Source organism: Pseudomonas putida, assembly GCF_028682635.1.
GTDB lineage: Bacteria > Pseudomonadota > Gammaproteobacteria > Pseudomonadales > Pseudomonadaceae > Aquipseudomonas > Aquipseudomonas putida_AE.
Genome location: NZ_JANHLK010000003.1, coordinates 112256 through 223211, shown reverse-complemented (window position 1 = coordinate 223211; position 110956 = coordinate 112256). Strand labels below are relative to the sequence as shown.

At 60.6% G+C, this 110956-nt stretch carries 107 protein-coding genes and 1 pseudogene (2 of these 108 cut by a window edge); 51 read left to right on the top strand and 57 right to left on the bottom strand.

The features are described from left to right. Window positions 1-573, bottom strand: partial view of a GTP cyclohydrolase FolE2 gene (gene folE2, locus NPS56_RS05305; protein WP_274073872.1) — the 5' portion only. 324 nt of this gene lie to the left of the window's left edge; the window shows 573 of its 897 coding nt (coding positions 1-573); it begins with the start codon at window positions 571-573; the stop codon falls past the left edge of the window. A gap of 95 nt (window positions 574-668) precedes the next feature. On the opposite strand from folE2, the gene zigA reads away from it, so the two are divergent. Next, complete coding sequence (zigA, locus tag NPS56_RS05300; RefSeq protein WP_274073757.1) at window positions 669-1874, top strand: zinc metallochaperone GTPase ZigA; 1206 nt, start codon at window positions 669-671, stop codon at window positions 1872-1874. A gap of 3 nt (window positions 1875-1877) precedes the next feature. Here the strand turns inward: zigA and NPS56_RS05295 are convergent, their stop codons facing one another. Further along, window positions 1878-2234: an NADH:ubiquinone oxidoreductase gene (locus NPS56_RS05295; RefSeq protein ID WP_274073756.1), complete on the bottom strand. Its 357-nt coding sequence runs from the start codon at window positions 2232-2234 to the stop codon at window positions 1878-1880. 26 nt (window positions 2235-2260) lie between these two features. Here NPS56_RS05295 and NPS56_RS05290 point away from each other — a divergent pair, with 26 nt between their 5' ends. Continuing rightward, window positions 2261-3226: a CobW family GTP-binding protein gene (locus NPS56_RS05290; RefSeq protein WP_274073755.1), complete on the top strand. Its 966-nt coding sequence runs from the start codon at window positions 2261-2263 to the stop codon at window positions 3224-3226. A 56-nt stretch (window positions 3227-3282) separates the two neighbouring features. On the opposite strand, the gene NPS56_RS05285 is transcribed toward NPS56_RS05290, so the two are convergent. Then, complete coding sequence (locus NPS56_RS05285) at window positions 3283-3696, bottom strand: DUF3301 domain-containing protein (RefSeq protein WP_274073754.1); 414 nt, start codon at window positions 3694-3696, stop codon at window positions 3283-3285. A 120-nt stretch (window positions 3697-3816) separates the two neighbouring features. Between NPS56_RS05285 and pdxY the strand changes: the two genes are divergently transcribed. Then, window positions 3817-4689, top strand: a complete 873-nt coding sequence (gene pdxY, locus NPS56_RS05280) for a pyridoxal kinase PdxY (protein ID WP_274073753.1) — start codon at window positions 3817-3819, stop codon at window positions 4687-4689. A 43-nt stretch (window positions 4690-4732) separates the two neighbouring features. Here the strand turns inward: pdxY and NPS56_RS05275 are convergent, their stop codons facing one another. Next, window positions 4733-5215, bottom strand: coding sequence for an acyl-CoA thioesterase (locus tag NPS56_RS05275; protein WP_020797950.1), 483 nt, complete (start codon window positions 5213-5215; stop codon window positions 4733-4735). Window positions 5216-5454: 239 nt separating this feature from the next. Between NPS56_RS05275 and NPS56_RS05270 the strand changes: the two genes are divergently transcribed. Next, complete coding sequence (locus NPS56_RS05270; protein ID WP_274073752.1) at window positions 5455-7218, top strand: cation:proton antiporter; 1764 nt, start codon at window positions 5455-5457, stop codon at window positions 7216-7218. 18 nt (window positions 7219-7236) lie between these two features. Here the strand turns inward: NPS56_RS05270 and NPS56_RS05265 are convergent, their stop codons facing one another. From NPS56_RS05265 to uvrD, 3 genes are all read right to left on the bottom strand, one after another. Continuing rightward, window positions 7237-7644, bottom strand: coding sequence for an SMI1/KNR4 family protein (locus NPS56_RS05265; RefSeq protein ID WP_003187120.1), 408 nt, complete (start codon window positions 7642-7644; stop codon window positions 7237-7239). A 138-nt stretch (window positions 7645-7782) separates the two neighbouring features. After that, window positions 7783-8664, bottom strand: a complete 882-nt coding sequence (locus tag NPS56_RS05260) for a Tim44 domain-containing protein (RefSeq protein ID WP_274073751.1) — start codon at window positions 8662-8664, stop codon at window positions 7783-7785. A gap of 352 nt (window positions 8665-9016) precedes the next feature. Beyond that, window positions 9017-11200 (bottom strand): DNA helicase II, encoded by a 2184-nt coding sequence (uvrD, locus tag NPS56_RS05255; RefSeq protein WP_274073750.1) that lies wholly within the window; start codon window positions 11198-11200, stop codon window positions 9017-9019. A 257-nt stretch (window positions 11201-11457) separates the two neighbouring features. On the opposite strand from uvrD, the gene NPS56_RS05250 reads away from it, so the two are divergent. Further along, window positions 11458-14328 (top strand): EAL domain-containing protein, encoded by a 2871-nt coding sequence (locus tag NPS56_RS05250; protein WP_274073749.1) that lies wholly within the window; start codon window positions 11458-11460, stop codon window positions 14326-14328. A 70-nt stretch (window positions 14329-14398) separates the two neighbouring features. Here the strand turns inward: NPS56_RS05250 and NPS56_RS05245 are convergent, their stop codons facing one another. From NPS56_RS05245 to aspA, 4 genes are all read right to left on the bottom strand, one after another. Then, complete coding sequence (locus tag NPS56_RS05245; RefSeq protein ID WP_274073748.1) at window positions 14399-14713, bottom strand: hypothetical protein; 315 nt, start codon at window positions 14711-14713, stop codon at window positions 14399-14401. Between the two features lie 172 nt (window positions 14714-14885). Then, window positions 14886-15890, bottom strand: a complete 1005-nt coding sequence (locus tag NPS56_RS05240; RefSeq protein ID WP_274073747.1) for an asparaginase — start codon at window positions 15888-15890, stop codon at window positions 14886-14888. 141 nt (window positions 15891-16031) lie between these two features. Next, window positions 16032-17483: an alanine/glycine:cation symporter family protein gene (locus NPS56_RS05235; protein ID WP_274073746.1), complete on the bottom strand. Its 1452-nt coding sequence runs from the start codon at window positions 17481-17483 to the stop codon at window positions 16032-16034. 470 nt (window positions 17484-17953) lie between these two features. Next, entirely contained in the window at window positions 17954-19378 is a 1425-nt protein-coding gene (gene aspA, locus NPS56_RS05230; protein WP_274073745.1) for an aspartate ammonia-lyase, read from the bottom strand. A 179-nt stretch (window positions 19379-19557) separates the two neighbouring features. On the opposite strand from aspA, the gene NPS56_RS05225 reads away from it, so the two are divergent. From NPS56_RS05225 to NPS56_RS05205, 5 genes are all read left to right on the top strand, one after another. Next, window positions 19558-20466: a LysR substrate-binding domain-containing protein gene (locus NPS56_RS05225; RefSeq protein ID WP_046818579.1), complete on the top strand. Its 909-nt coding sequence runs from the start codon at window positions 19558-19560 to the stop codon at window positions 20464-20466. Between the two features lie 326 nt (window positions 20467-20792). Continuing rightward, window positions 20793-21284: a 5-(carboxyamino)imidazole ribonucleotide mutase gene (gene purE, locus NPS56_RS05220; RefSeq protein ID WP_034149342.1), complete on the top strand. Its 492-nt coding sequence runs from the start codon at window positions 20793-20795 to the stop codon at window positions 21282-21284. A gap of 11 nt (window positions 21285-21295) precedes the next feature. Beyond that, window positions 21296-22378: a 5-(carboxyamino)imidazole ribonucleotide synthase gene (locus NPS56_RS05215; RefSeq protein WP_180202118.1), complete on the top strand. Its 1083-nt coding sequence runs from the start codon at window positions 21296-21298 to the stop codon at window positions 22376-22378. A gap of 112 nt (window positions 22379-22490) precedes the next feature. Beyond that, the gene (locus tag NPS56_RS05210) at window positions 22491-22736 is read left to right on the top strand and encodes a GlsB/YeaQ/YmgE family stress response membrane protein (RefSeq protein WP_045057799.1); all 246 of its coding nucleotides are present in this window, start codon (window positions 22491-22493) and stop codon (window positions 22734-22736) included. An 83-nt stretch (window positions 22737-22819) separates the two neighbouring features. Continuing rightward, window positions 22820-23356 (top strand): DUF3299 domain-containing protein, encoded by a 537-nt coding sequence (locus NPS56_RS05205; RefSeq protein ID WP_274073744.1) that lies wholly within the window; start codon window positions 22820-22822, stop codon window positions 23354-23356. 131 nt (window positions 23357-23487) lie between these two features. On the opposite strand, the gene NPS56_RS05200 is transcribed toward NPS56_RS05205, so the two are convergent. Further along, a complete protein-coding gene (locus NPS56_RS05200; protein WP_274073743.1) occupies window positions 23488-24387 on the bottom strand; it encodes a D-hexose-6-phosphate mutarotase in 900 nt (299 codons plus the stop codon). Window positions 24388-24460: 73 nt separating this feature from the next. Then, entirely contained in the window at window positions 24461-24865 is a 405-nt protein-coding gene (locus NPS56_RS05195) for an acyl-CoA thioesterase (protein ID WP_007896491.1), read from the bottom strand. 360 nt (window positions 24866-25225) lie between these two features. On the opposite strand from NPS56_RS05195, the gene NPS56_RS05190 reads away from it, so the two are divergent. The 8 genes from NPS56_RS05190 (at window position 25226) to NPS56_RS05155 (ending at window position 35993) form a co-directional block, all read left to right on the top strand. Further along, complete coding sequence (locus tag NPS56_RS05190; protein ID WP_274073742.1) at window positions 25226-26524, top strand: MFS transporter; 1299 nt, start codon at window positions 25226-25228, stop codon at window positions 26522-26524. A 232-nt stretch (window positions 26525-26756) separates the two neighbouring features. After that, window positions 26757-27758 carry a phosphate ABC transporter substrate-binding protein PstS gene (locus NPS56_RS05185; protein ID WP_274073741.1) on the top strand — a complete coding sequence of 334 codons (1002 nt, stop codon included), beginning with the start codon at window positions 26757-26759 and terminating at the stop codon, window positions 27756-27758. Between the two features lie 220 nt (window positions 27759-27978). Further along, complete coding sequence (locus NPS56_RS05180) at window positions 27979-30261, top strand: ABC transporter permease subunit (protein ID WP_274073740.1); 2283 nt, start codon at window positions 27979-27981, stop codon at window positions 30259-30261. A 15-nt stretch (window positions 30262-30276) separates the two neighbouring features. Beyond that, the gene (gene pstA, locus NPS56_RS05175) at window positions 30277-31947 is read left to right on the top strand and encodes a phosphate ABC transporter permease PstA (protein ID WP_274073739.1); all 1671 of its coding nucleotides are present in this window, start codon (window positions 30277-30279) and stop codon (window positions 31945-31947) included. 172 nt (window positions 31948-32119) lie between these two features. Next, window positions 32120-32953: a phosphate ABC transporter ATP-binding protein PstB gene (gene pstB, locus NPS56_RS05170; protein WP_008064516.1), complete on the top strand. Its 834-nt coding sequence runs from the start codon at window positions 32120-32122 to the stop codon at window positions 32951-32953. Window positions 32954-33067: 114 nt separating this feature from the next. Then, window positions 33068-33829, top strand: coding sequence for a phosphate signaling complex protein PhoU (phoU, locus tag NPS56_RS05165; RefSeq protein ID WP_008064514.1), 762 nt, complete (start codon window positions 33068-33070; stop codon window positions 33827-33829). Window positions 33830-33909: 80 nt separating this feature from the next. Beyond that, window positions 33910-34809 (top strand): response regulator, encoded by a 900-nt coding sequence (locus NPS56_RS05160; protein WP_274073738.1) that lies wholly within the window; start codon window positions 33910-33912, stop codon window positions 34807-34809. A 287-nt stretch (window positions 34810-35096) separates the two neighbouring features. Further along, a complete protein-coding gene (locus NPS56_RS05155) occupies window positions 35097-35993 on the top strand; it encodes a peptidoglycan DD-metalloendopeptidase family protein (protein ID WP_274073737.1) in 897 nt (298 codons plus the stop codon). Between the two features lie 113 nt (window positions 35994-36106). Here the strand turns inward: NPS56_RS05155 and NPS56_RS05150 are convergent, their stop codons facing one another. The 3 genes from NPS56_RS05150 to phoB all read right to left on the bottom strand — a co-directional run bounded on the left by NPS56_RS05150 (window position 36107) and on the right by phoB (window position 39683). Continuing rightward, window positions 36107-37447, bottom strand: coding sequence for a hemolysin family protein (locus NPS56_RS05150; protein ID WP_274073736.1), 1341 nt, complete (start codon window positions 37445-37447; stop codon window positions 36107-36109). Between the two features lie 123 nt (window positions 37448-37570). Then, a complete protein-coding gene (gene phoR, locus NPS56_RS05145) occupies window positions 37571-38857 on the bottom strand; it encodes a phosphate regulon sensor histidine kinase PhoR (protein ID WP_274073871.1) in 1287 nt (428 codons plus the stop codon). Window positions 38858-38993: 136 nt separating this feature from the next. Then, window positions 38994-39683, bottom strand: coding sequence for a phosphate regulon transcriptional regulator PhoB (gene phoB / locus NPS56_RS05140; RefSeq protein WP_020797927.1), 690 nt, complete (start codon window positions 39681-39683; stop codon window positions 38994-38996). A gap of 152 nt (window positions 39684-39835) precedes the next feature. Between phoB and NPS56_RS05135 the strand changes: the two genes are divergently transcribed. Beyond that, entirely contained in the window at window positions 39836-40222 is a 387-nt protein-coding gene (locus tag NPS56_RS05135; protein WP_274073735.1) for a COG4315 family predicted lipoprotein, read from the top strand. A gap of 71 nt (window positions 40223-40293) precedes the next feature. Here the strand turns inward: NPS56_RS05135 and ubiA are convergent, their stop codons facing one another. Continuing rightward, window positions 40294-41184, bottom strand: a complete 891-nt coding sequence (gene ubiA, locus NPS56_RS05130; RefSeq protein WP_274073734.1) for a 4-hydroxybenzoate octaprenyltransferase — start codon at window positions 41182-41184, stop codon at window positions 40294-40296. Continuing rightward, the gene (locus NPS56_RS05125) at window positions 41184-41735 is read right to left on the bottom strand and encodes a chorismate--pyruvate lyase family protein (RefSeq protein ID WP_274073733.1); all 552 of its coding nucleotides are present in this window, start codon (window positions 41733-41735) and stop codon (window positions 41184-41186) included. Before NPS56_RS05125 ends, ubiA begins: the two co-directional genes overlap by 1 nt. A gap of 199 nt (window positions 41736-41934) precedes the next feature. On the opposite strand from NPS56_RS05125, the gene NPS56_RS05120 reads away from it, so the two are divergent. The 5 genes from NPS56_RS05120 to NPS56_RS05100 all read left to right on the top strand — a co-directional run bounded on the left by NPS56_RS05120 (window position 41935) and on the right by NPS56_RS05100 (window position 45070). Continuing rightward, window positions 41935-42102 carry a rubredoxin gene (locus tag NPS56_RS05120; protein ID WP_003437744.1) on the top strand — a complete coding sequence of 56 codons (168 nt, stop codon included), beginning with the start codon at window positions 41935-41937 and terminating at the stop codon, window positions 42100-42102. Window positions 42103-42122: 20 nt separating this feature from the next. After that, on the top strand, window positions 42123-43271 hold the full coding sequence (locus NPS56_RS05115) for an NAD(P)/FAD-dependent oxidoreductase (RefSeq protein WP_274073732.1): 1149 nt from the start codon (window positions 42123-42125) through the stop codon (window positions 43269-43271). A gap of 194 nt (window positions 43272-43465) precedes the next feature. Next, a complete protein-coding gene (locus NPS56_RS05110; protein ID WP_003213368.1) occupies window positions 43466-43741 on the top strand; it encodes an HU family DNA-binding protein in 276 nt (91 codons plus the stop codon). Between the two features lie 425 nt (window positions 43742-44166). Next, window positions 44167-44541, top strand: a complete 375-nt coding sequence (locus NPS56_RS05105; protein WP_274073731.1) for a DUF6124 family protein — start codon at window positions 44167-44169, stop codon at window positions 44539-44541. Between the two features lie 148 nt (window positions 44542-44689). Next, window positions 44690-45070 carry a helicase gene (locus NPS56_RS05100; RefSeq protein WP_274073730.1) on the top strand — a complete coding sequence of 127 codons (381 nt, stop codon included), beginning with the start codon at window positions 44690-44692 and terminating at the stop codon, window positions 45068-45070. Between the two features lie 43 nt (window positions 45071-45113). Here the strand turns inward: NPS56_RS05100 and NPS56_RS05095 are convergent, their stop codons facing one another. The 6 genes from NPS56_RS05095 to exbB form a co-directional block, all read right to left on the bottom strand. Next, the gene (locus NPS56_RS05095) at window positions 45114-46514 is read right to left on the bottom strand and encodes an aminoacyl-tRNA deacylase and HDOD domain-containing protein (protein WP_274073729.1); all 1401 of its coding nucleotides are present in this window, start codon (window positions 46512-46514) and stop codon (window positions 45114-45116) included. 78 nt (window positions 46515-46592) lie between these two features. Next, complete coding sequence (gene recG / locus NPS56_RS05090) at window positions 46593-48668, bottom strand: ATP-dependent DNA helicase RecG (protein ID WP_274073728.1); 2076 nt, start codon at window positions 48666-48668, stop codon at window positions 46593-46595. Between the two features lie 8 nt (window positions 48669-48676). After that, a complete protein-coding gene (locus tag NPS56_RS05085) occupies window positions 48677-49606 on the bottom strand; it encodes a hydrogen peroxide-inducible genes activator (RefSeq protein ID WP_274073727.1) in 930 nt (309 codons plus the stop codon). A 192-nt stretch (window positions 49607-49798) separates the two neighbouring features. Further along, entirely contained in the window at window positions 49799-50548 is a 750-nt protein-coding gene (locus tag NPS56_RS05080) for a TonB family protein (protein ID WP_274073726.1), read from the bottom strand. Continuing rightward, window positions 50545-50973: a TonB system transport protein ExbD gene (gene exbD, locus NPS56_RS05075; protein ID WP_008064483.1), complete on the bottom strand. Its 429-nt coding sequence runs from the start codon at window positions 50971-50973 to the stop codon at window positions 50545-50547. The genes NPS56_RS05080 and exbD overlap by 4 nt, the downstream gene beginning before the upstream one ends. 6 nt (window positions 50974-50979) lie before the next feature. Beyond that, window positions 50980-51954 (bottom strand): tonB-system energizer ExbB, encoded by a 975-nt coding sequence (exbB, locus tag NPS56_RS05070; RefSeq protein ID WP_274073725.1) that lies wholly within the window; start codon window positions 51952-51954, stop codon window positions 50980-50982. A 189-nt stretch (window positions 51955-52143) separates the two neighbouring features. On the opposite strand from exbB, the gene NPS56_RS05065 reads away from it, so the two are divergent. Further along, a complete protein-coding gene (locus tag NPS56_RS05065; protein ID WP_274073724.1) occupies window positions 52144-53001 on the top strand; it encodes an SDR family oxidoreductase in 858 nt (285 codons plus the stop codon). Window positions 53002-53127: 126 nt separating this feature from the next. On the opposite strand, the gene NPS56_RS05060 is transcribed toward NPS56_RS05065, so the two are convergent. The 6 genes from NPS56_RS05060 to NPS56_RS05035 all read right to left on the bottom strand — a co-directional run bounded on the left by NPS56_RS05060 (window position 53128) and on the right by NPS56_RS05035 (window position 58437). Beyond that, on the bottom strand, window positions 53128-53868 hold the full coding sequence (locus NPS56_RS05060; protein ID WP_274073723.1) for a hypothetical protein: 741 nt from the start codon (window positions 53866-53868) through the stop codon (window positions 53128-53130). Window positions 53869-53940: 72 nt separating this feature from the next. After that, window positions 53941-54321: a RidA family protein gene (locus NPS56_RS05055; protein ID WP_003229509.1), complete on the bottom strand. Its 381-nt coding sequence runs from the start codon at window positions 54319-54321 to the stop codon at window positions 53941-53943. 25 nt (window positions 54322-54346) lie between these two features. Continuing rightward, window positions 54347-56452: a bifunctional GTP diphosphokinase/guanosine-3',5'-bis pyrophosphate 3'-pyrophosphohydrolase gene (spoT, locus tag NPS56_RS05050; RefSeq protein ID WP_008062824.1), complete on the bottom strand. Its 2106-nt coding sequence runs from the start codon at window positions 56450-56452 to the stop codon at window positions 54347-54349. A 57-nt stretch (window positions 56453-56509) separates the two neighbouring features. Then, complete coding sequence (gene rpoZ / locus NPS56_RS05045) at window positions 56510-56773, bottom strand: DNA-directed RNA polymerase subunit omega (RefSeq protein ID WP_007921129.1); 264 nt, start codon at window positions 56771-56773, stop codon at window positions 56510-56512. Between the two features lie 167 nt (window positions 56774-56940). Further along, window positions 56941-57561, bottom strand: a complete 621-nt coding sequence (gene gmk / locus NPS56_RS05040) for a guanylate kinase (protein WP_274073722.1) — start codon at window positions 57559-57561, stop codon at window positions 56941-56943. Window positions 57562-57573: 12 nt separating this feature from the next. Beyond that, on the bottom strand, window positions 57574-58437 hold the full coding sequence (locus NPS56_RS05035; RefSeq protein ID WP_274073721.1) for a YicC/YloC family endoribonuclease: 864 nt from the start codon (window positions 58435-58437) through the stop codon (window positions 57574-57576). 267 nt (window positions 58438-58704) lie between these two features. Between NPS56_RS05035 and rph the strand changes: the two genes are divergently transcribed. The 3 genes from rph (at window position 58705) to gltS (ending at window position 61320) form a co-directional block, all read left to right on the top strand. After that, window positions 58705-59427 (top strand): ribonuclease PH, encoded by a 723-nt coding sequence (gene rph, locus NPS56_RS05030; protein WP_047535109.1) that lies wholly within the window; start codon window positions 58705-58707, stop codon window positions 59425-59427. A 27-nt stretch (window positions 59428-59454) separates the two neighbouring features. After that, complete coding sequence (locus NPS56_RS05025) at window positions 59455-59823, top strand: DUF4870 domain-containing protein (protein WP_274073720.1); 369 nt, start codon at window positions 59455-59457, stop codon at window positions 59821-59823. 291 nt (window positions 59824-60114) lie between these two features. Continuing rightward, the gene (gene gltS, locus NPS56_RS05020) at window positions 60115-61320 is read left to right on the top strand and encodes a sodium/glutamate symporter (protein ID WP_274073719.1); all 1206 of its coding nucleotides are present in this window, start codon (window positions 60115-60117) and stop codon (window positions 61318-61320) included. Between the two features lie 72 nt (window positions 61321-61392). Here gltS and NPS56_RS05015 read toward each other — a convergent pair whose 3' ends face one another. After that, window positions 61393-62172 (bottom strand): exodeoxyribonuclease III, encoded by a 780-nt coding sequence (locus tag NPS56_RS05015; protein ID WP_008062840.1) that lies wholly within the window; start codon window positions 62170-62172, stop codon window positions 61393-61395. Between the two features lie 82 nt (window positions 62173-62254). Here NPS56_RS05015 and pyrE point away from each other — a divergent pair, with 82 nt between their 5' ends. After that, window positions 62255-62899 (top strand): orotate phosphoribosyltransferase, encoded by a 645-nt coding sequence (pyrE, locus tag NPS56_RS05010; RefSeq protein ID WP_007975175.1) that lies wholly within the window; start codon window positions 62255-62257, stop codon window positions 62897-62899. Between the two features lie 70 nt (window positions 62900-62969). On the opposite strand, the gene argB is transcribed toward pyrE, so the two are convergent. From argB to coaBC, 4 genes and pseudogenes are all read right to left on the bottom strand, one after another. Continuing rightward, window positions 62970-63875 (bottom strand): acetylglutamate kinase, encoded by a 906-nt coding sequence (gene argB / locus NPS56_RS05005; RefSeq protein ID WP_008047078.1) that lies wholly within the window; start codon window positions 63873-63875, stop codon window positions 62970-62972. Window positions 63876-63892: 17 nt separating this feature from the next. Then, window positions 63893-65296, bottom strand: a pseudogene (locus NPS56_RS05000) (phosphomannomutase/phosphoglucomutase); the annotation flags it as partial. 176 nt (window positions 65297-65472) lie between these two features. Beyond that, a complete protein-coding gene (gene dut, locus NPS56_RS04995; RefSeq protein ID WP_047535088.1) occupies window positions 65473-65928 on the bottom strand; it encodes a dUTP diphosphatase in 456 nt (151 codons plus the stop codon). Window positions 65929-65933: 5 nt separating this feature from the next. After that, entirely contained in the window at window positions 65934-67142 is a 1209-nt protein-coding gene (coaBC, locus tag NPS56_RS04990) for a bifunctional phosphopantothenoylcysteine decarboxylase/phosphopantothenate--cysteine ligase CoaBC (RefSeq protein WP_008054605.1), read from the bottom strand. Between the two features lie 135 nt (window positions 67143-67277). On the opposite strand from coaBC, the gene radC reads away from it, so the two are divergent. Next, the gene (radC, locus tag NPS56_RS04985) at window positions 67278-67952 is read left to right on the top strand and encodes a RadC family protein (RefSeq protein ID WP_274073718.1); all 675 of its coding nucleotides are present in this window, start codon (window positions 67278-67280) and stop codon (window positions 67950-67952) included. Between the two features lie 137 nt (window positions 67953-68089). On the opposite strand, the gene NPS56_RS04975 is transcribed toward radC, so the two are convergent. Next, entirely contained in the window at window positions 68090-69676 is a 1587-nt protein-coding gene (locus tag NPS56_RS04975; RefSeq protein ID WP_274073717.1) for an ABC transporter substrate-binding protein, read from the bottom strand. A 448-nt stretch (window positions 69677-70124) separates the two neighbouring features. Here NPS56_RS04975 and rpmB point away from each other — a divergent pair, with 448 nt between their 5' ends. Then, entirely contained in the window at window positions 70125-70358 is a 234-nt protein-coding gene (gene rpmB, locus NPS56_RS04970) for a 50S ribosomal protein L28 (protein ID WP_003176907.1), read from the top strand. Window positions 70359-70369: 11 nt separating this feature from the next. Further along, the gene (gene rpmG / locus NPS56_RS04965; RefSeq protein ID WP_007894709.1) at window positions 70370-70525 is read left to right on the top strand and encodes a 50S ribosomal protein L33; all 156 of its coding nucleotides are present in this window, start codon (window positions 70370-70372) and stop codon (window positions 70523-70525) included. Between the two features lie 162 nt (window positions 70526-70687). Here the strand turns inward: rpmG and NPS56_RS04960 are convergent, their stop codons facing one another. Then, window positions 70688-71050 carry a cupin domain-containing protein gene (locus NPS56_RS04960; protein WP_008054608.1) on the bottom strand — a complete coding sequence of 121 codons (363 nt, stop codon included), beginning with the start codon at window positions 71048-71050 and terminating at the stop codon, window positions 70688-70690. Between the two features lie 234 nt (window positions 71051-71284). Here NPS56_RS04960 and NPS56_RS04955 point away from each other — a divergent pair, with 234 nt between their 5' ends. Together NPS56_RS04955 and NPS56_RS04950 are read left to right on the top strand one after the other, a co-directional pair. Then, window positions 71285-72778 (top strand): aldehyde dehydrogenase, encoded by a 1494-nt coding sequence (locus NPS56_RS04955; protein ID WP_274073716.1) that lies wholly within the window; start codon window positions 71285-71287, stop codon window positions 72776-72778. Window positions 72779-72939: 161 nt separating this feature from the next. Next, on the top strand, window positions 72940-74082 hold the full coding sequence (locus NPS56_RS04950; protein ID WP_274073715.1) for an MFS transporter: 1143 nt from the start codon (window positions 72940-72942) through the stop codon (window positions 74080-74082). 79 nt (window positions 74083-74161) lie between these two features. Here the strand turns inward: NPS56_RS04950 and NPS56_RS04945 are convergent, their stop codons facing one another. Then, complete coding sequence (locus NPS56_RS04945; protein ID WP_274073714.1) at window positions 74162-75730, bottom strand: phospholipase D family protein; 1569 nt, start codon at window positions 75728-75730, stop codon at window positions 74162-74164. A gap of 60 nt (window positions 75731-75790) precedes the next feature. Further along, window positions 75791-77212, bottom strand: coding sequence for a PLP-dependent aminotransferase family protein (locus NPS56_RS04940; protein ID WP_274073713.1), 1422 nt, complete (start codon window positions 77210-77212; stop codon window positions 75791-75793). A 179-nt stretch (window positions 77213-77391) separates the two neighbouring features. Here NPS56_RS04940 and NPS56_RS04935 point away from each other — a divergent pair, with 179 nt between their 5' ends. Beyond that, window positions 77392-77637 carry a DUF1127 domain-containing protein gene (locus tag NPS56_RS04935; RefSeq protein WP_274073712.1) on the top strand — a complete coding sequence of 82 codons (246 nt, stop codon included), beginning with the start codon at window positions 77392-77394 and terminating at the stop codon, window positions 77635-77637. Between the two features lie 104 nt (window positions 77638-77741). On the opposite strand, the gene NPS56_RS04930 is transcribed toward NPS56_RS04935, so the two are convergent. Continuing rightward, a complete protein-coding gene (locus NPS56_RS04930; protein WP_274073711.1) occupies window positions 77742-78704 on the bottom strand; it encodes an IS110 family transposase in 963 nt (320 codons plus the stop codon). A gap of 243 nt (window positions 78705-78947) precedes the next feature. Beyond that, window positions 78948-80261, bottom strand: coding sequence for an NAD(P)/FAD-dependent oxidoreductase (locus NPS56_RS04925; protein ID WP_274073710.1), 1314 nt, complete (start codon window positions 80259-80261; stop codon window positions 78948-78950). Window positions 80262-80407: 146 nt separating this feature from the next. On the opposite strand from NPS56_RS04925, the gene NPS56_RS04920 reads away from it, so the two are divergent. Then, the gene (locus NPS56_RS04920; RefSeq protein ID WP_274073709.1) at window positions 80408-80761 is read left to right on the top strand and encodes a YkgJ family cysteine cluster protein; all 354 of its coding nucleotides are present in this window, start codon (window positions 80408-80410) and stop codon (window positions 80759-80761) included. 7 nt (window positions 80762-80768) lie between these two features. Here NPS56_RS04920 and NPS56_RS04915 read toward each other — a convergent pair whose 3' ends face one another. Further along, window positions 80769-81257 (bottom strand): Lrp/AsnC ligand binding domain-containing protein, encoded by a 489-nt coding sequence (locus NPS56_RS04915; RefSeq protein ID WP_003177284.1) that lies wholly within the window; start codon window positions 81255-81257, stop codon window positions 80769-80771. A 157-nt stretch (window positions 81258-81414) separates the two neighbouring features. Between NPS56_RS04915 and dadA the strand changes: the two genes are divergently transcribed. From dadA to NPS56_RS04890, 5 genes are all read left to right on the top strand, one after another. Next, window positions 81415-82719: a D-amino acid dehydrogenase gene (gene dadA / locus NPS56_RS04910; protein WP_274073708.1), complete on the top strand. Its 1305-nt coding sequence runs from the start codon at window positions 81415-81417 to the stop codon at window positions 82717-82719. Window positions 82720-82861: 142 nt separating this feature from the next. After that, a complete protein-coding gene (gene alr, locus NPS56_RS04905) occupies window positions 82862-83935 on the top strand; it encodes an alanine racemase (RefSeq protein WP_274073707.1) in 1074 nt (357 codons plus the stop codon). A 128-nt stretch (window positions 83936-84063) separates the two neighbouring features. Then, window positions 84064-84612 (top strand): cupin domain-containing protein, encoded by a 549-nt coding sequence (locus NPS56_RS04900; protein ID WP_007947433.1) that lies wholly within the window; start codon window positions 84064-84066, stop codon window positions 84610-84612. A 182-nt stretch (window positions 84613-84794) separates the two neighbouring features. After that, window positions 84795-85208, top strand: coding sequence for a c-type cytochrome (locus NPS56_RS04895; RefSeq protein WP_323607408.1), 414 nt, complete (start codon window positions 84795-84797; stop codon window positions 85206-85208). Between the two features lie 212 nt (window positions 85209-85420). Further along, on the top strand, window positions 85421-87343 hold the full coding sequence (locus tag NPS56_RS04890; protein WP_274073706.1) for an acetyl-CoA hydrolase/transferase C-terminal domain-containing protein: 1923 nt from the start codon (window positions 85421-85423) through the stop codon (window positions 87341-87343). A gap of 129 nt (window positions 87344-87472) precedes the next feature. Here the strand turns inward: NPS56_RS04890 and NPS56_RS04885 are convergent, their stop codons facing one another. Together NPS56_RS04885 and rep are read right to left on the bottom strand one after the other, a co-directional pair. Then, window positions 87473-88045: a xanthine phosphoribosyltransferase gene (locus tag NPS56_RS04885; RefSeq protein ID WP_007934646.1), complete on the bottom strand. Its 573-nt coding sequence runs from the start codon at window positions 88043-88045 to the stop codon at window positions 87473-87475. A 57-nt stretch (window positions 88046-88102) separates the two neighbouring features. Continuing rightward, window positions 88103-90112: a DNA helicase Rep gene (gene rep, locus NPS56_RS04880; RefSeq protein WP_274073705.1), complete on the bottom strand. Its 2010-nt coding sequence runs from the start codon at window positions 90110-90112 to the stop codon at window positions 88103-88105. 264 nt (window positions 90113-90376) lie between these two features. Here rep and NPS56_RS04875 point away from each other — a divergent pair, with 264 nt between their 5' ends. Further along, entirely contained in the window at window positions 90377-92050 is a 1674-nt protein-coding gene (locus NPS56_RS04875) for a putative bifunctional diguanylate cyclase/phosphodiesterase (protein ID WP_274073704.1), read from the top strand. 111 nt (window positions 92051-92161) lie between these two features. On the opposite strand, the gene NPS56_RS04870 is transcribed toward NPS56_RS04875, so the two are convergent. After that, the gene (locus NPS56_RS04870) at window positions 92162-93556 is read right to left on the bottom strand and encodes a NorM family multidrug efflux MATE transporter (protein ID WP_274073703.1); all 1395 of its coding nucleotides are present in this window, start codon (window positions 93554-93556) and stop codon (window positions 92162-92164) included. 157 nt (window positions 93557-93713) lie between these two features. Between NPS56_RS04870 and NPS56_RS04865 the strand changes: the two genes are divergently transcribed. After that, window positions 93714-94634, top strand: a complete 921-nt coding sequence (locus tag NPS56_RS04865) for a LysR substrate-binding domain-containing protein (RefSeq protein WP_274073702.1) — start codon at window positions 93714-93716, stop codon at window positions 94632-94634. 4 nt (window positions 94635-94638) lie between these two features. Here NPS56_RS04865 and NPS56_RS04860 read toward each other — a convergent pair whose 3' ends face one another. Then, window positions 94639-96132 carry a YifB family Mg chelatase-like AAA ATPase gene (locus NPS56_RS04860; RefSeq protein WP_274073701.1) on the bottom strand — a complete coding sequence of 498 codons (1494 nt, stop codon included), beginning with the start codon at window positions 96130-96132 and terminating at the stop codon, window positions 94639-94641. Between the two features lie 444 nt (window positions 96133-96576). After that, a complete protein-coding gene (locus NPS56_RS04855; RefSeq protein ID WP_274073700.1) occupies window positions 96577-96837 on the bottom strand; it encodes an accessory factor UbiK family protein in 261 nt (86 codons plus the stop codon). Between the two features lie 421 nt (window positions 96838-97258). Between NPS56_RS04855 and glnK the strand changes: the two genes are divergently transcribed. From glnK to sutA, 4 genes are all read left to right on the top strand, one after another. Then, window positions 97259-97597 carry a P-II family nitrogen regulator gene (gene glnK / locus NPS56_RS04850; protein ID WP_002555808.1) on the top strand — a complete coding sequence of 113 codons (339 nt, stop codon included), beginning with the start codon at window positions 97259-97261 and terminating at the stop codon, window positions 97595-97597. A gap of 35 nt (window positions 97598-97632) precedes the next feature. Next, the gene (locus tag NPS56_RS04845) at window positions 97633-98970 is read left to right on the top strand and encodes an ammonium transporter (protein ID WP_046818496.1); all 1338 of its coding nucleotides are present in this window, start codon (window positions 97633-97635) and stop codon (window positions 98968-98970) included. A gap of 215 nt (window positions 98971-99185) precedes the next feature. Beyond that, window positions 99186-99611 carry a secondary thiamine-phosphate synthase enzyme YjbQ gene (locus tag NPS56_RS04840; RefSeq protein WP_007989493.1) on the top strand — a complete coding sequence of 142 codons (426 nt, stop codon included), beginning with the start codon at window positions 99186-99188 and terminating at the stop codon, window positions 99609-99611. 101 nt (window positions 99612-99712) lie between these two features. Continuing rightward, on the top strand, window positions 99713-100036 hold the full coding sequence (gene sutA, locus NPS56_RS04835) for a transcriptional regulator SutA (RefSeq protein WP_007980816.1): 324 nt from the start codon (window positions 99713-99715) through the stop codon (window positions 100034-100036). Window positions 100037-100207: 171 nt separating this feature from the next. Here sutA and NPS56_RS04830 read toward each other — a convergent pair whose 3' ends face one another. The 6 genes from NPS56_RS04830 to lptM are packed head-to-tail and all read right to left on the bottom strand — an operon-like array spanning window position 100208 to window position 104820. Beyond that, complete coding sequence (locus NPS56_RS04830; RefSeq protein WP_274073699.1) at window positions 100208-100915, bottom strand: HAD family hydrolase; 708 nt, start codon at window positions 100913-100915, stop codon at window positions 100208-100210. Next, on the bottom strand, window positions 100915-101811 hold the full coding sequence (gene xerC, locus NPS56_RS04825) for a tyrosine recombinase XerC (protein WP_274073698.1): 897 nt from the start codon (window positions 101809-101811) through the stop codon (window positions 100915-100917). The genes NPS56_RS04830 and xerC overlap by 1 nt, the downstream gene beginning before the upstream one ends. A gap of 1 nt (window position 101812) precedes the next feature. Next, the gene (locus NPS56_RS04820; RefSeq protein WP_274073697.1) at window positions 101813-102538 is read right to left on the bottom strand and encodes a DUF484 family protein; all 726 of its coding nucleotides are present in this window, start codon (window positions 102536-102538) and stop codon (window positions 101813-101815) included. Window positions 102539-102551: 13 nt separating this feature from the next. After that, a complete protein-coding gene (gene dapF / locus NPS56_RS04815) occupies window positions 102552-103382 on the bottom strand; it encodes a diaminopimelate epimerase (RefSeq protein WP_274073696.1) in 831 nt (276 codons plus the stop codon). Window positions 103383-103386: 4 nt separating this feature from the next. Then, window positions 103387-104634, bottom strand: coding sequence for a diaminopimelate decarboxylase (lysA, locus tag NPS56_RS04810; RefSeq protein ID WP_274073695.1), 1248 nt, complete (start codon window positions 104632-104634; stop codon window positions 103387-103389). 12 nt (window positions 104635-104646) lie between these two features. Then, window positions 104647-104820, bottom strand: coding sequence for an LPS translocon maturation chaperone LptM (gene lptM / locus NPS56_RS04805; protein WP_137807209.1), 174 nt, complete (start codon window positions 104818-104820; stop codon window positions 104647-104649). 318 nt (window positions 104821-105138) lie between these two features. On the opposite strand from lptM, the gene cyaY reads away from it, so the two are divergent. The 3 genes from cyaY to rnk all read left to right on the top strand — a co-directional run bounded on the left by cyaY (window position 105139) and on the right by rnk (window position 106267). Next, window positions 105139-105471 (top strand): iron donor protein CyaY, encoded by a 333-nt coding sequence (gene cyaY / locus NPS56_RS04800; RefSeq protein ID WP_274073694.1) that lies wholly within the window; start codon window positions 105139-105141, stop codon window positions 105469-105471. Between the two features lie 4 nt (window positions 105472-105475). Then, the gene (locus NPS56_RS04795) at window positions 105476-105703 is read left to right on the top strand and encodes a DUF1289 domain-containing protein (RefSeq protein ID WP_274073693.1); all 228 of its coding nucleotides are present in this window, start codon (window positions 105476-105478) and stop codon (window positions 105701-105703) included. A 153-nt stretch (window positions 105704-105856) separates the two neighbouring features. Further along, window positions 105857-106267 (top strand): nucleoside diphosphate kinase regulator, encoded by a 411-nt coding sequence (rnk, locus tag NPS56_RS04790; protein WP_274073692.1) that lies wholly within the window; start codon window positions 105857-105859, stop codon window positions 106265-106267. Between the two features lie 7 nt (window positions 106268-106274). On the opposite strand, the gene NPS56_RS04785 is transcribed toward rnk, so the two are convergent. The 3 genes from NPS56_RS04785 to NPS56_RS04775 all read right to left on the bottom strand — a co-directional run bounded on the left by NPS56_RS04785 (window position 106275) and on the right by NPS56_RS04775 (window position 109930). Then, window positions 106275-109121, bottom strand: a complete 2847-nt coding sequence (locus NPS56_RS04785) for a class I adenylate cyclase (protein ID WP_274073691.1) — start codon at window positions 109119-109121, stop codon at window positions 106275-106277. A gap of 194 nt (window positions 109122-109315) precedes the next feature. Beyond that, window positions 109316-109561: a TIGR02647 family protein gene (locus NPS56_RS04780; protein WP_274073690.1), complete on the bottom strand. Its 246-nt coding sequence runs from the start codon at window positions 109559-109561 to the stop codon at window positions 109316-109318. An 84-nt stretch (window positions 109562-109645) separates the two neighbouring features. Further along, entirely contained in the window at window positions 109646-109930 is a 285-nt protein-coding gene (locus tag NPS56_RS04775; protein WP_274073689.1) for a hypothetical protein, read from the bottom strand. Window positions 109931-110054: 124 nt separating this feature from the next. Between NPS56_RS04775 and NPS56_RS04770 the strand changes: the two genes are divergently transcribed. Beyond that, complete coding sequence (locus NPS56_RS04770) at window positions 110055-110714, top strand: glutathione S-transferase family protein (RefSeq protein WP_274073688.1); 660 nt, start codon at window positions 110055-110057, stop codon at window positions 110712-110714. A gap of 118 nt (window positions 110715-110832) precedes the next feature. Here NPS56_RS04770 and argH read toward each other — a convergent pair whose 3' ends face one another. Then, a protein-coding gene (argH, locus tag NPS56_RS04765) for an argininosuccinate lyase (protein ID WP_274073687.1) crosses the window boundary here: on the bottom strand, window positions 110833-110956 show its 3' end. Its footprint extends 1271 nt past the window's final position; the window shows 124 of its 1395 coding nt (coding positions 1272-1395); its start codon lies off the right edge, out of view; it ends in the stop codon at window positions 110833-110835.

Sequence of the window (110956 nt, the reverse complement as noted above, 5' to 3'; positions counted from 1 at the left end):
TGTCGCGACGATGCCTTCGGCGGAGCCGAGCCAAGCCAGTACCTCGGTGCGATGCAAAGCCCGACCAGCAAAGTCATCGACGAATTGCTGTTGAATCAGTTGTCGGGATAGCGCGGCTGAACAAGGGCATGTTGAGGAATAAGGCAGGGCTATTTTTAGTTCCACGTGGAACATCGCGTTTTTCAAACGTGCTTCTATGCTCACGGGATAGCTTTTCCAGCCAGCCAATGGACTGATGAGTGCCGGTCTTTTCAACAGCAGATCGGTGTGAATGTTCAGGTAAGCGCTGTTGGACAGACCTTCGTGACTGTTCAGGAAGCTGCGCAAAACTCGCCGCAGCAGATCCGGCGAGAGCGTTTCGTGCTCAAGCATTTCCAGCGCCAGGTACAGCCGCGACATGTGAATACCCCGAGCCTCGCCATTATCGAGGCTCACTCCAGCATCAGCCGTTGCAGACAATAGTTTGCCATCGAGTAAAACAGGAAGTGCAATGCCACACATGCCCACCCACTCCAGTGGCAGGGCTTGGCGTGAGGCCTGCGCGGCAATGTCCGGCAGAGTCAGCGCGTTCATGGGGTCGATCCATCGTTGAAGTGTTAATGTAATGTTATATGATAACATTCGAGCAGCGATAGATTTTTTATGAATGGCCCTGTGAGGAACACCTGATGCCCAATCGCCTTCCCGTGACAGTCCTGTCGGGCTTTTTAGGTGCTGGAAAAAGTACACTTCTTAATTACATATTACGTAATAGAGATGACCTGAGAGTCGCCGTTATCGTCAACGACATGAGTGAAATCAACATAGACGGTAGCGAGGTCCAGCGCGATGTCAGTCTCAATCGTGCAGAAGAGAAGCTCGTGGAAATGAGCAACGGCTGCATCTGTTGCACGTTGCGCGAAGACTTGCTGGAGGAGGTTGGCGCACTCGCCCGAGACGGTCGTTTCGATTACCTGTTGATCGAATCCACCGGCATTTCAGAACCGCTGCCCGTGGCGGAGACCTTCACTTTCCGTGACGAAAACGGCCAGAGCCTCTCCGACATCGCCCGGCTCGACACCATGGTCACCGTGGTCGATGGCATGAATTTCCTGCTCGACTTCCAGGCCGCCGAAAGCCTGGCTTCCCGTGGCGAGACACTGGGCGAGGGGGATGAGCGCGCGATCACCGATCTGTTGATCGAGCAGGTCGAGTTCGCCGACGTCATCCTGATCAGCAAGATCGACTTGATCAGCCGCCGTGAACGCGAGGAGTTGATGGCGATCCTCGAACGGCTCAACGCGCAGGCACAGATCATCCCCATGGTCATGGGCGAAGTGCCCCTGGAGAAGATCCTCGATACCGGTTGCTTCAACTTCGAGAGGGCGGCGCAAGCGCCGGGCTGGTTGCAGGAGTTGCGCGGCGAACATGTGCCTGAAACCGACGAATACGGCATCGCGTCCTTTGCCTATCGCTCGCGTCGTCCCTTCCATCCGCAGCGGTTCTTCAATTTCATCAACGGTCCATGGCTCAATGGCCGGCTACTGCGCTCCAAGGGCTTCTTCTGGCTGGCAAGCAAACACAAGGAGGCCGGCAGCTGGTCCCAGGCGGGTGGGATGATGCGTTATGGTTTTGCCGGGCGTTGGTGGCGTTTCGTGCCGAAGGAGCAGTGGCCACAGGACCCGGAAAGCAGCGCCGCCATCCTGAAGAACTGGGAAGCTGCCAGCGGCGATTGCCGGCAGGAACTGGTGTTCATCGGCCAGAACATCGATTTCGTACTACTCAACGCAGAGCTCGACGACTGCCTGCTGAACGATGAGGAAATGCTGCTGGACGCAGAGGGTTGGGGCTTGTTGCCTGATCCGTTCGGCCCTTGGCATGAAGACGCCGCCTGATCCTCAAGGCTTGAGCCAGGTTCCCTGGCTCCGGGTTTCGCAAAACGGCTTCAAGTACGCCGCATCCGTGGCAACACCGTAATAGTGAATATCCTGCCGGTAGGGCATATTGGCGACTTGGGCGTTGCTGCACACACCGAACGCCCCACCAGGGCAATGGTCGACGTACTGCACCTCGACTTTCTGCCCTGCAAGGTTTGGCTGGCAGAATCCGTCGGCGAAGAGTTTTTCTGGAATATTGCGGTTCTGCTGGCAGACTTTCACGTCGAGCCGTTCCGCCTGACTGTGGACCACGCACGCCTGGGCCAGCGCCTCGCTGCCATTGAGCGCCAGCAGCAACGACCATCCTATCCACCGCATCCTGACCTCCTCAGACACCTTCGACCATGTTGCAGAACATACCCACCCATGTCATCGCCGGGCCATTGGGCGCCGGCAAGACCAGCCTGATCAGGCACTTGCTGGCACAACGTCCCGCTGGCGAGCGCTGGGCGGTGTTGATCAACGAGTTCGGTCAGATCGGTATCGATGCCGCGTTGTTGACCCGTGATGCCGATGGTATCGCACTGGGTGAAGTGGCCGGGGGCTGTTTATGTTGCGTCAACGGTGCGCCGTTTCAGGTCGGTCTCGGCCGTTTGCTGCGCAAGGCGCGACCGGATCGACTGTTCATCGAGCCGTCCGGGCTGGGGCACCCGGCGCAGTTGCTCAGGCAGTTGCGCGAAGCGCCGTGGCAAGGTGTCCTGAGCGTTCAACCCTGTGTTCTGGTACTGGACGCCCAGGCGCTTGCCGCGGGCAAGCCGCTACCGGCGGCGCAACAGGAAGCGCTGGAGAGCGCCGGCCTGTTGCTGATGAACAAGTCGGAACACCTCGATGAAATCGTTCGTCAGCAACTCGCCGCGCAATTGCCGAGGCGCCCGTTGTACTGGACGCACCAGGCGGCCATGCCTTTGAGCCAATTGCCGGGACTGGACGCTCGGGCGGTGGCGGGTGTGGATAACTTCGTGACGCCCAAGGGGCTTGCACAGTTGCCAGCGATCTGGCCTGATCCGGCGCTGCCGATTTGCCTGAGCCAGGAGCAGGAGGGCGGGTGGAGCATTGGCTGGCGCTGGCATCCGAGCCAGGTCTTTGATGCTGACAGGATCGCTCGGTGGCTTGCAGGGCTTGAATGGGTGCGGGCCAAGTTGGTTATCCACAGCGCCGGGGGGTGGGTGTCGGCGAATGCGTTGGATAATGCGGTGCTGGAATGGAGAATGAGTGAATGGCGGCAGGATTCGCGGATTGAGCTTATTTTCAGTGAGTCGCAGGATGTTGAGGTGCTGCAAAAAGGTCTGGACGGGTGTCGGTTGGGGTGAAGATCAAAAGATCGCAGCCTGCGGCAGCTCCTACAGGGATCGTGGGATCTGTTGATTCAAGGCCGCCACTTGGTGTGTTCCTGACGCCACTGGCTCAGCTCGATCACCTCGGCACGTGGCTTGACCACGTCCACCACCGTGGGGGTATCGTCGAACGGCACGGGATAAGGCGCCAGCTCGATCTGTGCGCTGTGTGGGCCGAACTGGGTGATGGTACCGTTGTGGCGGGTTTCGCCGGTCACGGTAAATTCGAAGTTGTACACTCGGGCCAAACGTCGCCGACCATTGGCGTCCTTGATGAACGCGATTTTTTTCAAGGCCACGTTGCCATCCAGCAGCTCGATCCCGAGCTTGGCGCAATGCTGCTTGACCCGCTCCAGTGCGTGTTCGCGCAAGCCATGGTTGTGCCACAGCCAGGCCCCCGCGGTGGCGAACAGCATCAGCACTAAAATATTTCCAAGGGTCAGCATCAACAGGGTGCTCCAACAAGATAGTGTCAGCTTAACTGTGTCGCCGGTCTGTCGTACAGGCTGCGTTTAGTCGCATACTGCGCGGCTTGAATTTCAATCGTTTTACGGATAACTCACCGCATGAAACGTACGCCCCATCTGCTCGCTATCCAGTCCCACGTGGTGTTCGGTCACGCCGGCAACAGTGCCGCGGTTTTCCCGATGCAGCGGGTCGGGGTGAATGTCTGGCCGCTCAATACCGTGCAGTTCTCCAATCACACCCAATATGGCCAGTGGGCCGGTGACGTGCTGGCGCCGCACCAGATTCCCGATCTGGTAGAAGGTATCGCGGCCATTGGCGAGCTGGGTAATTGCGATGCGGTGCTGTCCGGTTATCTCGGCAGTGCGGCCCAGGGCAGGGCGATACTGACGGGGCTGGAGCGAATCAAATCGATCAACCCCAAGGCGCTATACCTGTGTGACCCGGTGATGGGTCATCCGGAGAAGGGCTGCAGCGTACCGGCGGAAGTCAGCGATTTCCTGTTGGAGGAGGCCGCCAGCGTGGCCGACTTCATGTGCCCCAATCAACTGGAGCTCGACAGTTTCTCGGGGCGCAAGCCGCAGTCACTGTTCGACTGCCTGGCGATGGCGCGTGCGCTGCTGGCACGTGGGCCGAAGGCGGTACTGGTCAAGCACCTGGACTACCCGGGCAAAAAGGCCGATGTCTTCGAGATGTTGCTGGTGACGGCCGAAGGCAGCTGGCATCTGCAGCGTCCGCTGCTGGCGTTTCCGCGTCAGCCGGTGGGTGTTGGCGACCTGACGTCCGGATTGTTCCTGGCTCGCGTCCTGTTGGGCGACAGCCTGGTGGCGGCGTTTGAATTCGCCGCGTCGGCGGTGCATGAGGTGTTGCTGGAAACCCAGGCCAGCGCCAGTTATGAACTGGAGCTGGTTCGGGCGCAGGACCGGATCGCCCATCCGCGGGTGCGGTTCGAGGCGACTCCGATCAGTTTGTAACCGCGTTGCGGCAAAAAGATCGCTGCCTGCGATCTTTGTTGCTTCAGGCGTCGCCCTTGATTTCCTGATAACGCTTTTCCAGCTCCTGACGAATCTGCCGACGTTGCTGGGCCTGCATGTAACGGCGCTTGTCTTCACTGTTTACAGGTTGCAGCGGTGGCACCGGGGCGGGTTTGCGCTGGTCATCCACCGCGACCATGGTGAAGAAGCAGCTGTTGGTATGGCGTACCGAGCGCTCACGGATATTCTCGGTCACCACCTTGATGCCCACCTCCATGGAGGTGTTGCCGGTGTAGTTGACCGATGCAAGGAAGGTCACCAGTTCACCGACATGGATCGGCTCTCGGAAAATCACCTGGTCCACCGACAGGGTCACCACGTAGCGGCCGGCATAACGGCTGGCGCAGGCGTAGGCCACTTCGTCGAGGTACTTGAGCAGGGTGCCGCCGTGCACGTTGCCAGAGAAATTGGCCATGTCGGGGGTCATCAATACTGTCATCGACAGTTGGGCGTTTCCGGGTTCCATAGCGTTCTCACGGGTCAAGGCAAGGTTTGAGGGACGCACCTCTGCGGGCGCTTCAGCGGTTTTTTCAAACCAACAGATATCGGGACGCCGCGCGGGCGACCGCCGTCACGCCCAATCGATCTGTTTCCATATATTGCACCGCCTTTGCACCCGTAGTCGCGGTGTTACCCTGCAAAAGCCCAGACCAAAGGGAAAAGTCCTACACGAAAAGCGCCATGTCACCCAAGGAGCCCCACGCCATGCATGCCATCAGTTTTATTCAGGATCTGGCAGTGATCATGTTGGTTGCGGGCGTGGTGACCGTGCTTTTCCATCGTTTCAAGCAACCGGTGGTGCTGGGTTACATCGTGGCGGGCTTCATCATTGGCCCGCACACGCCGCCGTTCGGCCTGATCCACGACGAAGAAACCATCAAGACCCTGGCTGAGCTGGGGGTGATTTTCCTGATGTTCTGCCTGGGCCTGGAGTTCAGCCTGCGCAAGCTGTTCAAGGTCGGTGCCACGGCGTTTATCGCGGCGTTCCTGGAAATCGTCCTGATGATCTGGATCGGCTACGAAATCGGCCGCTGGTTCGATTGGAACACAATGGACTCGCTGTTCCTCGGGGCGATCCTGGCCATTTCCTCGACCACCATCATCGTCAAGGCGCTCAATGACCTGAAGATGAAAAACCAGCGTTTTGCGCAGTTGATATTCGGCGTACTGATCGTCGAAGACATCCTGGGCATCGGCATCATCGCCTTGCTGTCGAGCATCGCGGTCAGCGGCACGGTCAGTTCGGGCGAGGTATTCTCCACCGTCGGCAAGCTGTCGCTGTTCATGATCGTCGCGCTGGTCATCGGCATCCTGCTGGTGCCGCGCCTGCTGGCCTATGTGGCCAAGTTCGAAAGCAACGAAATGCTGCTGATCACCGTGCTGGGCCTGTGTTTTGGCTTCTGCCTGCTGGTGGTCAAGCTTGAGTACAGCATGGTGCTCGGTGCGTTCCTGATTGGCGCGATCATGGCTGAGTCGCGGCAGTTGCTGAAAATCGAGCGCCTGATCGAACCGGTTCGCGACCTGTTCAGTGCGATTTTTTTCGTCGCCATCGGCCTGATGCTCGACCCGAAGATCCTGCTGCAATACGCCTGGCCCATTGCCGTGATCACCCTGGCGGTGGTGCTCGGCAAGATGCTGTCCTGCGGCATTGGCGCCTTTATCGCCGGCAACGACGGACGGACCTCACTGCGCGTCGGCATGGGTCTGTCACAGATTGGCGAATTTTCTTTCATCATCGCTTCGCTGGGCATGACCCTGCAGGTCACCAGTAACTTCCTCTATCCGGTGGCCGTGGCGGTTTCAGTGCTCACGACGTTAATGACGCCGTACCTGATCCGGGCAGCAGACCCTCTGTCGATCAAGCTGGCGGCCGTGATGCCGCAGCGCCTGGGCCGCGTATTGGGCATGTATGGCGAATGGCTGCGCAGCATCCAGCCGCAAGGCCAGGGGGCATTGCTGGCCTCGATGATTCGGCGGATCTTGCTGCAGGTGGGGGTCAACCTCGCGCTGGTCATCGCGATCTTCTTTTCCGGCGCGTACTTCGCCGAAGGCATATCCACTTACCTGCAAGGCTGGATCGGCGACCCGAGCTGGCAGAAAGCGTTGATCTGGGGCGGGGCACTGCTGCTGTCGCTGCCATTCCTGATTGCCGCGTATCGCAAGCTCAAGGCATTGTCGATGTTGCTGGCGGAAATGGGCGTCAAACCGGAGATGGCGGGCCGTCACACGCAGCGAGTGCGCCGGGTGATCTCCGAAGTGATCCCGATCCTCTCGCTGCTGGTGATTTTCCTGCTGTTGGCAGCCTTGTCGGCCAGTATTCTGCCGACCAACAAGTTGCTGGTCCTGATCGCCGTGGTCGCGGCCGCCGTAGCGGCGCTGCTGTGGCGCTGGTTCATCCGCGTGCACACACGGATGCAGGTGGCCTTGCTCGATACCCTGGAAAACCACAAGGATTCGCCGGGGCATTGACCAGGTGGGGCGAAGGACTCAGCTTTCCAGCCAGACGTCCCGCGCCCAGTGCCATACCGATTCCCAGGTTTCTTCGGCGATCAGCTCTTCTTCGGCCTGCCAAAGCACCACGGTGCCGTCTTCTTCGACGCAGTAGTAGTCGTCGCCATCCTGGCAGATCGGGATCAGGCTGCGATCGACGCCTGCATCCCAGGCGTTGGCGGCAACGTCCGGCAGGTAGGTGTGGGATTGCGGGTCAGTCACGGTGACCGGCTCCAGGCTGCCATAGACCACGTCGCTGACGGTCAGCAGGAATTCTCTGAAGACGAATGGAATGTCGATGAACAATTGTTCTTCGATCTCGACCAGCAGATCTTCGTCGGGCAACTCCAAGGGGACCGGTACCGGTTCGTTGGCTTCACGCAGTTGTTCGATGATTTCTTCCACGTCCGGGATCCTCTTGCATGTATGGCGCGGTTTATATGGGGCGGTTTATACAGTAGCTCGCTATAGATGCAACCGCGAAATAGAAAACCCCAGCCGAGGCTGGGGTTTTTATTACAGCAAGTGAAGCGCGGAGGGGAATCAGCCGTTCTGGCGGATACCGGCCACCAGCCAAGGCTGGTTTTCGCCCTGTGCACGTTCCATGTTCCAGCTTTCGCTGAACACTTCGCCCTGGTCGAAACGCGAGGTTTTCGACACGCCGCTGAAGGTCAGGGTGGCGATGGTCTTGTCGGCGCGATCATCCACGCCGTCCAGTTGCACAACGAGGTTATCGATGTAGGTGGACTGGAAGCCGTCACCCAGGTCGGCGCGTTCGCGCTTGAGGAACTCCAGCATCTGCGGGGTCACGAACTCGGAGATCTTGTCCATTTCGTTGGCGTCCCAGTGCTGCTGCAGGGACTGGAAGTGGTTACGGGCCGCTTCAATGAAGTTCTTCTCATTGAACCAGGCTGGCGCATTGATTACCGGACGAGCGGCAACCGGTGCAGCCGAACCGCCGAAGATCGAACCACCAGCAGGTTTCTGTTCGAAGGCTTCACGCTGCATCGGCGGGGCGTAGCCAGCTGGAGCCATGTGCGCCTGCTGCTTGCGACGACGAGCGGCGATGAAGCGGAAGACCAGGAACGCGATGACCGCCATGATCAGGATGTCGAAGATCTGCATGCCCTGGAAACCGTCGCCCATGAACATGGAAGCCAGCAGGCCACCGGCGGCGATACCGGCCAGAGGGCCGAGCCAGCGCGAAGCGCCACCGGCCTTGGCGGCGGCGCCAGCGGCACCGGCTGCACCAGCGGTCGCTGCTGCGCCGCCCATGCCTGGAGAAGAAGGAGCCATCTGGCTGGTTTGATGTGTCGGCGCAGCGCCTGCGCTTTTGCCACCACCAAAGCGCTTGGCGGCATTGGCGTCGAGGCTCATCGTCAGGCCGATGCACAACGCCATGGCGATGCTAAGAAAACGTTTCATATAGGGAATTCCCATTTGTGGAAGGCACGCGCGCCATGTTGCACAGCTGAAGTGTTACTGGCTAGCGGCAGAGTGTTTCGGGCTTTTGCCTGACAGGTTGCATTCAGCTTCAATCAGCGCAATAGGGCCTGTTAACTTTGGTCTGTAGGATAAGTAAATAAGTTCTGTAGGAAATGATACCTGGCGTCGCAGCGCGAGCAGGATGACGCCCGCCGTGATCAGGCCTATGCCAGCGCCGCGTAACCTTGTGGGAGCGGGCTTGCTCGCGAAGAACGATAACGCGGTGCTCCTGACGAACCGCGGTGCGACCTTCGCGAGCAAGGCCGCTCCCACATGGGTTCTCAGGCTTTCCTTAGATCGCTTCCAGCTTCGCGTAACCCAGCATCAACCACTTGCTGCCTTCGCTGAAGTTAACCTGCACCCGAGCCGCCGCGCCGGCGCCTTCGAAGTTGAGGATCACGCCGTCACCGAAGATCGAGTGGCGCACAGTCTGGCCCAGGCTGAAGCCGGTCTGCGGAATCTCGCTGCCGCTGAACAGGTTGCTGCCGCTCATCGACTGGTTGCCCCCGAACGGACGGCTGACGCTGTTGGACAGCCGCACCTCCTGAATCAGGCCCTTGGGCACTTCGCGTACGAAGCGCGACACCTTGTTGTAGGTCTCGCTGCCGTACAGGCGTCGGGTTTCAGCATAAGTCATCACAAGGTTCTGCATGGCCCGAGTGATGCCGACATAGGCCAGGCGACGCTCTTCCTCAAGACGGCCGGGCTCTTCCAGGCTCATCTTGTGCGGGAACAGGCCTTCTTCCATGCCCACCAGGAACACATAGGGGAATTCCAGGCCCTTGGCACTGTGCAGGGTCATCAGCTGAATGCTGTCTTCGTGTTCGTCGGCCTGGGTATCGCCGGCTTCCAGCGAGGCGTGACCGAGGAAAGCCGCCAGTGGCGTCAGGTCCTCGTCCTCTTCGCTGTTTTCGAAGTTGCGCGCGGCGCTGACCAGTTCCTCAAGGTTTTCTACCCGTGCCTGGCCTTTCTCGCCTTTTTCCGCTTCGTGGTAGGCGATCAGCCCCGACTGCTCGATGACGGTCTGGGTCATCAGGTGCAACGGCATGTCCATGCACTTGGCGGCGAGGTTCTCGATCAACTCGACAAACGCCCCCAGCGCGCTGGCTGCGCGGCCGGTAACGCCTTTGTTGGCCACCAGCTGACGCATCGCTTCCCACATCGACACATCGCTGTGGCGCGCATGGTCGCGGATCGCCTCGACAGTTTTCTCGCCGATGCCCCGGGCCGGCACGTTGATCACCCGCTCCAGCGCGGCATCGTTGCCACGGCCTTCGAGCAGGCGAAGGTAGGCCATGGCGTTCTTGATTTCAGCGCGTTCGAAGAAACGCTGGCCGCCATAGATGCGGTACGGAATGCGCTCGCGCAGCAAGGCTTCTTCCAACACGCGCGATTGGGCGTTGGAACGGTACAGGATCGCGATATCGCTGCGAGCCAAGCCGGTTTTCAGCGCACTTTCGATGGTTTCGACAACGTAGCGAGCTTCATCGTGTTCGTTGAACGCGGCGTACAGATTGATGGCTTCGCCGTCGCCGCCATCGGTCCACAGCTCTTTGCCCAGGCGCCCGGTGTTGTTGGCGATCAAGGCGTTGGCGGCCTTGAGAATGCCGGCGGTGGAGCGGTAGTTCTGTTCCAGGCGAATGGTTTCAGCGTCCGGGAAATCTTCGGAGTACTGGTAGATGTTCTCGATTTTCGCGCCACGCCAGCCATAGATCGACTGGTCGTCGTCGCCGACCACCATCAGGCTGTCGCCACCCTTGGCCAACAGGCGCAACCAGGCGTACTGCACGGCGTTGGTGTCCTGGAACTCGTCCACCAAAATGTGCCGGAAGCGCTTCTGATAATGCGCCAGCAGGCCAGGGTGATCACGCCACAGGTCGAGGGCGCGCAGCAGCAATTCGGAGAAGTCGATCACACCGGCGCGCAGGCAAGCGGCCTCGTAGGCCTCATAGATGCCGCGCATGGTCGCCAGGAACAGATCGCCGCTGGCTTGAATGTGTTGTGGGCGCAGGCCTTCGTCTTTCTGTCCGTTGATGAACCACTGGGCCTGACGGGCGGGCCAGCGTTGTTCGTCCAGGCCGAGCTCGCGGATCACCCGCTTGACCAGGCGTTGCTGGTCGTCGCTGTCGAGAATCTGAAAGGTCTGGCTCAAGCCCGCTTCCTGCCAGTGCGCCCGCAGCAAGCGGTGCGCCAGGCCGTGGAAGGTGCCGACCCACATACCGGCCGGGTTGATACCCATCAGCTGCTCGATGCGATGGCGCATCTCGGCAGCAGCCTTGTTGGTAAAGGTCACCGACAGGATGGAGTGGGGCGAGGCGTTTTCGACCTGGATCAACCAGGCGATACGGTGCACCAGCACTCGGGTTTTACCGGAACCAGCACCGGCCAGGACCAACTGACGACCCACGGGGGCAGCTACGGCCTGGCGTTGGGCATCGTTGAGGGAGTTCAGCAGAAGGGAGAGATCATCGCGCATCGGGGCATTCTAGGGGGCCGCGTCAGCTCGGGCAAACCCCGCTTTGCTTTAGCCGATGAAAGTTACCCAAGGACGACCGGTCAGTCATCGGCTGCAAGCGTTGGCCAGCCCCGCTTGAAGGCATTCTGCCACGTCTGGCAGTCGACAATTTTTGTCTGTTTTTTGATCGGTAGCGGTTTGGTCCGGGCATTGCGTTGTGTATGCTCCGTCGACGTTTCGGGCTCATGCTCATCATTATAAGAACAAGAACACTGCCTATGACCCTCAGCTTCGACCTGTCGGGCCCTACTGTGGAGCCCCGGGTTATTCGTAAACGATACGCCATGGAAATGGCGGTCGAACGCACGCGTCTGCTGTACCAGGGTTCCTTGCTGCCCACACTGTTCATGTTGATCAATGGCCTGGTGTGCGCCGGTTTGCTCTGGAGTCCGCAGCGTTACTTCCTGGTCAGTGTCTGGCTGGTGTGGTTGCTGTCGCTGGTGGCATTGCGGGTGATCCAGGTGGCGGCCTTCGATTCGGCGATTCCCAACCGCCAGGCGCATCCGATCTGGCGACGCATGTTTCTGCTGGGCTCGGGTCTCACTGGCCTGACCCTGGCCGGTGCCGGTATTGCCCTGGTTCCCGCCGATAACTTCATTCAACAAGCGTGGGTCTTCGGCCTGATCGGTGCCGCGGCGCTGTCGGCCAGCGTGGCCTACGCGGTGAGTTTGCCGGCGTTCCTGTCCTTCACCTTGCCCTGCCTGTTGCCGGCCATCGCCTATATGTTCTGGGGCGGGGACGACCAGCAACACGGTTGGGGCTGGTTCGGCCTGATTTTGCTCGGCGCTTTGAGTGTGGTCGCCTGGCAAGTGAATCGGTTGATCGATCGTGGGATGTTGCGCCGCTTTCAGAATCAGGCGCTGATCGAGCATCTGCAGCAAGTGCAGAACTGCAGCGACCAGCTCAATCAGAAGCTGACCCGGGAAATCGACCAGCGTCGGCGTGCCGAAGACGAATTGCGCGAGATCCAGGTCGATCTGGAAAGCCGTGTCGCCCAGCGCAGTCTGGAGCTGGACGCGGCCAACCAGGCGCTGAGCAAGAGTGAGGCGCGCCTTGCGCTGGCATTGAAGGCCAGCGAACTGGGGCTGTGGGACTGGAACCTGCAAACCGACGAGGTCCATCACACGCAGATCCAGGAATTGTTCGGTCTGGAGCCGGAACAGGTGACGGCTATCCTGCGCCACCTCAAGCCCCGCCTGCACCCCGACGATCTGCCTGCATTGAAAAGGGCGTTGGTCGAGCATTTGAAGGGCCGCACCGAGGACTACCAGATCGAGTATCGCGTGCGGCATGGCGCTGGGCACTGGGTGTGGATCGAAGACCGTGGGCGGGCGGTCGAACGTGCCGACAACGGGCGGGTGATTCGCATGGTGGGCACGCGGCGCGATATCAGTGCCAGCAAGGCCCAGGAGGAGCAACGGCAGTTGGCGGCGACGGTGTTCGAGGCCGCCAGCGAAGGTATCGTGATTTTCGATCCGGGTTATGCCCTGCTTGCGGTCAATCAAGCCTTCAGCCGGGTCACTGGCTATAAAATCGAGGAGATGCTTGGGCGCAACGTGGTCGAGTTGCCCTGCAGTCGTGATGCGCGACGGCATTACGGTGCGATCCATCAAGCGCTGGAGCAGCACGGCAGTTGGCAGGGTGAACTGGTGGAAACCCGCAAGAACGGCGAGATGTATCCACAATTTCTGCAATTGAATGCAGTACGCGATGTGCGGGGCAATGTCAGTCATATCGTGGGCTTCTTCGCCGATCTCTCGGCACGGCGAGAATCCGAAGAGCGCATGCGCTACCTGACCCATTACGACGAACTCACGGGGCTGGCCAATCGCTCGATGTTCCGCGAACGGCTGGGCGAGGCGCATCAGCGGGTGCGTCAGGGCGGTTATCGCAGCCTGGCGTTGTTGCACATCAATCTGGATCGTTTCAAGCAGCTCAACGACAGCCTGGGGCACGAAGTGGCCGATCAACTGTTGCAGAAAATGGCCCGGCGCCTGGTCAATGCATTACCTGAGGCAGACACCATCGCGCGCTTGTCCGGCGATGAATTCGCCGTGCTGTTCAATGCCTACGGTAACCTTTCCAGCCTGGCGCGGGTGGCCACGCGCCTGTCGGCCAAATTGCGCTTGCCGGTGACCGTCGAGGGTCATGAGCTGGTGGTCAGTGCTTCCATGGGCATCAGCCTGTTGCCGGATAACGCCCGGGAAATATCCGCATTGGTCAGTCAGTCGAACATGGCCATGCAGCACGCCAAGCATTTGGGCGGTAACAATTTCCAGTTCTACACCGATAGCTTGCAAACCAGCACCCTTGAGCGCTTGCAGCTGGAAAACCATCTGCGTAAAGCGGTTGAAGAGAAACAGCTGAAGGTGTTCTACCAACCAAAACTGTGCCTCGCCACGGGCAGGCTCAATGCCGCCGAGGCCCTAGTGCGCTGGGACCACCCGACCATGGGGCGGGTGCCGCCGGGGGATTTCATCGGTCTGGCGGAGGAGACCGGGTTGATCGGCCCGATCGGCGAGTTCGTCTTGCGCCAGGCCTGCTGGCAAGCCTGTGAGTGGCAACGCCTGGGACTCGAGGCGATTCGGGTGTCGGTCAATCTGTCGGTGCATCAATTGCGCCAGGGCAAGCTGGTCAGCCTGGTACGTCAGGTCCTGGAAGAAACCGGACTGGCGCCGCATTACCTTGAGCTGGAACTGACCGAAAGCCAGTTGCTCGACAGCGTCGAGCACATTATCGCGACCTTCCAGCAACTGCGTGATCTGGGGGTGAAGCTGGCGATCGACGATTTTGGCACTGGCTATTCATCGCTGAGCTACCTCAAGCGCATCCCCGTGGATTACGTGAAGATCGATCAGGCGTTTATTCGCGGCCTGGGAGAGGGCACGGAAGATGCGGCGATTACCCGGGCGATTATTGCCATGGCCCACGGCTTGAAATTGAAAGTGGTGGCTGAAGGCGTGGAGCGACTGGAGCAGCTGGAGTTTTTGCAGGCTGAACGCTGTGATGAAGTGCAGGGCTATCTGATCAGCCGGCCGGTTGAGGCGCAGGCTCTGGCGGATTTGCTACGAGCGCAAGGCGTAAGTTAGCGACGAAGTTTCCCGCCATGCACTTGGCGTGTCTGGCGGGAAATTCTATAGCGTGGGAAATACACTGCTCTTAATGGGTAATCATTACTTCACTTATATGGTGCAGTAATTTTCCATCATGGAAGATGCTGACGCCGGTGACGTTTGAGTTGCCCATTTCTTTGTACTCGACAAACTTGTCTGTTAGAACCTGCAGCGACATGTCGCTTGATTCTTCGAGTAGCAGGTCCAGGCGTATATTAGTGGTCTTGTCTTGCCGTGCACTCAGGACCAGCGTTGGTGTAATGCCACTATTGGCGACCGTTACGGTGCCGTAGGTGCGGAAAGAAGCAGCGCCCGGCATCCGGTCTATTTGTGCGGTCCAGCCTTTGGATGAAATGCTCATTATATGTAACTCCTGTAATCAAGTTTAGGTGCGTCCTGCCTGAGCAAAGGTATCTAACTTGACTTTGTTGTGGGAGTTATAATTGCATCGTATTTGTAAAGTTGTATGTTCGAAGTGGCGGCTCAAGTTCTCGAAAAGAACTTGAGCGCACTCATTGTGAGGGATGTATATATCAAGCCAGCTCGCCACACAGGTCCCATTCGACCAGTCGCCGAACCTCGGAAGGTTCAAGTCCTGCACCTAGCAAGCCATGCAGTTTGCCGAACGCTGCTTCACGGGTCATGCCGCCACCTGAAAGCACACCGGCCACCCGCAAACGACTACCCGCCTCATAAACGTCCAGCTCTACGCCGCCTTCGTGGCACTGCGTGACTGCCACCACCACGACGCCCGCGTCCCGTGCCCGTTCCAGGCTGGCGAGAAAACCCGGGTTGTCGCTCGGACCGGTACCGCTGCCATAGCACTCCAGCACCAGGCCCTGAATGCCGCTGTCGATCAGGCCATCCAGAATTTCGGCGTCGATTCCAGGAAACAACGGCAGTACGCCGACTTTCGCCAGTTGTCTGCTCTGGTTGTAATTCAGCTTTGGCGGCAGGGAGTCGACCTTCACACCACCACCCTGACGTTCCAGGCGCTTGAACGGATGCCGGCCGAAACTGCGCACTTTGGCGCAACGGGTCGGGTCCAGCAGTTCGCCGTGGAAGTACAAGTGCACCCCCGGCGCCAGGCCTTGGTCTAACGCAACCAGTGCGCCACCCAGGTTTTCCCAGGCGTCGCTGTCGGTTACGCCGGCCGGCAGCATCGAGCCGGTAAAGCACACGCGGGCGTGCAGGCCGAGCAATTGAAAACTCATGGCGGCGGCGCTGTAGGCCAGGGTGTCGGTGCCGTGCAGGATCAGAACGCTGTCGCAACCCTGCACGTCTACGGCATCGACCACCGCTTCACGCAATTGCTGCCAATACGCCGGGGTCATGTTGGCGCTGTCGATCAGCGGCGACATCTCGCGAAAGCGCCATTGCGGTACCACCAGATCAGGCTGGCTGTGCAGGTATTCGCGCATCCGCGCTTCGAAACCGGATGCCGGCGCCAGGCCGTGTTCGCTGGCTTGCATGCCAATGGTGCCGCCGGTGTAGAGCACCATGACGTGCTGGGCGGCAGGGTAGGTCGAGGAATTCATGGGGGTGCTCCGATAACGATGAGTTCCTGTGTGGGAGCGGGCTTGCTCGCGAAGAGGGAGTGTCAGTCAACATTGATGTTGCCTGACACACCGCTTTCGCGAGCAAGCCCGCTACCACAAGGGATAACGCACTTTAACCGATCAGCGTTGCGCTGCGGGCACGCCCTGTGACTCGGCTTCAGCCTTGGTGATGACGGCTGGCGGATTGGCTGGCCAGGCCTGGCGATCCAGGTCCAGGTCGGGGAACTTGCTCGAGTCGAACACCGGGGTCTTGATCCCGGCCGCGCGCTGGTCATCGTAGTCACGCAGGATGCGCATGCCGACCTTGAACAGCAGGAACAGCGCGATCAGGTTGACGAACGCCAGCATCGTCATGGTGATGTCGGCAAAGGCGAACACGGTCCCGAGGTTTTCGATGGCGCCCCAGAAAATCAGGACCAGCACCAGCGCACGGTAGCCCATCAGTGCCTTGCGGTTTTCACCGATCAGGAAGCGCAGGTTGCTCTCGCCCAGGTAGTAGTTGTAGAGGATCGAGGTGAACACGAACAACGCCAGCGCCACGGAAATGAACATCCGGCCCCAGTCACCGACCACGGCGGCGAGGGAGTTCTGGGTCAGGGCTATGCCGTCGCCTTCGAAACCCGGGGTATAGAAGCCCGACAGCAGGATCAGCAAGGCCGTGCAGGTGCAGATCACGAAGGTGTCAAGGAACACACTGAACGCCTGGACCACCCCTTGTGCGACCGGATGCTCGACCGCAGCCACCGCGGCCACGTTCGGCGCGCTGCCAAGGCCGGCCTCGTTGGCGAACACGCCGCGCTTGACTCCCATGATGATGGCGCTGCCGATCAGGCCGCCAAACGCCTGGTCCAGGCCGAAGGCGCTCTTGACGATGGTCATCAGCATGCCCGGCACCTGATCGAACTGCAGCACGATCACGTAGATGGTCACGCCGATGTACACCAGGGTCTTCACCGGTACCAGCAGGTCAGCGACCTTGGCGATGCGCTTGATCCCGCCGATGAACACCAGGCCCAGCAGCACGGCCAGGCCAAGGCCGGTCCAGGTGGTGTCGAGGCCGAACGCGTTGTTCAGAGAGTGGGTCACGGCATGGGATTGCAGGCCGTTGAAGGCGAAGCCGAAGGTAACCAGCAGCAGGAACGCCATGATCATCCCCAGCCAGCGCTTTTGCAGGCCGTGCTGGATGTAGTAGGAAGGGCCGCCACGGAACTGGCCTTCGCTGTCGCAGCGCTTGTAGAGCTGGCCGAGGGAGCATTCGAAGAAGCTGCTCGACATGCCGACCAGTGCGGTCACCCACATCCAGAACACGGCACCGGGGCCACCCAGTGTCACGGCAATGCCGACACCGGCAATGTTGCCTGCACCGACACGCCCGGCCAGGCTGAGCATCAAGGCCTGGAACGAGCTAAGTTGACCGGCGCTGCTTTTGAGGCTGTCGCGGAAGACCGCGAACATATGGAAGAAGTGACGCAATTGAACGAAACGCGAGCGGATCGTGAAGTAGCTACCGAGCCCGACAATGAGCACGATCAGTACTTTGCCGGAGAGGAAGTCGTTGATGACTTCGAGCATGGATATTCCTCGCTGTTTTTTGTGGGGGCAGATGCTGGCCGGACAGAAACATCGCGTTACACCAGCGGGCGCACGGCACAACAGGTGGGTCGATGTTCGTCCCGGTTTCATATCGCGGGTTTGTTATTAGTTCGGGTTTCGCACGGGTTGTGGTCTCGCTACCGACGACCGCCTACGCGAAGAGGGGCGGCACTATACCGATGAGAGTGCCGTCCGTCTGCACGGTTGTGGTGCATGCGGTGAAACGAAGGGGATTTCGAAGGGTCTTGAGGGCCTCTTCGCTGGCAAGCCAGCTTCTACAGGTGGTTGGTGTTCACCCTGTCCTTGTAGGCGCTGGCTTGCCAGCGAAAAGGCCAGCAAAAGCACCACAAGTTCCGAGTAAAAAAAAGGGCCTGGAGAATGATCTCCAAGCCCTCAAAAGGTGAGAGGTGTCTAGTCCCTCGACCTGGTGAGCGGTATTACAACGATGGTCAGGCTTTAAGCGGGACCAGACGCGGGGCAATCATGTTTTCCGGGCGCAGGATGTCGGCGAGCATGGCGTCGTCGAGCAGGCCTTCTTCACGCACCAGTTCCAGCACGCCGCGGCCGCTTTCGAGGGCGATACGGGCGATGCGGGTGGCGTTTTCATAACCGATGTACGGGTTCAGCGCGGTGACCAGGCCGATCGAGTGCTCGACCAGTTCACGGCAGCGTTCTTCGTTGGCGGTGATGCCGGTGATGCAATGCTCGCGCAGCATGTCCATGGCGCGTTGCAGCAGGCGGATCGAGTCGAAGATCTTGAAGGCGATCAGCGGCTCCATCACGTTCAATTGCAGCTGGCCGCCTTCGGCCGCGATGGTCAGGGCCAGGTCGTTGCCGATGATCTGGAATGCCACCTGGTTCACGGCTTCCGGGATAACCGGGTTGACCTTGCCTGGCATGATCGAGCTGCCTGGCTGACGCGCCGGCAGGTTGATTTCGTTGATGCCGGTGCGTGGGCCGCTGGACAGCAGGCGCAGGTCGTTGCAGATCTTCGACAGCTTGACCGCGGTACGCTTGAGCATGCCGGAGAACAATACGAAGGCGCCCATGTCCGAGGTGGCTTCGATCAGGTCGGCCGCCGGTACCAGCGGGTGACCGCTGATGGTGGCCAGACGCTGAACGGCCAGGTGCTGGTAACGCGGGTCGGCGTTGATGCCGGTGCCGATCGCGGTGCCGCCCAGGTTCACTTCGGTCAGCAGTTCGGGTGCCAGCGTCTTCAGGCGTGCCAGGTCTTCGCCCAAGGTGGTGGCGAAGGCGCGGAATTCCTGGCCAAGGGTCATCGGCACGGCGTCTTGCAGCTGGGTACGACCCATCTTCAGGACGTGGCTGAATTCTTCACCTTTGGCGGCGAACGACTGGATCAGGCTGTCGAGACTGGCCAGCAGCGCGTCGTGACCCAAGAGCAGACCCAGGCGAATTGCCGTCGGGTAGGCGTCGTTGGTCGACTGCGCCATGTTCACGTCGTTGTTCGGGTGCAGGTACTGGTACTCGCCTTTCTCGTGACCCATTGCTTCGAGAGCAATGTTGGCAATCACTTCGTTGGCGTTCATGTTGGTGGAAGTACCGGCGCCGCCTTGAATCATGTCCACCACGAATTCTTCGTGGAAATCGCCGCGGATCAGACGGGCACAGGCTTCGCTGATGGCAGCGTGCTTGGCTTCGCTCAGGTGACCCAGCTCGCGGTTGGCGTCAGCGGCAGCTTGCTTGACCATGGCCAGGCCGACTACCAGCTTCGGGTAATGCGAAATCGGAACGCCCGAGAGACGGAAGTTGTTCACCGCTCGCAGGGTCTGGATGCCGTAATACGCTTGAGCCGGTACTTCGAGTACGCCAAGCAGGTCTTTTTCTGTGCGGAATGATGCAGCGGAGGACATGATAGAAATCATCTCAATATGGACCCGGGCTGTGCCGGAACACTGCAAATGCTAGGCTTGTGGAGAATTTTGGGCCAATGCTATTAAACACTGGCCTATGCATATTCGGCATAATGTCGATGTGACGCCGTGTTCGCGGTGAGCGTGTGACCTAAATTGGTGCGTTCCGGGAGGACGTGATGAATCTGGAAAGTAAATGGCTGGAGGACTTCAGTGCCCTGGCCGCCACCCGCAGTTTCTCCCAGGCAGCGGAACGCCGTTTCGTGACTCAACCGGCCTTCAGCCGCAGGATCCGTAGTCTTGAAGCCGCGCTGGGGCTCACCTTGGTCAACCGCTCGCGCACGCCGGTGGAGCTGACGGCGGCGGGCCAGCTGTTCCTGGTCACCGCGCGCACCGTGGTCGAGCAGCTCGGTGAAGTGCTGCGACACCTGCATCATCTGGAAGGCGGGCAGGGCGAAGTGATGCAGGTCGCGGCGGCGCACTCACTGGCACTGGGTTTTTTCCCGCGCTGGATCGCGCAACTGCGCAATGAAGGGTTGAACATCGCTACACGGCTGGTGGCGACCAACGTCGGCGACGCCGTGCACGCGCTGCGGGAAGGCGGATGCGACCTGATGCTGGCGTTCTACGATCCGGATGCCGCCATGCAGATGGACCCTGAGATCTTTCCTTCCCTGCACCTTGGGCATACCGAAATGCTCCCGGTGTGCGCGGCAGATGAGCAGGGCAAGCCCCTGTTCGATCTGGAGGGCGAGGCCAGCGTGCCGTTGCTGGCCTACAGCGCGGGAGCGTTTCTCGGGCGTTCGGTGAACGGTTTGCTGCGCCAACGCGCGCTGCGCTTTACCACGGTGTATGAAACCGCCATGGCCGATAGCCTCAAGAGCATGGCGCTGGAAGGGCTGGGGATTGCCTGGGTGCCGCAACTGAGTGTGCGCGCCGAGCTGGCGCGCGGTGAACTGGTGGTGTGCGGTGGCCCGCAATGGCATGTGCCGCTGGAGATCCGTTTGTACCGCTGCGCGTTGGTACGCAAGGCGAACGTGCGGTTGTTGTGGCGCAAGCTGGAAGGTGGCGCTGCCCAAAGTACCTGAGACCGCGGAAACTCAAATGTGGGCTTGCTCGCGAATGCGGTATGTCAGGCAGCATTGATGTTGACTGACCCACCGCTTTCGCGAGCAAGCCCGCTCCCACAGGAGATTTGTGCTGTATTCCATTGACCTGGGAGTCAATAAAACCGGGACTTTGCGCCGTATGACAGATGGTCGCAACAGGGGCTGTTTATCTGCTGTATTGAGGTATACTGCGCGGCCTTCGGCCGGTTACGACCGGCCATAATTCGTACAATCAAGCCACGCATTTTGCGTGGCTTGTTGTTTTTTGATGCGCCTGCGGGCGCCCAGAGAGAAGAGGCACGACGATGAGTGCATTGGTTGGCGTGATCATGGGCTCCAAGTCCGATTGGTCCACCCTTAGCCACACCGCCGATATGCTGGAAAAGCTCGGCATCCCCTACGAGGTGAAAGTGGTCTCTGCCCACCGCACCCCGGACCTGCTCTTCCAGTACGCTGAAGAAGCCGAGGCGCGTGGCATCGAGGTGATCATCGCCGGTGCCGGTGGCGCAGCCCACTTGCCTGGCATGTGTGCGGCCAAGACCCACCTTCCGGTGCTGGGCGTGCCGGTGCAGTCGGCGATGCTCTCGGGCGTCGATTCGCTGCTCTCGATCGTGCAGATGCCAGCAGGTATTCCGGTCGCCACCCTGGCCATCGGCAAGGCCGGTGCGATCAACGCAGCCCTGCTGTCGGCGAGTATCCTGGGCGCCAAGCACCCGCAGTTCCACGAAGTACTGAAAACCTTCCGTGCTGAGCAGACAGACAGCGTCCTGGAAAATCCAGACCCACGCATCGCCTGAGGTTGTTGACGATGAAGATCGGTGTAATCGGTGGCGGCCAGTTGGGTCGCATGTTGGCGCTGGCGGGCACTCCGCTGGGCATGAACTTCGCTTTCCTCGACCCGGCGCCGGACGCTTGCGCCGCCGCGTTGGGCGAACACCTGCGGGCCGATTACGGCGATCAGGATCACCTGCGTCAGCTGGCTGATGAGGTCGATCTGGTGACCTTCGAATTCGAGAGCGTCCCGGCGGAAACCGTGGCGTTCCTGTCGCAGTTCGTGCCGGTTTACCCGAGCGCCGAAGCCCTGCGCATCGCCCGTGATCGCTGGTTCGAAAAGAGCATGTTCAAGGACCTGGGGATTCCGACCCCGGCATTTGCCGACATCCAGTCTCAGGCTGACCTCGACGCCGCCGTGGCTTCCATCGGCCTGCCCGCCGTACTGAAAACCCGCACCCTGGGTTACGACGGCAAGGGCCAGAAAGTCCTGCGCACACCGGAAGATGTCGTGGGTACCTTCGCCGAACTGGGCAGTGTGGCTTGCCTGCTGGAAGGCTTCGTACCCTTCACCGGCGAAGTCTCGCTGATCGCCGTGCGTGCCCGCGATGGCGAAACCAGGTTCTACCCGCTGGTGCACAACACCCACGACAGCGGCATCCTCAAGCTGTCCGTGGCCAGCACCGACCACCCGTTGCAGGCCTTGGCCGAGGATTACTCCAGCCGAGTGCTCAAGCAGCTGAATTATGTGGGCGTGATGGCGTTCGAGTTCTTTGAAGTCGACGGCGGCCTGAAGGCCAACGAAATCGCCCCTCGTGTGCACAACTCCGGGCACTGGACCACCGAAGGCGCCGAGTGCAGCCAGTTCGAAAACCACCTGCGGGCGGTCGCCGGCCTGCCGCTGGGTTCGACCGCCAAGGTCGGCGAAAGCGCGATGCTCAACTTCATCGGTAAAGTGCCGGAGACTGAAAAAGTCCTGGCCATTGCTGATTGCCATCTGCACCACTACGGCAAGGCGTTCAAGGTCGGCCGCAAGGTCGGTCACGCCAACCTGCGTTGTGCAGATCGCGAAACCCTCGCCGCGCAGATCCTCAAGGTCGAAGCGCTCATCGCCGAGTAAAACAGTTTCATGTGGCAGCGGCGGAACCATTCAGGGGCCGCCGTTCTCTCATGGCAGGATGCCAAAGTCTGACTAGGCTTTCGCATAACCAACCAAATCAGAGGGAAATGCCATGGGAATCATCGGAACCATCTTTATCGGCTTGATCGTCGGCCTGCTGGCACGCTTCCTCAAACCGGGCGATGACAGCATGGGCTGGATCATGACCATCCTGCTCGGTATTGGCGGTTCGCTGGCGGCTACTTATGGCGGCCAGGCCCTGGGTTTCTACCAGGCGGGCGAAGGTGCAGGCTTCCTCGGGGCGCTGGTGGGCGCCGTCATCTTGCTGGTGATCTACGGCCTGATCAAAAAGAACTGATTCAAGCGACAAAGTCCTCTCGGCGGCGCAGCCCGGGAGGACTAGAATGCTCGGCGATTTCCATATCCCTACCGAGCATTTTCATGCGCCGTCTTCTGCTGACTCTTGTTTTACTGAGTACGGGCCTTGCCCATGCCGGCGAGCTGCCGGAAACCGACTGGCTCGAACTGATGCCCAAGTCGGACCAGAAAGCCCTCGAGGCCATGCCCGAAATCGACCACGACTCCCCGGAAGCCAATGGCACCTTCACTGAAAAAGGTGGCATGAAGCAGAGCAAGGGTTTGCCCGCGGTGATGTATTCGACCAGGACCGTAGCGTCGATGAACGACAAGGACATCCGTATCGGTGGTTACCCGGTACCGCTGGAGTCTGACGCCAAGGGCCGTAGCACCTTGTTTTTCCTGGTGCCTTACCCGGGCGCCTGCATCCACGTTCCACCTCCGCCACCCAATCAACTGGTGCTGGTGCGTTATCCCAAGGGCTTGAAGCTGGAGGATATCTACACGCCGCTGTGGGTGACCGGCACGCTGAAGATCGAGAAGGTCAGCAATGACCTGGCGGATGCGGCCTATGCGCTGGATGCGGCGAAGGTGAGGGTGGTGCAGGAGTCGGATTTGTAACTCGCCGGTTGGCATGGCACAGCCAAATGTGGGAGCGGGCTTGCTCGCGAAGGCGATGTGTCAGGCAACATTTATGTCAACTGACACTCCCACTTCGCGAGCAAGCCCGCTCCCACATTGGTTTTGTAGTGTTACAGAGATTTGCTACCGATGCTTACGCCCAAGGTGTGGCTGGCACCCGGTGCCAAAGTCACCACATCCCCCAAGACATTCGCCGTTTCAATGCACAGCATGCGCTGCCAGCCATCGTCGGCCATGTCGCTGAATGCCGCGGCGCGTTCGGTCCACGGGTTCCAGATCACTGCTGAACGTGAGCCGGTACTGGTCAGCTCGATTCGCCGCTCCCAGGCCGGGTCGACAATGCTCAGCCGGCTCGGTGTATCGAGGTAGATGCGATCGGTTTCGCCGGTAAAGCGCAAGTCACCGGACTGGGTCACGGTTTTCCAGTCGTCCAGGGTCTCGATATAGCTCAAGCCGTCCAGCCCTTCGACATGCACTTCGCGCACATCGCTGACCGCGAAATAGCTGTGCAGCGCCTGGCTGATCGTAACGGTGTCGGTGCCCTGGTTGTGGCTGGTCAGGCTGATATGCAGCTGCTCATCCAGACGAATGCTCAACTTCAGGTCGACCTGGTGTGGCCAGCCTGGCAAGCCGTCTTCGGGGCAGGGCAAGAGGAATTCGATCTTCAGGCTTTCACCCTCGGCCTCGATGCCGCCCAACTCCCAGTCCATCGTCCGCACCAGCCCATGGGCAGTGGCGGGTTCGTTGCTGACGCGCATCGCCTGGACGCTCTGCGGGTTGCGCGCCAGGTTGCCGAACCACGGCCAGCACACCGGCACGCCGGCGCGGATGCTTTTGCCGGCCTTGAACACGGCCTCGTCGTTGAGCCAGATCAGCGGCGGTTGCCCAGCCAATTGATAGCTGAGGATGTGCGCACCTTGCTGGGCCACCAGCAATTCGGCCTGACCGTGGCGGATGCGCCAGCAGTTCAGTTCATCCAGTTTGACGGCTTCAACGTTGGGCGTGCTCATGGGACAGCTCTCGATCAGTAACAATGACTGCAATGGACCGCAAAACGCCTGGCGGGTTTAACGCAGCCGGGTTTTAACGAGCCCGGGGCGGAACAGAACGGGTACGGCCGCTGCCATCGATGGCGACAAACACGAACACCGCTTCAGTGACTTTGCGCCATTCGCTGGACAGTGGATCGTCGCTCCAGACCTCGACCATCATCTGGATCGAGCTGCGGCCGATTTCCAGGGCCTGGGTATAAAAGGAGAGCTGGGCGCCCACGGCGACCGGAACCAGGAAGGCCATGCGGTCGATCGCGACAGTGGCCACGCGACCGCCGGCCACCTTGCTGGCCATCGCGGTACCGGCCAAATCCATCTGCGCCACCAGCCAGCCGCCGAAAATATCGCCAAAGCCGTTGGTTTCGCGAGGAAGCGCGGTGATTTGCAGGGCCAGGTCGCCTTGCGGGATCGGATCTTCTTGTTCGAGCTCTATCATGCCGGGGGTGCCTCTGACCCGTGACTCTTCGTAGGTATAGCGGGTGAATAGCCGTCTCGGAAAAACGATTCATCCCCGAACATACTGCGTTCGTCACGTTTTTCGTAAGGCGCCTAAAGGGAAACTCTGCGAAATCGCCTGTGAACCTGAGGCGTTTTCGCACAGCAACCCTTGTTAGCTATCGCTCACTTGCGAGTATATCGGTCGGTAGACTCCGATACGACCGTCGGGTTCTCATTTTGACCATCAAATACGCGCCTCTATGTGCTTTTTCGAACAATTTGCTATCGTGCCGGTCCTGCCCGAGCCCTTGCCAGCGTTGTTGGGGCGGCAGACCTGACTATAAGAGAAGCCCTTGCCATGACCACAGCGCCCTCGAGTATCGCGCAGCCTTCCCAATCCGCACGTCCGCTGACCCGCAACGATTACAAGACGCTATCGCTGTCGGCCCTGGGCGGGGCGCTGGAATTCTACGATTTCATCATCTTCGTGTTCTTCGCCACGGTGGTGGGCAAGCTGTTCTTCCCGGCGGACATGCCCGAGTGGCTGCGCCTGATGCAGACCTTCGGCATCTTCGCCGCCGGTTACCTGGCGCGACCGCTGGGCGGCATCGTGATGGCGCACTTCGGCGACCTGCTGGGGCGCAAGAAGATGTTCACCCTGAGCATCTTCATGATGGCGGTGCCGACCCTGATCATGGGCCTGCTGCCGACTTATGCGCAGATCGGCATGTGGGCGCCGATCCTGTTGCTGCTGATGCGGGTGATCCAGGGCGCGGCGATTGGCGGCGAAGTGCCGGGTGCCTGGGTCTTCGTTTCTGAACACGTCCCGCAGCGGCATGTCGGTTATGCCTGCGGCACCCTGACCAGCGGCCTGACGGCGGGCATCCTCCTGGGTTCGCTGGTCGCCACGGCGATCAACAGCGTCTATACCCCGGTTGAAGTGGCGGATTACGCCTGGCGGATCCCATTCCTGTTGGGTGGCGTGTTTGGTCTGTTCTCGGTGTACCTGCGCCGCTGGCTGCACGAAACTCCGGTGTTTGCAGAGCTGCAACAGCGCAAGGCCCTGGCCGAAGAAGTGCCATTGCGTGCGGTGCTGCGTGACCATCGTGGCGCGATTGCCATTTCGATGCTGCTGACCTGGCTGTTGTCCGCCGCCATCGTGGTGTTGATCCTGATGACCCCGACCGTGCTGCAGACGGTCTACCACTTCTCGCCAACCATCTCGTTGCAGTCCAACAGTGTGGCCATCGTGTTCCTGAGCATTGGCTGCATCATTGCCGGCGCCCTGGCGGATCGTTTTGGCGCGGGGCGCGTGTTCGTGGTCGGTTGCACGGCATTGCTGGCCAGTTCCTGGACCTTCTATCACAGCCTGGCCGACCATCCTGACTGGTTGTTCCCGCTGTACGCCCTGACCGGCCTGCTGGTGGGCACCATCGGTGCGGTGCCGTACGTGATGGTCAAGGCGTTCCCGCCGGTGGTGCGTTTCAGCGGCCTGTCGTTCTCCTACAACGTGGCCTATGCGATTTTCGGTGGGTTGACGCCGATGATCGTCAGCCTGTTGCTCAAGGAGAGCCCGATGGGGCCTGCCTATTATGTGGCGGTGCTTTGCGGAGTCGGGATTCTGGTGGGTGCTTATCTGTGGAAGAAGGGTCGATAATTTTCGACTTTCCTATCGTCTGTACCGTCCCAATCGCCAGCAGGCTGGCTCCCACATTGAAATGCATTCCAATGTGGGAGCCAGCCTGCTGGCGATTGGGGCGCCATAAATCATGTTCTAAAAACTCGAATACTGGCCTTTCATCCAATTGTCATATTTCAGCCATAGAGTGTTCACACGGCCTGCTGATACTTGGCCCCGAATAACACACCCTATCTGCTAGGAGTAAGGCATGAAACTGAAGCGTTTGATGGCGGCAATGACTTTTGTCGCTGCTGGCGTTGCGACTGCCAACGCGGTTGCCGCTGTTGACCCTGCTATCCCGAGCTACACCAAGACCACTGGTGTGTCGGGCAACCTGTCCAGCGTCGGTTCCGATACCCTGGCCAACCTCATGACCCTCTGGGCCGAGAACTACAAAAAAGAATACCCGAACGTCAACATCCAGATTCAGGCCGCCGGTTCGTCTACCGCGCCACCTGCGCTGACCGAAGGCACCGCTAACCTGGGCCCGATGAGCCGCAAGATGAAGGACAACGAGCTGCAAGCCTTCGAAACCAAGTATGGCTACAAGCCAACCGCTATCCCGGTTGCCGTGGACGCCTTGGCTGTATTCGTGCACAAGGACAACCCGATCAAGGGCCTGACCATGGCTCAGGTCGACGCGATTTTCTCCTCGACTCGCCTGTGCGGCGCCAAGACCGACGTCAAGACCTGGGGTGACCTGGGCGTGACCGGTGACCTGGCCAACAAGCCCCTTCAACTGTTCGGTCGTAACTCGGTATCCGGTACTTACGGCTACTTCAAGGAAGAAGCCCTGTGCAAAGGCGACTTCAAGCCAAACGTCAACGAACAGCCAGGTTCGGCTTCGGTTGTGCAGTCGATCAGCAGCTCGCTTAACGGCGTCGGCTACTCGGGCATCGGCTACAAGACTGCCAGCGTGAAAACCGTTGCCCTGTCCAAGAAAGAAGGCGGCGAGTTCATCGAAGACACCGAAGAAAACGCCCTGAACGGCAAGTACCCGCTGTCGCGCTTCCTGTACGTCTACGTCAACAAGGCCCCGAACAAGCCTCTGGCCCCGCTGGAAGCCGAGTTCGTGAAGCTGGTTCTGTCCAAGCAGGGCCAGGAAGTCGTGGTGAAAGACGGCTACATCCCGCTGCCAGCCAAGGTTGCAGCAAAAGCACTGGCTGACCTGGGTCTGCAGGAAGGCGGCGCAGAAGTCGCAAAAAAGTAAAACCCTAGGTCCGGGGCGCGCCCCGGACCTGTGTAGGAGCGAGCTTGCTCGCGAAGCTAGGTCAGGCACAGAAAATGTGTCGGATGTACCCTCTTCGCGAGCAAGCTCGCTCCTACACAACCCCCAAATTCTCGCTCCGCTGCCGGTTTCACCAGGCGGCGGATTTGTTGCGTCACTGCACTGTCATCTTTCTGTCATACAGGATCGCTAGGGTGTGCGAATGAATGATCTGGCCAATTCCACAATGACTACAAATCCCCCCAAGCGAATTGATTTCAATACGCCTGAGCTGCAACGCAAGCGCCGCATCCGCGCGCTCAAGGATCGCCTGACCCGCTGGTACGTCCTGGTGGGCGGCCTTGCCGTTCTCGGTGCGATCACCCTGATCTTTTTCTTCCTCGCCTACGTCGTTGCGCCCCTGTTCCAGGGTGCCAGCCTGACGTCCAGCGACGCCATTACGCCGGCGTGGATGCAAGACGCCGGCAAGCCGTTGATGATCTCCCTGGAAGAGCAGAACCAGGTCGCCATGCGGGTTTCCGACAAGGGCCAGGCACTGTTTTTCGATATCGACAATGGCGCTGAACTCAAACGCGTCGATCTGCCGGTCCCGGTGGGTGCCACTGTGACGTCGATTGGTGACGACCAGCCAGGTCAACCACTGGTGGCGGTGGGTTTCTCCAACGGCCAGGCACTGGTATTCCGTCACACCTACAAAGTCAGCTACCCGGACGGCAAGAAAACCATTACGCCGGCCATCGAGTACCCGTACGGCGAAACGCCAATCGCGCTGAATGAAGCCGGCGGTGCCCTGGAGCACGTCAGCCTCAACGCCAACGATTCGACCCTGATGCTGGTCGGTGCCACCGGTTCGCAACTCAATGTTCTGTCGCTCACCAGCGAAGAAAACATGATGACCGGCGAGATCACCAACGAGCAGAAGCGCATCGACCTGCCGCAGATGACCGAGCCGGTGAAGAACATCTTCGTCGACCCGCGCCAGCAATGGTTGTACGTGATCAACGGTCGCGCCCAGGCCGATGTGTTCAGCCTGCGCGACAAGAGCCTCAACGGTCGCTACAAACTGCTGGAAGACGGCGAAGCGCAAATCACCGCCAGTACCCAACTGGTGGGTGGCATCTCGCTGATCCTCGGCGACTCCAAGGGTGGCCTGGCCCAGTGGTTCATGGCTCGCGACCCGGATGGCGAGCAGCGCCTGAAGCAGATTCGTACCTTCCAGATGGGCACCACGCCTATCGTTGAAATCACCGCTGAGGAGCGCCGCAAGGGCTTCGTTGCCCTCGATGCCGCCGGCAAGCTCGGTGTGTTCCACAGCACCGCGCACCGTACCTTGCTGGTCGACCAGGTGGTCGAAGGCCAGGGCGTTTTCGGTCTGTCGCCACGGGCTAACCGCGTGATCGTCGAAGCCGGCGGCAAGCTGCAACCGTTGCTGCTCGACAACCCGCATCCGGAAGTGTCGTGGAGCGCGTTGTGGAGCAAGGTCTGGTACGAAAACTACGACGAGCCTAAATACGTCTGGCAATCGACCGCTGCCAACACCGACTTCGAACCGAAACTGAGCCTGTCGCCACTGACCTTCGGTACCCTCAAGGCCGCGTTCTACGCCATGCTGCTGGCCGCGCCACTGGCCGTCGCGGCTGCGATCTACACCGCGTACTTCATGGCCCCGGGCATGCGCCGCAAGGTCAAGCCGGTGATCGAGCTGATGGAAGCGATGCCGACGGTGATCCTCGGTTTCTTCGCGGGCCTGTTCCTCGCGCCATATGTAGAAGGGCACTTGCCGGGCATCTTCAGCCTGCTGATGCTGCTGCCGATCGGCATCCTGGTCGCCGGTTTCACCTTCAGCCGCCTGCCTGAGTCGATCCGCCTGAAAGTCCCGGATGGCTGGGAAAGTGCGCTGCTGATTCCGGTGATCCTGTTCGTGGGCTGGTTGTCACTGTACATGAGCCCGTTCATGGAAAACTGGTTCTTCGGCGGCGACATGCGCATGTGGATCTCCCACGACCTGGGGATTACCTACGACCAGCGCAACGCACTGGTGGTCGGCCTGGCCATGGGCTTCGCGGTCATCCCGAACATCTACTCCATCGCCGAAGACGCCGTGTTCAGCGTGCCCCGTGGCCTGACCCTGGGCTCCCTGGCCCTTGGTGCAACGCCGTGGCAGACCATGACTCGCGTAGTGATTCTCACCGCCAGCCCGGGCATCTTCTCGGCACTGATGATCGGCATGGGCCGTGCGGTCGGTGAAACCATGATCGTGTTGATGGCCACCGGTAACACCCCGGTCATGGAAATGAACCTGTTCGAAGGCCTGCGTACCCTCGCCGCCAACGTCGCGGTGGAAATGCCGGAGTCGGAAGTCGGCGGCAGCCACTACCGCGTGCTGTTCCTCTCGGCGTTGGTGCTGTTGCTGTTCACCTTCGTCATGAACACCCTCGCAGAACTGATTCGTCAGCGTCTGCGCAAGAAATACTCGTCGCTTTAAGAAAGGTAGAAGTCTGTGAAACAGAACTCCCTGAAAGGATGGTTCAAGAGCGGCGCCCCAGGCGTCTGGATCAGCGGTGGCGCGGTGTCCATCGCGGTCATCATGACCATTGGCCTGCTGGCGGTGATTGCCGTGCGCGGCCTGGGTCACTTCTGGCCGGCGGACCTGATCCACGCCAGCTACGACGTGCCGGGCCAGGCCAATCACCTGGTCGTCGGCGAAGTGGTGCAGAAGGAAGAAGTGCCGCGTGCACGTCTGAAGAGCGCCGGCCTGCCGGTGCCTGAGGATGGCCCGGAGTTCATGACCCGCGAGCTGATCAAGGTCGGCAACCGTGACCTGAACGGCAACGACTTCACGTGGATCGTCGGCGAGTGGCTGACCAACCAGAAGACACCGCCAGAGCTGATGGCGATCGAGCGCCGCGAGTGGGGCAATTTCTACGGCTACCTGGTCAACGTCAAGCAGGACGGCAAGGTCATTGCCGAGGGCGAGGCTGCATGGCCTGAGCTGCAGGCGCGGATCAACCGCGTGAATCAACTGGCCGCGCAACTCAAGACCCTGGAAAAAACCGATATCGGCGCGATCAACGCCGGTCTCGAGCGGATCCGCTTGCACGGTCGCAAACTGGAGCTGGACGGCAAGCTCGACGCGGCCGCGCAAGCGGACATGGAATCCGATCGCGCCGAACTCAATGCCCGTTATCAGGACATCGAAGCACGCCTGGGTGACCTGCACGCGCAGTTCAACCGCGACAGCCTCACCGCCCGCGATGCCAACGGCAAGGAAATCGAAATCGGCCTGGGTAAAGTGGTTCACGCCTACCAGCCGAACGCCATGGGCACCTTCACCAAGATCGGTTTCTACTTCAGCAAGGTCTGGGAATTCCTGAGCGACGACCCGCGTGAAGCCAACACCGAAGGCGGGATTTTCCCGGCGATCTTCGGCACCGTGATGATGACCCTGATCATGGCGATGATCGTGACCCCGTTCGGCGTGCTGGCGGCGGTGTACCTGCGCGAATACGCCAAGCAGAACACGCTGACCCGGGTGATCCGTATTGCGGTGAACAACCTGGCGGGTGTTCCGGCGATCGTTTACGGCGTGTTCGGCTTGGGCTTCTTCGTCTATGTGCTGGGTGGCTCGCTCGACCGGTTGTTCTTCCCTGAAGCCTTACCGGCGCCGACCTTCGGTACACCGGGCTTGATGTGGGCTTCGTTGACCCTGGCGCTGTTGGCGGTGCCGGTGGTGATCGTGGCCACCGAAGAAGGCCTGGCGCGGATTCCTCGCACCGTGCGCGAAGGCTCGTTGGCCCTCGGCGCGACCAAGGCGGAAACCTTGTGGAAGATCGTGCTGCCAATGGCCAGCCCGGCGATGATGACCGGCATGATCCTCGCCGTGGCCCGCGCCGCCGGTGAAGTGGCGCCGCTGATGCTGGTGGGTGTGGTGAAACTGGCGCCGTCGCTGCCGGTGGATGGCAACTACCCGTACCTGCACCTGGACCAGAAGATCATGCACCTGGGCTTCCACATCTATGACGTCGGCTTCCAGAGCCCGAACGTCGAAGCCGCGCGGCCGCTGGTGTATGCCACGGCGCTGCTGCTGGTGCTGGTGATCGCCACGTTGAACCTGTCGGCGGTGTACATCCGTAACCACCTGCGCGAGAAGTACAAGGCGCTGGATAGCTAATCACCGCGGCCCCTGTAGGAGCTGGCTTGCCAGCGAAGCTTTTGGCGTCAGTGAGTACGCCTTCGCTGGCAAGCCAGCTCCTACAGGGGACCGGCGCAACACACAGAATTTGAGTAACCCGCAGGCCCGGCCTGCGGCCCCGAACCGAATTTGTTAGCACAGGGAGCCTCCCATGCAGCACGAAGCACATACCCACGGCATCAACATGTCGGCCCTGGGTCGCGACAAACAGAGCCTGAGCCTCGAGCAGGAAACCGTAGCCATCGAAGTGCCGGGCCTGAGCCTGTTCTACGGCGACAAACAAGCGCTGTACGACGTCAGCATGAACATCCCGAAACAGCGCGTGACCGCCTTCATCGGCCCGTCCGGCTGCGGCAAGTCGACGCTGCTGCGCACCTTCAACCGCATGAACGACCTGGTGGACGGTTGCCGTGTCGAAGGCGCGATCAACCTGTACGGCAACAACATCTACCGCAAGGGCGAAGACGTGGCCGAGCTGCGTCGTCGCGTCGGCATGGTGTTCCAGAAGCCGAACCCGTTCCCGAAAACCATCTACGAAAACGTGGTCTACGGCCTGCGCATCCAGGGCATCAACAAGAAGCGCGTACTGGACGAAGCCGTTGAGTGGGCATTGAAAGGCGCGGCCTTGTGGGACGAAGTCAAAGATCGTCTGCACGAGTCGGCACTGGGCCTGTCCGGTGGTCAGCAACAACGTTTGGTGATCGCCCGCACCATCGCCGTGGAACCGGAAGTGCTGTTGCTCGACGAACCCTGCTCGGCACTCGACCCGATCTCGACGCTGAAGGTCGAAGAGCTGATCTACGAACTGAAATCGAAGTTCACCATCGTCATCGTGACCCACAACATGCAACAGGCCGCGCGGGTTTCCGACTACACGGCGTTCATGTACATGGGCAAACTGGTGGAATTCGGCGACACCGATACTCTGTTCACCAATCCGGCGAAGAAGCAGACCGAAGACTACATCACCGGACGATACGGCTAGCCGTACAGCCGCAAGCTTCGAGCTGCAAGCGGCAAGTAAAAGCAGTTCAGCGTAACGACTCAAATCAGCTTGCAGCTTGTAGCTTGCGGCTTACAGCTTTTGCGGAGCAATCGCATGATTAGTAAAGAAGGCCTTACCCACCACATTTCCGCGCAGTTCAACGCCGAACTGGAGGAAGTGCGCAGCCACCTCCTGGCCATGGGCGGGCTGGTCGAGAAGCAGGTCAACGACGCGGTCACCGCGCTGATCGAGGCCGATTCCGGCCTGGCCCAGCAGGTGCGCGAGATCGACGACCAGATCAACCAGATGGAACGCAACATCGACGAAGAATGCCTGCGCATCCTGGCCCGTCGCCAGCCGGCGGCGTCTGATTTGCGCCTGATCATCAGCATCTCCAAGTCGGTGATCGACCTGGAGCGCATCGGTGACGAAGCGACCAAGATCGCCCGTCGCGCCATCCAGCTGTGCGAAGAAGGCGAAGCACCGCGCGGTTACGTCGAGGTGCGCCACATCGGCGACCAGGTGCGCAACATGGTCCGTGATGCGCTGGATGCCTTTGCCCGTTTCGACGCCGACCTGGCGTTGTCAGTGGCGCAGTACGACAAGATCATCGACCGCGAATACAAGACCGCCCTGCGTGAGCTGGCAACCTACATGATGGAAGACCCGCGCTCTATCTCGCGGGTCTTGAGCATCATCTGGGTCCTGCGTTCGCTGGAGCGTATCGGCGACCACGCGCGCAATATCTCGGAACTGGTGATTTATCTGGTGCGCGGCACTGACGTTCGTCACCTGGGCCTCAAGCGCATGAAGGAAGAAGTTGAAGGGACCAGCGGCGAAACCGCTAATGTTCCGGGCAAATCTGACGATAAGTAAGATTGCCCAACTAAAGCGCCCGGCCTATTGGCCGGGCGTTTTCGTTTGGGGTTCACCGGGATTTTTTAAAGGGGTTGTGGATGAGTAAGGTCAGTGTGTTGGTCGTGGACGATGCTGCGTTCATTCGTGACCTGGTGAAGAAATGCCTGCGCAACTATTTTCCGGGCATGCGCATCGAAGACGCGGTCAACGGCCGCAAGGCTCAGTCGCTGCTGGCCAGGGAAGCATTTGACCTGGTGCTGTGCGACTGGGAAATGCCGGAGATGTCGGGCCTGGAACTGCTGACCTGGTGCCGCGGGCAAGACAGCCTCAAAGGCATGCCATTCGTGATGGTGACCAGCCGCGGCGACAAGGAGAACGTCGTCCAGGCGATCCAGGCCGGCGTTTCCGGTTACGTCAGCAAGCCGTTCACCAACGAGCAACTGATCACCAAGGTCAAGCAGGCGCTGCACAAGGTCGGCAAACTCGACATCTTGACGAGCGTGGCGGCGACCAAAACGATCTCGGCATTCGGTACCGACACCCTGAACGCATTGACCGGCGCCAAGCCTGCCGTGAGCGCACCGGCGGCCGCTGTACCGTCCCCAGGCTTGCTCAACAGCCCACCGGTCAAGGCTCCAGTGGTTGCTGCTGCTGGCGGCGGCGGGCGTGGCCAGGGTCAGCTGCGGCTGCCCAACGGCATCCAGCCGTGCGTGATCAAGGCGCTGAGCCTCAAGGAAGCGCTGCTGGTGGTCAAGCGCACCGACAGCCTGCCGCAGGTCCTCGACAGCGCCGTACTGGATCTGGAGCAGGGCGAGAGTGCCGAAGTGGCGCGGCTCAACGGTTACCTGCACGCCGTGGTGGCCCACGAGCCAAAGCCCGACAGCGACTGGCTGCAACTGACCTTCCGCTTCGTCGATCAGGACGCTCAGAAACTGGACTACATCTCCCGCCTGATTGCTCGTGGTACCGCGCAGAAGCATTTCATTCCAGGCGCTTGAGTCTGGCGTCGCCTGCCAGCCCGCCATCGCGAGCAAGCCGCTCCCACAGGGTTTGCACCGTCCTGTGGGAGCTAGCCTGCTGGCGATGTCGTCAGGTCAGTCGGCATCAATGTTGAATGACAGCCCGTCATCGCCAGCAGGCTAGCTCCCACAGGTGATCGTGCTAACTTCTTGCTCGCGAAGAGGCCCTCGAAATCACCGTACATCCATCTGAACATCTGCCGACTTCACAGGTCCATTGCGCCTGCTAGGCTCAAACCCAAACCTGACTCGACAGAATCCCGCCCATGTTCGCGCGCCTGCTGTTTTTCTGTGGTCTTTTCATCGCCTCGACTTCGGCCATGGCCATGACCATCTACAAGTCCACCGACGCCGATGGCGTGGTCTCCTACAGCGACCGCCCCACCAAAGGCTCCAGCGTGTTCACGTTCCGCGATCGCATGGTCGAAAACCTCGAGCGTCAGGTGTACCTCGTGATCATGAAAAAGGACGGTGTGGACAGCGTCTACGTGCGCAATGACCTCTATGCGCCGGTAGAAATCGAATTGAGTTTCACCGGGTTGAAAAACGTCAGCGGTGCGCCGAGTCGTCCCATTCGTCGGGTGATGCCTTTGCGTAGCAGCATTCGCCTGGCGCAGCTCACGCCGACCAAGGCCGGACAGCCACTCGCGTATCTGCCAAAGTTCGAATATTCCCTGGGTGATCCCGCAGGCGCTGCCGTGGCCTACCGATATCCGTACCCCTGGCGTGGCGGGCCCTTTCGCGTGAGTCAGGGTGCCGAAGGCCAGTACAGCCACTTCGGCCCGAGGAATCGCTATGCCATTGACATCGCCATGCCGGAGGGCACGCCGATTATTGCCGCGCGGGGCGGGATGGTGGTTAAGACTGAAAATGGACAGACCGGGCGTGGCACCGATCCGTCGGGCAATTTCGTGCGGGTGCTGCACGATGACGGGACGATGGGTGTGTACCTGCACCTGCAAAAAGGTTCGGTCAGCGTTCGCGAAGGACAGCGGGTGGGGGTGGGCAGCCCGCTGGCGCTATCGGGCAATACCGGCAACAGCAGCGGGCCGCATCTGCACTTCGTGGTGCAGCGCAATACCGGGATGGGATTGGTGTCGATTCCGTACCAGTTCAAGCAACCGATGGGCGCGTTGCCCAACTTTGCGTTGGGCAAGCGGTGATGGATAGTCTGACGTGACGCCTTCGCTGGCAAGCCAGCTCCTACAGGATCTGCGCATAACCTGTAGGAGCAAGCTTGCTCGCGAAGGGATCGACTCGGTTCCAGATCAGCCCATCAATCGAGCATCAACACCTTGGCCAGCACAATCTTCGGCCCTTTCATCTTTTTGATGATGATGCGCAGGCCTTCGACTTCCAGCACTTCTTCCTCTTCCGGTACACGCTTGAGGCTTTCGTAGACCAGGCCTGCGAGGGTTTCGGCCTCGACGTGGTCCAGGTCAATGCCCAGCAGCCGCTCGACCTTGAACAGTGGCGTATCGCCCCGTACCAGCAGCTTGCCCGGTTGATAGGCGAGGATGCCGCGCTCGGCCTTGCGATGTTCGTCCTGGATATCGCCTACCAGCACTTCCAGCACGTCTTCCATGGTCAGGTAACCGATGATGTTGCCATCGGCTTCCTCGACTACGGCGAAGTGCGAGCCGCCCTTGCGGAACTGCTCCAGCAATTGCGACAACGGCATGTGCCGCGACACGCGCTCCAGCGGACGTGTCAGTTCGGCCAGGTTGAACGACTCCGGGATATGGTCCAGGGCTGCCAGCTCAAGCAGCAGGTCCTTGATGTGCAGCAGGCCGACGAACTCCTGGCGCTCGCTGTCATACACCGGGTAACGGCTGAACTTGTGGCGACGGAACATCGCCAGGATTTCCTTGAGCGGTGCATTGAACTCCAGGGTCACCAGGTCTTCGCGGGAGTTGGCCCAGTCGACCACTTCCAGTTCGCCCATTTCCACGGCCGAGGCCAGTACGCGCATGCCCTGGTCGCTCGGGTCCTGGCCACGGCTGGAGTGCAGGATCAGTTTCAGTTCTTCGCGGCTGTAATGGTGCTCGTGATGCGGGCCGGGTTCGCCTTGCCCTGCGATGCGCAGGATCTGGTTGGCGCTGGCGTTGAGCAGGTAAATGGCCGGGTACATGGCCCAGTAGAACAGGTACAGCGGCACCGCGGTCCACAGCGACAGCAATTCCGGTTTGCGGATGGCCCAGGATTTCGGGGCGAGCTCGCCGACCACGATGTGCAGGTACGAGATGATGAAGAACGCGGTGAAGAACGACACGCCCTTGACCACTTCCGGCGACTGTACGCCGACCGTTTCGAGCACCGGCTCGAGAATATGCGCGAACGCCGGCTCACCGACCCAGCCGAGGCCGAGGGAGGCGAGGGTGATACCCAATTGGCACGCCGACAGGTAAGCATCGAGCTGACTGTGCACGGTGCGCAGGATGTGCCCGCGCCAGCCGTGTTGTTCAGCGATGGCTTCGACCCGGGTCGAGCGCAATTTGACCATGGCAAATTCCGCCGCAACGAAAAAGCCGTTGAGCAACACCAGGATCAGAGCAAAAAGAATCATGCCGAAGTCGGCGAATATTGTTGCGAGGGTCAAGCCAGGGGAAGGGTCCATGATGGAGTTTTGCGGGTTCCGTGTAATCGAAAGGAAAGAAAAAAGTGCACCTGAAAGGCAGGCACAAGTCAGCCAATGTAGCGGCTGACCGTGCGATTGCCTAGTGGCGCGTGCTGGCCGGTATCAGTCAGTGGTGCTGATAACCCGTGATCTGCTGACCTGCGCGGGCGCAAAGTGGCAGGTAAACGTGCTGCCGTGCCCCGGCACACTGCTGATTTCCATCCGCGCGCGGTGGCGCAACAGCACGTGCTTGACGATTGCCAGGCCCAGCCCGGTGCCGCCGGTGTTGGAGTTGCGACTGGAGTCGACGCGGTAGAAACGTTCGGTCAGGCGCGGCAGGTGTTTGCTGTCGATACCGATCCCGGAATCCTGCACGCTCAGGTGCGCACCTTGCTCATCGCCCCACCAGCGAATGCGGATGTTGCCTTCGGCCTGGGTGTATTTCACCGCGTTGAACACCAGGTTGGAAAACGCGCTGCGCAATTCCGCTTCACTGCCCTTGAGCAGGATCGTCGGGTCGGCTTCCAGGGTGATTTTCTGGTTTTTCTGGCCGGACAGCTGCTGGGCGTCACCCTTGATCGATTGCAGCAAGCCGTCGATGGCCACCGGCTGGTTGTCCGACGGGTAATCGGTGGCTTCCAGTTTGGCCAGCAACAGCAGGTCGTTGAGCAAGGTCTGCATGCGCCCGCCTTGCTGCTGCATTTGCTGCAGGGCGCGGGTCCAGCGCGGGTTCACTTCCTCGACGTTGTCGAGCAGGGTTTCCAGATAGCCACAGATCACCGTCAGCGGCGTGCGCAGTTCGTGGGAAACGTTGGCGATGAAGTCTTTGCGCATCTGCTCCAGCTGATGGATACGCGTCACGTCGCGCACCAGCATCAGGTGTTCATTGTTGCCGTAGCGGGTGATGTACAGCTGGATACGCATGCGGTCGTTGGTCGGCGACGGGATTTCCAGCGGTTCGGCGTAGCTGTCCTGCTCGAAGTATTCCTTGAAGCGCGGATGGCGTACCAGGTTGGTCACCGGCTGGCCGCTGTCCTGCGGCGTCTTTAAGCCCAGCAGGGTTTCAGCGGCGCGGTTCCACCATTCCAGGTTGCCATCGCTGTCGAGCATGACCACCGCGTCCTTCAAGGCCGCGGTGGACTCCTGGACCCGGTCGATGACCGCTTGCAGGCGTCCGCGAACGCGTTGGTCGCGACGTTGCAGGTGGTAGATGCTGTCGAACACTTCGCCCCACAGGCCGTAGCCATCGGGTGGCGCTTCATCGGGTTTGTGCAGGCGCAGCCATTCGTGCAGGCGCAGCAGTTGCTTGAGGGTCCAGGCCAGGTAAACGCCAAGTCCCGCGGCGAGGCTCCAGCCGTAGTAGCCGGTGATCAGGCCGATCACCAGGCAGGCGGTGACCAGCAGCAGCATGTGGCGAATCAGGGTGCCATGCCAGTTTTGGTTCACGGAGCGTCCTTAACGCAGCTTTAAGTTTCAAGCTGCAAGCCTCAAGTTAGATCGGCGGTGTTTCTGCTTGCCGCTTGTAGCTTGTAGCTTGCCGCTGTATTCATGCCTTGGTCGAAAACCGATATCCGGTTCCGCGCACGGTTTGTACCAGGTTTTCGTAGGCATCGCCGAGGGCTTTGCGCAGGCGCCGGATGTGCACGTCGACGGTGCGCTCCTCGACATACACGTTGCCGCCCCAGACCTGGTCCAACAACTGGCCACGGGTGTAGGCGCGTTCCTGGTGGGTCATGAAGAATTGCAGCAGACGGTATTCGGTCGGCCCCATTTCCGCCGGTTTGCCGTCGATGGTCACGCGGTGGCCGATCGGGTCGAGCAGCAGGCCGCCGACTTCGATTGGCGCTTCGCCATCGCTAGGGCCGGCTCGGCGCAGCACTGCCTTGAGGCGCGCGACCAGCTCGCGGGGGGAAAAGGGTTTGGTGATGTAGTCATCGGCGCCGACTTCCAGGCCCTGGATCTTGTTGTCCTCTTCGCCCTTGGCGGTGAGCATGATGATCGGGATGTCCCCGGTCAGCTCGTCGCGCTTGAGGCGGCGGGCCAGCTCGATGCCGGACGTGCCGGGCAGCATCCAGTCGAGCAGGATCAGGTCCGGCTTGCGGTCGACGATAATGGCGTGGGCCTGCTGGGAGTTCTCCGCCTCCATGCAGTCATAGCCGGCCATTTCCAACGCAACGGCGATCATTTCGCGAATGGGTGCTTCGTCGTCGACGATCAGAATGCTCCTGCCAACCATGCGTTAATCCTCTTGTCATTTAACTGTCTTGCGCCGCATTAGATAACGGAATTATTGCAGTCGTGTGACAGTATTTTAGTCCCCCGGCGATTGTCATGAACCTGGACTAAGCTCTAAGTCCGAATCCTGACAACCACAAACGGAAGGTTTCCATGAAACACATTGCTCAATCCTGGAAGGCTTTGCTGGTGACTGCTGCGCTAACGCTGCCGACCATGGCCTTCGCCGCCGACCCGGCGATGATGAAAGATGGGATGATGGTCGACCATAAGGGCATGACCCTGTACACGTTCGACAAGGACTCGGGCGGAAAGTCGATGTGTAACGACGACTGCGCCAAGAACTGGCCGCCATTGATGGCTCCGGCGGGTGCCACGGCGTCTGGCAAGTGGAGCGTCATCAAGCGCGATGACGGTACCAGTCAATACGCTTACGACGGCAAGCCGATGTATACGTTCGTGAAAGATGAAAAGCCGGGAGACATGAAGGGCGACAAGATGAAGGACGTCTGGCACGTCATGCATGAGTCGCAAAAATAACCGGTGCCGTAATTCGCAAAAAGATCGCAGCCCCTGTAGGAGCTGCCGAAGGCTGCGATCTTTTAACATCCTCAACGCAACCCGTAATCCAGCACAATCCCGACAAAAATCGCCAACCCCGCCCAATGGTTGTGCAAGAACGCCTTGAAACAACGCATCCGGTCTTTGCTGCGGGTGTACCAGAACTCCCAGGCAAAACAGCCCGCCGCCACCGCCAGACCGAGGTGGAACCAGCCCCCCAGCTCGAATTTCGAACCGGCCAGCAACAGGCAACCCAACGCCAACCCCTGCAAGGTCAGGATGATCGCCCGGTCGGCCTCGCCAAACAGGATTGCCGTGGATTTCACGCCGATTTTCAAGTCATCGTCGCGGTCGGTCATCGCGTAGTAGGTGTCATAACCCACCGTCCACATCAGGTTGGCGATGTACAGCAGCCAGGCCGCCGCCGGCAGTTCGCCGGTTTCGGCGGTGAATGCCATCGGCATGCCCCAGGAGAACGCCGCCCCCAGCACCACCTGTGGGTAATAGGTGTAGCGCTTCATGAACGGATAACTGAACGCTAGCGCCAGGCCGCCGAGTGACAACCAGATGGTGGCGGCATTGGTGCACAGCACCAACAGGAAACTCACGCCCATCAGCAGCGCAAAGAACACCAGGGCTTCCCGGGAACTGATCTTGCCGCTCACCAGCGGTCGCTGTTCGGTGCGTTTCACATGGCCATCGACCTTGCGGTCCGCCCAATCATTGATCACGCAGCCGCCCGCGCGGGTCAGCACCACGCCAAGGACGAAAATCACGATATTGGCCAGGGACGGCGAGCCCTTGCCGGCAATCCACAGCGCCCACAGCGTCGGCCACAGCAGCAGGTAGATGCCGATCGGCTTGTCCATGCGCGTCAGCTGAATGAAGTCCCAGGCCCGGGGATTCAAGCGGTTCAAGGACTTGAGCAGGCTCTGGTACATCAGCAATTCTCCGGATCGGCGCCGGCGGCGCTCCACAGGGTCGGCAGGAAAATCTCGGCTACTAGCACACTCAGGGCGCCACGGTCGAAGCGCGAGCGCCGGCCCCACAACTCTGGCGCTCGCACTTCCGCCGGCAGCCACGCCTGAGGATAGTGACAAACCTCGATGGCCCGGCGCTGGAAGGCGTGATCGCAAAACAGCAATTCGCCCAGGGAGCGACTGCCCAGCTCGTCCATGTGCAAGCCGTCGCCCTGTAGTGCACTACGTGCCGCGACGCTGCGGGCAAACACCCAAGCCTCGCCATGACCGCGCAGATACACCTCGCGCACCCAGCCCTCACTGTCTTCAGCCAGGTCCAGGGCGGCACATTCGTCAGCACGCAGAGGCTGCCAGCCTTCGAACAGCGGCGTGACGCTGAAGCCGTCATTCGACAAACGGGTCAGGCGACGGGTCAGTGATCCTTCGTCGAACAACCAGTCGAGGGTAGACGTGTCGGGGAGGGGAGCGAGTTGGCTTCTGGTCACCCAGAATGGGGGTTTTGAGTGCGGCACAGTGAGTCATTATTGGCAGCAAATGAGGCGGCGAGCTTACCATGTCAGCTGATAAGTTTGAGTGATCCGGGCGTCCATTGCGCCGAACACGCTTGCATCTGTCCGGCCCCATCAGTACAAAACGCCCTGAGCCGGACAGCAGCACTTTATCCATCGACCGTTCGCGCCAGTAAAAGCCTGAATTTGAGGAAGTACCTGAATGAAAAAGTGGCAATGTATCGTCTGCGGCCTGATCTATAACGAAGCCGACGGTTGGCCCGATGACGGCATCGCGCCGGGCACCCTGTGGCAAGACGTGCCGGAAGACTGGCTGTGCCCGGATTGCGGCGTCGGCAAAATGGATTTCGAAATGATCGAAATCAACTGAGACAATTAGAGGAGTAAGGAATGAACGCACCTGTCGTCATCATTGGTACCGGGCTGGCTGGCTACAACGTCGCCCGCGAGTTTCGCAAACTCGACAGCGAAACCCCGCTGCTGCTGATTACCGCCGATGACGGGCGCTCCTACTCCAAGCCCATGCTCTCTACTGGATTCGGCAAGAACAAGGATGCCGACGGCCTGAGCATGGCCGAACCGGGCGCGATGGCCGAGCAGTTGAAGGCCGAAGTGCGTACCCATACCCGCATCAGTGGCATCGACCCGGGCCACAAGCGGCTGTGGATCGGCGAGGAAGCGGTGATCTACCGTGACCTGGTGTTGGCCTGGGGCGCCGAAACCGTGCGCGTGCCCATCGAAGGCGACGCAGCGGATTGCATATTCCCGATCAACGACCTGGAAGACTACGCGCGCTTTCGCGCGGCAGCGGCCGGCAAGCGACGGGTATTGTTGCTGGGCGCCGGCCTGATCGGCTGCGAATTCGCCAACGACCTGACCCTGGGTGGCTACGAGGTGCAACTGGTTGCGCCGTGCGAGCAGGTCATGCCGACCCTGTTGCACCCGGCGGCGGCCGCAGCGGTCCAGGCCGGGCTGGAAAGCCTGGGCGCACGCTTCCACCTCGGCCCGGTACTCAATCGCCTGCAGCGGGTTGCTGACGGCCTGGAAGCCCATCTTTCCGACGGTCAGGTCATTCCGTGCGACGTGGTGGTCTCGGCCATTGGCCTGCGTCCGCGCATCGACCTGGCCGCGGCTGCTGGCTTGCAAGTCAATCGCGGCGTAGTGGTCGACCGCCACCTGCAAACCTCCCACGCCAACATCTACGCCTTGGGTGACTGCGCCGAGGTCGATGGGCTGAATCTGTTGTACGTGATGCCCCTGATGAGTTGTGCGAGAGCGCTGGCCCAGACCCTCGCCGGTAACCCGACGGTGGTCAGCTATGGTCCGATGCCCATTACCGTGAAAACTCCGGTCTGCCCATTGGTGGTATCGCCGCCACCACGGGGTTCGGAGGGCGTCTGGACGGTCGAAGGGCAGGGCGCCGACATCAAGGTTTTATGCCGCGATAGCAACGGCAAACTGCTCGGATATGCCCTGACAGGCGCGGCCGTGATGGAAAAACTGGCCCTCAACAAAGAGCTTCCGGCACTGCTGGCGTAAATACCGGTCGTTCTGTCGGAATAACCCCCCTTTTGCTCAAACATTGGCCGCGCCGACACTGGCGCGGCTCCTCGCTGCGTGCCATCCTCACTCCCGTCTGCCGCAGAGTAGAGCACCTGCGGCGCTTTGGGCGCTGCTCCGCAGAGAGCAGCACGGACATAACAACAACAAACCGTCAAAGGGGCTTCACTCATATGCGTAAACCAGAACTCGCCGCAGCCATTGCTGAAAAAGCAGATCTCACCAAAGAGCAGGCCAACCGCGTCCTCAATGCCGTTCTCGAAGAAATCACCGGCGCCCTGCACCGCAAGGACAGCGTGACGCTGGTAGGTTTCGGCACCTTCCTGCAACGCCACCGCGGTGCCCGCACCGGCAAAAACCCGCAAACCGGTGAGCCGGTTAAAATCAAGGCCAGCAACACTGTTGCGTTCAAGCCGGGTAAGTCGTTGAAGGATAGTGTTAATCCGTAATTCGCATGCCCCTTTGCGGGGCTGCTGAAAAAATGGGCACGCCAACAAGGTTGGGTGCCTATTTTTTTTGTCTCGACTCCGGCCTTTGCAGGAGCTGGCTTGCCAGCGAAGGCGGTGTGTCAGGCACCATCAAACTGCAAGCGATACGCGGCCGCCACCAATCGGAGGATCCTTAAGCTTGAAGGAAATTTCCGAAAGGTTTGCGAGAGGGGAAAATCAAAGGATCGCAGCCTGCGGCAGCTCCTACAGGAGAGTGCACGCGCGAGGTGGGGGGCTTACAAACGGCGAGTTTCAAATCCTTAAACACGGTTCGAAAATGATGAAATTGCTTACAAAATTGAGGAAGCATCCGACGCTTTTTTAAGGTTGGCCTTCGGAAGCGCGAAGGTTAGCGTGGTCACTCCAATATTCCTCGGAGATTCACCATGCCCAAGGTCAATGATTTACCCGCCGGATCGGAAACCGAAAGCACTACCCCGTACATGTCCGCGACTTCCAGAAAGTTGCACCAGGCTGCCAATCGCGCCCTGGACCATTACCTGAAACCCAATGCCCTGGTCATGACTGGCGCCCATACGCCCAGCACGATCTTTGTCGTGGCCCCGGACATCGACAACGAAACGCTGTTGGCCCACGCCTGTGAGTCGTTGGCCTCGGCGAACGTGATGGCGAGTGAAATCGCCGCGATGCTGGAAGGGGCGCACCGCAGCACGATGTTGGCGCTGCAGCAGGTGATCATGCTCGGTGAGTTGGCGGTCAATCGGGTGCTGGATAATGTTGCCCCGTCGCAACCTGTTTGAGCCCTAAAAGGAGAGCTGTCGTCAGTGACTTGGTAGTCATCGGCGTCAAAAAATCGGGCATCTCCTCCTAACGTATCGCGAAGGTGGCATTCTGGCTTTTAATCGCTACACTGCGCCGGCCGTTCATTTTTCTTTTGAGGCTGTGCACATGAAATTTCGTTTTCTGCTGTGGATGATGGGTCTATTGATGAGCCGGGCCAGTCGCTCCAATCCTGCGTTCCAGCAGCAGCTGGGTGACAAGGCGTTGGTGTTTCAGCTGCAGACCCTGGACGGGAAAGTAGCGCGGCACTTCCGGGTGAAGGATCAGCGCATTACCAGCAAGGCGGGTGTGCACGATGAGCCGGCGTTTGCGATTGCCTTCAAGGACGCGGCGTATGGTTTTGCCACGATGCAGGCGAAGAACAAGCAGTTGGCGTTCATGACGGGGATCCAGGACAAGTCGATTCAGATCAAGGGCAACCCGGCGCTGGTGATCTGGTTCCAGGGGTTGACCAAGTATTTGAAGCCGAAGAAGCCGAAGAAGGTGTAGGAGCAAGCTCGCTCCTAAAGGGGTGGCGTTCCGATGAGGTACTTCACCCCTGGCTGAATTGCGACACGAGTTCGCGCAGCATCACTTCGGCTTCAAGCACCTTGCTGACGACGTCTTCGGCCTTGGCGCGGCTCAGGCCGAGGCGCTCCAGCAGGGCGTCGGGGATGTCTTCGTCCGGTCCGGAGCCGATGCCTCGGCTGCGCAGCAGGCGCACGGCGAGGCACACCAGGTTCGGGTACTCGGCGAACGTGCCGTCGTAGGTCGGGTCGTGCTGGAAGCGCAGCGCGGTGGTGAGCTCTTCCGGCATGTCCCAGTAGCGCATCAGCCATGAGCCGATCTGTTCACGGCTGATGCCCAGCAGGTGTTGTTCCACAAAGCTGTGGCACAGGTGCGGGTTGACCTCCATGTGCCGGCAGATCAGCGAGAAGTGCGGCGGGAACACGTGGGCCAGCAACAGGTAGCCGAAGTTGTGCAGCAGGCCCGCCAGGTAGGTCAGGCCCGCTTCCGGGCGCTGGGCGCGGGGCATGGCGCGGGTCAGGCCTTCGATGACCGCGGCCGTGTAGATCGATTGCTGCCAGTACGGTGTGCTGTGTTGCGGGCGGTCCTTGGGCAAGCTCAGGGTTTTGCCCAGGGCCAGGCCCAGCGCCAGGTTGATCACCAGGTCGAAACCCAGTACCCGGACGATCGCGTCTTCCACCGAACGGATCTTGCCCGGTGAGGCGTAGTACGGCGATGCCGCCCAGCTCACCACTTGTGCGGCCAGCGCCGGGTCGGTTTCGACCACGCCGGTAATGTCGTCGATGGTGGCGTTGGGATCGACGCGCAGCTTGATGATCTTCTGCGCCGTTTCGGCCAGCGGTGGAATCTCGATGGTCGCTTCCAGTCGTTGCTGGATGCGGCGCGCGGTGAACGCCTGGACGGCCTGGGAGATTTCCTCGCGGTCATCGTCAGGGCGATCGAGGTTGGGGCGGATGCTGCTCAGGTTCTCGCCGAAGTTGGCGGCGCTGGCCTTGGTCAGCATGGACCGGAAGGCTTCACTGCTGATCTCCAGCAGTACGCCCGGCTCCCCCGAGTTGACCAACACCATGGGCTCGCGCAACAGGCTTTCTTCGTACAGGCAGGGCGAGCTGGTCAGCGATGGCAAGCCCGGCAGCAGGCTCAGGTGGTGCTTGCCGAGCATTTTTTCCAGGCGTTCGGTCGACACGGCCGTGAGCCGCCGGCCGGTGAGTTCGGTCAGGCGATTGAGGTCGAGCAATTGACTCTGCGGATACAACACCATCAGCGAACCGACACTGTCATCGAGCAGCACGGCCTGGACTTTGCGCGCGGCATTCAGGCCATGATGGTCGAGCACTTCTTCGAAGGTGATGCCCATTTTTTCCAGCAGCAGACGAATGACCGACGGAGCGTGCGGAGTATCAGGTGCGAGGGCAACTTCGGTCATGGTCTGTATCCGGTTCAAAACAATTTCAGGAGTATAACCAGCTTGCTCAAAGCCATGGCCTGGAAACTGAGACGGTGCTCACACTTGGCCGTATTGCTGCCCATGGCGCAACCAACGGTCGAGTAATGGGCTGACATGCTCAGGCCAGCGTTCCAGCAAGGCCTGGGCGGCGTCGCGTACGGCGGGCAGCAGATCGGCGTCGCGCATCAGGTCGGCGACCTTGAATTGGAGCAGGCCGGTTTGCCGGGTGCCGAGCATTTCGCCGGGGCCGCGCAGCTCGAGGTCCTTTTCGGCGATCACGAAGCCGTCGTTGGTTTCGCGCATGATACCCAGCCGCTGGCGCCCGATCTGTGACAACGGCGGATGATAGAGCAGCACGCAATGGCTGACCGCGCTGCCCCGTCCGACGCGGCCGCGTAACTGGTGGAGTTGCGCCAGGCCCAGGCGTTCGGGGTTTTCGATGATCATCAGGCTGGCATTGGGCACGTCGACGCCGACTTCGATCACGGTGGTGGCGACCAGCAGCTGCAGGTTGCCCGCCTTGAACTGGGCCATCACTTCGGCTTTTTCGGCAGGTTTCATGCGGCCGTGAATCAGCCCCACTTTCAACTCGCCGAGGGCCGCGGTGAGGTCTTCGTAGGTGGTTTGCGCGGCCTGGCAGGTCAACTCTTCCGACTCTTCGATCAGCGTGCATACCCAGTAGGCCTGACGCCCTTCGGCGCACGCACCCCGTACCCGTTCGATGACTTCGACGCGCCGTGTATCGGTGATCAGTACGGTGTTCACCGGGGTTCGGCCAGGTGGCAACTCATCGAGGATCGAGGTGTCGAGGTCGGCGTAGGCGCTCATGGCCAGGGTGCGAGGGATCGGTGTGGCAGTCATGATCAACTGATGCGGGCACATGCGCCCGCCGACCCCTTTCTGCCGCAACGCCAGGCGTTGTTGCACGCCGAAACGGTGCTGTTCATCGATGATCACCAGCGCCAGGTTCTGGAACTGCACTTCGTCCTGGAACAGCGCGTGGGTGCCTACCACCATGGGTGTGCCGTTGGCGATCTGCTCCAGCGCGCTCACACGGTTCTTGCCCTTGAGCTTACCGGCCAGCCAGGCGACTTCGATGCCCAGCGGTTCGAGCCAGCGCTTGAAGGTGATGTAGTGCTGCTCGGCGAGAATCTCGGTCGGTGCCATCAGCGCGACCTGATAACCCGCCTCCAGGGCCTGCAGCGCGGCAAGCGCGGCGACCACTGTCTTGCCGGCGCCGACGTCACCTTGAATCAGGCGCAGCATCGGCTCGTGCTGACTGAGGTCGTAGGCAATTTCGTTGCCGACCCGCTGCTGTGCGCCTGTGGGGCTGAAGCCGAGGTTGGCCAGGTACTTGCCCGGCAGCCGGGTGGCCTTGGGCATCGCCGGTGCGCGCAGCGAACGCATGCTCTCGCGCAGCCGTTGCTGGGACAGTTGATGGGTCAGCAGTTCTTCGAAGGCCAGGCGATGCTGGGCCCAGTGATGTCCCAGGGCGAGTTCGTCCACATCGGCATCGGCAGGCGGGTTATGCAGGTAGCGGATCGCATCGGCCAGCGGCGCCAGTTGGTAATCCCGGGCCAGCTCCTTTGGCAGCCAGTCGGGCAGGCTGCTGGGGCCGAGCAGGGTCAGGGTTTGCATGCACAGCTGGCGTAGGCGCTGTTGAGTCAGGCCTTCGGTGAGCGGGTACACCGGGGTCAGGGTTTCATCCACAGGCGGCGGTTCGTCGCCGGTGATGGCGCGGTATTCCGGGTGGTAGATCTCCAGCCCCGAGGCGCCGGGCCGCACTTCACCGTAGCAGCGAATCCGTGTGCCGCGCTTGAGGCCTTCTTTCTGTGCATTGCTGAAATGGTAGAAGCGCAGGCTCAGGCCGCCGGTGCCGTCCTGCATGCGCACGACGAGGCTGCGGCGCCGGCCCATGACCACGTCGGCGCCGCTGACGGTGCCTTCGACGACGGCGTCCTGTCCCGGTCGCAAGTGGCCGATCGGCACCACGCGGGTGCGATCCTGGTAACGCAGCGGCAGGTGAAACAGCACGTCCTGGAGATTTTCCAGGCCGACCTTGGCGAGTTTTTCGGCCATGGCTTCGCCAACACCCTTGAGTGCCGTCACCGACACTTGCGACAACTCGGTCATGGCGTTGCTTAACCCGCCGTTACCGGTGCCGCGGGTTTGGCCACCGAGCACAGGCGAATGGAATCAGCGAGGATTTCAATGGCCTTCGGCCGCGGGAAGCTCGCACGCCAGGCGATGGCCACGGTGCGATAGGGCGCTGGTGGCGACAGCGGGCGAACTTCGATCACACCGGGGGCGTAGTGATGGCTATCGACTGCCGACAGCGGCAGGATCGAAATGCCGAGGCCGGAAGCCACCATGTGACGGATGGTTTCCAGTGAGCTGGACTCCACCGTGGTGTGCTTGGCGCCGTCGTTGCCCTTGGTCAGGGTCGGGCAGGCTTCGAGTACCTGATCGCGGAAGCAATGGCCTTCGCCGAGCAGCAGCAGGCTCTTGTCGTTGAGCAGGCTGGCGTCGATGGTTTCTTTCTGTGTCCACGGGTGCTGGGCCGGCATCAGGACATAGAACGGCTCGTCATAGAGCTGCAAGGTCAGCACGTCGGCTTCGTTGAACGGCAGGGCGATGATGATCGCGTCGAGCTCGCCGTTGCGCAGTTTGTCCCGCAGCACGTGGGTGAAGTTTTCTTCGATGTACAACGGCATCTGCGGGGCAACCCGGTGCAGTTGCGGAATCAGGTGCGGAAACAGGTACGGGCCGACGGTATAGATCGCACCGACCTTCAGGGGGGCGGTGAGCTGGTTCTTGCCGGCCTGGGCCAGTTCGCGGATGCCTTGGGCCTGTTCAAGCACTTTTTGCGCCTGGGCGACGATCCCTTCGCCGACCGGGGTCAAGCGCACGGCGCTTTTGCTGCGCTCGAAAATCAGCACACCGAGTTCGTCTTCAAGCTTTTTCACGCCCACCGACAGGGTTGGCTGGCTGACGTGACAGCGCTCGGCGGCATGGCCGAAGTGCTGTTCTTGGGCGAGGGTAACGATGTAGCGTAATTCTGTGAGGGTCATAGCAAGCGTCCATGAAGTTGCAGGCCAAGCATACCGGCTGCAATCGATAGACGCACGTTATCAGACTGTGTGTGCCGCGTGACACAGGGCAATGCAAAAGGCAAAAAAGATCGCAGCCTGCGGCAGCTCCTACACGGGTTACTGCGATCCCTGTAGAGCTGCCGAAGGCTGCGATCTTTTGATTTGTTGCGTTTACCGCCGACGCTTCTCCAGCGAATAAACAAACGGCGCAACAATTTCGATGGAGCCATTGGTCAGCATGTCTGCCGGTGGCTTGGGCAGCGGTTGCGCGCGGCGGATCATTTCCAGGGTTGCCCGGTCCAGGTCCGCGGTGCCGGAGGCACCCACCAGCTCAAACGACAGCACGTTGCCTTCCCCGTCCACCACAAAGCGCAGCCGGTTCATGCCTTCCTTGCCCCGAGCCTGTGCACTGGCCGGGTACTTCTTGTACTTGGCCAGGTGGGCGAGCAGGGTGCCTTGCCAGCTCGCTTTGGCGGCCAGTTGAGCAGGGGATGGACCCGGCGCAGGCTGGGCGGATTTCTCCGTCGGAGCCGGGGTCGGTGGCGCCTCGCTCGGCTTGGCTTCCGACGGTTTTTCCTTCGGCGGCTCGGGCTTTTTCTCTACCGGCTTGGGCGGTTGCGGTTTCGGCTTGGGTTTGGCCGGCTTGGGCACGGCAATCTCGGCCTTCGGCGCTTCGGCAAGCTTGGGTATCGGCAGTTCTTCAACCGGTGCGGGTGGCTGCGGTGGCGTGACGACCTTCGGCGGTGCAGGCGGTGGCGGGGCGGGAACCGGCGCCAGCTCGACCATCATTGCCTGGGGCGGCAATTCGATGGGCGGGTGGGCGGTCCAGTTCACAGCCAGCGCGATCGCTAGCGCGTGAACGCCCAGCACGATCGCCAGGCTACCGCTGTAACGCGTCAGCTTATGGCGCGTAGTGATCATTTCTTGGCTGCCGTCTCAAGTCCGACCAGGCCCACCTTCAGGTAACCGGCGGCACGCAGATTATCCATCACGCTCATCAGGTCGCCATAATCCACGCCTTTGTCGGCCTGGAAGAAGATCGTCGTGTCTTTCTTGCCCTGGGTCCTTGCGTCGAGCGTGGCGCCCAGTGCTTCGGCCTTCACTTCGTCTTCGCCAAGGAACAGGCGCTGGTCAGCCTTGACGCTGAGGAACACCGGTTTCTCCGGCCGCGGCGCCGGTTTGGCGGTGGACGCAGGCAGGTCGACCTTGATGTCCACGGTGGCCAGCGGAGCCGCCACCATGAAGATGATCAGCAACACCAGCATCACGTCGATGAACGGCGTGACGTTGATTTCGTGGTTTTCGGACAGATCGTCGTCTGCCCCTTCTTTCAAATGCAGGCCCATGGCCGATTACCCCACTTTCACCATGTGCGGATGCGAGCTGCGCTCGGGCTGGTGGTCGAGGTCGCGGCTGACCAGCAGCAGGACTTCTGCCGACGCATCGGATACCTGCGCCTTGTAACCGGCGATGGAGCGGGCGAACACGTTGTAGATCACCACCGCAGGGATCGCTGCAACCAGGCCCAGTGCGGTCGCCAGCAGGGCTTCGGCGATGCCGGGGGCGACGACGGCGAGGTTGGTGGTCTGGGTCTTGGCGATGCCGATGAAGCTGTTCATGATGCCCCATACGGTACCGAACAGGCCGACGAACGGCGCGGTGGAACCGATGGTGGCGAGCACGCCAGTGCCGCTGCTCATGTTGCGACCGCAGGCCGCCACCAGGCGCTCAAGACGGAAGCTGACGCGTTCCTTGATGCCTTCTTTCTCGCGGCTGCTGGCCGACAGATGCATTTCTTCCAGGGCGTCATGAACCAGCAGGTTGGCCAGGGTGCCTGGTTTGGTCGCCGATGCGGCGGCTTCCTTGAGCGTGGCGGCTTTTTTCAAGTGCAAGATTTCAGTGCGCAGACGACGCTTGGCACCCATCAGCTCAAAGCCTTTGGCGATCCAGATGGTCCAGGTGATGATCGAGGCGATGGCCAGGCCGATCATCACGATTTTCACGATGATGTCGGCGTTCTGGTACATGCCCCACGGCGACAGGTCATGGGCCATGCCCAGGGTGTTGTCGGCTTCGAGGACTTCGGGAGCGTCTTCACCGATAGCATCTGCCGGTACTGCCTGGGCAGGATCGGTCGCGGCCGGCGTGACTGCCGGAGCGGCGTGGTCGGTCGGAGCAGGTACGGCGGCCGCAGCCGGGGTGGCGGGGGCTTGTGCGTCAGCAAAGGTGGCAGTTGGCGCCAGCATCAGGCTGAGTAGCAGGGCGGCCACCGCGCTCCAGGCGCGAGGTCGTTTGGTTGGCGAAGCGGAGAGTTGATTACGTGTCATGCTGGGCCGGACCTGAGAGGAAAAGACAGTTAATGTTCTTCCAGGCCTCGTGAGGCCGAGAACAAAGTGGTCCGCATTATTGCAATTAATTCTTGTTAACAGAAGTAATAGCGTCTCTTTTTTTCCTGTATTGCTAGCCGCTCGTCCATTGCCAGCGCTGGTTTGTCCCTTTTTGAGGAGAGTTTCCTGATGTCCGCACCCTCTGTTTTGATCGCCGGTTGCGGTGATGTCGGCAGTCGCCTGGCCACGCAATTGCTGGCTGGCGGGTGGGAGGTCCATGGTCTGCGCCGTGACGTTTCGCGCCTGCCCGACGGCGTTGTCGGGGTGGCCGGCGACTTGTTCGACAAAGAATGTCCAGCGACCTGGCCGGTCGGTGCGGTGGATTACCTGGTGTATTGCGCGGCCGCCACCGATCACGATGAGGCCGGTTACCGCGCCGCCTATGTCCAGGGCCTGCAGCATGTGCTGGAGTGGCTGGGCGACTATGGGCAGGTGCCTAATCGCCTGCTGTTCGTGTCCAGCAGCAGTGTCTACGGCCAGCAGCAGGGCGAGTGGATTGACGAGGCGTCGCCAGCCGTGGCGGCGGGTTATTCAGGGCGTGTGATGCTCGAGGCCGAGCAGATTGCGCTCAACAGCGGCATCCCGGCCAGTATCGTGCGATTGACCGGCATCTACGGCCCGGGTCGCGAGTGGTTGCTGACTCAGGTTCGCCGGGGGTATCGCGTGGCGGTCGATCCACCGCTTTACGCCAATCGAATTCATGCCGATGACGCCGCCGGGCTGATGGCCTGTCTGCTCGAGGCGGATCGGCGTGGCGTGGCACTGGATGACGTTTATATAGGCGTTGACGACGCGCCCGCAGCGCTGGCGGATGTGGTGGGCTGGCTACGTGAATATCTGGGGGTGACCGAATGGGCGGAGGACGCCACTGTGCGCCGTACGGGGAGCAAGCGTTGCAGCAATGCGCGGGCGAGGGCGTTGGGTTGGGTGCCGAAGTATCCGAGTTTCCGCGAAGGTTATGCAGCGATCATTGAAGGGCGTTGCTGATTTGTAAACGCCACAAATCCCTTGTAGGAGCGAGCTTGCTCGCGAAAGCGGCCTAACAGGCAACAAATTGTTGAATGTTATGGCCTCTTCGCGAGCAAGCTCGCTCCTACAGGAGTTATGTGTTGCTTATTGCTTCTCGAGCAACCACTTGCGGTTACCCGGCGTGTACTGGGGCATTTCGTCTGCCTGGGCGGCATTCACGGCCTGGAAAATTTCCAGTTCCTTGCCTTTGCGGGCAAAGATCCAGGGGTTTCCCTGGCCATTGAGTTGCAACCACATGTTGTCGTTGCCACCGCTCATCGACGCACAGTCACCCGCCAGGCACAGGGCATAACGATCGGCTTCCGGCAGCCCGATGACCTGGCCGTCGGCCTGGAATTGCACGCTATTGCCTTCGCCGGGGCCGCTGACGACCTTCCAGCTACCGCCCATGTACGCCGTGTACAGTGCGCGTTCGAAGCTGGCGCCCATCGGTGCACCATCCGGAACCGGAATCGGCGCGCGGTCGAAGACCTGCTCGGGTTCGTTGTCGCTGGCGGCCTGGCTCAGCTGCTTGCCGTCTCGCTTGAGCTCGCTGGCAGAGCTGCCATAAAAGTCGACTTTCCAGGCGCCGGACTGCTCGCCCAGCAACTTGCCTTCGACATTTTCAAAACCATTGGTGTAGCGGGCCTGGCTGGCCTTGGTGTTGACGTCCCACTCCAGGTTCGGACCATAGGCCTGGAGGGCTTCACGCAGGGGGCCGCCTTTGGCCGCAGCATCGATTGCCGCCTGGTTGATCCAGGTGCCACTGATATCACGGTCGGCAGGGTTGCTGGCACAACCGCCCAAGAACAGGGCGACCAGCGAGAGGGCTAGCGCAGCGCGCATGGTGGAATCCTTTCAAAACGCTTTTTATACATACGGCAGCGGCGCAGCCTTCAGAGGGCTGCGCCGGACGTATTACTCGATGACCAGGATGGCATCCATTTCAACCTGCGAACCCTTTGGCAGTGCGGCTACGCCGATGGCGGCGCGGGCAGGGTAAGGCTGGTCGAAGTACTTGCCCATGATCTCGTTGACCTTGGCGAAGTGGCTCAGGTCGGTGAGGAAGATGTTCAGCTTGACGATGTCCTTGAACGAACCGCCAGCGGCTTCAGCCACGGCCTTGAGGTTCTCGAACACCTGGACGGTCTGGGCTTCGAAGCCTTCGACCAGTTCCATGGTTTTCGGGTCCAGGGGAATCTGGCCCGACATGTAGACGGTGTTGCCAGCCTTGATCGCCTGGGAGTAAGTGCCGATGGCGGCCGGGGCCTTGTCGCTGGTGATAACAGTCTTGGTCATGAATGACTCCTTGTAAGGGGATGGCTTAGGCGCGCATGCGGGTGATGCGAATCACCCCGGTCAGGGCGCGCAGTTTCTTGATCACGCGGGCCAGGTGCACACGGTCGTGTACGCTGACCACCAGTTGGACCACGCTGATGCGACCATCGCGTTCATCCATGCTGATTTTCTCGATGTTGCCGTCGGCCGCGTTGACGCTGCTGGCCAACAGGGCGATCAGGCCGCGCTGGTGTTCCAGCTCGACGCGCAGTTCGACGTTGAATTCGCCGGTGACATCCTTGGCCCACGAGAGCTGGATGCATTTTTCCGGGTTGTGGCGGATTTCGCTGATGTTGCGGCAGTTGTCCAGGTGCACGACCATGCCTTTGCCGGCGGACAGGTGGCCGACAATCGGGTCGCCCGGGATCGGCGTGCAGCACTTGGCGTAGCTGAGGACCAGGCCTTCGGTGCCACGAATCGCCAGCGGGCCTTCCGGACTTGGCAACTGCTCGCCTTCGCCCAGCAGGCGCCGAGCCACCACATAGGCCATGCGATTGCCCAGGCCGATGTCTTCGAGCAAATCTTCGATCAGTTCCAGGCGGTACTCGGCGAGCATCGCCTTGACGCGCTCTGCCGGGATTTTTTCCAGCGAGCTGTCGAAACCGTTGAGCACCTTGTTCAGCAGGCGTTCGCCCAGGCTGATGGACTCGGAACGGCGCTGCAGTTTCAGCGCATGGCGAATATGCGTGCGCGCCTTGCCGGTGACCACGAAGTTGAGCCACGCCGGGTTCGGCCGTGCGCCCGGAGCGCTGACGATCTCGACCGTGGAACCGCTTTGCAGCGGTTCGGACAGCGGCGCGAGGCGACGGTTGATCCGGCAGGCAATGCAGCTGTTGCCGACGTCGGTGTGCACCGCGTAGGCAAAGTCGACCGCCGTGGAGCCCTTGGGCAGCTCCATGATCCGGCCTTTGGGCGTGAACACGTAGACCTCGTCCGGGAACAGGTCGATCTTCACGCTCTCGATGAATTCCAACGAGTTGCCGGCACGTTGCTGCATTTCCAGCACGCCTTTGACCCACTGGCGCGCACGGGCGTGGGTGCCTTTTGGCTGCTCGTCGCCGCTGGATTTGTACAGCCAGTGGGCAGCGATGCCGTTGTTGGCCATCTCTTCCATTTCACGGGTGCGGATCTGGATCTCGATCGGTACGCCATGCATGCCGAACAGCGTGGTGTGCAGCGACTGATAGCCGTTGGCCTTGGGGATCGCGATGTAATCCTTGAAGCGCCCCGGTAATGGTTTGTACAAATTATGTACAGCGCCCAGTACGCGGTAGCAGGTATCGACCTTGTCGACGATGATCCGGAACGCATACACGTCCATGATCTCGTTGAAGGCCCGGCGCTTGCCGCGCATCTTCTTGTAGATACCGTAGAGGTGTTTTTGGCGACCGCTGACCTCGCCCTGGATGCCATCGATGGCCAGGCAGTGGCTGAGGGATTCTTCGATCTTGTTGACGATTTCCTTGCGGTTACCCCTGGCGCGCTTGACTGCCTGGTAGATCCGCGCGGAACGCATCGGGTGCATGGCCTTGAAGCCGAGGTCTTCGAATTCTATGCGGATGGCGTGCATGCCCAGCCGGTTGGCGATGGGCGCATAGATTTCCAGGGTTTCCTTGGCGATGCGCCGGCGCTTTTCGCCAGACAGCACTTCCAGCGTGCGCATGTTGTGCAGGCGGTCAGCCAGCTTGACCAGGATCACGCGAATGTCGCGGGCCATGGCCATGGCCATTTTCTGGAAGTTTTCAGCCTGGGCTTCGGCCTTGGTCTCGAAGTTCATCTGGGTCAATTTGCTGACCCCGTCGACCAGTTCGGCCACGGTTTCGCCAAATTGCGCTTGCAGCGCTTCCTTGGCAATGCCGGTGTCTTCGATCACGTCATGCAGCATGGCCGCCATCAGGCTCTGATGGTCCATGTGCATGTCGGCAAGAATATTCGCCACCGCAAGGGGATGCGTGACGTACGCCTCGCCGCTACGGCGGCGTTGGCCGTCGTGGGCTTGTTCGGCGTAGAAATACGCTCGGCGGACCAGGTTGACCTGGTCTTTGCCGAGGTAGGTCGATAAGCGATCGGCGAGGGCGTCTATGCTCGGCATGATGTCTCCTGCCGTAAGCTTTTATCCCGCGCCGTGCTACGTCGACCAGGCATAGGCTTAGACGGCCTCGTTGGACTCGTCCTCGAATGCAGCGAAAAGCGGTTCATCTTCAACGATTTCGGCTTCTGCGATAGCTGCGTAGTCGATCAGGCCTTCAGCGATTTCACGCAGGGCGACGACGGTAGGCTTGTCGTTTTCCCATGCTACTTTCGGCTCTTTGCCGCCGGTGGCCAGTTGACGGGCACGCTTGGTAGAGAGCATGACCAGCTCAAAGCGGTTATCCACGTGTTCTAGGCAGTCTTCAACGGTTACGCGGGCCATGGTCTTCCTCGTAGCAAATGCAATATGCGCGCTGCCCGGATGGGCAAGCGGACTCAACAGTTTAAAAAATCACCAGCGATTAGGGAAGCGCTGATTTTTTGACCAAGCCCTTCAACGCGCTGCAAGTGCCAATGTAAAGCCCTTGCAGCTGTTTTGGGAAGCCCTCTTTAGCCGAGCAATTCAGCCAGCAATTTGCCAAAACGTTGCTGCTGGCGTTTCTGCTGCAGCTGATTGGCGCGGAAAATCGCCTTCAGATCGTGCAGCGCGTGGGCGAAATCGTCGTTGATGACCAGGTAGTCGTAGTCGACGTAGTGGCTCATTTCGCTGACGGCTTCGCGCATCCGGCCGTCAATGATCTCGTCACTGTCCTGGCCACGGTTGGTCAGGCGCTGATGCAGTGCCTGCAATGACGGCGGAAGAATGAAGATCGAGCGGGCCTGGGGCATCAGCTTGCGCACCTGCTCGGCGCCTTGCCAGTCGATTTCCAGAATCAGGTCGTGGCCTTCATCCAGGGTCTGTTGCAGGTGGCTTTGCGAAGTGCCGTAGAGATTGCCGAATACTTCGGCGCGCTCGAGGAAATCGCCGTGCTCGATCATCTTCACGAACTCGCTGCGGTCGACGAAGTGATAGTTCACGCCATTCACTTCACCGGGACGCATGGTGCGGGTGGTGTGGGAGACCGAGACGCGGATTTCCGGATCGGCGTCGGTCAGGGCCTTGACCAGGCTGCTCTTGCCCGCGCCGGAAGGGGCGGAAATGATGTACAGGGTGCCAGTGCTGTGGGTCATGTCGGGGTTGCCTTACTCAATATTCTGCACTTGTTCGCGCATCTGCTCGATCAACACCTTGAGGTTGACCGCAGCCTGGGTGCTGCGCGGGTCGAAGGCTTTGGAGCCCAGTGTGTTGGCTTCGCGGTTGAGCTCCTGCATCAGGAAGTCTAGGCGCCGCCCGGCGGCACCGCCGGACTTGAGCACCCGACGAACTTCGATGATGTGAGTGCTCAGGCGATCCAGTTCTTCGGCGACGTCGCTTTTCTGCGCGAGCATGACCATTTCCTGCTCCAGGCGCTGCGGGTCCATCTCGGCCTTCATGTCGGCGAAACGGTCGAGCACTTTCTGGCGCTGGGTGGCGAGCATTTGCGGAACGAGCTCGCGCAGGGTCACCACGTCTTCTTCGATGGACGACAGGCGCTCGTTGATCAGTCGCGCCAGCTCCGCGCCTTCGCGCTCGCGGCCGGCCTTGAGTTCCTTGAGGCCCTGGTTGAACAGTGCCAATGCCTCGGCGTTCAGCGCTTGCGGGTCGCTTGCATCGCCCACCAGTACGCCGGGCCACGCCAGGACTTCGAGCGGGTTCAGCGCCGCCGGATTCTTGATCAGGCTGGCGATCGTCTCGGCGGCTGCAACCAGCTGCGCCGCGCGTGCCTGATCCACTTGCAACGCTTTGCCGGTGTTCTCCTCGGTGAAGCGCAGCGTGCATTCGAGCTTGCCCCGCGATACGCCCTGGCGCAAGGCTTCACGGACGCCGCCTTCAAGGTCGCGAAAGGATTCCGGCAGGCGCAGGTGGGGTTCGAGGTAACGGCTGTTGACCGAGCGCAGTTCCCAGCTCAGGGTGCCCTGGACCCCGGCTTTCTCGACGCGGGCAAAGGCGGTCATGCTGTGCACCATGGAGGGACCTCGCAATGCAGATCGGCGCGCAACTGACGTTCCGCCGATCCGATATCAATGAATTTAAGCTGACGGGCAGCAAAGGCGCAGGATTGTAGCGCAGTGGCGTGGATGCGCCCAAACACAGGGTGTTACAAAGGCCTGCTCGTCGTCGGTTGCGGGCCGTGCAGAGCCTTCGCTGGTCCGAGGATTTTTTTAGAAGTGCCCAGTCGGGGCTGGCGGCTCTATAATGCTCCGCAGTTTTCCGTCCCCGTACAGGTATCCCTTATGAAACGTCCAAGTGGTCGCGCTGCCGATCAGCTCCGCTCGATCCGCATTACCCGCAACTACACCAAACACGCCGAGGGATCCGTGCTGGTCGAGTTCGGCGACACCAAGGTCATCTGCACCGTCAGCGTCGAGAACGGCGTGCCGCGGTTCCTCAAGGGCCAGGGCCAAGGCTGGTTGACGGCCGAGTACGGCATGCTGCCGCGCGCCACTGGCGAGCGTAACCAGCGTGAAGCCAGCCGCGGCAAGCAAGGCGGGCGTACCCTGGAAATCCAGCGCCTGATCGGCCGTTCCCTGCGCGCTGCGCTGGACATGTCCAAGCTGGGCGACGTCACCCTGTACGTCGACTGCGACGTGATCCAGGCTGACGGCGGTACACGCACCGCGTCCATTACCGGCGCCATGGTTGCCCTGGTCGATGCCTTGAAAGTGATCAAGAAGCGTGGCGGCCTCAAAGGTGGCGACCCGCTCAAGCAAATGATCGGCGCGGTGTCGGTGGGCATGTACCAAGGCGAACCTGTGCTCGACCTCGACTACCTGGAAGACTCGGCTGCCGAGACCGACCTGAACGTGGTGATGACCAGCACTGGCGGCTTCATCGAAGTCCAGGGCACTGCCGAAGGCGCGCCGTTCCAGCCTGAAGAGCTGAACGCCATGCTGGAACTGGCGAAAAAAGGCATGAACGAAATCTTCGATCTGCAAAAGGCTGCACTGGCTGACTGATCGAATAGCCAGGACAAGGAGGACGCCATGGGTGACGAGCAACAGTTGCTTCCCGCACCGAGCAAAGAAGTTCGGCAGTGGGCAATGTTTTGTCACTTGTCCGCCTTGCTGGGCATCTGGATTCCGTTCGGCACGCTGCTCGGCCCGCTGGTCCTGTGGCAGATGAAGCGCGAGATGGACCCGTTCATCGACGCACAGGGCAAGGAGGCGCTGAACTTTCAGATCACCGTCGCCATTGCTTCTGCCATTTGCCTGCTGCTGATGCTGGTGATCATCGGGTTTTTCCTGTTTGGGCTGGTGGCGATCGGGGCGCTGGTCTTGACCATCATTGGCGGCGTAAAAGCCAATGAAGGGGTGCCTTATCGGTATCCGTTCACCTGGCGGCTGATCAAGTAACCCAGAAAAGAATCTCGATTTAAAATGAATGCCCCGACCTGTCGGGGTATTTTTTTAAACTCAATTTAGTCACAAACTGCAATGGTTCAATACGGGCCATGTGCTTGGCAATGAGACTTGGCGATTGTTAAAGTCCGCACTAAGTTATATTCACTAAGAAATATTTCGATACATTCAGACCATTGAGGGTCCCTGAATCTAAAACAAATCAGTGTTGAGATGAATCAACCTGTTCATGCGGCGTGTCCAGGTAAAAAGTTCGCCCATGAATGTAATTCAAGGAAACCATTAATGATTGAGCTCGATTTTTATGGAACACTTGTCGCCGCCTCTTTAGTTTTGTTATTGGGGCGCGGTCTCGTTGCACGTTTCGGTTTTTTACGCACTTATAATATCCCGGAACCTGTAGCTGGCGGCCTGGTGGTGGCCCTGGTTCTTTTGTTTTTGCGAGGCCTTGATGTTCAAGTTAGATTTGATACCTCGCTGCAAACTCCGTTAATGTTGGCGTTTTTTGCCACCATTGGCTTGAGTGCAGACTTCGCCAGCCTGAAGAAGGGCGGACGCGTAGTGGGGATTTTCCTGCTGGCGGTCACCGGACTACTGGTGGTCCAGAATGCCATGGGCATCGGACTCGCAACGACTCTGGGGCTCGATCCTTTGATGGGCTTGCTGACAGGCTCGGTTACCTTGGCCGGCGGCCACGGTACGGGTGCTGCGTGGGGAGCGACGTTCAGTGAGAAGTTCGGACTGGCGTCCGCTTCTGAACTGGCGATGGCCTCTGCGACCTTTGGCTTGGTGCTGGGAGGTTTGATTGGTGGGCCTGTTGCTCGCCTGCTCATCAACAGGGTTCAGGCACCTGGCCTTGAGCAAGATAAGCCGCGGCTGCCAAAGGGCTTCGAGCAGCCGAATAAAGAGCGCTCGATCACGGCCTTTTCGTTTATCGAGACACTCGCACTGATTTCGGTCAGCTTGCTGGCAGGCTCCCTCCTCAATGGACTGTTACGCGAAACCGCGTTTGAATTGCCGACTTTCGTTTGCGTATTGTTTGTGGGCGTACTTTTACGCAACGGGCTTTCAGCGCTTGGTGTGTATCAGGTGTTTGAGCGTGAAGTTTCGGTGCTGGGGAATGTCAGCCTGTCACTGTTTCTGGCGATCGCCTTGATGTCGCTCAAGTTGTGGGACTTGGCGGCACTTGCTTTGCCGTTCTTCATTATCTTGGCCGTGCAAACTTTGGTCATGGCACTGTTTGCGATATTCGTGACGTTCAGGGTCATGGGCAGTAACTACGATGCGGCCGTATTGGCGGCAGGGCATTGCGGTTTCGGACTGGGGGCTACGCCAACTGCTATCGCCAACATGCAAGCTGTGACACAGCGCTACGGACCGTCTCAAATAGCGTTCCTGGTGGTGCCAATGGTGGGTGCTTTCTTCATCGACATCATTAATGTAATTGTAATAAAGATGTACCTTGCTCTGCCGTTATTTGCCGCTGCCTGAAGATCAGGTTACATCCGGCCATAAAAAATGCCCGTATCTTGCGATACGGGCATTTTCCTTTACGGGCCAGACTCAGATAGTCAGCGTCCAGTCGTAGTCCACGATCAACGGCGCGTGTTGCGAGAACCGTGGCTGACGTGGCAGGCGCGCACTGCGTACGAAGCGGCGCAGGCCCGGGGTCAGGATCTGGTAATCGAAGCGCCAGCCGAGGTTGAGCATTTCGGCCTGTTCGTTATCCGGCCACCAGCTGTACTGATCACCTTCACGGCTGACTTCGCGCAGGGCGTCGACATAACCCATGTTGCCGACAATCTCGTCCATCCAGGCCCGTTCAGGCGCCAGGAAGCCCGGAGATTGCTGGCTGTCACGCCAGTTCTTGATGTCCAGTTTCTGTTGCGCCACGTACAGCGAGCCACAATAAATGTACTCGCGGCGTTTGCGCCGCTGCTTGTCCAGGTATTTGGCGAAGTCGTCCATGAGCTTGAACTTCTGGTTCAAGTCCTCATCGCCGTTCATCCCGGAAGGAAGCAACAGGGTTGCAATACTGACTTTGTCGAAATCTGCTTGCAGGTAGCGCCCGTAGCGGTCCGCCGTCTCGAAACCGAGACCGCTGATGACAGCCTTCGGTTGCAACCGCGAGTACAAAGCCACGCCGCCTTGGGCGGGAACTTCGGCGTCGCAGGCATAAAGGAAGTATCCATCCAGTTGGAAGGCTGGATCGTCCAGTTCAAAGGCGGAGGCGCGGGTGTCCTGCAGGCAGATGACGTCGGCATTCTGTGCCTGCAGCCAACTGAGCAAACCTCGCTCGACTGCAGCCTGAATACCATTGACGTTCACACTGATGATCCGCATAAATGGCCCCAAAAATCGCGTGCGTGTATGATACACGGCGTCAACCTAATTAGCTAAATCCGTGGTATTTGGGGTTTTTTTCATGCAAGCGTATCAGCGCGATTTCATTCGTTTTGCCATCGATCGCGGCGTTTTGCGCTTCGGTGAGTTCACCCTGAAGTCCGGGCGCACCAGTCCTTACTTCTTCAATGCGGGCCTGTTCAATTCGGGTTCGGCCCTGGCGCAGCTGGGTCGTTTCTACGCCGCAGCCATTGCCGAAAGCGGCATTGCCTTCGATGTCCTGTTCGGCCCGGCCTACAAAGGCATCCCGCTGGCGGCAACCACCGCCGTTGCACTGGCCGAGCATCACAACCGTGACCTGCCATGGTGCTTCAATCGCAAGGAAGCCAAGGCCCACGGTGAAGGCGGCAGCCTGGTCGGCGCACCGCTGACCGGCGAAGTGCTGATCATCGACGACGTGATCACGGCCGGCACCGCGATCCGCGAAGTGATGCAGATCATCGCTTCCCAGGACGGCGCCAAGGCGGCCGGCGTGCTGATCGCCCTGAACCGCCAGGAGCGTGGCAACGGTGAATTGTCAGCGATCCAGGAAGTGGAGCGTGATTTCGGTATTCCGGTGATCAGCATCGTTTCGCTGAACCAGGTGCTGGAATTTTTGGCCGACGATCCGCAGCTCAAGCAACACCTGCCAGCCGTAGAAGCCTACCGCGCCCAATTCGGCGTGTAACACGGTCCCCCGCAGGCAAAAAAAGACCCCGTTCAGCCAAGCCGAACGGGGTCTTTTTTGTGGGTGCTGCTTATGGACGCTTGCGATTGCTGATCAAGGTGCCCACACCGGTGTCGGTGAAGATTTCCAACAGGATCGCGTTAGGCACACGACCGTCAATGATCAGCGAGCTGCCCACGCCGCCCTGGACCGCTTCCAGTGCACAACGGATCTTTGGCAGCATGCCGCCATAGATCGTGCCGTCGGCGATCAGGTCGTCGACCTGCTGGGTGGTCAGGCCGGTCAGGACCGTGCCCGATTTGTCCATCAGGCCCGCGATATTGGTCAGCAACATCAGTTTCTCGGCTTTCAGCGCCTCGGCCACCTTGCCGGCCACCAGGTCGGCGTTGATGTTGTACGACTCGCCATTGGCGCCCACGCCGATTGGCGCGATCACCGGGATGAAATCACCTTTGACCAGCAGGTTCAGCAGATCGGTATTGATACCGACTACTTCGCCGACATGGCCGATATCGATGATCTCCGGGGTGGTCATCTCCGGCGTCTGGCGGGTGACGGTGAGCTTCTTCGCACGAATCAGCTCGGCGTCCTTGCCGGTCAGGCCGATGGCGCTGCCGCCGTGACGGTTGATCAGGTTGACGATGTCCTTGTTGACCTGGCCACCGAGGACCATCTCGACCACGTCCATGGTCGCGGCATCGGTCACGCGCATGCCGTCGACAAAGTGGCTCTCGATCGACAGGCGCTTGAGCAGATCACCGATTTGCGGGCCGCCGCCGTGAACCACGACCGGGTTGATACCCACGGCCTTCATCAACACGATGTCGCGGGCGAAGCCGGTCTTGAGCTCCTCGCTTTCCATCGCGTTGCCGCCGTATTTGATCACCAGTGTCTTGCCGACATAGCGGCGAATGTAAGGCAGCGCTTCGGACAGGACCTTGGCGGTGTTGGCGGCGGCTTCGCGTTCGAGGGTCATTCAGGGCTCCGGGTGAATCAGAACGGTAGTTGGAGATCAGGTGCAACACGCTTCAACTGGGCGTGGAAAACGTCCTTGATGCGTTGCAATTCAGCCTCGTCATCGGCCTCGAAACGCAGGACCAGCACCGGTGTGGTGTTGGAGGCGCGAACCAGGCCCCAGCCTTTGGCATAGTCGACTCGCACGCCGTCGATAGTGGTCAGGTCGGCGCCTTCGCCCCACTTCGCGTCGTGCAATGCATCAATGATGCTGAATTTGCTCTCTTCGGTCACATGGATATTGATCTCTGGCGTAGAAATATCGTTCGGGAAGGTCGCGAACAGCTCCTCCGCCGTGGATTTTTCCTTGCTGAGGATTTCCAGCAACCGCGCGGCGCTGTAGATGCCGTCGTCGAAACCGAACCAGCGCTCCTTGAAGAAGATGTGCCCGCTCATTTCGCCGGCCAACAGGGCGCCGGATTGTTTCATTTTCTTCTTGATCAACGAATGACCGGTCTTCCACATCAGCGGACGACCACCGTATTCCTTGATCAGCGGGATCAGGCGGCGGGTGCATTTGACGTCGAAGATGATTTCCGCATTCGGGTTGCGCGCTACCACGTCGCGGGCGAACAGCATCAGCAGGCGATCCGGGAAGACGATGCTGCCGGTGTTGGTCACTACGCCGACGCGGTCGCCGTCGCCGTCGAAAGCCAAGCCGATATCGGCGTTGGTTTCCTTGACCTTGGCGATCAGGTCGACGAGGTTTTCAGGCTTACCCGGATCCGGGTGATGGTTGGGGAAGTTGCCATCGACTTCACAGAACAACGGGATGACTTCGCAGTTCAGCGCTTCGATCAATTGCGGGGCGATCACGCCGGCCGCGCCGTTGCCGCAGTCCACCACGACTTTCAGGCGGCGGGCCAGCTTGATGTCCTGGACGATTTCGGTGGTGTAGCGGTCGAGGATTTCGACCTGGGTGATGCTGCCCTTGCCGCTGGTCAGGTTGTTGGTCTTGAGGCGGTCATGCAGGGCCTGGATCTGTTCATTGGCCAGGGTATCGCCGGCAATGACAATCTTGAAACCGTTGTAATTCGATGGGTTGTGGCTGCCGGTGAGCATCACGCCGGACTTGCCAGCCAGCACATTGGCCGCGTAGTACAGCGCCGGGGTAGGCACCAGGCCAACATCACTGACGTGGCAACCGCTGTCGGCCAGGCCCTGGATCAGTTGTTCAACCAGCTCCGGGCCGGACAGGCGACCGTCACGGCCAACGGAAACGTTCGGTTCATCCTGGGCCAGGCTCTGGGCACCGATGGCGCGACCGAGCCAGTAAGCCGTTTCGGCGTTGAGAAATTCCGGGACTGTGCCGCGTATGTCATAGGCGCGGAAAATGCTGTCGGGGAACTTGGGGGCAACGCGCACTGGGGTGCTCATCTGGGGTAATGCTCCATCTTGAAAGTGGCTGGACAGGCCGGCGAATGACTCGCCGGCAGGTTCAAACTGAAAGGTATGACGGCGTTTTTCGCGCAGAGTTCGTGGTGCGAAAAGGCCATGCCAGCGACGCGAGCGGCTTTTTGGCCGATCAATCCCTTGATTTCAGGCGTGTAGATAAGGTGTCAGTGGCTTCCGGAATGACCGAAACCGCCGGTACCGCGCTGGGTCTCGACGAACTCTTCGACCATCTCGAAATGTGCCTGCACAACCGGTACCAGCACCAGTTGCGCCAGCCGTTCGCCGACGGCCATGGTGAAGTCGGTCTGGCCACGGTTCCAGCACGAGACCATCAGCGGACCCTGGTAGTCGGAGTCGATCAGCCCGACCAGGTTGCCCAGGACGATGCCGTGCTTATGTCCCAGGCCGGAGCGCGGCAGGATCAGCGCCGCCAGGTTCGGGTCGCCGATGTAGACCGACAGGCCAGTGGGGATCAGTACGGTTTCACCCGGCTTGATTACGATGTCCTGCTCCAGCATGGCGCGCAGGTCGAGGCCGGCGGAGCCTGGCGTGGCGTACTGCGGCAGCGGGAATTCGGTACCGATGCGGGGGTCGAGGATCTTGGCTTGCAAAGCGTGCATGTAAATTAAACCTGGTTCAGACGTTCGGCGATAAAAGTGATCAGCTGGCGAGCAATCTTGCTCTTGCTGGTCTGGGCGAAAAGTGTGGCGTGAAGCTCACGGTCGATCACGCTGCAGGCGTTTTCTTCGCTGTTGAAGCCAATGCTCGGGTTGGCGACGTCGTTGGCGACGATCAAATCGAGGTTCTTGTCTTTCAGCTTGCGGGCAGCGTAATCGAGCAGGTGTTCGGTCTCGGCGGCGAAACCGACACTGAACGGACGGTCGGGGCGTGTGGCGATGCTGGCCAGGATGTCCGGGTTGCGTACCATTTGTAGCAACAAGCCGTCGCCGTTCGTAGGATCTTTCTTGAGTTTCTGTGGCGCGACGACTTCCGGGCGGTAGTCCGCGACTGCTGCGGAGGCGATAAACAAGTCGCAGGGAATCGCCGCTTCACACGCGGCGAGCATGTCGCGGGCGCTGACGACGTCGATGCGCGTAACACGATCCGGCGTTGGCAGATGCACCGGGCCGGTGATCAGGGTGACGCGGGCGCCGGCTTCAACCGCCGCTTCGGCCAGGGCAAAGCCCATTTTTCCGGAGCTGTGGTTGGTGATGTAGCGCACCGGGTCGATGTTTTCCTGGGTCGGGCCGGCGGTGATCAGCACGTGCTTGCCGGTCAGGGCCTGGCGCTGGAAGCAGTCTGCCGCGCATTGGGCAAGTTCCGTGGCTTCGAGCATGCGCCCCAGGCCAACGTCACCGCAGGCCTGGCTGCCGGAGGCCGGACCGAAGGCTTTGATGTCACGGCTTTCGAGGGTTTGCAGATTGGCTTGGGTGGCCGGGTCGCGCCACATGGCCTGGTTCATCGCCGGTGCGACGGCAACCACGGCGTCGGTCGCCAGTACCAGCGTGGTCAGCAGGTCATCGGCAATGCCTTGGGCCAGTCGCGCGATCAGATCGGCGGTGGCGGGGGCGATCAGCACCAGATCGGCCCATTTGGCCAGTTCGATGTGGCCCATCGCGGCCTCGGCCGCCGGGTCCAGCAGGTCCAGGTGGACCGGGTGCCCGGACAGGGCCTGCATGGTCAGTGGCGTGATGAACTCAGCACCGCCACGGGTCATGACCACGCGCACTTCCGCGCCCTGATCGATCAGGCGGCGAACCAGGTCGGCGCTCTTGTAGGCAGCGATACCGCCGCCGACGCCCAGAACAATGCGTTTCCGATACAGCCGCTGCATAGGCCTGCCTTTCATTTCGTTGATGACTGCGTTGCGATACCCCCTCCCCAGGAGTGAAATCGCCCGCAAAAAAGATGGGCTACGATATCACAGCGACCGCTACGGAACAGCGGCGCCCACAGACAGGGAGGTGCTATGAGTATTCGCGATTGGCCGTCGGCGGAACGGCCGCGGGAGAGATTGCTTGAACAAGGCTCGGGAAGTCTTTCGGACGCCGAGTTGCTGGCGATATTTTTACGCACCGGCGTGGTGGGTAAAAGCGCCGTGGATCTGGCGCGACACCTGTTGACTCAGTTTGGCAGCCTGCGTTTGTTGCTGGAGGCTGATCAGGAAACGTTCAGCAAACAGTTGGGGCTCGGGCCGGCGAAATTTGCGCAGCTGCAGGCTGCTCAAGAAATGAGCAGACGCCACCTGGCCGAGCGGGCGCGGGACAAGTCGGCGCTGGAAAACCCGCAGGCGGTGCGTGACTACCTCAAATCGATGCTGCGCCATGAGCCCCACGAGGTGTTCGGCTGCCTGTTTCTCGACTCCAGGCATCAGGTACTGGGATTTGAGGTGCTGTTCCGTGGCTCGATCGACAACACCAGCGTCCATCCGCGGCAAGTGGTCAAGCGTGCCCTGGCGCACAATGCGGCGGCATTGATCCTCTGCCACAACCATCCGTCGGGCAACACTGACCCCAGCCAGGCCGACAGGGTGCTGACCAAGCGCCTGCAAAAGGCGCTGGACCTTATCGATGTACGGGTACTCGACCATTTCATCATCGGCGACGGCGATCCGTTGTCGATGGCCGAGTATGGCTGGATGTAGGAGATAGTCGGGGCGAGCGAAACCCATGTGGGAGCGGGCTTGCTCGCGAAGGCGGTGTATCAGTCAGCATTGATGGCGACTGACTCTCCCTCTTCGCGAGCAAGCCCGCACCCACAGGGTTTTGTGTGCGGCGGCTATTATTTGATGTTGACCTTGGAGTAGTCCTGCCGCCCGAACGGGCTGACCGAATACCCCTCGACAGACTTGCTCGTCAGCGCGAAGGCAGTCGGATGAGCCAGCGGCAGCCACAGCGCCTGTTGCTGGATCTGCGTCTGGGCCTGCTCATAGAGTTTGGTGCGCACGCCTTGCTCGCCGGTGGTTTTGCCGGCGCTGATCAACTTGTCCAGGTCCTGGTTGCAATAGCGGGCAAAGTTGGTGCCGGACTTGAGCGCAGCACAGGAAAACTGCGGCGTGAGGAAGTTGTCCGGGTCGCCGTTGTCACCGGCCCAGCCCATGAACAGCAGGTCGTGTTCACCGGCCTTGGCGCGGCGGATCAGCTCGCCCCATTCGATCACGCGAATTTCCGCCTGAATGCCGATTTCCGCCAGGTCGAACTGAAGCATCTGGGCACCCAGGCTCGGGTTGGGGTTCAGCAGGCTGCCGGACGGGCGGGTCCAGATCGTGGTCTGGAAGCCGTCCTTGAGCCCGGCCTTGGCCATCAATGCCTTGGCCTTCTCGATGTCATGGGGGTAGCCCGGCAACGCTTTCGCATAGCTCCAGGTGTTGGGCGGGTAGGGGCCGTTGGCGGGTTCGGCGGTGTCCTCGAACACGGCCTTGACGTAGTTGGCCTTGTCGAAGGCGAGGTTGATCGCCTGGCGCACTTCAGGTTTGTCCAAGGGCGGGTGCTGACTGTTGATGGCGACGAACGCGGTCATGAAGGCGTCAGTTTTTTCGACTTTCAAGGTCGGCTCTTTCAGCGCGGCCTGGACATCCAGCGGTTTGGGCGACAGGGCGATCTGGCATTCATTGCGGCGCAGTTTCTGCAGGCGCACGTTGGCGTCAGGGGTGATGGCAAAGATCAGCGGGTCGACCGAGGGCTTGCCGCCGAAGTACTCGGCATTGGCCTTGTAGCGAACGGTGGCGTCCTTCTGGAAGCGCGTGAATACGAACGGGCCGGTGCCGATCGGCTGGCTGTTGAGCTTCTCCGGCGTGCCGGCCTTCATTAGCTTGTCCGCGTACTCAGCCGAGTAGATCGAAGCGAACCCCATGCTCAGGGTGGCGAGGAAGGTGGAGTCCGGGTGATCCAGGGTAAAGCGAACGGTCAGCGGGTCCAGCGCATCGATCTTCTTGATCAGCGCAGGCAATTGCATCGATTGCGCGTGGGGAAAGCCGCTCTGGGCGACTTTGTGCCATGGGTTGGCCGGGTCGAGCATGCGGTCGAAGCTGAACTTCACGTCCTCGGCGGTCAATTCGCGCGTCGGGTTGAAATAGTCGGTGCGGTGAAATTTAACCTGCGGGTGCAACTTGAAGACGTAGCTCAGGCCATCAGGGGTGACCTCCCAGCTGTCCGCGAGGCTGGCGACCACTTTGCCGCTGGCGGTGTCGAAATCCACCAGGCGGTTCATCAACACGTCGGCCGAGGCGTTGGTGGTGGTCAGCGAGTTGTATTGCACCACATCGAACCCTTCCGGGCTGGCCTCGGTGCAGACGCTCAGGGCGGCGGCGAAGGCCTGTGGGCCCAGCAGGAGCGGGGCAAGCAACAGCGGTAGGGCAGCGAGGCGCATGGTCGGGTTCCTTTACAGATCGAAGGCCCATCTGCAAGTGCAGTCTGGAAAAGGCTTACCCTAGTGGGCTGGATTGCAAATGACTATCCCCTTTTTCGATTTCAGGGGACTATAGCCGATCGATTCGGGTGAGCACGGGTTGGAAAAAAGCTGGATCTTGCCGGTCGAGCGAATTCTCTGCGACGAGCGGTAGAAATCGACGGCAGCCTTGATCCAAGGCGCCTGGCGCCTGAAAAACGGGTTTTTTATCAACTCAACGCACACCGAATGTTGTTGCTCTCGAGTCTTTCTGGTATAAAGCAGCGCTCTTTTCTAGGGGCCCGGTTCCTTCGTTTGTAGGTGTAGCCGGTAAGACCCTTAAAGAAACGCGGCGCCTGGCGCCAAATGACTGAGAGATTAAGCGGCCAACCCATGCCGGGTTGGGCATGTGGTTTTAGAGGGCTGAGGCATGTCGAGAGTCTGTCAAGTTACCGGTAAGGGTCCGGTGACTGGGAATAACATTTCCCACGCAAATAACAAAACCCGTCGTCGTTTCCTGCCGAACCTGCAGCATCACCGCTTCTGGGTTGAAGAAGAGAAACGTTTCGTGCGTCTGCGCGTATCTGCCAAAGGCATGCGTATCATCGACAAGCGTGGCATCACTGTCGTGCTGGCCGAAATCCGCGCCGCTGGCAAGATCTAAGGGAGCTAATCATGCGTGAATTGATTCGTTTGATTTCGAGCGCCGGTACTGGTCACTTCTACACTACCGACAAGAACAAGCGCACTACCCCGGACAAAATCGAGATCAAGAAATTTGATCCGGTTGTTCGCAAGCACGTGATCTACAAGGAAGGCAAAATCAAGTAATTGATTTTTCCCGACTTACGAAAAAGGCCCGTATCGCGAGATACGGGCCTTTTTTGTTGCCTGTGGTTTGTGTGTTGCCTGTCAGGGCCCCTTCGCGAGCAAGCCCGCTCCCACATTTGAGCGCTGTGGACCCGGACAAATGAGCCCTGGCAACAAAAATCCTCAGGCCTTCTGCTCAAACGCCACATAGATCTTGCGGCACGGCTCCAGCACTTCCCAGGTACCGCGGAACCCGGCCGGGATCACAAAGCGATCGCCCGCGCGCACGGTTTTGCTGTTGCCGTCGTTGTCGCGCAGCACGGAAACGCCCTGGACGATTTCGCAGTATTCATGCTCGGTGAAATTCACCAGCCACTGGCCGACGGCGCCTTCCCACACGCCGGCATTCAGTTGGCCGCAAGGACTGTTGTAGTGGTTGTACACTGCTTGTTCGGGATCGCCCTTGAGGACTTTTGCCGGGTCTGGGCGATAGCGTTCGACGGCCGTGGTGGCCTGGCTGAAGTCGACGATGTTCTGGATGCTCATTGTTGTATTCCCCCGTCATTGCGGTGCGAGTGGTTGGTAATGCCGAAGTCTATGTTTATTAAAATGAACATCGCAAGGCCGTTTGCCGGCGTTATGTCAAATATATTGAAACTTCACCTGCCGCTGGTTTAGGGTGGTGGTTGCCTTGGGCCGTAAGCAGGCTGGCCAGGCAGAATTCCTGACAGCGCCCGCGAAGAACGCGGGTGTCGTATTCAATAAGAGGAGGACACTCGCATGACCACCCTGACTCGTGCCGACTGGGAGCAACGCGCTCGCGATCTGAAGATCGAAGGCCGCGCCTACATCAATGGCGAATACACCGATGCTGTCTCCGCCGAGACCTTCGAGTGCATCAGCCCGGTCGATGGTCGCCTGCTGGGCAAGATCGCCAGCTGCGATGCCGCCGATGCCCAACGCGCTGTTGAAAACGCTCGCGCCACCTTCAATTCCGGTGCCTGGTCGCGCCTGGCGCCGACCAAGCGCAAAGCCACCATGATCCGTTTCGCCGGCCTGCTGAAAAAGCACGCCGAAGAACTGGCCCTGCTTGAAACCCTGGACATGGGCAAGCCGATCAGCGACTCCCTGTACATCGACGTTCCTGGCGCGGCGCAAGCCCTGAGCTGGAGCGGCGAGGCCATCGACAAGATCTACGATGAAGTGGCCGCTACCCCGCATGATCAACTGGGCCTGGTCACTCGCGAGCCAGTCGGCGTTGTCGGCGCCATCGTGCCGTGGAACTTCCCGCTGATGATGGCTTGCTGGAAGCTCGGCCCGGCGCTGTCCACCGGTAACTCGGTGATCCTCAAGCCGTCGGAAAAATCCCCGCTGACCGCCATCCGTATCGCAGCCCTGGCCGTTGAAGCCGGGATCCCGAAAGGCGTGCTCAACGTGCTGCCGGGTTACGGTCACACCGTCGGCAAGGCCCTGGCCCTGCATAACGATGTCGACACCCTGGTGTTCACCGGTTCGACCAAGATCGCCAAGCAGCTGCTGATCTACTCCGGCGAGTCGAACATGAAGCGCGTCTGGCTCGAAGCCGGTGGCAAAAGCCCGAACATCGTGTTCGCCGATGCACCGAACCTGCAAGAGGCTGCCGAAGCCGCTGCCGGCGCCATTGCGTTCAACCAGGGCGAGGTCTGCACCGCCGGTTCGCGCCTGCTGGTGGAGCGTTCGATCAAGGACCAGTTCCTGCCACTGGTGATCGAAGCGCTGAAAGCCTGGAAGCCGGGCAATCCGCTGGACCCGGCGACCAACGTCGGTGCGCTGGTGGACACCCAGCAGATGAACACCGTGCTGTCGTACATCGAATCGGGTCACAGCGATGGCGCCAAGCTGGTTGCCGGTGGCAAGCGCACGCTGCAGGAAACCGGCGGCACCTACGTTGAGCCGACGATTTTCGATGGCGTGAGCAACGCGATGAAGATCGCCCAGGAAGAAATCTTCGGGCCGGTGCTGTCGGTCATCGCTTTCGATACCGCCGAAGAAGCCATCGCGATCGCCAACGACACGCCGTACGGCCTCGCCGCGGCAGTGTGGACCAAGGACATCTCCAAGGCTCACCTGACCGCCCGTGCACTGCGTGCCGGTAGCGTGTGGGTCAACCAGTACGACGGTGGCGACATGACGGCGCCGTTCGGTGGCTTCAAGCAGTCCGGCAACGGTCGCGACAAGTCGCTGCATGCGTTCGACAAGTACACCGAGCTGAAGGCGACCTGGATCAAGCTATAAGTCGGTTTTCTTAACGACGTAGATCCCCTGTGGGAGCGGGCTTGCTCGCGAAGGCGGTGTGACAGTCAACATTGATGTTGAATGTGATGGCCTCTTCGCGAGCAAGCCCGCTCCCACAGTGTTTTGTGCAGGCCATAAAAATATCCACAGGAGCGTGGAACATGCGTTGGGCGACGTATTTCGCCGTGTTGGCGTCTGTCTTGAGTGTCGGCCTGGCCCTGGGTGTCAGCATGCCGCTGGTGTCATTCCGCCTGGAAAGCTGGGGTTACGGCTCGTTTGCCATCGGCGTGATGGCAGCCATGCCGGCCATTGGCGTGCTGCTGGGCGCGAAGATTTCCAGTCATCTGGCGGCCCGTCTGGGTACGGCCAATCTGATGCGCCTGTGCCTGTGGGCCGGGGCGGTGTCCATCGGTTTGCTGGCATTGTTGCCGAGTTATCCGATCTGGCTGGTCCTGCGCCTGATGATCGGCGTGATCCTGACCCTGGTCTTCATCCTCGGTGAAAGCTGGATCAACCAACTGGTAGTCGAAGAGTGGCGTGGACGGCTGGTGGCGCTGTACGGCAGCAGTTACGCGTTGAGCCAGTTGGCCGGGCCAATCCTGTTGGGCGTGCTGGGTACCGAGCACGATTATGGTTTCTGGGTCGGCGTCGGGCTGCTGGTGGCGGCGCCGTTCCTGTTGCTGGGACGCAGTGGTGCGCCCGGCAGCGAGGCCTGCAGCGTGACCTTCGGTGATTTGCTGACCTTCTGCCGTGGCCTGCCGGCCATTGCCTGGGCGGTGTCGCTGTTCGCCGCCTTCGAGGCGATGATCCTGACGCTGCTGCCGGTCTACTGTCTGCGCCAGGGCTTCACCACGGAAATCGCCCTGGCGATGGTCAGCACCGTGGTGGTGGGGGATGCCTTGCTGCAACTGCCCATCGGTGCATTGGCTGATCGCGTGTCGCGGCGTGCGCTGTTTACCGGCTGCGCGGTAGTGCTGCTGGTGTCGAGCCTGGCGATCCCGTTGCTGATCGAGACCCTGCTGATCTGGCCGCTGTGGGTGCTGTTCGGTGCCAGTGCCGGCGGGCTGTTTACCTTGTCGCTGATCCTGATTGGCGAGCGGTATCGCGACGATGCGCTGGTGCGGGCCAATGCGCACATTGCCCAGCTGTGGGGCATCGGTTGCCTGCTCGGGCCGTTGATCGCCGGTGCCGGCAGCCAGTGGATCAGTGGGCATGCGTTGCCGTTGCTGATGGCGGCGGGGGCGTTTGGGTTGGTGATATTGGTGTCGCGCCAGGGTGCGTTTGGCGCGATACAGCCCGCATAAGATCAAAAGATCGCAGCCTGCGGCAGCTCCTACAGGGGGAATGCGTACATCTGTAGGAGCTGCCGAAGGCTGCGATCTTTTAAAGCATCCGCTCCAGCCCGACGACGTCGCTGAGCCAGGCATTGAAGCGCCGCCACCAGCTGCCCGGTTCCTCGGTCATGGTGTGCATTTTGCCGTCGTCTTCGGTGGTCCATACGACCTGTTCATTCTTCAACTGCACATGGTAACTCAAGGCCGGTGCCATGCCCTGCAACGCCAGGTCGCGAACGTGGGCCGCCAGTTCCGGACTGTCCACCAGCACCCCGACTTCGGTGTTCCACAGTACCGAGCGCGGGTCGAAGTTGAACGAGCCGATGAAGGATTTTTGCTGGTCGAAGATCATGGCCTTGCTGTGCAGGCTGGAATCGGAATCGCCGTAAGACTTGCTGGAAAACAGCCGAGGTCCGCTACCGCTGCTGTCTCCGGGCTGGCGGCGCAGTTCGAAGAGCTGCACGCCGTGCTCCAGCAGCGCCTTGCGATACGGTGCATAGCCGCCATGCACCGCCGGCACGTCAGTGGCTTCCAGTGAGTTGGTCAGCAGGCGTACCGTTACACCGGCGTCAGCCCGTCCGGTCAGGTAGACCAGCCCCGGTGGCCCAGGCACGAAATAGGCCGAGATCATGATCAGCTCTTTGCTGACGCCATCGAGTGCGGGCGCCAACTGAGTCGTCAGCAGCAACTGAGGGTCAGGCTCGCCGTCGGCCAGGACCTTGCTCGGTGCATCCCACAGCGCCTGATTCCAGGCCCAGATCAGGTCTTCGCGCCAGATATCCAGGCGCGGCTGCGTGGCGAATTTCATCAACTGTTGATAGAGCGCGTGGTTCTGTTTGCGCGATTCCTCCAAGGATTCTTCCAGCCGGGTGCGGGTGTTTTGCAGGTCCTCGGCAGTCGGTTTGCTGGAGACAAATTCAGCGATCGGCTTGCTCAGGGCGCTGTTCCAGTACTGGTCGAAACTGTGCCCCAACTGCTCGGCGACCGGCCCGACACTGAGCATGTCGATGTCGGTGAAGTTCAGGTTGGGCTTGGCATCGAAATACTCATCCCCCAGGTTTCGCCCACCGACAATCGCCATGCTGTTGTCGGCCAGCCACAGTTTATTGTGCATGCGTCGATGTTGCCGCGACACATTGAGCAATCGGCCGATGGTGCGCGTCACGCCGGTGCTGCGACCCAGATGCAACGGGTTGAACACGCGAATCTGGATTTGCGCATGCGCCGCCAGCGTGGCGATGGTCTTGTCCAGGCCATCGCTGGTGGTGTCATCGAGCAGGATGCGTACGCGTACGCCGCGGTCCGCGGCCTTGAGCAATTCAGAAACCAGCATCCGCGTGCTGATGCCGTCATGCACGATGTAGTACTGCAGGTCGAGGCTGCTTTGCGCGTTGCGAATCAGCTCGGCGCGGGCGGTAAACGCCTCGGTGCTGTCGGACAGCAGGCGAAAGCCCGATTTCCCCTCATGGGTGGCGGCCTGGGCCTGGACCGATCGGCCGAATGCCGAGCCGCTCGCCGGTAGCGCCTGGCTCGGTTCAACCTGCAGGTCGAAGTTGGCGCAGCCGCCGAGGAACGAAGTGAGTAACACAAGAGCAAGCAGGGACTGTCTGGCTGTCACTTGGGATCGTTCCGGGTGGCGGCAGTTGTAGGCATATGGACGCTGGTGTGATCAAAAAGGTCAGTCGGCTTGAGCCAGCAGTCTGATGGCTGCAGCGCCGACCTTGCGCACGGCTTCTTCAATCTGTGCCGTTGGTTTGGCAGCGTAGTTCATGCGCAGGCAATTGCGGTATTTGCCCGATGCGGAAAAGATGCTGCCGACGGCAATCTGCACGCCTTGATCGTGCAGTTCGCGATTGAGTTTCAGCGTGTCGAATCCTTCCGGCAGCTCAACCCAGAGCATGAAGCTTCCCTGCGGTCGACTGGCGCGAGTGCCCGGAGGGAAGTAGCGAGCGACCCAGTCGATCATCATGTCGCGATTACGCTGGTATTGCGTGCGCATCCGCCGCAAATGCGGTTCGAAATGGCCGCCCTTGAGGAATTCGGCGATGGCGATCTGCGGTTGCGGAGCGGTCGAGCCGGTGCTGATGTATTTCATGTGCAGCACCCGTTCCAGATAGCGCCCGGGCGCGACCCAACCGATGCGCAGGCCTGGAGCCAGGGTCTTGGAAAATGAGCTGCACAGCAGCACGCGGCCGTCCTCGTCGAAGGATTTGATCGTGCGTGGGCGCGGATAGGAATAGGCCAGTTCGCCATACACATCGTCTTCGATGATCGCCACGTCGAAACGCTGAGCGAGCGTCAACAGCGAGCGTTTGCGCGACTCCGGCATGATGTAGCCCAGCGGGTTGTTGCAGTTGGGGGTCAACTGTATGGCCTTGATCGGCCACTGTTCCAATGCCAGTTCCAGGGCATCCAGGCTGATCCCGGTAAGCGGGTCGGTGGGGATCTCCAGGGCTTTCATGCCCAGCCCCTTGAGGGTCTGCATGGCGCCGTGAAAGCTCGGTGAGTCCACCGCCACGATGTCTCCGGGTGCACAAATTGCGCGAATACTGGTGGACAACGCTTCGTGGCATCCGGTGGTCACCACCAGGTCGCCGGGCCCCAGCTGGCAGCCCGAGTCGAGCATCAGGCGGGCGATCTGTTCGCGCAGTTCGAGGTTACCGTGGATGTTGTCGTAATACAGGCCCGGCATGTCTTGCCGCCGGCTGATGCGCGCCAGATCGCGCAGCAAGGGTTTCATGGTCGGGCTGGTGATGTCCGGCATGCCGCGACCCAGTTGCACCACGTCCTTGCGCGGCACTGCGCGGATCAGTTCCAGCACCTGGTCCCATTGCGAAATATCCACCGGCCGTTGGGCCGGACGGCCAATCGCCGGCAGGTCCGGCAGTTCGCGGCTGACGGGCACGAAGTACCCGGACTTTGGCCGTGGCGTGGCCAAACCGTTGTCTTCCAGCACCCGATAGGCTTGCTGCACCGTGCTCAGGCTGACCCCGTGTTCGACGCTCAGCGCCCGCACCGAGGGCAAGCGGTCACCGGGACGATAGAAGCCCTGTTCGATACGCGTGCCGAGCAATTCGGCGAGGTTGACGTAAAGGGTCATGGTGCAGTCTCGGCGTGGGAGAGGGGGATGACCAGTACAGATCGGGCAAAAATTCAGGATTCAGCGGCTTGAACGGTAAATCTGTATGGATTTAATACAGCTGCTTTGAATCTGTAATGCTTTTGCTCGCCCCAGCATCATGAAAGCTCTGGCTACCCAAGTAAACAGGAGCAATCAAAATGAACGGCTTGAGCGATGTGCGGCTGACGTTACACAGTCAGGAACTGACGGCAGGGCAAAGGGACGGTGCACGCCATGCGCCCATGCGCAATGCGCCGTCCCACCTGAGCCGCTGGGGTCTGTTCTGGCAGCGACTGCACACGCGCAAGGCATTGCTGGCGCTGACGGCGGAACAGCTCAAGGATGTCGGGCTGACGCGCGAGCAGGCGCGGGAGGAGGGGCTTAAGCCGTTCTGGCGGATCTGACTCAAGTGGTGTTCTTTAAATCGATTCGCGAGCAAGCCCGCTCCCACATTGGATCTTGGTGAACACGGATTTTGTGTTCGATCACATATCAAATGTGGGAGATTCTATGTTTGGGGGGAAGCCCCCAAGACTGGATTTGGCTGATACTCGCTCTGGTTCTTCATCAGGGCGAACGCCACTCGTGCCAGCTTTCGAGCCAGGATGACCAGCACTTGAGTCGTCTTTAATCCTCGCTCCAGATAGCGTTCGTAAAACGGCTTCCAGGTCTTCGAGCGACTGGCAGCCATCGCGGCGTTATGCAGCAGACGCCGTATTTCGGAGTCACCTTTCTTGGTCAGCTTTCGACGTCCGTTCATTTGCCCCGAATCAGAGACTCTCAAATCCATTCCAAGGAACGCGATATAGGCGTCACCACTGGCGAAGTCGCCACGTTGAAATGCCATCGTCAGTGCGGTGGCGGTAAGAAAACCGACCCCCTCTACGGCCTGGCAGCGTTTGACTTGATCCAACAGCCCCGCCTCTTTGACGACTTCCAACAGCTTCTTCTGGATGAGTAAATCCAATCGACCCATGGCAGCTATCTGTTGTTTGAATGCCGCTTTCAGCAGCGGCTCGTCGTTCCAGCTTTGAGTCAGGCTGACACGCGCCTGGACCAATGTCGCTCGTCTTCGAAGCAGGCTTTGAAGCTTGGTATAGACCTTCGGCGGCGGGCTCCAAGGACGTAGCTCTTCCTCTTCGTTCTTCAAGTAACGCGCCAGTAAACGCGCGTCGCTGGCATCTGTTTTGGCGCGGCCACCCACTCCTTTGCGGTAGTTACTCAAACGGAAACCGTCGATGACATAGACGGCATGTCCCATTGCATGAGCCAGCTCAACCGTATCCAGGTGATAGATATTGGTGGCTTCAATCGCGATGGCGCTGTTTGCAGGTAACGTTTTCAGCCACTTTGTAAGAGACGGTTTATCGTTTGACACGGGTAACAGCAGATCCGTGTCGGCCTGATAGACCACCACTTCGGCCTTGGCGACATCCACTCCGACTACAGAACGCGAGACACTCATTGCCACAAAGAAAGCTCCGGGTTAGGGTTTAAAGGCTTGTCGGGGCTTCACCATTGCGCTGGCTTGCTTCTATCGTCGGTCATGGCCGATGCATTCCTTATCGGCGCTTTGGTGAAGGGGTGGGGCGAAGTCTCCCACGGTCTGTACTGGCTAGAGTCAGATGCTGGCTTTTAGTCCCACCACCCCTACAAGTCTAAACATACAAGCGGGCTTGCTCGCGAAAGCGTCGGCACAGACGCCTCGAATTGTTCAGACCAACTCTTTCATCCGATGCCACAACATCCCCAACGCCAGCAACGGCGAGCGCAGATGCTTGCCGCCGGGGAAGGTGATGTGCGGCACCTGGGCAAACAAGTCGAAGCCTCCACCGTGCTGACCGCTGATGGCCTCGGCCAGCAGCTTGCCCGCCAGGTGCGTGGCGTTCACCCCATGACCGGAATAGGCCTGGGCGTAATACACGTTCGTCTGGTCCTTGAGCCGCCCGATCTGCGGTAGGCGGTTGGCACCGATGCCGATCATCCCACCCCATTGATAATCGATCCGCACGCTGGCCAGTTGCGGAAAGACCTCCAGCATTTTCGGGCGCATATAGGCCGCGATGTCTTTCGGATCTCGCCCCGAGTAATGGCAGGCGCCGCCGAACAGCAAGCGGCGGTCCGCCGAGAGTCGGTAGTAATCCAGTGCCACCCGTTGATCGCAGACCGCCATGTTCTGCGGCAGCAGGGCGTGGGCCTGCTCTTCACTCAAAGGCTCGGTGGCGATGATATAGCTGCCGGCGGGCAGCACTTTGCCGCTGAGTTCGGGATTGAGTTCATTGAGGTAGGCGTTGCAGCCCAGTACCAGGGTCTTGGCCCGGACCGAGCCTTTGGCGGTGTGCACCTTGACCTCGGGGCCGTAATCGATGCGCGTGACGGCCGACTGCTCAAACAGTCGGGCCCCCAGTTGCTGGGCGGCCGCGGCTTCGCCCAGGGCCAGGTTCAGCGGATGCAGATGGCCGGAGCCCATGTCGATCAGCCCGCCGACGTAGCGTTTGGAGCCCACCACCGTGTGCATTTCATGGGCTTGCAGCAGTCGGGTTTCATAGCGGTAACCGAGACTGCGCAGTTCTTCGGCGTCTTCGGCGAAGCCTTCGAGGTCGCGCGGCTTGTTGGCAAGGTCGCAATAGCCCCAGGTCAGGTCGCAGGGAATGCGAAACCGCTCGACTCTCTGTCGGACGATTTCCACCGCTTCCAGGCCCATGAGCTTCATCTGACGTACGCCGTCGGTACCGATCACATTGGCAAACTGATCCAGGCCATGGCCAACCCCCCGAATCAACTGCCCGCCATTGCGGCCGCTGGCGCCCCAGCCGATTTTATGGGCTTCGAGCAGCACCACGCTCAGGCCGCGTTCTGCCAGTTCCAGCGCGGTGTTCAACCCGGAGAACCCGCCACCGACCACGCAAACGTCAGCCACCAGCTCGCCGGTCAGCACCGGATGGTCGGGCTGGGGCAGGCTGCTGGCGGCATAATAAGAGCCGGTGTGCTGGTGATTCGCGGCAGGCGGCTGGGCACGGCCATTCATGTGCGTGATCCTGATTCGAGCGTCTGGAAAATTTGACGGAGCATAAGCCGGACCTCGTAGGCGGGCAACACTGGTCGGCCGGTGCTGTCTGGATCGGGGCTTTTACGTCAGAATCCGACCCTGTTCCGAGATCGGTAGTGTTTTAGATGAGTTGCAACAGTCAGAAAATTCGCACGCTGCGCCAACAGATTCCCTCGTTCGAGTGCGTGCCCGGTTGCCATGACTGCTGCGGCCCGGTAACCACTTCGCCGGAGGAAATGTCCCGTCTGCCGCGCAAGAGCCGCGCCGAGCAGGAGGCGGCGATGGACGAACTCAACTGCGTTCACCTGGGGCCGAACGGCTGCACGGTATATGACGAGCGGCCGCTGATATGCCGGTTGTTTGGCACCACCAAGACCCTGCCGTGCCCCAATGGGCGAGGGCCGGTAGAGTTGATTCATCCGCGGGTGGAGAAGCAGGTATTCGAGTACATGGCCTCGAATCGGCAGGTGCTGGTTTAAAAGATCTTCAATCCGGAATCGGCAAACTCAAACTCTCCTTCACCTCTTCCATCACGATATAGCTCTTGGATTCGCGCACATGCGGCAGCTTGAGCAGGATGTCGCCCAGCAGTTTGCGGTACGAGGCCATCTCGGATATCCGCGCCTTCACCAGGTAGTCGAAATCCCCTGACACCAAATGGCACTCCAGGACGTGGGGCAGCTTCAGGACCGCGCGCCGGAACTCTTCGAAGGTATCGCCGGACTTGTAATCGAGGCTGATCTCGACGAACACCAACAGGCTGCCCTTGAGGTGCTGCGGATTAAGCCGGGCGTTGTAGCCCATGATGATCCCCTCGCGCTCCAGGCGGCGCACCCGCTCGGTACAGGGCGTGGTCGAGAGCCCGACTTTTTCCCCAAGCTCGGTAAAGGATATGCGCCCGTCCGCTTGCAGGATCCGCAGGATGTTGCGGTCGATCTTGTCCAGCTCACGTTTGGTCTGAGTGTTGGTACGCATAGGGGATGCGCCTCCGTGAAAAGGGTTTTTGCCGAGAATTGTCGCCAAATATAGGCGCTTATATAGTGAAAAGCACTGGCAAATCTTTTTTAAACTGCGCACATCTGAAGCTCTGAACAACAAACGTCAGCGGTTAGCCGCGATGAGGGAAATGAAAATGCGCGTCATGGTCTTGGGCAGCGGCGTCATCGGTACCACCAGTGCTTATTATCTGGCGCGTGCCGGGTTTGAAGTGGTGGTGGTCGACCGGCAGCCAGCGGCCGCCATGGAGACCAGTTTCGCCAACGCCGGGCAGGTTTCGCCGGGTTATGCCTCGCCGTGGGCCGCGCCGGGTGTGCCGCTCAAGGCCATCAAATGGCTGCTGCAGCGCCATGCACCCCTGGCGATCAAGGCCACTGCCGACATCGATCAGTACCTGTGGATGGCACAGATGCTACGCAACTGCACCGCCAGCCGTTACGCGGTGAACAAGGAGCGCATGGTCCGCCTGTCCGAGTACAGCCGTGACTGCCTCGACGAATTGCGCGCTGAAACCGGCATCGCCTACGAAGGCCGCAGCCTCGGTACCACGCAACTGTTCCGCACCCAGGCCCAGCTTGATGGCGCCGCGAAAGACATCGCCGTGCTGAAAGAGTCCGGCGTGCCGTTCGAACTGCTCGACCGCGAAGGCATTGCCCGCGTCGAACCGGCCCTGGCCAGCGTCACCGACATCCTCGCCGGTGCCCTGCGCCTGCCGAACGACCAGACCGGCGACTGCCAGATGTTCACCACCAAGCTCGCCGAAATGGCCGCCAACCTCGGTGTGCAGTTCCGTTTCGGCCAGGACATTCAGCGCCTCGACTTCGCCGGTGACCGTATCAACGGCGTGTGGATCGACGGCAAGCTGGAAACCGCTGACCGCTACGTACTGGCGCTCGGCAGCTACTCGCCGCAACTGCTCAAGCCGCTCGGCATCAAGGCGCCGGTGTATCCACTCAAGGGTTACTCCCTGACCGTGCCGATCACCAACCCGGCAATGGCCCCGACCTCGACCATTCTCGACGAGACCTACAAGGTCGCGATCACCCGTTTCGACAACCGCATCCGCGTTGGCGGCATGGCGGAGATCGCCGGTTTTGACCTGTCGCTGAACCCGCGTCGCCGGGAAACCCTGGAGATGATCGTCAACGACCTTTATCCTCAGGGCGGCAACCTGGCCGAAGCCAGCTTCTGGACCGGCCTGCGTCCGACCACGCCGGACGGCACGCCGATCGTCGGTGCGACCCCGTTCAAGAACCTGTTCCTGAACACCGGTCACGGCACTCTCGGCTGGACCATGGCGTGCGGCTCCGGTCGCTTGCTGGCGGACCTGATGGCCAAGAGAAAGCCGCAGATCAGCGCCGAAGGCCTCGATATTTCCCGTTATGGCAGCAAAACCCAGGATACTGCAAAGCATGTCAGCCCTGCGCCAGCTCACCAATGAGGCCTCGCGCCACGGTTGTAGCCGCTCTGCCATGACTACCTTGCAGTAAACAGCTCAGAAAGATCCCTCTTCCGGTGCTACTGGCGGTTTACGCCGTCGGCAGCACCGGTTTTTTTTAACGACCGACCAGAAGTCTGCCGCCATGCGTCCTGCCCGTGCCCTGATCGACCTTCAAGCCCTGCGTCACAACTACCGGATCGCCCGCGAAGTCACGGGAGCCCGTGCCCTCGCGGTGATCAAGGCCGATGCCTATGGCCATGGCGCGGTGCGTTGCGCCCAGGCGCTGGAAGCCGAGGCGGACGGGTTTGCCGTGGCCTGCATCGAAGAGGCCCTGGAGTTGCGCGCGGCGGGCATTCGCGCGCCGGTGTTGCTGCTGGAAGGTTTTTTCGAAGCCGATGAGTTGTCGCTGATCGTCGAGCATGATTTCTGGTGCGTGGTGCATTCGCTGTGGCAACTCGAAGCCATCGAGAAAGCTGCCTTGAGCAAGCCGATCACGGTCTGGCTCAAGCTCGATTCGGGCATGCACCGGGTCGGCCTGCATCCGAAGGATTATCAGGCGGGCTATCAACGCCTGCTGGCCAGCGGCAACGTGGCGAAGATCGTGCTGATGAGCCACTTCGCCCGCGCCGATGAGCTGCACAGCCAGGCCAGTGCCGAGCAGGTCGCGGTGTTCGAAGCGGCGCGCCAGGGTTTGTCGGCCGAAGTCAGCCTGCGTAACTCGCCGGCGGTGCTCGGTTGGCCGCAGGTGCCGAGCGATTGGGTACGTCCGGGCATCATGCTCTACGGCGCCACGCCTTTCGAAGAAGCCAACGCCGTGGCCTCGCGCCTGCAGCCGGTGATGACCCTCGAATCGAAAGTGATCAGCGTGCGTGAATTGCCGGCGGGCGAGCCGATTGGCTACGGCGCCAGGTTCATCACTCCCAAGCCGATGCGCGTGGGCGTGGTGGCCATGGGTTACGCCGATGGCTATCCACGGTTGGCGCCCACCGGCACGCCGGTGCTCGTCGCCGGGCAACGCAGCCAGTTGATTGGCCGGGTGTCGATGGACATGCTCTGCATTGACTTGACCGATGTACCGCAAGCCGGCCTCGGTTCGACCGTCGAGTTGTGGGGCAAAAACATCCTCGCCAGTGACGTGGCCATCGCCGCCGGGACGATTCCTTACCAGATCTTCTGCAACCTGCGCCGGGTGCCAATGCTCTATTCCGGGAGCTAAGGCCAAACGGCAGGCACCGGAAGTCGCCTCGCCGAACAGGATTCAGGTCAAAGTGTTGTAAATACTGAACGCTGTCGCCATGATAACGCTCAATATTCCAACAACCTGAATCCCTGGAGGCTCCTGCATTGGACGTCGGTGAACGACTGCAATCAATCCGCAAGCTCAAAGGTCTTTCCCAGCGTGAGCTCGCCAAACGCGCGGGCGTCACCAACAGCACGATTTCGATGATCGAGAAGAACAGCGTCAGCCCCTCGATCAGTTCGCTGAGGAAGGTGTTGGGCGGGATTCCCATGTCCATGGTCGAGTTCTTTTCCGAAGAAATCCTCCAGGAAAAACCGACTCAGATCGTCTACAAAGCCAACGAGCTGATCGATATTTCCGATGGTGCAGTGACCATGAAACTGGTCGGCCGGGCTCACCCGAGCCGTGCTATCGCCTTCCTCAATGAAATCTACCCGCCTGGCGCCGACACCGGTGACGAGATGCTCACCCATGAGGGTGAGGAAACCGGCATTTTGGTGGAAGGGCGGCTGGAACTGGTGGTCGGGCTTGAAACATTTGTGCTCGAAGCCGGCGATAGCTACTACTTTGAAAGTACCAAGCCGCATCGTTTCCGTAATCCGTTCGATGCGCCGGCGCGACTAATCAGCGCAGCAACACCCGCGAATTTTTAAGGAAAGAGGCGCCCTGCCAGCATGGCCGAGGCACCCGAGCTGTTAGACCGTTGCGCAACAAGACCCCTTCGACTTTGGGGTTGTTTCAGTGTCGCGGGCTTACCGCTATACTTGCGCCCGCCTGCGAACCGTGGCCGTAGGCGTGACTAGCCACCATTGAGGGTGAACGCGTGAATCTAATTATGAAAATGCTGGCCGCACCAGCAACCGTATTGGCCCTCTGGGCTGTCAGCGCTCAAGCTGCGACGAACGACGAAATTGCCAAGCGCCTTGAGCCAGTCGGCCAGGTCTGTGTCCAGGGCAAAGAGTGCAAGGGCATGGAAGTCGCCGCTGCGACTGGCGGGGGTGGCGGTGCCAAGGCGCCTAAAGACGTCATTGCCAAGCATTGCAATGCCTGTCACGGTACCGGCTTGCTGGGCGCGCCGAAAATCGGTGACAAGGCCGCGTGGAAAGAGCGCGCCGACCACCAGGGCGGCCTCGATGGCATCCTCGCCAAAGCCATCACGGGTATCAACGCGATGCCGCCAAAAGGCACCTGCGCCGACTGCTCCGACGACGAGCTGAAGGGCGCCATCAAAGAGATGTCCGGCCTGTAACCGGTCCGACTCTTTCGCGAAAAAGCCGCTTGCGAGCGGCTTTTTTGTGCCTGCGATTTCCCCTGAGCTGCCGCAGGCTGCGATCTTTTGATCTTGATTGTTAAAAAACAAGATCAAAAGATCGCAGCCTTCGGCAGCTCCTACTGTTCAATGCAGTAAAGACCCGGCAAGCTCGGTCCAACCCCACTTCATGGAATGTACGGGAGGATCGGATGGTACAGCTGTGTTCTATCGAGCAAGCGGTCGATGAGGTGTTGGCGCGGTTGCCGGCGCATATCCACATGGGCCTGCCCCTGGGCCTGGGCAAACCCAACCCTTTCGTCAACGCGCTGTATCAACGTGTGGCGCAATTGCCGCAGCGGCAACTGACGATCTACACCGCCCTGTGCCTTGGTCGTCCAGCGCTGGGCGACGGACTGCAAAAGCGCTTTCTCGAGCCCTTCGTCGAACGGGTCTTTGGCGATTATCCAGAGCTGGATTTTCTCGCCGGCCTGCAGCGCGATAACTTGCCGGCCAACATTCACATCCAGCAGTTCTTCATGCAGCCGGGCAGCCTGCTCCACAGCGCGTCCGCCCAGCAGGATTACGTCAGCAGCAACTACAGCCACGCCGCCCGGGACATCAACGCCGCCGGCTTGAACCTGGTTGCGCAATTGGTGGCCAGCCATGCTGAGCATCCCGATCGCTTGAGCCTGAGCTGCAACCCGGACATCACCCTCGACCTGCTGCCGATGATCGCCAGGCGCCGGGAAGCCGGGGAGACGATCCTGATGGTCGGCCAGGTGCATGACGATTTGCCCTACATGCCCGGTGATGCCGAAGTCGGTATCGATACCTTCGACTTGCTGATCGACGAGAAGGACAGCACCACGCTGTTCTCCACGCCGAACATGCCAGTGGGTTTCCAGGATCATTTCATCGGGTTGCACGCCAGTACCTTGGTACGCGATGGCGGCACCCTGCAGATCGGCATCGGTTCCATGGGTGATGCGTTGACTGCTGCGTTGCTGGCGCGACAGGCCGACAGCGACGCTTACAAGGCTTTGCTGGCCGACATCGATCTCAGCCCATGGGCGCAATTGATCGAGCGCGAAGGCGGCATCGATCCGTTCGCCAAGGGCCTGTACGGGTGCAGTGAAATGTTCGTCAACGGCTTGCTGGTGCTGGCCGACGCCGGGATCGTGCGGCGCAAGGTGTACCCGGATGTGTCGACCCAGCAGCAGGCCAATGCCGGCACCCTCGACGAAGCGGCGCAAACCGACGGAATTTCGGTGCATGGCGGGTTTTTCCTCGGGCCGCGCAGTTTCTATCAACGCCTGCGCGAGTTGCCGCAGAGCAAGCGGCTCGAATTCAACATGACCCGTATCAGCTACATCAACGAGCTATACGGGCAGGAAGAGCTCAAACGCTTGCAGCGGCTCGATGCGCGGTTCATCAACACGGCATTTACCATGACCCTGCTGGGCGCCGGTGTGGCGGATCAGCTGGAAGACGGGCGGGTGCTCAGCGGTGTGGGCGGGCAGTACAACTTCGTTGCCCAGGGCCATGCGCTGGAAGGGGCGCGGTCGGTGTTGCTGCTGCGTAGCTGGCGTGAGTCGGGCGGTGATGTCAGTTCCAATATTGTCTGGGAGTACGGTCACTGCACGATCCCGCGACACCTGCGGGACATCGTGGTCACCGAATACGGCATCGCCGACCTTCGCGGGAAAACCGATGCGGCGGTGATCGAGGCATTGCTGAATATCAGTGATTCGCGCTTTCAGGCGGGGCTTATCGAGCAGGCACAGAAGGTGGGTAAGTTACCCAAGGATTTTCGCCTCGATCCGCGCTTCACCGATAACCGACCTGAGCGTTTACAGGCGATTCAGGCAAGGCATGCACGTCTGTTTCCGGAGTATCCGCTGGGCTGTGATTTCACCGAGGTCGAACGGGATCTGTTGCGGGCGTTGAACTGGCTCAAGAGCAAATTCAAGCTGAGTGAAGTGTTGGAGCTGGGTAAGGCTGCGCTGGATGCGCCGGAGCCTGAATCATTTCCCGAACACCTGGAGCGTATGCAGCTGACCGACCCTGAAGGGCTGAAAGAGGACTTGTTTCAGCGTCTCTTGCTCACCGGCCTCAAGGCCACCGCGCAATAACGCCCAACGCAAAACCAACTGTGGGAGCCAGCCTGCTGGCGATGGCTGTCTGTCAGTCGTGAATGTTTGACTGACACTACGCCATCGCCAGCAGGCTGGCTCCCACAGGGGAAATGCGGTGCTGCTGGCTTATTCGATGAAGGTTACAACGCCATCCTTCAGCGACTGAACACGGGCCAGGGACTCAACGCGATACCCCTGCGCATCCAGCTCCGCACGGCCGCCCTGGAACGACTTCTCGATCACGATCCCCAAGCCAGCCACGGTCGCGCCTGCCTGCTTGATGATCGAGATCAGCGCCTGGGACGCCTTGCCGTTGGCCAGGAAGTCATCGATGATCAGCACGCGGTCGCTGCTGGTCAGATGGCGTGGAGAGATCGCCACGGTGCTTTCGGTCTGCTTGGTGAACGAGTAAACGGTCGCCGACAGCAGGTTTTCAGTCAGGGTCAGGGACTGGTGCTTGCGAGCGAAAATCACCGGCACACCGAGGTTCAGACCGGTCATGATCGCCGGGGCGATGCCCGAGGCTTCGATGGTGACGATCTTGGTGATGCCCGAATCCTTGAACAGCGTGGCGAATTCATCGCCGATCAGCTTCATCAGGGCCGGGTCGATCTGGTGGTTCAGAAAGGCGTCGACTTTCAGGACCTGATCGGAAAGCACGATGCCTTCTTCGCGAATTTTCTTGTGCAGTGCTTCCATGAAGCTGTCCTCGTTTGGCGTCTTTTGCGCCGAAGGTCTAAATAAAAGTGGTCAATTCTAGCGCTTTAACATCGCGCGTATATCCGCCAATGCGCTATTGCCGCGAACGGCCTTGACTTCGGTCGGGGTGTCGTCGTTGCCTTCCCAGGCAAGGTCGTCCGGCGGCAGTTCGTCGAGGAAGCGGCTCGGTGCGCAATCGATGATCTCGCCGTATTGCTTGCGCTTGGCGGCGAAGGTGAAGGCCAGGGTCTGGCGCGCGCGGGTGATGCCCACGTAGGCCAGGCGCCGCTCCTCTTCGATGGTGTCGGCTTCGATGCTGGAGCGGTGCGGGAGGATTTCCTCTTCCATGCCCATGATGAACACGTAGGGGAATTCCAGGCCCTTGGAGGCATGCAGGGTCATCATCTGCACACCTTCGGCGCCATCTTCCTCCTCCTGCTGGCGCTCAAGCATGTCGCGCAGGACGAGTTTGCCAATGGCGTCTTCGACGGTCATCTCGCCTTCTTCGTCTTTTTCCAGGGTGTTCTTCAGCGCCTCGATCAGGAACCACACGTTGCCCATGCGGTAATCGGCGGCCTTGTCGCTGGAGCTGTTGGTGCGCAGCCAGTTCTCGTAGTCGATGTCCATGACCATGCTGCGCAGGGCCGAGATCGGGTCTTCGCCAGCGCATTGCTCGCGCACCTTGTCCATGAAGCGCTTGAACCGCGACAGGCGATCGGTGAAGCGGCTGTCCAGATGCTCGCCCAGGCCGATTTCGTCGGTGGCGGCATACATCGAGATTTTTCGCTCGGTGGCGTAGTTGCCCAGCTTCTCCAACGTAGTCGAACCGATCTCCCGGCGTGGGACGTTGATCACGCGCAGGAAGGCGTTGTCGTCGTCCGGGTTCACGATCAGGCGGAAATAGGCCATCAGGTCTTTCACTTCCTGGCGGCCGAAGAAGCTGTTGCCGCCGGACAGGCGATACGGCACCTGGTGGTGCTGCAACTTCAGTTCGATCAACTTGGCCTGGTAGTTACCCCGGTACAGGATCGCGAAATCGCTGTACGGCCGGTCGGTGCGCAAGTGCAGGCTGAGGATTTCCACGGCCACGCGCTCGGCTTCGGCGTCTTCGTTGCGGCAGCGGATCACGCGGATCTCGTCGCCGTGGCCCATCTCACTCCACAGCTGCTTTTCGAATTCGTGGGGGTTGTTCGAGATCAGCACGTTGGCGCAACGCAGGATGCGGCTGGTGGAGCGGTAGTTCTGCTCCAGCATCACCACTTTCAGGGACGGGTAGTCGTCCTTGAGCAGCATCAGGTTTTCCGGGCGGGCGCCGCGCCAGGCGTAGATCGACTGGTCATCGTCGCCGACCACGGTGAACTGGTTGCGCTTGCCGATCAGCATCTTCACCAGCAGGTATTGGCTGGCGTTGGTGTCCTGGTATTCGTCCACCAGCAGGTAGCGCACCTTGTTCTGCCACTTTTCCAGGATGTCGGCGTGCTCTTCGAACAGCTTCACCGGCAGCAGGATCAGGTCGTCGAAGTCCACCGCGTTGAACGCCTTGAGCGTGCGCTGGTAGTGGGTGTAGACGATGGCGGCGGTCTGTTCCTTGGGGTTGCGCGCGTTTTCCAGGGCCTGGGCCGGCAGGATCAGGTCGTTTTTCCAGGCGCCGATCATGTTCTTGATCTCGTCGACGCCGTCGTCGCCCGAGTATTCCTTTTGCATGATGTCGGTCATCAGGGCCTTGACGTCGGTCTCGTCGAAAATCGAGAAACCGGGTTTGTAGCCCAGCCGCACGTGTTCCTTGCGGATGATGTTCAGGCCCAGGTTGTGGAAGGTGCAGACCGTCAGGCCGCGGCCTTCACCGGCGCGCAGCAGGGTGCCGACCCGCTCTTTCATCTCGCGCGCAGCCTTGTTGGTAAAGGTCATGGCGACGATGTACTGGGCGCGGATGCCGCAGTTCTGGATCAGGTGGGCAATCTTTCGGGTGATGACGCTGGTCTTGCCGGAGCCTGCACCGGCGAGCACCAAAAGAGGGCCGCCGACATAGCTCACGGCTTCTTGCTGCCGGGGATTGAGTCGGGACATAGGTAAATTCAGGAGTCAGTCACGAAATGGGCCGGCATTTTAACAGGCTCAGCGAATTGTGCTGCTCTGTCCGACTTGTGACGTACAACGCGATCTGTATTTGCCGGTTTTGTTACTTTCACGCAGGATGCGCAACGAATTCGCGTCTAATGTTGGTAATTTCCTGATACAAAGGCCTCGTTTGAAGGCCATGTCCATTGGTCATTAGGGATTGGCGCGGCATAATGCGGTCGCCTACATCCATGCAGAGTCTAGGGAGCTAGCTTGTCTACGCCTGTCGAACCCTTGCGTTTGCTGCTACTGGCCGAAGAGCCAGCGTGGGCAGCGTTGTTGCGCGAGTGTCTGGCTCCGATGGGGAGCTCGGCCGTGCTCATCAGTGCGCCGAGCTGGGAATCGGTCAGCAGTCTGTTCGATGACAACCGCAGCGCGGTGTTGTTGACGATCCCGGCCCTCCAGCCGGCGGCCGGTCGTTGCTGCTTGCCGACGGTATTGCTGCTCGAGCATGAGCCCCTGACCCCGCCCGACGGTGTAAGTGACTGGCTGGTACGCGACCATCTCGACCCGGGCATGCTGCGCCGTTGCCTGCGCCATGTGCGTGAGCGCGGCGTACTGGAAACCACCCTGCAGCGCCTGGCCGAGCAGGATCCGCTGACCGGTATTGCCAACCGCCAGGGTTTCCAGACCTTGCTGACGGCGCGCCTGGCGGAAAACGATGGTCGTGGCCTGGCCCTCGGTCACCTGGACCTCGACAACTTCCGTTACGCCAACGATGCCCTCGGCCATCAGGCCGGTGATCGCCTGATCCTGCAGGTGGTCGCGCGGCTCAAAGGCCAGCTTGAAGCCGGTGATCAACTGGCGCGACTGGGCAGCGATGAGTTCGCCTTGCTGATTGACACCCGACGCGCTCCTCAGCGCGCCGAATGGATGGCCGAGCGCATCACCGAAGCGTTGGCCGAGCCTTATTGGATCGACGGCGAAAGCCTGCTGATCGGCTCCAGCCTGGGCATTGCCCATGCACGGGCACAGGCTGGCGCCGACCCCCTGATGTGGCACGCGCATATCGCCATGCAGCAGGCCAAGAGCACCCAAGGCTGTACGTTTCATATTTTCAACGAGCGCATCAACCGCAACGCCCGCAGCATCGCCGACCTCGAAACCGAGCTACGCCGGGCCTTGCGCCGTGATGAGCTGGAACTGCATTACCAGCCCCGAATGAACCTTGAAGACGGGCAGATCGTCGGCCTCGAAGCTCTGGTGCGCTGGCGTCATGCTGAGCGCGGCTTGTTGCCACCGAGCGAATTCGTGCCGCTGGCCGAGCAGAGCGGGTTGATTGTGCCGCTGGGTTACTGGGTCATTTCCCGGGCGTTGCGCGATATGCAGGCGCTGCTTGAGCTGGGTTTGCCGCCGTTGCACATGGCGATCAACCTGTCGTTCCGGCAGTTCCAGGACAGTCAGTTGCTCTCGACCCTGAGCCGGCTGATTGCCGAGCGCGGAGTCGAGGCGCAGTGGCTGGAGTTCGAGCTGACCGAAACCGCGGTCATGCGCCGCAGCGACCTGGTCAAGCAAACCATGGACGCCCTTGGCCGCCTGGGCGTGCGCTTCTCCCTCGATGACTTCGGCACCGGCTTTTCCTCGTTCGTGCACCTCAACAGCCTGCCGATCACGCTGCTGAAGATCGACAAGAGCTTTGTCGGCGGCATGGAACAGCGCGAAGAAAACCGCCAGCTGGTGCACGCGATGATCAACCTGGCGCACAACCTCAAACTGGAAGTCGTCGCCGAAGGCGTGGAGACACCGGAGCAACTGGAACTGTTGCGCGGGTTCGATTGCGATCAGGTGCAGGGGTATCTGATCAGCAAGCCGTTGCCGTTGGCGGAGCTGGTGCAATACCTGACGTTTGACAGCAGCCAGCAGGCGCCGCTGGAAGTCGTGGTTTAAACACCCACGCAAAACTGTAGGAGCTGGCTTGCCAGCGAAGACGGTTTGTCATTCAACACATTTGTCGACTGACCCACCGCCTTCGCTGGCAAGCCAGCTCCTACAGGGATCTCATTCGGCCTGGATGGCGTCGAAGCGCTTTTGCGACGGCTCCCGCCGAATCATCCGCTTCATCTTCGACTCAAACGCCAGCGTCAGGCTCACCGCTGCGCAGGCCAATCCCAGCGCCAGGCCCCACCACACGCCCGTTGGCCCCCATTGCAAATGGAACGCCATCCACCAGGCTGCCGGGGCGCCAATCAGCCAATAACAGCCCAGGCCCACGAGGAAGGTGGTCTTGGCATCCTTGAGCCCGCGAATGCAGCCCATGGCGATGGTTTGCGTGCCGTCGAACAGCTCGAACCACGCCGCCACAGCCAGCAGGCTCACGGCCAGGTCGATGACGTCGCGAAACGCCGGGTCGTTGTGATCGAGAAACAGCCCGACCAACTGATTCGGCAACAGCCAGAAGACCATCGCAAAACACAGCATCGCCGCCGCGCCGAAAGCCAGACCGACCCTTCCGGCCAGCCGCGCGTCCAGTAACTGCCCGGCGCCGTAATGCTGACCGATGCGCATGGTGATCGCGTAGGAAATCCCCGCAGGCACCATGAATGCCACCGACACGATCTGCAGGGCGATCTGGTGCGCGCCCAGTTGCGTGCTGCCCATGGTGCCCATGCACAAGGCGGCGAAGGCAAAAAGCCCGACCTCCACGGCGTAGGTGCCACCAATCGGCAGGCCCAGGCGCCACAGTTCCTTCAGGTACTGGCGGTTGAGCCGCGACAAGCCCTGACGCAGTGGATAGGCATCATAGGCCGGGTGCCGGCGAATGTGCCACGCCAGAGCCAGGGCCATCAGGTTGGCGACAATCGCCGTGACCAGGCCAATGCCCATCAGCCCCAGTTTCGGCAGGCCGAACATGCCGGTGATCAGTGCGTAGTTCAGCAGGAAGTTGGCCACGGTGCCGCCCAGGCTGATGACCATCACCGGTGTTGCCCGGCCGATGGCGCTGGTGAAACCGCGCAAGGCCATGAAGCTCAGGTAGCCGGGCAGGGCAAAGGGCAGGAAGATCAGGAATTGTCCGGCCGCCTGGACGTTGCTTTCGGTCTGGCCGAACAGCAGCAGTACCGGTTTCAGGTTCCACAGCAGAAGGCCGGCGCCCAGCGCCATCAACCATGCCAGCCACAAGCCGGCCTGGGTCAGCCGGGCTGCGCCGAGGATATCGCCCGCTCCCTGACGGATCGCCACCAGGGTGCCAACCGCCGCGATGACACCGATGCAGAAAATCGACACGAACGAATAGGTCGCCGCGCCGAGCCCGCCACCGGCCAGAGCCTCGGGGCTCAGGCGCGCCATCATCAGGGTGTCGGTGAGGACCATCAGCATGTGCGCCAACTGCGAGGCAATCAACGGCCCCGCCAGCCGCAGGATGGCCCAGAGTTCAATACGCGCTGGATGCTGCATGGTCATCACGCTCGGCTATCAAAGAGAACAGGAAAGCGTCGATTCTCGGCGCTCTGCGGCGTTTGCACAAAGGGATAAAAAGGATGGGTAACATGATTCAAACTCATGCTGAATAGTTTCTGCTAGGGTATCCAAAACCGCTGTAGGAGCTTTCCTGATGTCGCGTCGTCTTCCTCCTCTTTATGCCCTGCGCGCATTCGAAGCGGCGGCACGACACACGTCGTTTACCCGGGCCGCAGAAGAGCTGTCGATTACCCAAAGTGCAGTCAGTCGGCATATTCGTACGCTCGAAGAGCATTTTGCCTGCCGCTTGTTTCATCGCAGTGGCCGCAACCTGCAGCTGACCGAATCGGCGCGCTTGCTGCTGCCGGGCATTCGCGAAGGGTTTACGGCCCTTGAGAGGGCCTGCAACACCTTGCGCGCCGAAGACGACATCCTGCGCATGAAAGCCCCGTCGACACTGACCATGCGCTGGTTGTTGGCGCGGCTCAGTCGGTTCCGCCATCTGCAGCCGGGGAACGAGGTGCAATTGACCAGCGCCTGGATGGATATCGATTCGGTGGACTTCAATGATGAGCCGTTCGACTGTGCGGTGTTGTTGAGCAACGGGCATTTCCCGGCGGACTGGGAGGCGAGCTATCTCTTTCCCGAGGAACTGATCCCGGTGGGGGCGCCCAACCTGCTTAATGATCAACCTTGGGATGTTGAGCGTCTGATCAATACCGAGCTGCTGCACCCGACACCGGATCGACGGGACTGGCGCAATTGGCTGGAACGCATGGGCCTGGCCGAGCAGGTGTCGCTCAAGGGCGGGCAGGTCTTCGACACCCTTGAACTGGGCATGATCGCGGCTGCCCGAGGGTACGGCGTGTCGATGGGTGATCTGCTGATGGTGGCGGAGGATGTCGCCCAAGGTCGCTTGAGCCTGCCTTGGCCAACTGCAGTCGCCAGCGGCGAGAAGTATTACCTTGTGTGGCCGAAAACCCGTCCGGGTGGCGAGCGCATGCGTCGGCTCAGCGACTTCCTGCAAGGGGAGGTCAGGGCCATGGAGCTGCCGGATGTCGTGCACCTGAGCTGAGTCGTTACTGCGTTGCTGGCCGATACTGCAACGCCTCGGCCAGATGCTCGCGGCTGATGCTGTCGACCTGCTCAAGATCCGCCAACGTCCGCGCAACCTTGAGCAACCGGTGCGCTGAACGCAGGGAAAGGTTGAGCCGTTCACACGCGGTTTCCAGCCAGTTTTCATCGACTGTGGATAACTTGCAGTGCTTGCGCAGCCCTGGCAGATCGAGAAAGGCATTGGCACAGCCCTGACGCGTCTGTTGGCGCTCGCGTGCCTCGGCCACTATCAATGCAGCGCTGGCGCTGTCCTCTCCAGGTTTCACGGGAGGATTGAGCGCCGTGGCCTCCCGTGCCACGGTCAGGTGCAGGTCGATGCGATCCAGCAACGGGCCCGACAGCTTGTTGCGGTAGCGTTGCACCATGTCCGGGGTGCAGGAGCAGCGGCCCGTGGGTTCGCCAAGATATCCACAGGGACACGGATTCATCGCCGCCACTAACTGGAACCGCGCCGGAAACCGCACGCGATCCTTCGCCCGGGAGACCACGATGTAGCCGGACTCCAGCGGTTCCCTCAAGACTTCCAGAACCCTGCGTTCAAACTCCGGAAGCTCGTCAAGGAACAAGACACCGTGGTGGGCGAGGGTGATTTCGCCTGGCTGCGGTTTCGAACCGCCGCCCACCAGTGCAGGGCCTGAGGCAGAGTGGTGGGGCTGGCGAAATGGCCGGTGAGGCCAATGGCTCAGCGGTACGCAACTGGTGACCGATTGAATGGCCGCCACCTCCAGCGCCTCGCTTTCGGACAGCGGCGGCAGGAGTCCGGGCAGACGGCTCGCCAGGAGTGTCTTGCCCGTCCCCGGTGGCCCGCTGAGCAACAGGTTGTGCGCGCCCGCCGCGGCAAGCAACAGCGCCCGTTTGGCCGCAAGCTGCCCCTGCACCTCATTCAGATCGGGATAGGGTTTGCTGGCGTAGAGCAAGCCATTGGAAACATAAGGCTCAATCGGCATATGCCCATTGAAATGCGCGACAGCCTCCAGTAAATGATCCACCGCAATCACTTTCAAGCCCGACGCCAGGCACGCTTCCTCGGCATTGGCCCGCGGCACCACCAACGAACGCCCGGCCTTGCGCGCCGCCAATGCCGCCGGCAACACCCCGCGCACGGCCCGGACCGCGCCCGACAGCGCCAGCTCCCCCAGGCACTCCACATCATCGAGCGTCAGCGTCGGCACCTGCACACTGGCCGAGAGAATTCCCAGGGCAATCGCCAGATCGAAGCGCCCACCGTCCTTGGGCAGATCCGCCGGCGCCAGATTCAGGGTGATGCGCCGAGGCGGAAACTGCAGCCCCGAATTGATGATCGCACTGCGCACCCGGTCCTTGCTTTCCTTCACCGCCGCCTCGGGCAGGCCGACCATGGTCAGCGATGGCAAACCATTGGCCAGATGGACTTCAACGGTGACAGCGGGCGCATCCACGCCAATTTGGGCGCGGCTGTGGACGATGGAGAGGGACATGGTCGTTCCTTGAAATGACGGAGGCCGCTTCCTGCGGGTTTTTCAAGGGTAGACAGAAGATGAGGGTTTCGCGTTGGGGTAGAGAACTTGAATTTTCGCTGGATGTTGCGAGTCATCCTGGAGCGTGCTGACTCACAAAAAAAACCGCCATGCAGGCAGTTCGTCTGTCGACAGGGTCAGGCTCTTTTGCCAGCAAGCAGGCCCGCAGGTTCAAGGTCTTTACCGTGGGAGGCAGTCCCGCCTTCGGATCGTCGTCGCACGCCTTAAGCATCCGGGTCGCCAAACCCAGTGCTGAACATTCAGCAGGGGATGAGCTTAGAGACTGGCTTATGGGCGACGCAATCGGACGGCCGTGTGATGTTTTGTAGGACGTTGCCGAGATGGTGGAAGGGCGGAAGATCAAAAGATCGCAGCCTTCGGCAGCTCCTACAGGGATCGCGGTGTTTACTCGGTTGGTGGAGTGAGCTTCGCTTCCATTTCCGCAACCTTCGCCTCTAGCGCCTCCAGCCGCGCCCGCGTGCGCGCCAACACCACCATCTGGCTATCGAACTCTTCACGACTCACCAGATCCAGCTTGCTGAACCCGCTCTGCAACAGAGCCTTGAACTGGCTTTCGATTTCGCTTTTCGGCAGTGGCGTGTCGCCGCTGAAGAGTCGGGAGGCGGTGCCTGTCAGGGCGTCGAGGAAGTCTTTGGGCGCGAGCATGGGGGAATGTCCTGGTAGCAATGGCGGGCAGTGTATCACGCAGTGTCTATAGTCAATTCCGCAGGCAAGGGATGCACGCTTTTCGCGCATGCGGACGGACGGCATCGCACCGTTGTTGTGCGTAACCCGTTGGGTGTTGTCGTGAAGTGGTCGCGATCTGTTGGCAAAGGCTTGAAATCAATGTGTTTTGTGGAGATGGCAAGCTTTCTGCTTAGATGCTGATGACCCATGCACTGATGCAGTCGCTGTGACGAATGCAGTGCGCCAGGCGAAACGCGGGGAGTGTTTCGCAAGGAGCGGTTAACTGGCGTCGGACGGGCAGGTAAGGCCGACGATGCGTTACAAAGCCAGGCACTGCGCTTAGACTTGAGACGGGTTTGTTTTCCTGGGGCAAGTCCACCAAATTCGGGAGAGAGTTTTCATGAAGCTAGTCACTGCCATCATCAAGCCGTTCAAGTTGGACGACGTGCGCGAGTCGTTGTCCGAGATCGGCGTGCAGGGCATTACCGTTACTGAAGTCAAAGGCTTCGGTCGGCAGAAGGGTCACACCGAGCTGTATCGCGGCGCGGAATACGTGGTCGATTTCCTGCCAAAGGTGAAGATTGATGTCGCCATTGACGACAAGGATCTCGACCGGGTTATCGAGGCGATAACCAAGGCGGCCAACACCGGCAAGATCGGTGACGGCAAGATCTTCGTGGTCAATCTGGAACAGGCGATTCGCATCCGTACCGGCGAAACCGATACCGACGCAATCTAAGCCGCCACAAACCCAACGCCCCAGGAGAAAACAAAATGACTCTGCGTAAATTCGCAGGGCTAGGAGCCCTGTTGTCCATCGTAATGCCCAGCCTTGCTTTGGCGGCAGACGAAGTGGCGGCCCCAGTCCTCAACTCCGGCGATACCGCCTGGATGTTGACCTCGACAGCTCTCGTGCTGTTCATGACCATTCCCGGCCTCGCGCTGTTCTACGGCGGCATGGTTCGCTCCAAAAACATTCTTTCCGTGATGATGCAGTGCTTCGCCATTACCGGCCTGATCAGCGTCCTGTGGGTCATCTATGGCTACAGCATCGCGTTCGACACCACCGGTATGGAACAGGGCGTCGTCAACTTCAACTCGTTCTTCGGTGGCATGGGCAAGGCCTTCCTCGCCGGTGTCACGCCATCCAGCCTGACCGGCCCGGCTGCGTTGTTCCCTGAAGCGGTGTTCATCACCTTCCAGATGACGTTCGCGATCATCACCCCGGCGCTGATCGTCGGTGCCTTCGCCGAGCGCATGAAGTTCTCCGCGATGCTGATCTTCATGGGCATCTGGTTCACCCTGGTGTATGCACCGATCGCGCACATGGTCTGGTCCGGCAACGGCGGCCTGATGTGGGACTGGGGCGTACTGGACTTCGCCGGCGGCACCGTGGTGCACATCAACGCCGGTGTGGCCGGTCTGATTGCCTGCCTGGTGCTGGGCAAGCGTAAAGGCTTCCCGACCACCCCGATGGCCCCGCACAACCTTGGTTACACGCTGATGGGCGCGGCCATGCTGTGGGTTGGCTGGTTCGGTTTCAACGCCGGTTCCGCTGCGGCGGCCAACGGCACGGCCGGCATGGCGATGCTGGTCACCCAGATCGCGACCGCCGCTGCGGCACTGGGCTGGATGTTCGCCGAGTGGGTCACCCACGGCAAACCAAGCGCACTGGGCATCGCCTCGGGTGTGGTTGCCGGCCTGGTAGCCATTACCCCGGCCGCTGGCACCGTAGGCCCGATGGGCGCTCTGGTGATCGGTCTGGCTGCAGGCGTGGTGTGCTTCTTCTGCGCGACTACGCTCAAACGCAAACTCGGCTATGACGACTCCCTGGATGCCTTCGGCGTACACGGTATCGGCGGTATTCTCGGCGCGATCCTCACCGGTGTCTTCGCTGCACCGTCCCTGGGTGGCTTTGGCACCGTGACCGACATCGCCGCGCAAGTGTGGATTCAGTGCAAAGGCGTGGGCTTCACCGTGATCTACACCGCAATCGTCACCTTCATCATCCTCAAGGTCCTGGACGCCGTCATGGGCCTGCGGATCACCGAAGAAGAAGAGGCGGTCGGTATCGATCTGGCGCTTCACAACGAACGCGGCTACAACTTGTAAGCACGCGCATGAAAAAAATTGCCCGGCTTGCCGGGCATTTTTTTGTCCGGGATTTGTCATTGAAGGGAGAGCTGAAAGGTTTTTTCCTACAGGTTTTACGATGTTTGCGCCGGGTGTATTTGTACCGTCGAAGGCTTACAGAAATGAAGGAATATTAGGGCCTTTGTTTTTTCCCAGAGCGCGCTAGAATGCGCCCCGAACGTGCGGAGAACTGTATGTGGCAACAGACTCTGATTACCCTGCGGGCGAGGCCTCGGGGCTTTCATCTGGTAACGGACGAGTTACTCGCCGGCTTGCCTGAACTCAAGGCGTGTCGGGTCGGTCTGTTGCACTTGTGGCTGCAGCATACCTCGGCGTCGTTGACCATCAACGAAAACGCCGATCCGGCGGTACGTCGCGACTTCGAACGATTTTTCAATCGTCTGATCCCACAAGGAACAGACGGCTATGAGCATAACGACGAAGGCCTGGACGACCTCCCGGCGCACTTCAAGGCCAGCGTGCTTGGCTGTCAGCTCAGTTTGCCGATTTCGGCGGGCCGACTGGCGTTAGGCACCTGGCAAGGCGTTTATCTGGGCGAGCACCGTGATCATGGCGGTGCTCGTAAAGTCCTCGCCACCGTGCATGGTGAAGGGGCATAACCGCTGGTCAGCAGCGGCTGTTGATTTTTTTCCGGCAGCCTTCGACAGAGGGCAAAGCTGGGCTATAACTAATCTGCTTTTCGCAAGTCATGAGGTAGAACATGAGCGACGATGATCTGGAAAACGACGACCTCGAAGTAGGCGACGACGACGAAACCGAAGAAGGTCTGGAAGCAGCGGCGGAAGACGTCGCTGAAGACGACGGCGGTGATGCCCCCGTTCCGACCGCCAAAGGCAAAGCCAAGGCAGCGGTATCGGTCGATGAGCTGCCGAGTGTCGAGGCCAAGAACAAGGAACGTGACGCCCTGGCCAAGGCCATGGAAGAGTTCCTGGCTCGTGGCGGCAAGGTGCAGGAAGTGGAGGCCAATGTGGTCGCCGATCCGCCCAAGAAGCCGGACAACAAGTACGGTAGCCGGCCTATCTGAGGCTGCTACGCGCTTGCTGAAAAAGCCCGCCGTCGCTGCGGGCTTTTTCATGGGTGGCTCAAAATCGTTCACAGATCCTGTAGGAGCCGGCTTGCCGGCGAAGGGGCCCTTGAATCTTGTGTAATCCTTGAGGCCGCCTTCGCTGGCAAGCCAGCTCCTACAGGTTCGGCGTCAGGCCGAAACTGAATTCCACTGCGCCAACAATCCCGGCAATTCGGTCAGGCTGCGAATCTCGGCATCCGGCAGGCGCTCTGCTTCCCAGATTTTGCCCTCCGGGTTGAACCAGATCGCCCGCAGCCCTGCCTGCTGGGCACCGGCAATGTCATCGCCTGGATGATCGCCGATATGCACCGCCGTCTCAGCGGTTGCACCTCCGCGCTGCAATGCCTCATGGAACAGTCGCGCATCGGGTTTGGCGATGCCGATATCTTCGGCGCACAACGCAAACTTGAAGTAGTCCGCCAGCCCCAACCGCCGCACATCGGCGTTGCCGTTGGTGACCACGCCGAGGGTGTAATGATTGGCCAGTGCCTGGAGGGTCGGTTGCACCTCCGGGAAGATCTCCAGCTGATGCCGGGCATGCAAAAACACTTCGAAACTCTGGTCGGCCAGGTCCGACGCTTCGACGTGGGCATAACCGGCTTCTTCCAGCGCTTGAAACAACACGCGACGACGCAAGGCACTGATGCGGTGTTTGAGCGCCGGTTCAATGCTCAGGATGCGCTCGCGGATGGCCCACAAATGCTCCACCGGCACCGCGCCCAGGTTGGGTGCATGTTCAGTCAGCCATTCACGCAATACGGCTTCGGCGCTGACGATCACCGGGGCGGTGTCCCACAGGGTGTCATCGAGGTCGAAGGTGATCAGTTGGAGGGTCATTAATCGTCGCCTTTCATGCGTTTGGCCCGTGGGTGGGCGCTGTCGTAGACGGTGGCCAGGTGTTGGAAATCCAGATGGGTGTAGATCTGCGTGGTCTTGATGTCCGAGTGGCCGAGCAGTTCCTGCACCGCCCGCAGGTCCTGGGAGGACTCCAGCAGGTGGCTGGCGAAAGAATGTCGCAACATGTGCGGGTGCAGGTTTTGTCCCAGTTCGCGTTCGCCCGCAGCCTTGACCCGCAGCTGGATCGCCCGCGGTCCCAGGCGCCGGCCTTGCTGGCTGACAAACACCGCATCGTCCGCCGGATTGGCCATGGCCCGCAGTGGCAGCCACTCTTCCAGCGCCTCGCGGGCTTTTTTGCCGACTGGCAGCAGGCGGGTCTTGCTGCCCTTGCCATGCACCTGGACCATGCCGTCCGCCAGGTCCAGCTGATCGAGATTGAGCCCGGTCAGCTCCGACAGGCGCAACCCGGAGGAGTAGAACAGTTCGAGAATCGCCTGGTCCCGACGCGCCAGAAAGTCGTCTTCCACGCCACCTTCCAGCAGTTGCAGGGCACGGTCGGTGTCGAGGGTCTTCGGCAGGCGGCGCTCGCCTTTGGGCGGTGCCAGGCCATTGGCCGGATCGTGGTCGCAGAGGCCTTCGCGGTTCAGGTAGTGATAGAGCCCACGTACCGCCGACAGCAGTCGCGCCAGGCTGCGGGACGACTGACCTTGCGAGTGCAGGCGCGCGACCAGGCTACGCAGACGCTGGATGTCCAGCGCGGCCCAGCTGTCGATGTTCTGTTTGGCGCACCAGCCGAGCACTTTGTCGAGGTCGCGGCGGTAGGCCGAGAGTGTATGTGGCGACACCTGCCGCTCACTGCGCAGGTGTTCGCAGTAAGCGTCCAGTTGCCGTTCCATATCAGCGTACCGAGCGCAGGGAGCTGTTGAACCGTGGCAGCACGCGGCCCATGACTTCGGCGATGTAGCTCAGGAACAGCGTGCCCACCGAGCTCTTGTAGTGCTGCGGGTCGCGGCTGGCGATGGCCAGGATGCCGTGAATGCCTTGATGGCTGATGGCGACGACGGCGGTGGAGCCGATCTGCTTGCGCTGTTCTTCGCCGAACAGGAAGTCCAGCTCGTGCTCGCGCAGGCTGCCGCTGACGCTTTTGTCCTCCAGCAACAAGCCGCCGATGGCCACCTGGGCGTCGGCGTGGGTCACCCAGCGACCCACCGGCATGGCGTTGTCGCCGAGCAGGATGAGGCTGACGAAGGGGACCTGGAAGTCCTGGCGCAGGCTGTCTTCGACGCAGATCACCACGTCTTCCAGGCTGGTGGCGTCGAGCAGGGCGAGGATCAGTCGGCGGGTCTTGTCGAACAGGCGGTCATTGTCGCGCGCCACGTCCATCAAGTGCGACAGGCGATGGCGCAGTTCGATGTTGCGGTCGCGCAGGATGGTCATCTGCCGCTCCACCAGCGACACGGTATCGCCGCGCCGGTGGGGAATGCGCAAGGACGCAAGCAGGTCTTCGTGCTCGACGAAGAAGTCCGGATGAGCCTCCAGGTACGCGGCCACCGCCGCCGCCTCCAGGTTTTCGGACGCTGATTCGTCGGGCTGTAGGGCGGGCACCTGGGGCTTATCGGTCATGGTTGTGGCTCACTCAAAGACGCACTTGTCCTTCATAAACGCGCACTGCCGGGCCGGTCATCATGACCGGTTGGCCAGGGCCTGCCCATTCAATGGACAGGCGCCCGCCAGGCAGGTCGATCAGCAGTGGCGAATCCATCCACCCCTGGCTGATCGCGGCGACGGCGGCGGCACAGGCGCCGGTCCCGCAGGCCTGGGTTTCCCCGGCCCCGCGTTCCCAGACGCGCAACTGCGCGCGGCTCCGGTCGATGACCTGGAGAAAACCGACATTGACCCGTGCCGGGAAGCGCGGGTGATGTTCGATCTTCGGCCCCAGTTCATGCACCGGTGCGTTGTTGATATCGCTGACCCGCACCACGGCATGGGGGTTGCCCATGGACACGGCGGCCAGCTCGACCGGCGTGCCATCGACGTCGACCTGATAGTTCAGGGCCTGCTCTGGCGCCTGGAACGGAATGTCGGTCGGCACCAGGCGTGGAGCGCCCATGTTGACACTGATCTGGCCGTCGCTGCGAACATCGAGCTCGATGATACCGCTCTTGGTTTCGACACGGATCTGCCGTTTCGCGGTCAAGCGCTTGTCGAGCACAAAGCGGGCGAAACAGCGTGCACCGTTGCCGCACTGTTCCACTTCGGAGCCGTCGGAGTTGAAGATCCGATAGCGGAAGTCCACGTCCGGGTTGCTCGGGGCTTCGACGATCAGCAACTGGTCGAAACCGATGCCGGTGTGTCGATCGCCCCATTGCTTGGCATGCTTGGGCAGAATATGCGCGTGCTGGCTGACCAGGTCGAGGACCATGAAGTCATTGCCCAGGCCGTGCATCTTGGTAAAACGCAGCAGCATGGTTTTACTCCGGCAGCAGGCTTTCGCCAGCGAACAACTCGGCTACCGTCTCACGGCGACGCACTTCAAATGCCTGGTCTCCGTCCACCAACACTTCGGCGGCGCGGCCGCGGGTGTTGTAGTTGGAGCTCATGACAAACCCATAGGCTCCGGCCGAATGCACAGCCAGCAGATCACCTTCTTCCAGGGCCAGCTCACGATCCTTGGCCAGGAAGTCGCCGGTCTCGCAGATCGGGCCGACGATGTCGTAGGCGCGCGCTGCGCTGTTGCGCGGGCGCACGGCGGTGACGTCCATCCAGGCCTGGTACAGCGCCGGGCGGATCAGGTCGTTCATGGCCGCGTCGACGATGGCGAAATCCTTGTGCTCGGTGTGCTTGAGGTACTCGACCTGGGTCAGCAGCACGCCGGCATTGGCGACGATGAAGCGGCCGGGCTCGAACACCAGGGCCAGGTCGCGACCGTCGAGACGCTCGCGCACGGCCTTGATGTAGTCGCCAGCCAATGGCGGTTCTTCATCGCGATAACGTACGCCCAGGCCACCACCGAGGTCGATGTGGCGCAGGTAGATGCCGCAATCGCCGAGGCGGTCGACCAGGCCCAGCAGGCGATCGAGGGCATCGATGAACGGCGGGAGGGTGGTCAGTTGCGAGCCGATATGGCAATCGACGCCGACCACTTCCAGGTTCGGCAGCTGCGCGGCACGCACATACACGTCTTCGGCGTCGGCGATGGCGATGCCGAACTTGTTCTCTTTGAGACCGGTGGAGATGTACGGGTGAGTACCGGCATCGACGTCCGGGTTCACGCGCAGCGAGATCGGCGCACGAACACCCAGCTCGGCGGCCACCACTTGCAGGCGTTCAAGCTCGTCGGTGGATTCGACGTTGAAGCAGTGCACGCCGACTTCCAGGGCACGACGCATGTCGTCACGGGTCTTGCCGACGCCGGAGAACACGATCTTGTCGGCGCTGCCACCGGCGGCCAGTACGCGTTCCAGTTCGCCACGGGAGACGATGTCGAAACCGGCGCCAAGACGCGCCAGGACATTCAGTACACCCAGGTTGGAGTTGGCCTTGACCGCAAAGCAGACCAGATGCGGCATGCCGGCCAGGGCATCGGCATACGCCAGGTATTGGGCTTCGATGTGCGCGCGCGAGTAAACGTAGGTCGGTGTACCAAAGCGATCGGCGATAGCAGACAGGGCAACACCTTCCGCGAACAGTTCACCGTCACGGTAGTTAAAAGCGTCCATGATGTTCCCTTATTATTGGTAGACGTCGTGCTTGTGCGATTTGGACGGCTGCTTTTGCGAGGACTGAGCCTGCTCTGCCGGGTCCTGGTCCTCATCGGGCAGGTACAGCGGGCCTTTTTGACCGCAGGCCGACACCAGGCAGGCAACCGCGAGGAGCGCAGCAAGGGAAGAGATCAGGCGCTTCATGGCGAAATCCTTGAAAATGCATTAATTGCGCCAGAGTATACCGGCCACCCGGCAGCTTGCCTATGCGACGGGGCTCCCGTCCGGCGGGCCTTGCCGCATACACATCGAACCCTGTGGGAGCGGGCTTGCTCGCGAAAGCGGTGGTTCAGGCAACGAAGATGTTGAATGTGCCGGCCTCTTCGCGAGCAAGCCCGCTCCCGCAGGTACAGCGTTTGATGTACCTATATGGGCCCATGATCGTTATCCTTTGCAATCAGCGGGGCTCGTCCGTATCTTGCGGCGCTTGAGCCTGATCAGACACTTTTTGAGGTTGCCGTAATGAGTTTGTCCGAAGCCCGTTTCCACGATCTGGTCGATGCCACCCAGCAGACGCTGGAGGATATCTTTGACGAGAGTGACCTGGATATCGATCTGGAGAGCTCGGCCGGTGTTCTGACCGTCAAGTTTGAAAACGGCAGCCAGCTGATCTTCAGTCGCCAGGAACCACTGCGTCAGCTGTGGCTGGCAGCCGTGTCCGGGGGCTTTCACTTCGACTACGACGAAGAAAGCGAACGCTGGATGTGCGACAAGAGCGAAGAGCAGCTGGGTGAAATGCTTGAGCGCATCGTCGAGCAGCAGGCCGGCATCGAACTCGATTTCGAAGGCCTGTAACGCCGTGACCCAGCCAGCCCCCGTGCGGCCACCCAAGCCGCTGTACAGCAACGTCAGCCCGGCCGTCCCTTCGCCGTGCAGCGGCGTGTGTCGGCTGGATGAGCAGAAGGTCTGTCTCGGGTGTTTTCGCCATGTCGAAGACATCCGCGAATGGCGCTCGGCGGATGACGAACGTCGGCGGGTCATCTGCACCCAAGCCTCCCAGCGCAAGACCGGCGCCGGTCCCCGGTAGGGGCGCATCGCCGTACGCCGGTGGCGGCTTGTATATTTTTTGAGCTGTGATAGTGTCCGGGTACGCCTCAACCCATCGAGGCTTGTGAAAACCCCGCCTTTTTCTGGCGGGGTTTTGCTTTTTTCGTGCAGAAGAAAGGAGTCTGCCCTGATCATGACCGCACCTTCCATCACCCTTACCCGTCTGGACGTACAACGTCTGGAGCGCCTGATCGACAGCCTGGACGAAACGCTGCCGGGCGTTATCGCGCTGCAAACCGAACTGGATCGCGCCGATACACTGGTCGGCCACGATGAAGTGCCCGCCGATGTCGTGACCATGAATTCCCGTGTGCACTGCCGCGAAGAAGGCAGTGGCAAGGACTATCACCTGACGCTGGTGTACCCCAAGGATGCCAACGCCGACGAGGGCAAGATTTCCATTCTGGCACCGGTCGGCAGTGCGCTGCTGGGGCTCAAGGTCGGCCAACACATCGACTGGCCGGCGCCGGGTGGCAAGACCTTGAAACTGACCCTGCTTGAAGTCGAATCGCAGCCAGCCAACGGCGGCGCCTTCCCCGAGTGACCTCCTCTCAGACCTGCCCGAGCGCCTCGTTCAATGCGCGCTCCAGGTCGGCCTTGTAGCGCAGATACAGATGGCTTGACCCCTGACCATCACCGAGCAGGCCTGACAGGTCCAGATCGGTGATGTAGCAGCGGTAGCGTTCGGTCTCGCGGCGTTGTTCAAAGATTTCCCGAGCGACCACGCTGAACAGCTGGTCGCCATGTTCCAGCTCGGAAAACTCCCGCTGATTGCAATACAACGTGACCTGCACCTTGCCCGGTGCGGCTTTGCCGACGATCGCCTGTACGTCATAGAAGGGTTTATCGGCCGGGGTTTGCGGTGCCGATCGGGCTTCGATCCGTCGCGCCTTGCCTGCACCTGAAGGCAGCAGTTGGTAATAGAGGGTGTGCAGGTTCGCAGGCTGTGCCCCGTCCATCGGCAGCGCTGCGTCGCGCCGGTACTGGATCGATTGCAGGAAACGCTGCAGGGGCACCAGCAGGCTTTGTTCGTCATGCCACGGCAGGCGCTGCTGCCACAAGGCGTTGAATTCATCGAGCACGTACAGATCGGCCTGCGCTTCGTTGACCCGGTAGAACACCTGGATGCAGTCCGGCCGCCCCATGGGCAGGAGTAGCGCCAGGTCGTGGTCGTCCAACGCCATCGGGTCCAGGTGCAGCGGGCTGTAACTCGCCCGTTCTTCACCGAGGTAATCGAGCAGGGCCGGCAGGGTGGCCAGCGCGATGTGCTTGACCTGGCCGGGTATCAGCTCCAGCACGTGGTAATGCTGCTGGACCTGGATCAGGTAGCGGTGATTGAGTTTGCTCAGCAGCAGGTTCTGCGCGATGTCGAGGATGTCTTCGATGCGCTGGGCGATGAATTGCGCGCGGTTGTGGCAGAAACAACGGACCCTCACCCTGGGCTGCTGCGGCCCGCCGGGCAGGCTGTTGAGATAGTCGCGCAGGCAATCGAGCAGGGCATGGGGGCCGTCATAACGGCTGACCAGCACTTCGTTCCAGCTGTTGAGCGTGAGCTGGTCCAGGGTCAGCACCAGGTTTTCCCTGACACCTGCGTAGCTCAAGGAGTCGGTGCGCTCGGTGGTCATCAGGATGTTCAGTTCGCGATGGTGCTTGAGCGGATCGATGCCGACGTTGACCAGGATCAGCACATCGCTGGGCACGCTGGCGCGCAGCAGGGGTTCTTCGGCGACAGTCGGCAGAGGCAGGGGAATGCTCTGTTGCAGGCTGCCCAGCAAATTGAACAGCTCGAATTCGCTCAGGTCGCTGCTGCCCGGGTGCAAGGCCAGGCGCGTGCTGCTGTCGATCACGCCGTTGCGGTGGCACCAGGCGAGCAGCTCGAGCAGATGGCTACTGCGTTTGATCGGAGCGAAATGTTCCCACTCGAGCACGGTCAGGCTACCGTTGTATAAGCCCCACTGGCTTTGTTTCGGTTCTTTCCTGCTGGGCGCGTACACCAGCGTCAGGGTGTCTTCGGCCAGGTCCGGGGCGATGCCCGGGTTGATGAACTCGACCTTGTCCGCCTTGCGCTCGAACGCCGCGTACAGGCGTCGGCCCAGCACGCTGAGATCGCGCTTGTTGATCAGGCTGATGGTGTGTTCCTGGCGGGCGAACCGGGTCAGGAAGCGATAGCTGAAATTCAGTTCGTTGACCAGCGCCCGGCGCTCCGAGCTGACCTGCCGGACTTTCCACTGGCTGCGGCTGTCGAGCAGGGCCAACTGGCGATGGTCCCATTGCCATTCGTGGGCCAGACGCTCCAGCAGCGAGCGTTGCCAGCCCTGGGTGCGCCCGCCGTTGCCGGTGAGCTTGCGATTGACCTTCAGGTACAGCGCCCGGCGCACCAGCTCCAGGCGTTCCGGTTCATTGCGGGCGATGAGGTATTCGGCGATGCGCCGATAGACCACGACATAGGGGTCCAGTTCGTCGAGGTCGAGCCGGTTGGCGAACACCGCCTGCTTGAAGCGCAGGCTCAGGCATTGGACCCTGGGGTGTTCGCTGGCGTACACCTCGGTCAGCAGGAGTTTGAGCACCGATTTGTACGGCGACTCGATGCCCTTGAACAACTGCCAGAGCCCGGCCCCGATGAATTCCCCGGGCGGGATGTAGGCCAGATGGCCCAGGTCCAGGGTTTCGTCTGCGCGGATGAAGCGCTTGGACGTCAGCGCATGGGTGTAGCGGTCATAGTTGGCTTCCTCGTACACCGGCACCAGCCACCAGATCGGCGTGCGTCCCGCCAGCCAGATCGCGGTGCGATAAAACTCGTCCAGCAGCAGGTAATGCTGGGTGGTACCGCAGTCTTCGGAGCTCAGCTGGCTGTCGCGCTCACCGCGTACGAAACGGACGGGGTCGATCAGGAAGAAGTGCGCCTCGGCGCCCTGGCTGGCAGCCCAGGTTTCCAGCAGTTGGCATTTCCTGCGCAACTCGGTGAGTTCGTTTTCGCTCAGATCCGGACTGTGGCAGACCCACACGTCCATATCGCTCTGCTCAGCCTGGGCCAGGGTACCGAGGCTGCCCATCAGGAACAGGCCATGAATCGGTCGGGGTGGATTGCTGCCGTGGCGCGGCTTATAGGAAAAGGAACGGGTCAGGCGCTGGGCTTCGGCGAGGACGCTGGCATCCGGCTCGAAATTCGACAGCCCGGCGGGCGTGCTGCCCGATACGTAACCCGGTAGTAGCGGATGATTGACGTGGAAGAACAGCGGAAGGAGGTTCAACACCCCTTGCTGGCGCGTCGACAACCCTTCCATGGCACGCGCCATGCGCCCCTCGTTGAGCTTGAGGAAGCGTGCGCGCAGCTGACTGAGAACCTTGCGGTCGATTCCCTCGTCCAGATCGGGGCGGATTTCATGGGTGCGGGTCATGTCAGCTCAAACCGGCTCGCAGGGCTCGGACGTGGAGGCTCTCGGGATGAGGGGCAGTTTAGCGCCTCGGCCCCGGGACTTTTAAGCTGATTTTGTATTTCTGGCGTCAGATTTCTATCGCAGGGCGACGCCAGGCAGCTGAATGCGCCCGCGGAAATCCCGTGGCAGGGGTTTCCGTGGGCATGCGATGGATTTCAGGCTGTTTCCTGAACGCTCAGAATAGTCAGTACGGTTTGAACATTTTGCGCGGCGTCACGGCCCAGGCTGGTCAGATAACCGCCATCGGGCTGGTCGATCAGTTCTTTCTCAAACAGGCGTTTGGCGGCGGCAACGTGTTTCGGGGCAGCGGTCTGATGAATTTTCAAACCTTCCTGGGAACTGTCCAGGTTGAAGAGTGCGAGGACTTCCAGTTCGGCAACCAACTCAGGGGTAAGCGACATAAGGACTCCAGACTTTCTAGGAATTTGGCGACAGCGCCCCTAAGGTGATCCCACTCGTGCGGTATGTCCAGTCACGGCGACGCGTTATTTCTTTTCCGGCGGCAACTCTGGCAGCGCCCGCAGCGCGGCTTCGTACCATTCGGTATTGAACGCGCGGTCTTCTTCGAGGATTGCGTCGATTTCCACCGCCAGCACGTGGGCCATCAGGTTAAGGATTTCGTCACGCTCGTAACCCACCAGGGTCAGCTTGTTGAACGTTGCCTTGGCCGCTGGCGGGTTATCGCTTTCGATCTGGTTCTCGATGGCTTCGATCAGCGTGGTTTCGGCAAATTCTTCTTCGTCGTTATCGATATCGATTGGCTCGCTCATGGCAGGCTCCTCAGGGAAAGGTCGCCAGTTTACCCGCATTCAGCAGCGTGATGCTGCTGGCAAGAAAGCCTCGGGCGTTCTATAAACAGGCACTGCCCACCCCGCACGGCCTGGAGGCTCTGTGATGCTCAAGCTTTATGGTTTTTCCGTCAGCAACTACTACAACATGGTCAAGCTGGCGCTGCTGGAGAAAGGACTGCCATTCGAAGAAGTGCCGTTTTACGCGGGCACCAGCCCGGAAGCGCTGGCCATCAGCCCGCGCGGCAAAGTCCCGGTGCTGCGCACGGAGCAAGGTTTCATCAATGAAACCAGCGTGATTCTCGAGTACATCGAACAGAGCCAGAAAGGCACGCCCCTGCTGCCGAGCGATCCGTTCGAGCGGGCGCAGGTGTTGGCGCTGGCCAAGGAGATCGAGTTGTATATCGAGCTGCCGGGAAGGGCCTGCTACCCCGAGGCTTTTTTCGGCGCGAGCGTGCCGGAGGCAATCAGGGAAAAAACCAAGACTGAACTGTTGCAGGGTATTGCGGCGCTAGGCCGGCACGGGAAATTCAGCCCTTACGTGGCCGGTGAAACACTGAGCGTGGCGGATCTGTATTTCCTGTACAGCGTGCCGTTGGCTTGTGGGGTTGCCAAGAAGCTTTTTGGTATCGATCTGCTGGCTGAGCTGCCGGCTGCCAAGGCGCTGCTGGAACGCTTGGGAGACAATCCGAACGTGCAGCGGATTGCGGCGGACAAGGAAGCGGCGATGCCAGCGTTCATGGCGATGGTCGCGTCCAAAAGGTAGGTTTTCAGCGCTCTTAAGATCGCATCGCCAGCAGGCTGGCTCCCACATTCGATCACATTCTTTCTGAAAGAACTCGGTTAAATGTGGGAGCCAGCCTGCTGGCGATGCTTTTGGCGGTTTAGCGGCTGGCGATCAAAGCCTGGCCACGAACCACAGCTGCCTTGACCTGCGCCGGCGCAGTGCCGCCGATGTGGTTGCGGGCATTGACCGAACCTTCCAGGGTCAGCACGGCAAACACGTCC

Excerpts from the sequence above, each read along its gene's own strand:
- NPS56_RS04775 (WP_274073689.1), bottom strand. The coding sequence starts at position 109,930 with ATGAGCGAGCCAATCGATATCGATAACGACGAAGAAGAATTTGCCGAA.
- pdxY (WP_274073753.1), top strand. The coding sequence starts at position 3,817 with ATGAAACGTACGCCCCATCTGCTCGCTATCCAGTCCCACGTGGTGTTC.
- NPS56_RS05185 (WP_274073741.1), top strand. The coding sequence starts at position 26,757 with ATGAAACTGAAGCGTTTGATGGCGGCAATGACTTTTGTCGCTGCTGGC.
- NPS56_RS04865 (WP_274073702.1), top strand. The coding sequence starts at position 93,714 with ATGTCGCGTCGTCTTCCTCCTCTTTATGCCCTGCGCGCATTCGAAGCG.
- NPS56_RS05155 (WP_274073737.1), top strand. The coding sequence starts at position 35,097 with ATGTTCGCGCGCCTGCTGTTTTTCTGTGGTCTTTTCATCGCCTCGACT.
- purE (WP_034149342.1), top strand. The coding sequence starts at position 20,793 with ATGAGTGCATTGGTTGGCGTGATCATGGGCTCCAAGTCCGATTGGTCC.
- pyrE (WP_007975175.1), top strand. The coding sequence starts at position 62,255 with ATGCAAGCGTATCAGCGCGATTTCATTCGTTTTGCCATCGATCGCGGC.
- phoU (WP_008064514.1), top strand. The coding sequence starts at position 33,068 with ATGATTAGTAAAGAAGGCCTTACCCACCACATTTCCGCGCAGTTCAAC.
- NPS56_RS04890 (WP_274073706.1), top strand. The coding sequence starts at position 85,421 with ATGGTACAGCTGTGTTCTATCGAGCAAGCGGTCGATGAGGTGTTGGCG.
- NPS56_RS05245 (WP_274073748.1), bottom strand. The coding sequence starts at position 14,713 with ATGAGCATTTCATCCAAAGGCTGGACCGCACAAATAGACCGGATGCCG.
- NPS56_RS04780 (WP_274073690.1), bottom strand. The coding sequence starts at position 109,561 with ATGTCGCTTACCCCTGAGTTGGTTGCCGAACTGGAAGTCCTCGCACTC.
- NPS56_RS04860 (WP_274073701.1), bottom strand. The coding sequence starts at position 96,132 with ATGTCCCTCTCCATCGTCCACAGCCGCGCCCAAATTGGCGTGGATGCG.
- NPS56_RS04915 (WP_003177284.1), bottom strand. The coding sequence starts at position 81,257 with ATGCGTACCAACACTCAGACCAAACGTGAGCTGGACAAGATCGACCGC.
- phoB (WP_020797927.1), bottom strand. The coding sequence starts at position 39,683 with ATGGTTGGCAGGAGCATTCTGATCGTCGACGACGAAGCACCCATTCGC.
- NPS56_RS05100 (WP_274073730.1), top strand. The coding sequence starts at position 44,690 with ATGAAATTTCGTTTTCTGCTGTGGATGATGGGTCTATTGATGAGCCGG.
- ubiA (WP_274073734.1), bottom strand. The coding sequence starts at position 41,184 with ATGTACCAGAGCCTGCTCAAGTCCTTGAACCGCTTGAATCCCCGGGCC.
- lysA (WP_274073695.1), bottom strand. The coding sequence starts at position 104,634 with ATGGACGCTTTTAACTACCGTGACGGTGAACTGTTCGCGGAAGGTGTT.
- sutA (WP_007980816.1), top strand. The coding sequence starts at position 99,713 with ATGAGCGACGATGATCTGGAAAACGACGACCTCGAAGTAGGCGACGAC.
- NPS56_RS05060 (WP_274073723.1), bottom strand. The coding sequence starts at position 53,868 with ATGCGCGCTGCGCTAGCCCTCTCGCTGGTCGCCCTGTTCTTGGGCGGT.
- uvrD (WP_274073750.1), bottom strand. The coding sequence starts at position 11,200 with ATGCGCGATGATCTCTCCCTTCTGCTGAACTCCCTCAACGATGCCCAA.
- dut (WP_047535088.1), bottom strand. The coding sequence starts at position 65,928 with ATGCACGCTTTGCAAGCCAAGATCCTCGACCCCCGCATCGGTACCGAA.
- NPS56_RS04975 (WP_274073717.1), bottom strand. The coding sequence starts at position 69,676 with ATGCGCCTCGCTGCCCTACCGCTGTTGCTTGCCCCGCTCCTGCTGGGC.
- rpmG (WP_007894709.1), top strand. The coding sequence starts at position 70,370 with ATGCGTGAATTGATTCGTTTGATTTCGAGCGCCGGTACTGGTCACTTC.
- NPS56_RS04830 (WP_274073699.1), bottom strand. The coding sequence starts at position 100,915 with ATGACCCTCCAACTGATCACCTTCGACCTCGATGACACCCTGTGGGAC.
- gltS (WP_274073719.1), top strand. The coding sequence starts at position 60,115 with ATGATTGAGCTCGATTTTTATGGAACACTTGTCGCCGCCTCTTTAGTT.
- NPS56_RS05160 (WP_274073738.1), top strand. The coding sequence starts at position 33,910 with ATGAGTAAGGTCAGTGTGTTGGTCGTGGACGATGCTGCGTTCATTCGT.
- rnk (WP_274073692.1), top strand. The coding sequence starts at position 105,857 with ATGACCGCACCTTCCATCACCCTTACCCGTCTGGACGTACAACGTCTG.
- NPS56_RS04920 (WP_274073709.1), top strand. The coding sequence starts at position 80,408 with ATGAGTTGCAACAGTCAGAAAATTCGCACGCTGCGCCAACAGATTCCC.
- NPS56_RS04885 (WP_007934646.1), bottom strand. The coding sequence starts at position 88,045 with ATGGAAGCACTGCACAAGAAAATTCGCGAAGAAGGCATCGTGCTTTCC.
- NPS56_RS04855 (WP_274073700.1), bottom strand. The coding sequence starts at position 96,837 with ATGCTCGCGCCCAAAGACTTCCTCGACGCCCTGACAGGCACCGCCTCC.
- NPS56_RS05235 (WP_274073746.1), bottom strand. The coding sequence starts at position 17,483 with ATGCTCGAAGTCATCAACGACTTCCTCTCCGGCAAAGTACTGATCGTG.
- NPS56_RS05095 (WP_274073729.1), bottom strand. The coding sequence starts at position 46,514 with ATGACCGAAGTTGCCCTCGCACCTGATACTCCGCACGCTCCGTCGGTC.
- NPS56_RS05240 (WP_274073747.1), bottom strand. The coding sequence starts at position 15,890 with ATGAATTCCTCGACCTACCCTGCCGCCCAGCACGTCATGGTGCTCTAC.
- coaBC (WP_008054605.1), bottom strand. The coding sequence starts at position 67,142 with ATGCAGCGGCTGTATCGGAAACGCATTGTTCTGGGCGTCGGCGGCGGT.
- NPS56_RS05085 (WP_274073727.1), bottom strand. The coding sequence starts at position 49,606 with ATGACCCTCACAGAATTACGCTACATCGTTACCCTCGCCCAAGAACAG.
- NPS56_RS05190 (WP_274073742.1), top strand. The coding sequence starts at position 25,226 with ATGACCACAGCGCCCTCGAGTATCGCGCAGCCTTCCCAATCCGCACGT.
- exbB (WP_274073725.1), bottom strand. The coding sequence starts at position 51,954 with ATGACACGTAATCAACTCTCCGCTTCGCCAACCAAACGACCTCGCGCC.
- NPS56_RS04940 (WP_274073713.1), bottom strand. The coding sequence starts at position 77,212 with ATGACCCTTTACGTCAACCTCGCCGAATTGCTCGGCACGCGTATCGAA.
- NPS56_RS04870 (WP_274073703.1), bottom strand. The coding sequence starts at position 93,556 with ATGCAGCATCCAGCGCGTATTGAACTCTGGGCCATCCTGCGGCTGGCG.
- rep (WP_274073705.1), bottom strand. The coding sequence starts at position 90,112 with ATGTCCCGACTCAATCCCCGGCAGCAAGAAGCCGTGAGCTATGTCGGC.
- NPS56_RS05215 (WP_180202118.1), top strand. The coding sequence starts at position 21,296 with ATGAAGATCGGTGTAATCGGTGGCGGCCAGTTGGGTCGCATGTTGGCG.
- dapF (WP_274073696.1), bottom strand. The coding sequence starts at position 103,382 with ATGCTGCTGCGTTTTACCAAGATGCACGGCCTGGGCAATGACTTCATG.
- rpoZ (WP_007921129.1), bottom strand. The coding sequence starts at position 56,773 with ATGGCCCGCGTAACCGTTGAAGACTGCCTAGAACACGTGGATAACCGC.
- NPS56_RS05150 (WP_274073736.1), bottom strand. The coding sequence starts at position 37,447 with ATGGACCCTTCCCCTGGCTTGACCCTCGCAACAATATTCGCCGACTTC.
- NPS56_RS05205 (WP_274073744.1), top strand. The coding sequence starts at position 22,820 with ATGCGCCGTCTTCTGCTGACTCTTGTTTTACTGAGTACGGGCCTTGCC.
- NPS56_RS05210 (WP_045057799.1), top strand. The coding sequence starts at position 22,491 with ATGGGAATCATCGGAACCATCTTTATCGGCTTGATCGTCGGCCTGCTG.
- NPS56_RS04785 (WP_274073691.1), bottom strand. The coding sequence starts at position 109,121 with ATGACCCGCACCCATGAAATCCGCCCCGATCTGGACGAGGGAATCGAC.
- NPS56_RS04935 (WP_274073712.1), top strand. The coding sequence starts at position 77,392 with ATGAACGGCTTGAGCGATGTGCGGCTGACGTTACACAGTCAGGAACTG.
- NPS56_RS05295 (WP_274073756.1), bottom strand. The coding sequence starts at position 2,234 with ATGCGGTGGATAGGATGGTCGTTGCTGCTGGCGCTCAATGGCAGCGAG.
- cyaY (WP_274073694.1), top strand. The coding sequence starts at position 105,139 with ATGAGTTTGTCCGAAGCCCGTTTCCACGATCTGGTCGATGCCACCCAG.
- NPS56_RS04845 (WP_046818496.1), top strand. The coding sequence starts at position 97,633 with ATGACTCTGCGTAAATTCGCAGGGCTAGGAGCCCTGTTGTCCATCGTA.
- NPS56_RS05195 (WP_007896491.1), bottom strand. The coding sequence starts at position 24,865 with ATGATAGAGCTCGAACAAGAAGATCCGATCCCGCAAGGCGACCTGGCC.
- NPS56_RS05120 (WP_003437744.1), top strand. The coding sequence starts at position 41,935 with ATGAAAAAGTGGCAATGTATCGTCTGCGGCCTGATCTATAACGAAGCC.
- NPS56_RS05025 (WP_274073720.1), top strand. The coding sequence starts at position 59,455 with ATGGGTGACGAGCAACAGTTGCTTCCCGCACCGAGCAAAGAAGTTCGG.
- NPS56_RS05080 (WP_274073726.1), bottom strand. The coding sequence starts at position 50,548 with ATGATCACTACGCGCCATAAGCTGACGCGTTACAGCGGTAGCCTGGCG.
- glnK (WP_002555808.1), top strand. The coding sequence starts at position 97,259 with ATGAAGCTAGTCACTGCCATCATCAAGCCGTTCAAGTTGGACGACGTG.
- NPS56_RS05285 (WP_274073754.1), bottom strand. The coding sequence starts at position 3,696 with ATGCTGACCCTTGGAAATATTTTAGTGCTGATGCTGTTCGCCACCGCG.
- radC (WP_274073718.1), top strand. The coding sequence starts at position 67,278 with ATGAGTATTCGCGATTGGCCGTCGGCGGAACGGCCGCGGGAGAGATTG.
- zigA (WP_274073757.1), top strand. The coding sequence starts at position 669 with ATGCCCAATCGCCTTCCCGTGACAGTCCTGTCGGGCTTTTTAGGTGCT.
- aspA (WP_274073745.1), bottom strand. The coding sequence starts at position 19,378 with ATGTCCTCCGCTGCATCATTCCGCACAGAAAAAGACCTGCTTGGCGTA.
- NPS56_RS05260 (WP_274073751.1), bottom strand. The coding sequence starts at position 8,664 with ATGAAACGTTTTCTTAGCATCGCCATGGCGTTGTGCATCGGCCTGACG.
- dadA (WP_274073708.1), top strand. The coding sequence starts at position 81,415 with ATGCGCGTCATGGTCTTGGGCAGCGGCGTCATCGGTACCACCAGTGCT.
- NPS56_RS04895 (WP_323607408.1), top strand. The coding sequence starts at position 84,795 with ATGAAAATGCTGGCCGCACCAGCAACCGTATTGGCCCTCTGGGCTGTC.
- pstB (WP_008064516.1), top strand. The coding sequence starts at position 32,120 with ATGCAGCACGAAGCACATACCCACGGCATCAACATGTCGGCCCTGGGT.
- exbD (WP_008064483.1), bottom strand. The coding sequence starts at position 50,973 with ATGGGCCTGCATTTGAAAGAAGGGGCAGACGACGATCTGTCCGAAAAC.
- NPS56_RS05200 (WP_274073743.1), bottom strand. The coding sequence starts at position 24,387 with ATGAGCACGCCCAACGTTGAAGCCGTCAAACTGGATGAACTGAACTGC.
- phoR (WP_274073871.1), bottom strand. The coding sequence starts at position 38,857 with ATGCTGCTGCTGGTCACCGCCTGCCTGGTGATCGGCCTGATCACCGGC.
- NPS56_RS05110 (WP_003213368.1), top strand. The coding sequence starts at position 43,466 with ATGCGTAAACCAGAACTCGCCGCAGCCATTGCTGAAAAAGCAGATCTC.
- spoT (WP_008062824.1), bottom strand. The coding sequence starts at position 56,452 with ATGCCGAGCATAGACGCCCTCGCCGATCGCTTATCGACCTACCTCGGC.
- gmk (WP_274073722.1), bottom strand. The coding sequence starts at position 57,561 with ATGACCCACAGCACTGGCACCCTGTACATCATTTCCGCCCCTTCCGGC.
- argB (WP_008047078.1), bottom strand. The coding sequence starts at position 63,875 with ATGACCCTCGAACGCGAAGCCGCCGCCAACACCGCCAAGGTCCTGTCC.
- NPS56_RS04960 (WP_008054608.1), bottom strand. The coding sequence starts at position 71,050 with ATGAGCATCCAGAACATCGTCGACTTCAGCCAGGCCACCACGGCCGTC.
- rph (WP_047535109.1), top strand. The coding sequence starts at position 58,705 with ATGAAACGTCCAAGTGGTCGCGCTGCCGATCAGCTCCGCTCGATCCGC.
- NPS56_RS04950 (WP_274073715.1), top strand. The coding sequence starts at position 72,940 with ATGCGTTGGGCGACGTATTTCGCCGTGTTGGCGTCTGTCTTGAGTGTC.
- rpmB (WP_003176907.1), top strand. The coding sequence starts at position 70,125 with ATGTCGAGAGTCTGTCAAGTTACCGGTAAGGGTCCGGTGACTGGGAAT.
- NPS56_RS04820 (WP_274073697.1), bottom strand. The coding sequence starts at position 102,538 with ATGACCGATAAGCCCCAGGTGCCCGCCCTACAGCCCGACGAATCAGCG.
- NPS56_RS05225 (WP_046818579.1), top strand. The coding sequence starts at position 19,558 with ATGAATCTGGAAAGTAAATGGCTGGAGGACTTCAGTGCCCTGGCCGCC.
- NPS56_RS05035 (WP_274073721.1), bottom strand. The coding sequence starts at position 58,437 with ATGGTGCACAGCATGACCGCCTTTGCCCGCGTCGAGAAAGCCGGGGTC.
- NPS56_RS05105 (WP_274073731.1), top strand. The coding sequence starts at position 44,167 with ATGCCCAAGGTCAATGATTTACCCGCCGGATCGGAAACCGAAAGCACT.
- NPS56_RS05015 (WP_008062840.1), bottom strand. The coding sequence starts at position 62,172 with ATGCGGATCATCAGTGTGAACGTCAATGGTATTCAGGCTGCAGTCGAG.
- NPS56_RS04770 (WP_274073688.1), top strand. The coding sequence starts at position 110,055 with ATGCTCAAGCTTTATGGTTTTTCCGTCAGCAACTACTACAACATGGTC.
- NPS56_RS05055 (WP_003229509.1), bottom strand. The coding sequence starts at position 54,321 with ATGACCAAGACTGTTATCACCAGCGACAAGGCCCCGGCCGCCATCGGC.
- xerC (WP_274073698.1), bottom strand. The coding sequence starts at position 101,811 with ATGGAACGGCAACTGGACGCTTACTGCGAACACCTGCGCAGTGAGCGG.
- NPS56_RS04955 (WP_274073716.1), top strand. The coding sequence starts at position 71,285 with ATGACCACCCTGACTCGTGCCGACTGGGAGCAACGCGCTCGCGATCTG.
- NPS56_RS05180 (WP_274073740.1), top strand. The coding sequence starts at position 27,979 with ATGAATGATCTGGCCAATTCCACAATGACTACAAATCCCCCCAAGCGA.
- NPS56_RS05065 (WP_274073724.1), top strand. The coding sequence starts at position 52,144 with ATGTCCGCACCCTCTGTTTTGATCGCCGGTTGCGGTGATGTCGGCAGT.
- NPS56_RS05115 (WP_274073732.1), top strand. The coding sequence starts at position 42,123 with ATGAACGCACCTGTCGTCATCATTGGTACCGGGCTGGCTGGCTACAAC.
- NPS56_RS05250 (WP_274073749.1), top strand. The coding sequence starts at position 11,458 with ATGACCCTCAGCTTCGACCTGTCGGGCCCTACTGTGGAGCCCCGGGTT.
- NPS56_RS05290 (WP_274073755.1), top strand. The coding sequence starts at position 2,261 with ATGTTGCAGAACATACCCACCCATGTCATCGCCGGGCCATTGGGCGCC.
- NPS56_RS05135 (WP_274073735.1), top strand. The coding sequence starts at position 39,836 with ATGAAACACATTGCTCAATCCTGGAAGGCTTTGCTGGTGACTGCTGCG.
- NPS56_RS04840 (WP_007989493.1), top strand. The coding sequence starts at position 99,186 with ATGTGGCAACAGACTCTGATTACCCTGCGGGCGAGGCCTCGGGGCTTT.
- recG (WP_274073728.1), bottom strand. The coding sequence starts at position 48,668 with ATGACCGAGTTGTCGCAAGTGTCGGTGACGGCACTCAAGGGTGTTGGC.
- alr (WP_274073707.1), top strand. The coding sequence starts at position 82,862 with ATGCGTCCTGCCCGTGCCCTGATCGACCTTCAAGCCCTGCGTCACAAC.
- lptM (WP_137807209.1), bottom strand. The coding sequence starts at position 104,820 with ATGAAGCGCCTGATCTCTTCCCTTGCTGCGCTCCTCGCGGTTGCCTGC.
- NPS56_RS05275 (WP_020797950.1), bottom strand. The coding sequence starts at position 5,215 with ATGGAACCCGGAAACGCCCAACTGTCGATGACAGTATTGATGACCCCC.
- NPS56_RS04925 (WP_274073710.1), bottom strand. The coding sequence starts at position 80,261 with ATGAATGGCCGTGCCCAGCCGCCTGCCGCGAATCACCAGCACACCGGC.
- NPS56_RS05270 (WP_274073752.1), top strand. The coding sequence starts at position 5,455 with ATGCATGCCATCAGTTTTATTCAGGATCTGGCAGTGATCATGTTGGTT.